Raw genomic sequence first — 115,091 nt, forward strand, 5'->3', positions numbered from 1 at the left:
CGACGCGATCCGCCAGGTCTTCACCGTCTACGGCGGTGACGTGGCCGCCGACGGCACCGTCACCAGCAGCGGCGCCGGCACGGTCCTCGGGGACATCGCCGCGGTGCTGTTCATCCTCACGGTGCTGTCCTCCGGCGTCACCTGGGTCATGGGCTCCGACCGCGCCCTCGCCGTCTCCGGCTACGACGGCGCCGCGCCCCGCTTCCTCGGCGTCATCTCCAGCCGCTTCGGCACACCGGTCCGGGTCAACATCCTCAGCGGCCTGGTCTCCACCCTCGTCCTGGTCCTGGCCCACCAGCTCACCAACGGCAGCGCGGCGAAACTCTTCGGCGCCGTCCTCGGCCTCGCCGTATCCACCACGCTGGTCAGCTACCTGGGCATCTTCCCGGCCCTGGCGGTACTCCGCCGCAAGGCCCCGGACGTCCCCCGCCCCTACAAGGCGCCCTTCCCCCGCACCATCAGCACGGTCCTCACGGTGCTCATCCTGTTCGCCAGCATCCAGCTGATCGCCCCCGGACTCGGCGACCACTGGTTCGGCGCCGACTACCTCCCGGACGGCTGGACCCACGCCGAACGCTGGAAGTACCTGCTGACGGAGCTCGTACCGCTCCTCGCCTTCATGCTCCTCGGCGTCCTCTTCTGGGCCCTGGGCAAGCCGACCCGCACGGCCAACTCGCTCTCGCTCAGCAAGGAGTAGCGTTCCGGACGATCACCGGGAACCTACCCAAGGAACTACCGTGCCCCTGCGCTGTGTCGTCCTCGACGACTACCAGAACGCGGCGACCGAACTGGCCGACTGGTCGCCGCTCAAGGACACCGTGGAGGTCGTGAGCCTGCGCGAACACCTCGACGACGAGGGCGAGTTGGCCGCCGCCCTCGCCACCGCCGACATCGTCGTCACCCTGCGCGAACGCGTCCCCTTCCCCGCCTCGCTCCTCGCCCGGCTCCCCCGCCTGAAGCTGCTGATCGCCTCCGGTATGCGCAACTCCGTCATCGACTACACCGCCGCGAAGGCCCACGGCGTCACCGTGTGCGGTACGGCCAGCTCCTCGACCCCGCCCGTCGAACTGACCTGGGCGCTGCTGCTGGGCCTCGCCCGGGGAATCGTCGAGGAGGCCAACTCCCTGCGCGGCGGCGGCCCTTGGCAGCAGACGGTCGGCGCCGACCTGTACGGCCGTACCCTCGGACTGCTCGGGCTCGGCAAGATCGGCAGCCGTGTCGCACAGGTGGGCCTGGCCTTCGGCATGCGCGTCACGGCGTGGAGCCGGCACCTCACGCAAGAGCGCGCGGACGAGGTCGGCGTACAACTCGCCCCGTCCAAGGAGCAGTTGCTCGCGGACAGCGACTTCGTCTCGGTCCATCTCGCCCTCGGCGACCGCACCCGCGGTCTCCTCGGCCCCGCCGAACTCGCCCTCCTCAAGCCCACCGCGTATCTGATCAACACCTCGCGCGCGGCGATCGTCGACCAGGACGCCCTGCTCGCCGTCCTGCGCGAGGGCCGGATCGCCGGCGCCGGGATCGACGTCTTCGACAGCGAGCCCCTCCCCGCCGGCCACCCGATGCGCACGGCCCCGCGCCTGCTCGCGACACCCCACCTCGGGTATGTGTCGCGGGCCAACTACACGGCGTACTACGGCCAGGCCGTCGAGAACATCCAGGCCTACCTGGCGGGTTCACCCGTACGACAGCTGCCGTAGAACCCAGGGCCCGTACGACGGCTGCCGTCGAACCCGAGGCCCCTACGACGGCTGCCGTAGAACCCAGGGCCCGTACAACAGCTGCCGTCGAACCCGAGGCCCCTACGACGGCTGCCGTGGAAACAGCGGGTCACGCGGCTGTCGACAGCCGGTAGATTCCCGCGCTCCGGCGCAGGTGGTGGAGGTCCACCAGGTAGCGCCGGAGCGTCACATGGTCGACCTCGCCCTCGTCGCACCAGGCGCGCAGCTTCTCGTTGACGACGCGCTCGGGGTACTCCATACCGGGGGCGAAGGTCTGCTCGGCGATGTGCTGGAGGACGACCTGCTTGCGGGTCCACTGGGCGGGGAGGCGGATCAGCCGGCCGCCGCGGACGAAGGTCCGCAGGATCATGTCGGTGTGCTCGTCGCCGGTGGCCGGGCCGTCCTCGGCCGGCTCGTCGCCCTCGCGGGCCAGCTGCTTGAACAGGTCGTAGTCGACGCGGAGTTCACCGTCGTCCATGGTCTTCACCACGCCCTGTTCGCGCAGCCGCAGCAGGGCGACGGCCGTGCCCCTCGGGGTCAGGCCCGCCACTTCGGCGACCCGCTCGGAGGTCTCCGCGCCCAGGGCCACCGCCGCGAAGGCGCGCACCCGGTTCTCCTCGGCGAACAGACGGATCAGTTGGTCGGTTGCCATGTCCGGAGGCTAATGGACACCCGACCGCCGGGGGCAACGGTTTTCCGCCGTCGAACATCCGCGCCCGGCGCTCGAAGCCGTGTTCACAAAGGGTGATCCCCGCGTCGGCGCCGTTACCAGCCATGCGCCGCCGCGTTGAACTCCAAGTGCGGTGGCGAGTCCTGCCGTCGCACTCATCGAACCAAAGGAGAACGTGATGTCTCGCATCGCGAAGGCGGCCGTTGTCGCCCTCGGCACGGGTGCCGTGGCGCTCGGTGGCGCCGGCCTGGCCATGGCGGACGCGGGCGCGCAGGGTGCGGCCGTCGGTTCGCCCGGCGTCCTGTCGGGCAACGTCGTGCAGGTCCCGGTCCACATCCCGGTCAACGTCTGCGGCAACACCATCAGCGTGATCGGCCTGCTGAACCCGGCCTTCGGCAACACCTGCGCCAACGTGAGCGGCCACGGCCACCCCGGCCACCCCGGCCCGGGCTACGGCGGCAACGGCTACGGCCACTGATCCGACCGCACACTCCGACCGCACACGCGGACGGACGTACGTACGCGAAGAGCCCCGGCACCTCAGGCGCCGGGGCTCTCCCCGTGTCCGGACCGCCACGACCGGTCAGCCGTGGCGGTACACCGGCGTCACGCGTACCGGTAGATCGCGCTGACGTCCTCCAGTTGCTCCGGCGTCACGTCCCACGGCGGCATCCGCTCCTGCCGTGCCACGACCCGCCCCTCCTGGTCGTCGCCCGCGCCCGGCGGCTTCGCCGGAAGGTAGCGGGCGCCGCGGTGCCTGCTCTGCCAGCGCGACCACTGCAGGTCGACGAAGGCGTGGTGCAGCCAGAACACCGGGTCGTTGACGGACGCGCCGCCGAGCATCACGCCCCCGACCCACTTGTGGACCCGGTTGTGGTTGCGCCAGGACGCGCTGCCCGACCCGGTGCCCCATCCTTCGAGCCGGTTGCGGAACCCCGTGCGGCAGGTCGAGTCCCAGGGCGAGATGTCGTAGACCGGATCGGCGAGCGCTCCGTCCAGGTCGCTCTTCGTCGGCAGCGCGATCGGGGCGCCGGCCCGGCCCAAGTCCCTTGTGAGGTACGGCTCGTCGGTGATGTTCTCGGTGATCTTCCACTTGCCCGCCGCGTAGGCGAACGGCCCGGTCGTCACCTGGTGGTCGGAGCGCCGCCCGGTGCCGCCGAGCAGGTCCTTGGTCCAGGGCGTGGCGGTCGCGCTGCGCTCGCGCGTCCAGTCCCAATAGGGCACCGTCACCGAGGAGTCGACCCGGCGCAGCGCCCGCTCCAGGTCCAGCAGGAACTGCCGGTGCCAGGGCAGGAAGGAGGGCGCCATGTGCGCGGAGCGCAGTCCGTACTCCCCGTCCGGCACGAAGTACTCGATGTGCGTGCGCACGAACTCGTCGTACTCGCCCCGCCGTTTGACCTCCAGCAGCGCCGCCACGAACCGCCGCCTCTCGGCGCTCGTGAGTGTGCTGACGTCCTTACGCGTGTACGCCATGGTCTCCCCCCATGTGCATCTGCTCCATCGGCCCGTCCGCCTCGCGCAACTCCCGGCCGGGGCTCAGTTCGTCGACGGCCGCGCGGGTCGCCTCCAGGGCGGTGGGATACGACCGGTAGTGGTCGACCATGCTCAGCCAGGTGCCGTCCGCGCGCCGCATCAGATGCAGCGGCCGGCCGTCCACCGTGACCTGCCACCCGTCCTTCAGCACACCGTGGATACGGCGGCCCCGGTACGTCTCGTCGAAGGCGGTGTCCCCGGGGTCCTCGCCGGAGCGCGTGGGCCGCGAGGCCGCGACGACGGGCACGAGGGCCACGGCCAGCACGGCACCGAACACCCCGCGCAACGCCTCCCGCCGCGTCCTGCGCACCGCACCGGGTCTGACCGGCTCCCGGCCCACGGGTACTCCACCGACGCTCACGCTCATGGCCCAACTCCCTCGTCCGTACGGTTCGTTCGAGGGGCTAACCGTCCGGTGGCCCGTGCGGTCACCGTCCGGAAGGCCATGACAAACGGAAGGGCCCGGGTCGCACCACCCGGGCCCTCATCCGTTCCGGCCCTACGGCCGCCTTCGTTCTTCCCGCGCTACGGCCTAGAGGCCGGCGCCCGTGACCAGGTCCGCGCCCGGCACGGTCTGCAGCACCGGGGCCAGGACGCCCAGTTGGGGCGCCTTCAGGTCCGGGAGGCCGAAGTTGTCGGGGTTGGGCGGGGTCAGCGGCACGTCCAGCGCCAGGCCCGGGGCCATCGTGCGCAGGTCGGAGGCCGGCGTGCTGACGCCGACGTGGTCGAAGCCGTCGCCGAGGACGTGCGGCAGCGGAGCTCGCAGGCCGAGGCCGGGCAGCCCGCCGTGGACCGGGAGTTGGGGCACGGCCCGCTCCGGGATGAGCCGGCCCTCGACGTACCGCGGGCCCTCGGGCGAGCCCGGCATGGGCACGGGCACCTCCCCGCCCAGCTTGGGGAGTTCCATGCCGAGGGCACTCTCCGCACCCTCAAGCGGCACGGGCACGGGGACCGTGCCGATCGCGGCGGCGGGGGTCGCGACGGCGGCGCCGGTCGCGGCCGCCACGGCCGTGATGACGGCGGCGATGGTTCCTCGGGTGGTCGACTTCATGGAGTGCGGTCCCTTTCGGAATTCGGAGGCTCTGCGTGCTGACCGGGTAACGAGGCCGGGCAGCGCATCAGTTCAAGATTCCCCCGGGTGCCGTAGTAGTCAGCTTTCCGGAATTCCCGCCGACGGGCCGGGATCCGCTTCCCGTCAGCGGGCCGGAACCGGCAATTCCCGCCCGCTGTCCGGTCGTTCAGCCGCGCAGGCTGCGGGCGGGCAGGATGATGTGCGCGGCGGCGTTGAGGGTGTCCTCGGAGCCGGCGAACTCGGCCAGCGCCTCGGGGGTGACGGGCTTGCCCGGCTCGGCCTCGGGCCAGGGGCGGGTGGTGAACACGAGGTAGGCGAAGCCGCGTTCGCCGACCGCCGCGAGCCACTCGGGCGGCGGCACGCACTGGGCGTTGAGCTGCGGCATGTTGAGGACGGCCTGCCCGGACTCGACGAGCATCGTGATCGGCAGGCTGGGCTTGGTGGCGCCGTCGACGACGTTGCCGCCGACCGGGAGCCCGTTGTCGGTCAGCAGCCGTTCCACGGCGGCGCTGGCGGCCTCGGGGCCGTCCGCGGCGTCGCCCAGGGTGTAGGCGAGGAGATAGGGCATGTCCCCGTCGGGGGCCTCGCCGCTCCACGCCAGGACGACGAGGGTGCCGAGGTCGGCGACGCGGAAGGGGCGCGTTTCGCTTGAGGTTGAGGTCACCGCGCGACCTTATCGACGGGCCGGAAGGCCACCGGCCGCGTTCTCACCCGTCCGGCCGATGGCGCGGGCACCCCGCCACACGAACGAGGGACGCCTCGCGACGCCCCTCGAACACCACCGGCGGGACTCAGCTCTGCAGCGGCAGACCGCCGAGGAGCGGGTTGTGCTGGTTCAGCGCGGCGGTCGCACCCTTGAGGGTGTTGAGCGCGGAGCCCTTGTTCTCGGTGTCGAGCGCGTCCGACTGGTGCTGGAGCGGCATCACGTCGGCGGGCTGGAGCTGACCACTGGTGAGGGTGTTGACGGCGCCGGTGAGGCTGGTGGGCGTCACGTCGGCGGGGCTGTAGGCGAACGCGGGCGCGGCGGCACCGGCGATGGCGAGGGACCCGGCAACGACAGCGGCAGCCTTCAGGGACTTCATCGTGTTCCTTTCTTCGGCAACTCATGTCACCAGAGCGAATTCTGTCGCCGTGTGTAACGAGTTCCGGCCGGGGCGGAAACCCCGTGCGCAGAAACTTTCTGCTGCCCACCCGAATGCGGCGTGTGTCTCATCGGCGTTTCCCATCCTCATATGAAAAGGCCGTACAGCGGAAAAGGCCGCCGGGCCGACCCCCGGAAAGGGACCGACCCGACGGCCGTTCTGCGACTGCTCTACGGCTGTTCTACGACTGCTCTACGGCTGCTCGCGTCAGACGCCGGGAACCGCCGGCACCGCGGGCACCGCCGGAAGCGCGGGCACCGCCGGAAGCGCGGACGTCGACGGCAACGACGGCAGCGCGGGCAGACCGGGCAGGCTCGGTGCGGGCAGACCGCCGCCGAGCAGCGTGGCCGCGACCACGTTGACGAGGCCGGTCACGACACCGGTGACCGCCGGGACGACGCCGGCGACATCGCCGGAGGTGACCGCCGCGAGCAGCGTGGTGACCGCCTTCTGCAGGGAGGCGAGGGCGTCACCGGCGAGGTCGGCGGGCGCCTTGGAGTCGTCGGCGCTCTTGAGCGAGGGCAGCGCGGGCACGGCGGGAACCGCGGGCGCGGCGGGCACGGCAGGCGCCGCGGGGACCGCCGGAACCGCCGGTGCGGCCGGGACCGCCGCGGTGATCTTGGCGACGGCCGCGGTGACGGCGTCGCCCAGCGACTTCGCCTGGTCGGCGGAGAGCTGGCCGTTGTCGGCCTTGAGCGCCTGCTTCAGCAGGTCGGTGACGGGGGTGAGCACGCTGCCGAGGTCGCCGAGGCTCTTGACCGGGGCGAGCAGGGTGTCGGCGTTGGGGACCGGCGCGCTCGACGCGGCGTGGACGTGCTTCCGCGCCGAGTCGTTGTCGGCGGCGACGGCCGCGGGGCCGGCGATCCCGATCAGGACGGTGGCACAGAGCACGGAGGACGCGACGCGCCGTGCGGGCAGACCACGCATGGGTGTTTCCTTTCGGTGGTGCTTCGGATCTTGAGCCCACCGTGAAAGCGCTCACCACCATCTGCAACCGGTCGGACGCGTCGGGTGACCGTCCGTCAGCCGTACGGTCGACGTCGTGCCTGGTGAGGGCCATGTCAAGACCGAAGCGCCGGACCGGGACCGCTACCGCCCATTCGGGGCAACACCGCCGAACGCCGACCGGCCGTCCCCCCGTGGAGACCCCACGGGAGAACGGCCGGACGAAGTGATGCGCGCGGACGTCAGCCGTTGACGCAGGTGTTGCCGAAGGCCGGGTTCAGCAGGCCGATCACGTTGATGGTGTTGCCACAGACGTTGACCGGGATGTGGACCGGAACCTGGACGACGTTGCCGGACAGCACGCCCGGGGAGTGGGCGGCCGCGCCGTGCGCGTCGCTGTCGGCGGCGGCGATGCCGGCGGTGCCCGCCATGGCGGCGGCGGCAACGGAGGTCAGGACCAGGCCCTTCGCGATACGCGACATGGAGAGGTGCTCCTTGGGGTTGAAACAAACATCCGGGCGGGGATGCCCGGCGCTGTGTCAACGCGCGGCACCCAAAGGGGTTGTGCCGCCAATGGGGTGATCTCCCAGAGGGCCCAACTTCACCATTCCGACACACTTGTTGCGTTTCGACGGATTAATCCGGACAGCCACTACAGTTGCGCACCTCCCGAAGTACCCCTATAGCCATCACATCGCACATAGGGGCCGTACTTCCCGAAAGGGCACCTCCGGTCATGCGCAATTCCCTGGGTCCATTGCTGCGCCGGGCGTCGACGGGCGCTCTCGCCCTCGTCACGATCTGGGCCCCGGCCGCCTCCGGAGCACCCGCCCCGCCCGCCGAGGCGACGCGCGTCCCCTTCGCCCAGCGCTTTTCCGCGCTCCAGCACGGCGGCATCGTCCGCGCGGCCAACACCTCCGTCAACTGCCGTACGAACTCGGCCGCGTGCCCGGCCGTACGAGAAGGACAGGCGGCGGTCAACAGCGACTTCGACATGTTCTACGTCGACGTCGACAGCGACCCGAACACCTACAACTCCTCCCGCGCGGAGGTCCGGCTGCCCGAGGGCGCCCGGGCCACGTACGCGCGCCTGTACTGGGGCGGCAACCTCCGCGTCGGCGAGCAGAAGCCGCCCAAGGACAACGGTCGGGTGCTGATCGCGGAGCCCGGCGGCGACTACAAGGCGGTGCTCGCGGACACGGTCGTCGGACACCGGGTGGCGGGCGGCGCGGACGCGTTCCAGGCGTCTGCGGACGTCACCGAGCTGGTCCGGGAGAGTGGTTCGGGCCTCTACACCGTGGCCCAGATCAACACGGCGATGGGCAGGTCCGCGGCCGGTGCCTGGGGCGGCTGGACGCTCGTCGTGGCGTACGAGAAGCCGCAGGAGCCGCTGCGCCGGCTGGAGCTGTGGGACGGCTTCGGCGCGCTGGACTCCCGTACCGGCGCGGAGATCCGGATGCGCGGGGTGCGTGTGCCCGCGCACGCCGGGGGACGCGCGGGCGTGGTGGCGTACGACGGGGATCGCGGCCGCACCGGGGATTCGCTCACCCTCTCGACCGGTCGTACGAACGCCACCGCGCTCGGTGACGGCGCCAACCCCCGTGACGACGTGCTGAATTCCACGATCAGCGACCCGGCGGCGGCGCCTTCGGAGCGTGCGCCCGCGTATGCGAACACGCTCGGCTACGACTCCGATGTGTTCGATCTCGGCAAGGCGCTGCGTCCCGGCGGTGACCAGCTGGCCTTCCGGCTCGTTTCCCACCGGGACGCGGCGTGGTTCGGGGCGCTCTTCGTCGCCGTCGACGCCCAGCAGTGAGGCGCGTTCCCGCCCGCAGTCCCGAGCGCCACCCGTGAGCGAGGAAACCGCGCAATGCACCAGCCAGCAACCGACACTCGGCCACGGGTCCTGCACCTCGCCCAGCCCGTGGACGCCGGGGTCGCCCGTGTCGTCATCGATCTGACGCGGGCCCAGCTCGCGTCCGGCCTGCACGTCACGGTCGCCTGCCCCGCCGGCGGCAGCCTCGCGGACGGGGTCCGGGCGCTCGGCGCCGACGTACGCCGGTGGGAGGCGACCCGGTCGCCCGGACCGGCGCTCGTCTCCGAGGTACGGCGGCTCGCCCGGGTGGTCGCGGAGGTGCGGCCCGATCTCGTGCACGCGCACAGCGCGAAGGCCGGTCTGGCCGGACGTCTTGCCGTGCGGGGGCGGATCCCGACCGTGTTCCAGCCGCACGCCTGGTCGTTCGAGGCGGTCGGCGGGGTCACCGCCGCGCTCGCCGTCGGCTGGGAGCGCTGGGGCGCGCGGTGGGCCACCCGGACGGTGTGCGTGAGCGAGGCGGAGCGTACGACCGGGCTGCGGGCCGGGGTCCGGGGCCGCTGGAGCGTGATCCCCAACGGGATCGACACCGAGCGCTTCCACCCCGCGGCCGTGGACACCGTACGGGCCGGCATCGAGCAGCTCGCCGGGGTCGATCCGGCGGCGCCGCTGGTGGTGTGCGTGGGGCGGCTGTGCCGGCAGAAGGGCCAGGACGTCTTGCTGACGGCGTGGGACGAGGTGGTCCGGCGGGTGCCGAAGGCCCGGCTGGTGCTCGTCGGCGACGGCCCCGACCGGGCCGCACTACGCCAACTCGCCCCGGATTCCGTGCTGTTCGCGGGTGCCGTCCCCGATGCCGTGCCCTGGTACCAGGCCGCCGACCTGGTGGTCCTGCCCTCGCGCTGGGAGGGCATGGCGCTCGCCCCGCTGGAGGCGATGGCCTGCGGGCGACCCGTCGTCGTCACCGATGTCGCGGGCGCCCGCGAGAGCCTGCCCCCCGCTCTCGCCCCGCACGCCGGAGAGGCGCGCCGGTGTCGAGAGCCCGAGCGCGCGGAGGCGCGAAGCGCTGAGCACGGTCGGGCTCTCGACACCGGCTTGAGCGCCTCGGAGGCGGGCCAATGGAAGAGGTGCCTGGTCCCGGCCGAGAACCCGGCGGTGCTGTCCGGGGCCGTCGCCGAGCTGCTGCTCGACCCGCTGCTGCGCGAGTCCCTCGGCCACCAGGGACGCCGGTACGTCCAGTCCACGCACGACGTGCGGCACTCCGCCGAGGCGGTCGCGGAGGTCTATCGCGATCTCCTCGGCGGCAAACCCGTCGTGCCCACCGAGTGCAGGGAGTCCATCCACTCGTGACTGCGGAAAGCACCGTCCCCTCCCCCGGCGGACAGCCACGGGACCACGGATTCTCGAACGTCTCGGTCATCCCACGCCGCACCGGCGGCGGTTTCCGGTTCCCGGTCCGCCGCCCGCCCGCGCGGCCGACCTCCCCGTTGCCGCTGCTCGGCGCGGATCTCACCGCCGCGCTGGTGGGCGCCCTCGCGCTCACCGGCGGTCAGCGCAGACCGCTGCTGGTGGCCCTGCTGATCGCCGGGTCGATACTGCTGCGCCCGCAGCTGCCCCGGGCCGTACCGCGCGTCCTCGACGAACTGCCCGCCGTCTGCGGCCGGATCGCCGTCGCCTGGCTCGCCCTCGGCACCCTCACCGCGGCCTACGCCCCCGACCGCGCGCTCTCCCCGCGTACCCTGCTCCTGGGCTTCGCCCTTCAGTCGGCGGCGAGTTGCGTGGCCCGCGGCGCGGTGCACCGGCGCCGCCGCAAGGCACTCGTCAACCACCCCCGCACCGCCCTGGTGATCGGCCCGGCGGCGACCGCGCAACGCGTGGCGGCGGCGGTGCTACGGCATCCGAAGTGCGGGATCGAGCCGGTCGGCATCGTCGCCGAACACCCGGACGGCTCCGAGGGGTTGCCGGTCCTGACCACCGGCGAGGAGGTCGAGCGGGCCCTCATCCAGAACGGCGTCCGCGCCGTCCTCACCGTGCATCCCTCGGTACGGTCCGAACGCGGGCCGCTGCTACGGGCGTTGGCGGAGTCGGGCTGCGCGGTCTGGGAGGTCGACGCCGACTCCCCCTCGTACGAGATGCGCGACCAGCTCGCCGGATTCGCCTGCCGCAGGCTGGAGTTGGGGTCGCGCCACCCCGGCAGCTTCGGCAAGCGGGCCCTGGACGTACTGGCGTCCGGCGCCCTGCTCCTCCTGGTCAGCCCCTTGCTGCTGGTGTGCGCGATGGTCCTCCGTCTCACCGACGGGCGCGGTGTCGTCTTCCACCAGGAGCGCATCGGCAAGGACGGGCGCCCCTTCACCCTGCTGAAGTTCCGCACGCACCGCCCGGTCGACGAGCACGAGGCGGCGACCCGCTGGAACATCGCGCGCGAGCCGCAGATGAGCCGCTTCTGCCGCTTCCTGCGCCAGACCTCGCTGGACGAACTGCTCCAGCTCTGGAACGTGTTCCGGGGCGACATGAGCCTGGTCGGCCCGCGCCCCGAACGCCCGTACTTCGTCGCGCAGTTCAGCCAGACCTACCCCGGTTACGCGGCCCGCCACCGGATGCAGACCGGCATCACCGGCCTCGCCCAGATCCACGGGCTGCGCGGCGACACCTCGATCGAGGACCGCTGCCGGTTCGACAACGCGTACATCGACAACTGGTCGCTGTGGCAGGACATCTGCATCCTGGCCCGCACGGTGACCGCGCTCGTACGTCCGACCGGGAGCTGAGCCGTGAACCACCGAGTCCGCATGAACGCCCCTGTCCCGCCCGTACGTCCGACGGGGAGCTGAACCGTGCCGCGCCGCGTCCGCATGTTCGCCCCCGTCCTCCCGGTCATCGCCGTGATCGCCCTGCTCGGCCTGCCGCTCACCCCGGGCGAGGGCGGCGCCGGCCCAGCCGACGCGGTCTCCGGCCTCGTCGTGCTGTACTGCGGCATCCGGCTCCTCCGCGACCGCAGCCGCCCCCTGACCCCAACTGCCGTAGCGGTCATGGGACTTCCGGTCCTGGGCCTGTCGATCGCCGCGATGGGCGCGTCCACACCGGGCGCGGGCCTGAGCGGCCTGGGCCGCTACCTCCAGATCTTCGTACTGGTCCCCGCGGCAGTCGTCCTCCTGATCCGCGACCGCCGCGACTTCCGCCTCCTGGCCTGGTCGTTCGTGTCCCTCGCGCTGTGGCAGGGGGCGATCGGCGTCAAGCAGTACGTCACCGCGACCGGCGCCTCGTACCAGGGCGAGGACATCCGCGCGGTGGGCACCTTCGGCCCGACCGACGTGATGGGCATGGCGACGGTCGTCTCCTTCGGCCTGATCTGCGCGCTGGCCCTGGCCCTGGGCCGAAATGACGCACGGCAGAAGGCAGTTGCCGCCGCCTGCGCCTTCGCCCTGCTGATCCCCCTGGCCCTCTCCTTCAGCCGAGGCGCGTGGATCGCGACGGCGGCGACCTGCGCGATCCAACTGGCCCTGGCCGGCCTGCGCCGCGCCCTGAAGGTGGTCGCGGCGGTAGCAGCGGCGGGCGTGGTCCTCGTCGGCGGCTTCGGCGTCGGTACGGCGATGCTCCAGGAGCGCATCGACAGCATCACCCAAGTCACCGACGCCCCCGACCAGTCGGTGATCGACCGCTACACGATGTGGGCGGCGGCGACGGCGATGTGGCGCGAACACCCGCTGACCGGCGTCGGCTTAAAGGGCTTCCCCGAACACCGGGACGGCAACGCCTCGTTGGCATTGTCCTCAGGCAGCGACACGGAGGGCGCAGGCGCCGCCTTCCTCAAACAACCTCTCCTCTCCCCCCACAACATGTACCTCCTGGTCCTCAGCGAACAGGGCCTCCTCGGCCTCCTCACCCTGGCAGGCAGCTGGCTGGCCCTTCTGGTCTGCGCGCTGCGGGGCCTGATCCGGGTCCACCGCACCAAACTCCCGGGTCTGGACTGCGCGTTGGTCTCCACCGGTCTCCTCATCTGGCAACTGATCGACTTCATGTACGCGGACATCGGCGGCCCGTCAACGGTCCTGACGGCGGTGGTCTTCGGCTTGGTGGCGTGGTGGTCACTGGTGGGAGCGAACGAGGAGAAGCGGCCTACGGCGGCAGCTCCGGTGCAGGTGGCCCACCCAGAGGCCGTGCCCCAATGACGGTAAAGCCTCCAACACAGCCCAGCACCAACCCCCTAAAGGGGCGCGGGGAACTGCGCGCCCAGCCCCAACGGCGCGGCACCCAAACAACAACCGACACGCCCCCCCTGCTGCCCCCAGCCCGCACCTCCGAAGACACCCCGGCCCCAGAATCCCGCGGCTTTCTGGCCAAAGCCGCCCTGATCACCGCCGTCCTCTCCCTCACCGGCTCCCTCCTGGGCCTCGCCAGAGACCAGGCCCTGGCCCGCCTCTTCGGCGCCGGCAGCGAAACAGACGCCTTCCTCATCGCCTGGACGATCCCGGAATTCGCCGCCACCCTCCTGATCGAGGACGGCCTCGCCTTCGCCCTGATCCCGGCCTTCAGCATGGCCCTGGCCCGCAGAGCCCAAGGCGCCCCCGGCGACCCGGTCCGCTCCCTGGTCGCCACCACCCTCCCCCGCCTGACCCTGGCCTTCATCGCGGTATCGGCCCTGCTCATCGGCACAGCCCCCTACCTGGTCGAAGCCCTGGCCCCCGGCCTGCCGAACCCCGCCCTGGCCATCAGCTGCACCCGCCTCACCGCCACCTGCGTCCTCAGCTTCGGCCTCGCCGGCTACTGCAGCGCGGCCCTCCGCGCCCACCGCCGCTTCGTAGCCCCGGCGGCGATCTACGTGGCGTACAACATCGGCATCATCGCCGGGATGTACGCCTTCGGCGCCCACTGGGGCGTCCGCTCGGCGGCCCTCGGCGTGGCCGGCGGCGGCGTCCTGATGGTGCTGACCCAACTCCCCGCGCTGTGGCGGCAGTTGACGAGCCACAAGCCCACCACCCCGGACGCGGGCCCCGCCGAGGCCCGCCCGATGAACCTCGCCCTGATGGCCACCGTGCTGCTCTTCGCGCTGTGCCGCCAGTCCCAGGTCCTCATCGAGCGCTTCCTCGCCTCGCACCTCCCCGCCGGCGCCATCTCGCATCTGAACTACGCGCAGAAGGTCGCCCAGATGCCGATGGTGCTCTCGCTGATGCTGTGCACGGTCACCTTCCCGGTGGTCGCGCGGGCACTGGCCGAGGGCGACACGGAGAAGGCCCGCGACCGCGTGGAGCGCGACCTCGCCCTCGCCGCCTGTCTGGTGCTGCTCGGCGCCGCCGTGGTGATCGCCTGCGCCCCGCAGATCATCCAACTCCTCTTCCAGCGCGGCGCGTTCACCGTCCACGACACCGCCGCCACGGCGGGCGTGATGCGCGTGTACGCCTTCGGGCTGCTCGGCCAGACCCTGGTCGGCGTCCTGGTCCGCTCCTACTTCTCGGCGGGCCGCCCCACCTGGTACCCGGTCGGCGCGATGGCCGCCGGCATCGTCGTGACCACCTGGATCGGCGTCTGGACGGTCGGCCCCTGGGGCGTCATCGGTATCGCCGTCGCCAACGCCACCGGCATCACCTTCACCGCCCTGCTCCTGCTCTACGGGTCGGGCCCGCGCAGTGTCCCGCTCCGCACCCGGCAGGTCCTGATCGAGCTGAGCCGGCCGGTGCGCGCGGCCGTGGTCGCGACGATCGCGGGGGCGTTCGTCGCCCACGCGCTGCCCTCGCCGCTGCTCGGTCTCACCGTCGGCTGCACGACCGTCACCGTCGTCTTCGTCCTGCTCGGCTGGGCCCTGGGCGCCCAGGGCTTCGCACCCGCACTGGAATCCGTACGCTCGATCACACGAAGGCTCATCCATGGCCGCTCCCGTTGATTCCCCGACCACCGGCAGACGCGTCACGGGCCCGGTCCCGTGGGTGGCGATGTACCACTCCGTGGGCGACTGCTCCGACGACCCCTATCGCATCACGGTCACCCCCGACCGCCTTGAGCAGCAGCTGAGTTGGCTGCGCCGACGTGGTCTGCGGGGCGTGTCCATGGCCGACCTGCTGGCCGCCCGCGCCCGGGGCGAGGGCCACGGCCTGGTCGGTCTCACCTTCGACGACGGCTACGCCGACTTCGTCACCAACGCCCTTCCCCTGCTGGCCCGTCGGGACTGCGGCGCCACCCTCTTCGTCCTCCCCGGCAGGCTCGGCGGCGACAACGCCTGGGACCCACAGGGCCCGCGCAAACCCCTCCTCACCGCCGACGGCATCCGCCGAGCGGCCGCCGAGGGCGTGGAGATCGGCTCCCACGGCCTGACCCACGTCGACCTGACCAAGGCGGACGACGCCACCCTGCGCGCCGAGGTCGCCGAAAGCCGTTCCCGGCTAAAGGAGTTGGTCAACTCCCCCGTCGACGGCTTCTGTTACCCCTACGGCACGATCGACGCCCGCGCCATGGACGCCGTCCGCGAGGCCGGTTACGCCTACGCCTGCGCCATCGACCCCGGCGACCTCAACGGCCCGCACGCCCTCCCCCGCGTCCACATCGGCCAGAACGACACCGCCGTACGCCTCTTCCTCAAGTACCGGCTGCACCGCCTGCGCCGGCGTCCGGTGGAGGGGCTCGCATGAGGGCCCTGCACATCATCACCGGGCTCGGCGTCGGCGGCGCCGAGCAGCAACTGCGGCTGCTGATCCGGCACTTGCCGGTCGACTGCGACGTCGTGACGCTCACCAACCCGGGCGCGGTCGCCGACGGCCTGACCGCCGACGGGGTACGCGTCCTCCACCTCGGCATGACCGGCAACCGCGACCTCGCCGCCCTCCCCCGTCTGGTCGGAATCATCCGCACCGGCCGCTACGACCTCGTCCACACCCACCTCTACCGCGCCTGCGTCTACGGCCGGCTCGCCGCCCGGATCGCGGGCGTGAAGGCGGTCGTCGCCACCGAACACTCCCTGGGCGACTCGCAGATGGAGGGCCGGGACCTCAGCACCGGGGTCCGCGCCCTGTACCTCGCCAGCGAGCGCCTGGGCCGCTCCACGGTCGCCGTCTCCCCCACGGTCGCCGAACGCCTGAAGCGCTGGGGCGTGCCGGGCCCGCGCATCGAAGTGGTCCCGAACGGCATCGACCTGGCCCGCTTCCGCTTCGACCCGGCGCAGCGCCTGCGCACCCGACAGCGGCTCGGCCTGCCCGAGGGCGCGTACGTCGTCGGCGGCATCGGCCGCCTCGCCGCCGGGAAACGCTTCGACGTCCTGGTCCGCGCCCTGGCCCAACTCCCGGACGACTACTGGCTGTTGCTGGTAGGCGGCGGCACCGAGGAGAACCTCCTGCGCCGTACGGCCCACGACTACGGGGTCGCCGACCGGGTGCTGTTCACCGGCGAACGCCCCTACACACCCGACGGCTCACCGGGCCCCGACCTGCCCTCCCTCACCGCCGCGATGGACCTGCTCGCGTCACCGTCCCCCGAGGAGGCCTTCGGTCTGGCGGTCGTAGAGGGTCTGGCGTCCGGGCTGCCCGTGCTCTACGCCTCCTGTCCCGCCATCGAGGACCTCCCCCCGCAGGCCGCGTCCGGCGCCCGGCGGGTGCAGGGCGGCCCCGAGGTCTTCGCCCGCGCGCTGGCGGCGGCCCGCGCGCGGGGCCCGCGTCCGCGCACCGCACCGGACGCCGCCCACCACTACTGCATCACCCGCAGCGCCGCCCAACTCATGGACGTGTACGCGGCCGCGGTCTCCACCTCGTCGCCGTCCTCCGCACCCCAGGGAGCCAGTTCCTCATGACCGAGATCCGACAGCACCTCCCCCTCAGCCGCGCGAAAGCCCTCCCGGCCTGGTCCCTCCTCGCGGCCGGCGCCGTGACCGGCGGCCTGCTCGGCGGCGCTTACGGCGTCGTCAAGACCCCGACGTACACGGCCACCAGCTACGTCATCGCCGTCCCCACCGACAAGGCCGACTCCTCGACCGCGCTCGGTTTCGCGCAGGCCTACGGCCGGGTCGCCACGCAGCTCGCGGTGCTCGGGGACGCGCAGGTGTGGGCGGGGGTGCCGGTGAAGACGCTCCAGTCGAGCGTGCAGACGGCGACCTCGCCGGACGCTCCGATGGTCGCCGTCACGGCCACCTCCTCGCGCGCCGACCTCGCCGCCGACATGGCCAACGCCGTGTCCCGCTCGCTGACCGTGCACGCGAACGACGCGAAGGCCGCGACCCACGTCGAACTCCAGACCTTCGCCCGCGCCATCAAGCCCGCCGCGCCCACCTCGGCCTCGGCCGCGGTGACCGGCCTGGTCGGCGCGAGCGCGGGCGGTCTCCTCGGCGGCCTGCTGCTGCTCGTCCGGCCGCGCCGGACCACCGAGGAGACCGGCCGTCCCGCCTCCGTGCCCAGCCCGGCCACCGCGGCCGACGTGCTGTGACACCGGTGTACTCGACCGAACTCGTCACCGACGCCCAGGAGTTCGCCGAACTGGCCCCGGCCTGGGGCCGGTTGTACCAGAAGTGCGGCGCGGCGACCCCGTTCCAGTCGCACGCCTGGCTGCACTCCTGGTGGCTGTCGTACGGCCGAACGGGCCGTCTGCGCCTGCTCGTTGTCCGCGACGGCCGCGAACTCGTCGCCGCCGCACCCCTGATGCTCGTACGCAGCCCGGTGCCCTCGCTGGTCCCGCTCGGCGGCGCGATCTCCGACTACGGCGACGTCCTGCTGGACGACGACCACGGCGACCCGGCCGTCGCCGCGCTCACCGAGGGCCTCGCGTCCGCCGCCCGCACCGCGCTGATCGACTTCCGCGAGGTGCGCCCCGGCGGCGCGGTCGAGCGCGTCTACGACCGCTGGCGCGGCCCCCGCCGCCGCGTCCACGACTCGCTGTGCCTGGAGCTGCCCGCCGTACCGATGGACGAACTGGTCGCCCGTCTCCCCTCCTCCAAGGCCCAGCGCGTCCGCGCCAAGCTCCGCAAGCTGACCGCGCTCGGCGTCGAGCGTCACGTCGTACAGCCGGACGGGGTGGACTCGGCGCTACGGCGGCTGCTGGAACTGCACGAACTCCAGTGGCAGGGACGGAAGGTGACGTCCGAACATCTGCAGACCCGGTTCTGCGAGCACCTGGTGCGCTCGGTCGGGCCGATGGTGCGCTCCGGGGACGCCGTCGTCACCGAGTTCCGGCTCGACGAGGACGTGGTCGCCGTAGACCTGACGCTGTTGTCGCGGCGGCTCGCGGGCGGTTATCTCTACGGCGCGCATCCGCGGCTGCGGGAGCGGAAGGCGGATGTGGCGGTGATGCTGCTCGACGCGTGCGCCGAGCACACCGGCGCCGAGGAGCCGCGCACGCTGAGCCTGCTGCGCGGGGACGAGCCGTACAAGCATCACTGGCGGCCCGAACCGGTCCTCAACCAGCGGCTGTTGCTGGCCCGGCGGCGTACGGCGCCGCTGATGGGGGCGGTCGTCTGCGATGTCGCCGCGCGCCGGCGGGGCAAGGTGCTGGTGCGGAAGTGGAAGGAACGCGGTGGCGACGGACCGTGAACGGCCCGCCGCCACCTCCGGTTCAGCGGTCGCGCTGCCACCAGTCGAACTTCACGCACAGCTTCCCGCCGAGCCAGTACTCCACCCAGTCGCCCAGCTCGACCGGCGAGCAGTTGGCCGGGTGCGCCGGGGTGGGCGGTGCGGTGGGTGCGGTCGGCTTGGCCGGCTCCGGGGTGACCGGGGTCGTGGGCGCCGTGGGCGTCACGGGTGTCGTAGGCGCGGTCGGGGTCGTGGTCGGGTCCTCGGTGCGGCCGAACAGGACCGAGCGGTAGACCTGGGACGACTTCGGGTTCTCGGAGCACTGCCACACACCGTGCGGGCAGTAGTCGGTCACCGTGTTGTACAGCGGCTTGTGCTCGTCCATCCAGGCGAGCATGCGCTTCATGTACTCCGCGTTGTCGCCGTTACGGAAGAGTCCCCATTCAGGATAGGAAATGGGCTTGCCGTGGGATTTGGCGAAGTCCACATGTGCCTGGAGTCCGTAGGGCTCTTTCACCTGTTCGTCGAACGTCAGCCCGGAAGGCTGGTCGTACGAATCCATTCCGACGATGTCGACCGTGTCGTCCCCCGGATAGCACTGCGTCCAGGGAACGGCGTCCCGGCCACGGGTCGGATCGAAGTCGAACCGGAATTTCTGGCCCGGCACCGAACGCATCGTGGTGACGATCCTGTTCCAGTACTTCTTCCAGGCCTCCGGATCCGGCCCGCAACGAGAGGTGTACGTGGTGCCGTTCATCTCCCAGCCGAGCACGATCACCGTGTCCGGCACCTTCAGGTCGACCAGCCGCTCGGCGAGGGCCTTGAAGTGCTGATCGAACTGACCGGCCGCGCCCTGCTGGAGCAGCTGCCGCACCTGCCAGTCGGACACGCCGTCCTCGTTGTGCTCCTGCATCGGCACGTTGAGGACGAGCATCCGGTCGGACTTCTCGGTACGCCAGTCCGCCCACACGTCGAGGAGACCGGGGGCGCCCTCGATGTCGCTCCAGTGATTGCCGGGCAGGTAGGTGTGGCCGACGCGCAGTTCGGCACCGCCCAGCCAGCTGCTGAGCGCCGCCATCCGGGCCACACCCCGGGCCCCGGAGTCGAGGAAGGCCCCGAACGCGGGGGCCTGCTTGGGCTCGGGGGTCTGCTTCGGCTCCGGGGTCTTGGTGGGTTCCACGACGGCCGGGGTGGTCGCGGGAGCAGGCGGATCGGTGACCCGCGTCACCCCCGCCGCGAACCCGGGACCCGACGCGAAAGCCGCCGACGCGGCGACCGTGGCCGCGACGAAGGCCAGCCGGGCGGTTCGGGACCGTCGCTGCTGTGGGGCCATGCCTGCTCCTCTCTCCACTCTCGTACTCCGTTCCGACTTTGCTTTTCCTTCTACTGACACTCAGTCATATGAATATGAATTACGCCACCGCCGTTACGGCTTCCGAGTTCCTCTATCGCCCGCACGGGTGAACCGACCGAAGGAAACAGTCCGTGTCGCTGCTCGACATCCGTGTCCCCGCAGTTCTGTTGCGGATCGACCGGAATCCCTTTCACCACGGAACGCTGGGTGCCGTGCGTTCGCTGGGCCGGGCGGGAGTGGAGGTGCATGTGGTCGCCGATTCCGCCGGAAGTCCCGTACGCAGCTCCCGCTTTGTCTGCCAGATGCATCCCCCGCCGGCGCCCGGCGCGTCTCCCGGCGAGATCGCCGGCACGCTCCGCCGGGTCGCGGCGCGGATCGCGCGTCCCGCCGTACTGATCCCGATGGACGACGCGAGCGCCGTCGCGGTCGGCCGCCTCGGCGATGAACTCGCGCCCTCCTATCTGCTGCCGCAGCAGCCCGGCGCGCTGTCCGAACGGGTCGCGGACAAGGCCGAACTGGCCGCCGTGTGCGCGGGCGCGGACATCCCGCACCCGGTGACGCTGATCCCGGAGAGCCCGGCGCAGGCCGCGAGCGCCGCCTGGCAGCTGGGGCTGCCGGTGGTCGCGAAGTGGAGCCGGCCCTGGCTGGTGCCGGCCGGGACCGGGCTGCGCAGCACGGTGGTGGTGCACAGCGCGCAGGAGGCGCGCGAGCTGTTCCTGCGCGCCGACGAGGCGGGCAGTCAACTGCTGTTGCAGGCGTTCCTCCCGTCCGGGCCCGACCGCGACTGGTTCTTCCACGGGTACGCCGACCGGTCCGGCGCCGTACGCGGCGGCGGGTCCGGTCGCAAGCAGCGGGCCTGGCCGCGCGGCGCGGGGCTGACGGCGGTGGGCCGCTGGACGCCCAACCCGCAGGTGCGGGCGCTGGCCGAGCGGCTCACCGCCTCGCTCGGCTACCGGGGCATCTTCGACCTGGACTTCCGCCGCTGCGGCTCGACCGGCCGCTATCACCTCCTCGACTTCAACCCGCGGCCCGGCGCCCAGTTCCGGCTCTTCGCCGACTCCGCGGGCCTGGACGTCGTCCGCGCCCTGCACCTGGATCTGACCCACCGTCCGCTGCCGGACGGGTCGCCGCGGCCGGGGCGGACGTTCGTGGTGGAGAACTACGCGCCGCTCAGCGCGCTGCGCCCGGTGCTCGGCGGACGCGAGCTGGCCTGGCACGCGCCGGACGACCCGGGGCCGGGCCGCGCGATGTGGGGGCTGTGGGGCCTGCATGTGCTGCGCAAGGTGCGGGAGCGGCTGGGCGGGACGCCCCCGGCGGCGCGTACGGCGGAGGTGCGGGTGGTCCGGCAGGCGGGCGAGAGTCACCCCAACGGGCCCGTCGAGCCGGCCGAGTTGAGCAAGTTGACCGAGTTGAGCGATGACGAGAAAGCGAGCAGCTGCTGATGTACGACCTGCTGGTGGTGGGCGCCGGCCCGTACGGCCTGTCCATCGCGTCCCACGCCGCGGCCGCGGGGCTGAACCTGCGCGTCTTCGGCCGGCCGATGGCGTCCTGGCGCGACCACATGCCCCGGGGCATGTTCCTCAAGTCGGAGCCCTGGGCCTCCAACCTGTCGGACCCTGAGGGCCGTTGGCCGCTCGACGTGTACTGCGCGGGCCAGGGCGTGGAGGCCCGGCACGGGGAGCCGATCCCGGTCGAGATGTTCGCCTCGTACGGCCTGTGGTTCGCGCGCAACGCCGTCCCGGAGGTCGACGAGCGGACGGTGGAGCGGATCGCGCCGGTGCCGGGCGGCTTCGAGGCGGTGACCGACGACGGCACGGTGCTGCACGCCCGGACCGTCGCGCTCGCGGTGGGCGTCATGCCGTTCGTCGAAATCCCGTCCGCGCTACGGGGGTTGGGCCGGACCCTCGTCTCGCACAGCAGCCATCACAGCACGCTGGACGACTTCCGCGGCAAGGACGTCACGGTGATCGGCGGCGGCCAGGCGGCACTGGAGACGGCGGCCCTGCTCGCCGAACAGGGCACTCGGGTAAGGGTGTTGGCACGCGCCGACGAACTCTCCTGGAACGACGTGCCGCCGGCCTGGGAGCGCCCGTGGTGGCAGTCGGCCCGCTCCCCGCACAGCGGCCTGGGCCCGGGCTGGCGCAACTGGTTCTACTCGGAGCGCCCCGACCTCTTCCGCCGCCTCCCGGAGTCGACCCGGGCCGGGATCGCGGCCAACGCCCTTGGCCCGGCGGGTGCTTGGTGGGTGCGGGACCGGGTCGAACCGGCGGTGGAGGTGCTGCTCGGCCACGAAGTCGCGGCGGCCGACATGGTGCCGGGCGGGGTCCGCCTGGAGACGGTGAGCCGGGCGGGCGGTACACGGATCCTGGACACCGAACACGTCATCGCGGCAACGGGGTTCAAGGCGACGGCCAACCGACTCGGGCTGCTCTCCAGCGAGTTGAGGGGTTCCCTGACCGCGGTCGCCGACGGCTCCCCGGAAATCGGCCGGGACTTCGAGTCCTCGCACCCCGGCCTCTTCATGGCGGGCCTGGTGACGGCCTCGGGCTTCGGCCCGGCGATGCGCTTCGTGCACGGCGCCACGTACACGGCGGGCGCGCTGGTGCGGGGAGTCGAACGCCGGCTGCGCTCGGAGCCGCGCGGCGGCATGATCCCGGCACCGGGACGACGGAGCACGCCGGCCTTCGTACGGCGCTGACGGCGAGGGCGACGCAGGTGTGCCGGGCGGTGACGTCCGGCACCCCGTGCGTATTACCTACGGGACGCGGCTCGGCCTCGTCGGTAGAGGATCATGCCACCCGCGATCAACGCGGCACTGGCACCGGACGTGGCCAGCATGGCCTCACTGCCGGTGTGCGCCAGAACGGGCGGCGGGGTGTGCTCCCCACCGCTGGGCGGCGGCGTGTGGTGCCCGCCGGTGGGAGGCGGCGTGTGGTGCCCGCCGGTGGGAGGCGGCGGCGTGTGGTGCCCACCCGTGGGCGGCGGGGTGTGATGCCCACCGGTCGGAGGCGGGGTGTGGTGTCCGCCCGTGGGAGGGGGCGGCGTGTGGTGCCCGCCCGTGGGGGGAGGCGGCGTGTGGTGCCCACCCGTAGGAGGGGGCGGGGTGTGGTGTCCGCCGGTCGGAGGCGGCGGGGTGTGGTGGTGCCCACCCGAAGGCGGCGGGGTGTGGTGGTGCCCACCCGAAGGCGGCGGCGTGTGGTGGTGCCCACCCGTCGGGGGCGGCGTGTGGTGGTGCCCACCCGTCGGGGGCGGCGTGTGGTGGTGCCCACCCGTCGGGGGCGGCGTGTGGTGGTGGCCGCCGGTCGGAGGCGGAGGCGTCTCCTCGCAGTCGTCCGGAGTGCCGTGGCCCGAGTCACCGGAGCCGTAGCCCGAATCGCCGGAGCCGTAGCCGGAGTGATCGCCGGAGCCGTACCCGGAGTCGTCTCCGTAGCCGTGACCGTGACCGTGACCGTAGCCCTGGCCGTAGTAGTGACCGCGGCCATAACCCGAGCCGTAGCCGTAGTCATCGCCCGAGTCGTCGTCGGAGTCCCCGTACGACGGCTCGGTCCACCGGTCGTGGCCGACGTGCTCACCACCGTGCCGGTGCTCGCCCTTGGCGCCGGCGCATCCGTTGCCGAACGTCGGGTTGAGCCCGGACACCCCGTCGGCGGTGTTGCCACAGGCGTTGACCGGTACGTCGACCGGGACCTGGAGGCTGTTGCCGGACAGGACGCCCGGCGAATCCTTGGCAGCGCCGCCGGTGTACGAATCGGCCAGGGCGGGGCTGCCGCACAGGGACAGAATGCTCGTCGCGGCGGCCGCCGCGACCATTCCCTTACCCAGGGTCTGTCGCAATCTCGTTGTCTTCCTGCTTGAAGTGGGAAAAGCCGGCCTTGGAAACCTGTCCAAGGCCGGCCATGACACAGCCGGAACGGCTGGTGCGTTACGTCGTCAGTCGTTGACGCACGTGTTGCCGAACGCCGGGTTCAGCAGGCCGATCACGTCGATCGAGTTGCCGCACACGTTGACGGGGATGTGCACGGGAACCTGGACCACGTTGCCCGAGAGGACACCCGGCGAACCGACGGCCGCACCCTCGGCACCCGCGTCGGCGAAGGCCGGGGCGGCCATACCGAGAGCCATGATCGCACCAGCGACAACAGCAGCGCTCTTCTTCATGAACGTTCCCTTCTCTGCGGTCATGCCCACCATGACCTGCAGCCTGTAAAACGAGGGATAGACGCAGGAAGAAACTCAAGAACGCGTGTCACCTGACAATTCACTCGATCGTCCGCACCGAATTGACGCGATGGCCGCACGGATGCAGAAACGCTTCTCTTCAAGGGAAGTCAGGAAGCGGACGGCTATGCGAAACGACCGGGGCGGCCCCCACGGAGATTTCCGTACGGGCCGCCCCGGCCGCTTTATTGACGGACGGTCAGCTGCCGATCGCGCCGTTGCCCGACAGCACCGGGATGTTGTCCGCGAGGTGCGACAGCGGCTCGTCACCCTTGGCCTGGGTGGAGTTCTCGGCGCACTGCTGGTTCTGCGGGGCCGAGAGGACCGGCACGTCCTGGAGGACGGTGACCGGCACCAGTACGCCCACGATCGAGGCCGCGTTGGCCTTGACCGGCACGCCGAGGCACAGCTTGTTCAGGGCGCCCTGGGCGACCGAGAGCTGGGGGCTCATGTCGCCGGTCGTCTTGGCGTTGCCATAGGCCTGCTCGGCACCGTTCCCGTTGACCGTGGTGACGCCGTTGTCGTTGCCGATGGCCAGCGCCTGCGGGGCGGCCGTCGCCGAGACGCCGACGACGGAAGCCGCGACAGCCGTCGCAGCCATTGCCTTCTTGAGCATTTCTGCGGTCCTTTCCTGGCAGAGACACAATTCCTGCTCCCCCATCAACAGAGGTCGGCCGGATTGGTTGCGTGGCTTCACCCGGTTGGATTCATCTGGGCCATTGGAGTGAATCGGAGCAACCATGCGGCCCGGCGCCAGTTGTTCAGGTCGCTCCGGTGGACGGGGTTACTCCAGAAGGGACCACGCAAGTGATCAAGAAGGTTATGGCTGCTGCGGCTGTCGCCGCTTCCGTCGTCGGAGCCTCGGCTGCCGTCGCCGCCCCAGCGATGGCGATCGGTAACGACAACGGCGTCACCACGGCGAACGGCAACGGCGCCGAGCAGGTCTACGGCAACCAGGCCACGTACGGCAACATGAGCCCCCAGATGGCGCTCATCCAGGGCTCGCTGAACAAGCCCTGCATCGGCCTGCCGGCCAAGGCGAACCTGGCCTCGCTGGTCGGCCTCGTGCCGGTCACCGTCGCGCAGGACGTGCCGATCCTCTCCGCGCCGCAGAACCAGCAGTGCACCGAGAACTCGACCCAGGCGAAGGGCGACGAGCCGCTGTCGCACATCCTGGACAACATCCCGGTCCTGTCGGGCAACGGCGCTGCGGGCAGCTGACCTCGCGGACGTGCACAGCGGGCCGCCGATCGCTCGGCGGCCCGTTGGCTTGCCTCGCCGGGACGCGCGGAAGGCGGCCGAGGAGTTCGGGAAGCTGCGCGCGGCCCGTCCGCTGGTCCCCCCGCGGACAGCAACCTCTGCCGAGCGACCCGCCGCGGATCATCCAGCGCGTCCCCGGGCGGGGAAGCCAACTTGCTTACACGCGAGCCGACTTATTGCTCCATACGGGGCAAAGGCCGCAACCAAACCAGTCTTCGCTCAGTTGATCATTGCGCGGCTCCGCAACGGGAGTCCGTCCTCCGAAAGGGTTTGAACATGAAGAAGCTGTGGGCGACCGCGGCTGTTGCCGCCTCCCTCGCCGGTGCCACCGCCGCTGTCGCCACCCCGGCGATGGCGATCGGCAACGACGACGGTGTCACCACCACCCAGGGCAACGGCGCCGTGCAGAAGTACGGCAACCAGGAGACCAAGGGCGACATGAGCCCCCAGCTCTCCCTCGTTCAGGGCAGCCTGAACAAGCCCTGTGTCGGCCTGCCCGCCAAGGTCAACGCCGCCTCGCTGGTCGGCCTCGTGCCGGTCACCGTTCTGCAGGACGTGCCGATCCTCTCGGCCCCGCAGAACCAGCAGTGCACCGAGAACTCCACCCAGGCCAAGGGCGACGAGCCGCTGTCGCACATCCTGGACAACATCCCGGTCCTGTCGGGCAACGGCGCCGTGGGCAGCTGACCTCAGCACCACGCACCACAAGAAGCGGGCCGCCGAGCACATCGGCGGCCCGCTTCTTGCTATGTCCGTTTCGGTTTCGCGTACAGGGCCTCGATGTCCTCCGCGTACGCCGCCGTCACCACGTGCCGCTTGAGTTTCAGGGACGGGGTGAGGAGGCCGTTGTCCTCGGTGAACTCGCCCTCGATCAGGGCGAAGGCGCGGATGGACTCGGCGCGGGAGACGGCCTCGTTGGCATGGTCGACGGCCTTCTGGACGTCGGCGCGCAGGCGTGGGTCCTCGACCAGGTCGGCCAGTGGGGTGTCGGCCGGGAGTCCGCGGACCGCGAGCCAGTGGGCGAGGGCCTCGGGGTCGAGGGTGATCAGGGCCGCGACGTAGGGGCGGTTGTCGCCGACGACCAGGCACTGGCCGACCGGGGCGCGGCTGCGCAGGCGGTCCTCCAGGACGGCCGGGGAGACGTTCTTGCCGCCGTTGGTGACGAGGATGTCCTTCTTGCGGCCGGTGATGGTGAGGTACCCGTCCTCGTCGAGGGCGCCCAGGTCCCCGGTCGCGAACCAGTCGTCCCGCAGTACGGCGTCGGTGGCCGCCGGGTTGTTCCAGTACGCGCCGAAGACCACCCCGCCCTTGATGAGCACCTCGCCGTCGTCGGCGATGCGGATCGTGGTGCCGGGCACCGGGAGGCCGACCGTGCCGGGGCGGGGCCGCAGGGGCGGGACGACGGTGGCGGCGGCGGTCGTCTCGGTGAGGCCGTAGCCCTCGTAGACGATGATTCCGGCGGCGGAGAAGAAGAGGTTGAGGTCGCGGTCGAGCGGGGAGCCGCCGCTGATCGCATAGCGCAGGCGACCGCCGAGTTCCTTGCGGATACGGCGGTACACCAGCAGGTCGTAGAGGGCCCACGCGGCGTAGAGGGCGGGGCCGGGGCCCTTGCCGGTGCCGAGGAACTTGTTGAGGTAGGCCTCGCCGAAGCGGACGGCGATGCGGTCGGCGCGGTCGAAGGAGGCGGCGCGGCCCATCTTCTCGGCGGTCGCACGGCCGGCGTCGTGGATCTTCTCGAAGAGGTACGGGACGCCGACCAGGAACGTGGGCCTGAACTCCTTCAGCGCCGGGCGGAGTTCGTCGGGCTTGATGCTCGGGCAGTGGCCGGTCTCGATGCGGGCCATCAGGCAGGCGATCTGGAGGGTGCGGCCCATGATGTGCGCCAGCGGGAGGAACAGGAGCGTCGAGGCGACCTGGCCGGTGACCTCCGTGAAGAGGGGGTGCAGCAGCTCGACCATGTTGGCCGCCTCGGCGTGCAGGTTCGCGTGGGTGAGCACGCAGCCCTTGGGGCGTCCGGTGGTACCGGAGGTGTAGCAGATCGTCGCGATCGTGTCCGGGGTGAGGGACGCGCGGCGCTTGGTGATCTCGTCGTCGGGCAACTCCTCCCCCAGAGCGGTGAGTTCGGCCATGGCTCCGGCGTCCAGCTGCCAGACGCGCGGGGGTTGGGGGTGGCGGGCCGTGCCGGTGGTGACGGTGCCGGTGTTCTCGGCGGTCTCCGTGACGACGAAGCGGGTGCCCGAGTCCCTGACGATCCACTCCACTTGGTCCGCCGACGAGGTGGCGTAGATCGGTACGGTCTGGCCGCCGGCCGCCCAGATCGCGAAGTCGAGGACCGTCCACTCGTAGCGGGTGCGGGACATCACCGCGACCCGGCCGCCCGGTTCGAGGCCTGCGGCTATCAACCCCTTTGCCACGGCGGTGACTTCGTGGGCGAAGGCGGTCGCGGTGACGGGGTGCCAGGTGCCGGCCTGTTCGCGGCGGAGGACCACGGTGTCGGGGGCCTCCGCCGCGTTGGTGAACGGGAGGTCGGCGGTGCTGCCGGTCGTCGGGCGCGCGGCGAGCGGCAGCGTGCCCGCCTCCCGTACGACGCCCCGCTCGTCCCGGGTGAGTTCGACCCGGGTGCGGGCCGCCAGGTCGGTGCGTTGCCGCGCCCGCTTCAGGTCCTTGCGTACGCCCATGACGACTCCCGGTCGACGGTGACTGGGAGGTCAACCTACTCGCAAGTAGGGGAAGGTCAATGGGGTCTGTGCGGTTCCGGTGGGTTCAGTCGATTCGGCGGGCCTCGTCGATCGCCTCGGCGAGCTGTCGTACGTCCGTGTCTTCCGTTTTCTTCGCCAACGTGTGGGCGCGGGCGGCGAGTTGACCGAGGCCGGGGTTGCCGGGCAGGGTGCCCGCGCTGTCCTCGGGTGAGCGGAGGGTGTCGGCGAAGTAGGCGGCCACGGCGGTGACTTGGAAGGTGTTCGGGGCGCTGCTCAGGGAGTCGTGCAGGGCGTCGGTCTCCAGTTGGCCCGATTCCTCGTGCGGGGCGCGGGTGTTGGGGTCGAGCCAGCGGACGCTCGCGGTGGCGAGGTGACCGTCGGCGCCGGGCCTGGTGCGGACGGCGTAGAGGGCGGTCACGGTGTGGCCGGGGCCGATCTCGCCGCCGTCGACGTTGTCATCGCGGAAGTCGTCGTCGGCGACCTTGCGGTCCTCGTAGCCGATGAGCCGGAACTGCGCAACCGTCTCGGGGTCGAAGGCGACCTGGGCCTTGGCGTCGCGGGCCGTGAGGTCGATGTTCTGCGGGAGTTGGTCGACGAAGACCTTGCGCGCGTCGGCGTCGTTCGAGACGTACGCGGTGTGGCCGTCGCCCTTGTCGGCGAGTTTCTCCATCAGGGCGTCGCCGTAGTCGCTGCCGACGCCGACGCCGAAGAGGGTGATGCCGTGGTCGCGGCGTTCGTCCGCGATGCGGTCGAGGATCGAATCGGCGTTGGTGTCACCGGTGTTGGCGAGGCCGTCGGAGATGAGGACCACGCGGTTGGTGGCGCCCTTGCGCAGGCCCTCGGTGGCGGTGGCGTAGCCGGTCTCGACGCCCGCGCCGAGGTTGGTCGAGGACTGGGTCTCCAACTCGTCGATGGCGTCGTGGACTTGGCCGCGGTGGCCGTCGAGACGGGTCATCGGGAGGACGGTCTCGGCCTCGTCGCTGAAGGTGACGAGCGCGACCGAGTCGTCGTCGCGGAGTCGGTCGGTCATGTCGTCGAGGGACTTCTTCGCGAGGTCCAGGCGGCCCGTCTCGCTCATCGAGCCGGAGACGTCGATGACGAACGTCAGGGCGGCGGGCGGGCGTTCGTCGCTGGAGTCGGCGGTGCGGGTGGCGAGGCCCACGCGGACGAGGGACCAGTTGCTCATGTCGGTGCGGGCGCCGTCGACGGTGACCGTGAAGCCGTTGCCGTCGGGGCGGCCGTAGTCCTGGCGGAAGCTGTTGACGAACTCCTCGGGGCGGATCGTGGACGGGTCGGGGCGTTGGCCGTCGGCGAGGACGCGGCGGGCGTAGCCGTAGGACGCGGTGTCCACGTCGAGGGCGAAGGTGGAGAGGTAGTCGGGGGACGGGGCGACCTTGTCGGCGGGGGTGCCGGTCTGCTCGCCGTCCTGTTCGCTGCTGTTGTCACCACCGGAGGCGACGGGCGGGGCCGGTGCCGGGAAGCCGGACCGGTTCGCCGCGCCCGAGTTGCCGGAGTTGCTGCCGCCGCCGCCCGCGCCGCAGCCCGTGAGCAGCAGGCCGCCCGCGGCGGTGAGGGCGAGCAGGGTGGTGCGCACACGCCGGGTGCGGTGGTGTGACCGCTCCCCCGGCAGCTCGCCCGGTCGTGTTCGGTTGGTCTCCATCTCCCGTGCCCCCTCGGTCCGTTGACGTCGACTTCTTGCGACTGTGACGGCGGAGGGGGCGGGAATGTGCGCTACGGGGCGTTGCGGAAGCGTCTCGAAGGGGTCGCGATCAAGGCCCGTCGAGACCGGTCGGAGATCCTCCGGTGACCTACGACACGATGTCCTTGCGGGCGAAACCCCGGAAGGCCAGGGCGAACAGGACGATGGCGTAGGTAACGGAGACCGCCGTGCCCTGGATCATGCCGGACCACTCCGGATGGGGCTGTACGGCGTCCGCCCACGCGAACTGCCAGTGTGCGGGCAGGAAGTCGCGCCAGTGGCCGAGGGCCGTGACGGCGTCCAGGACGTTGCCGACGATGGTCAGGCCGACCGCGCCGCCGACCGCGCCCAGGGGTGCGTCGGTCTTGGTCGAGAGCCAGAACGCGAGCCCGGCGGTGACCAGTTGGGACACGAAGATGAACGCCACGACGACCAGCAGGCGTTGGGCCGCCGTGCCCGCGCCGATCGCGCCGCCGGTGGGCAGCTCCAGCGGGCCCCAGCCGTAGGCGGCGGTGCCGACGGCGAGGGCGACGAGCGGGAGCAGGATCATCGCGGCGAGGCTGAGGCTCAGCCCGACGACCAGCTTGGACCACAGGAGGCGGGCTCTCGGCACGGGTGCCGCGAGCAGATAGCGCAGGGAGGACCAGCTGGCCTCCGAGGCGACCGTGTCCCCGCAGAACAGGGCGACCGGGACGACCAGGAGGAAGCCGGCCGACACGAACAGGTTCACCGCGGCGAAGTTGGCGCCGGACGAGGTGGCCGTGTCCATCAGCGTCAGCTGGGAGCCGCGGTCGCCCGGGGTGCCACCGATCGCGAAGGCGGCGACCAGGATGAAGGGCAGCGCGGCGAGGATGCCGCCCATGACCAGTGTGCGGCGCCGCTTCAACTGCCGGACCAGCTCCACCCGTAGGGGCAGGGTGCGGCCGGCCCGGTAGCCGGAGGCCACCTCGACGGGCTCGGCGAGCGTGCTCATGCGGAACCTCCGATCAGGGTGAGGAAGGCGTCTTCGAGCCGGCGGTGCGGGCCGACCGAGGAGACGGGGACTTCGAGTCGTACGAGTTCTACGAGGAGGCGGGCCGCGGTGGGCGAGCCGTGGGTGGAGGGTGAGGGGGGCAGGGATGTCGGTGCGTCGCGTGCGGTGTCGGAAGCCTCGGCGACGGCGACGCCAGGCGTGGCTGCGGAAGCCGCGCCGACGGGTGAACTCGCCCCGCTTGTCGGGGAGTTGACGGACACCAACTCGTCACCCGGCGCCAGCCGCACCAGCAGGCCGCCCTCCGCGCGGGCCACCGACTCCACGTCCGGGAGGGCGGCGATCTTCTCCACCAGGGGGTCGGAGATGTCGGCCGCGAGGCCCACGAGGAGGCTGTCTCCGGAGCCGACGATCTCGGCGACCGGGCCCGCCTGGACGAGGCGGCCGCGGTCCATGACCACGAGGTGGGTACAGGTCTGTTCGACCTCGGCGAGGAGGTGGCTGGAGACGATGACCGTGCGGCCTGCTTCCGCGTAGCGGATCATCACCTCGCGCATCTCGCGGATCTGGGGCGGGTCGAGGCCGTTGGTCGGTTCGTCGAGGATGAGGAGGTCGGGGAGGCCCAGCATGGCCTGGGCGATGGCGAGGCGCTGGCGCATGCCCTGGGAGTAGGTGCGGACCGCGCGGGCGAGCGCGTCGCCGAGGCCCGCGATCTCCAGGGCCTCCTCCAAGTGGGCGTCCTCGGGCGGGCGTCCGGTCGCCTGCCAGTACAGCTCCAGGTTCTCGCGGCCCGAGAGGTGCGGGAGGAAGCCCGCGCCCTCGACGAACGCGCCGACCCTGGACAACACCGGTGCGCCCGGGCGGATCGCGTGGCCGAAGACCCTGATCTCACCGGCGTCCGGCTTGATCAGGCCCATCAGCATGCGCAGGGTGGTCGTCTTGCCCGCGCCGTTCGGACCCAGGAGGCCGAGCACCTGACCCTTCTCGACGCGGAAGGACAGGTCCCGTACCGCGTACCGGTCCGCCGACTTCGCGTACCGCTTGCTCAAGTCGGTGATCTGGAGCGGGACTTCGGCCAGTTCGGGGGCGGGGGGTGTCGATGCCGTGCGCCTGCGGCCGGTCAGGAGCAGGGCCGCGGCGATCGCCGCGCCCGCGAGCGGGAGCCACCACACCCAGGACGGGAGGGTCGCCGCCGCGGTCGTGACGCCGGGGGCCGTCGGTACCTTGAGGTCGCTCTTCAGGGTGACGGTGTACGTCGCCGGGGCCGCCGGGGAGGCGTAGCCGAGGTCCGTCGAGGCGAGGACCAGGCGCAGGTGGTGGCCGCTCTGGACGTCGTGGTCGATGGCAGGGAGGGTGATCGTGACGTCCTTGCCGGCCTTGGTGCCGTCGACCCTGAGGGGGGTCACCAGCTGGGAGGGGAGCACCTGTTGGGTGCCGCCCGGGCCTACGTCGTAGACCTTGCCGAAGAGGACGGTGTCGTCGCTGGTCGACTTGACGTGGACGGTGACCGTGGGCGAGCCGGTGATGCGGAGGCTCTTGGTGACGGGGGCCGAGTCGAACGCCGCGTACTGGCCGGGGAAGTCGAGGGACACCCCGATGCCCAGGGAGGAGAGTTGCGAGAGGCCGCCGGTGCTGCCGAGGCCGGGCAGGGCCGAGATGGCGGGTGGGCTGGCGCCGGCCGGGTTGGTGAAGGACTGCTCGCGACGGCCGGTCAGGGCGATCGTGCGCGGGTCGCTCTCCAGGCCGGGGTACGCGCTGCCGCTCGCGCCGCGCAGCAGGGCGGCGCCGTCCGTGGAGTCCACGCCTCCGGTGCGGGTGACGCGGAACGCGGGGCCGGTGTCGGTGTTCTTGTCGTCCTTCAGGTACCGGTCGAACCAGGACGTCACGCGTGCCTGGACGCGGCTCGTCTCCATGTCGCCGCCGTCGTGGCCGCCCGCGATCCAGTCGACGTCCACGGGGGCGCCGTTCGCGCGGATCGCCTTCTCGGCCGCGTCGGCCTGGCCGAGCGGGAAGAGGGAGTCGGTCTGGCCCTGGAGCAGGAGGGTCGGGACGTTGATGTGCGTCGCCACGGCCGACGGTGAACGGGCTTCGAGGAGTGCGCGGGCCTGGGCGTCCGGCTTTCCGGACTCGGCGACCCGGTCGTACATCCGGCACAGCGCGGGCTCGAACTTGGCGCAGCCGCCGCCGGAGTTGATGAAGATGCCGGCCCAGAGCTTCTTGAAGACGCCGTTCGGGAACAGGGCGTCCGCGAGGTTCCAGTACGTGATCGCCGGGGCGATCGCGTCCACCCGGTCGTCGTAACCGGCGGCGAGGAGGGAGATGGCTCCTCCGTAGGAACCGCCTGCCATGCCCACGCGCGGGTCGCCTGGTTTGTCGAGCTGGACGTCCGGTTGCTTCGCCAGCCAGTCGATCAGCTTCGATACGTCCTTGACCTCGCCGGACGGGTCGTTCAGGCCGATCTTGCCGGTGGACTTGCCGAAGCCGCGGGCGGACCAGGTCAGTACCGCGTAGCCGTCTTTGGCGAGGTCCTGGGCTTCTTTGCGTACGTCGGTCTTGCTGCCGCCGAAGCCGTGGGCAAGGAGGACGGCGGGGCGGCGGGCTGATCCGCCCGTCGTGAAGTACGAGGTGTCCAGGGTGACGCCGTCGATCGCCATCATGCGGTCTGTCTGGTGGACCGGGGGTGTGGTGTCCGAGGCTGCGGCCGTCCAGGTGCCGGCGGCGGCGAGCACGACGACGGCTGCGGTGGCTGCCAGCCAGCGCCGGGGGTGTCGTAGTCGTCGTAGGCCTTGCAGCCCGGGCAGTCGAAGATCCATGCGTTCAACGGTACGGGGCGTCTCTGACAGTTGGGGCAGACCCTGGGGTGAACCGGGGGTTAGGTGTGTACCGCGCTTGGTGTACGGCCTCCGGGGTGGGAGCTTCTGTTGAGTGCCGGGTGCGCGTTCGTTGTGGCTGGTCGCGCAGTTCCCCGCGCCCCTAGAGGACTTGCCCCTTCGGGGCTTCGTCCTCCTCAGGGAGTGAGATCAGCCAGCGGGTCTCCCTGCGCGGGCGTAGGTACAGGGCCCAGTACAGAGTGGCCACCGTCACTATCCCGCCCGTCCACAGCAAGTAGGTCGTCTCCTGCTGGGTGAGGATGTAGGCCAGTACTGCTATCAGCAGGATCGGCATCGCGGGCCACAGGGGCATGCGCCACGCCTGCGTGTGCCTGTGTTGGCCGCGGCGGGAGAGCAGGGCGGCTACCGCGACCAGGAGGTACATGCCGGTTACCGAGACGCCTGTCACGCCGTACAAGGTGTCGAGGTTGACGAAGCAGAGGATCGCGCCGGGGATGCCTACGGCGAGCGTGGCGACCCATGGGGAGCCGAAGCGGCCGAGTTTCGAGAAGACCGTGTTGACCGGGTGGGGCCAGGCCTTGTCCCTTGCCGAGGCGAAGAGGACTCGGGAGTTCTGGATGACCATGACGATGCCGGCGTTGATGATCGCGAGGGCTACGCAGAGGCTGACGAAGGTGCCCACCGCGGAGTTGGACCAGGCCGTCACCATCGTGCTTATGTCTCCGCCGGTCAGCGTTGAGAGGTCGTTCGCGCCCATCGTGATCGCGACCACCGGGACCAGGATGATCACCGTCGAGATCGCGAGGGTGGCCAGGACCGTGCGGGCCACGTTGCGGCGCGGGTTCTCCAACTCCTCGGAGAGGTAGACCGCCGTCGAGAAGCCCTGCGTGACGAAGAGGGCTATCGCCAGGCCCGAGACCACCAGCATCGCCGTCACCGTGTCCGTGTGGCCGGCCGTGCCCGCGACCTGCATCGAGGTCAGGCTGCCGATGCCTCGGTGGCTGTGGGTGAAACCCAGGAGGGCTACGACTCCTGCCGCTATGACCTCCAGGACCAGGAAGATGCCCGTGATCCACGCGTTGGCCCGCAGGTCCAACAAGCCTGCCAGGGTGGCCAGGAGCATCACTCCGGCGCCGGTCATGGACGGGTTCAGGTGGGCGATCGGGGCCAGGTAGTCCGCCGTGCCCATCGCTATCACCGGCGGGACGATCATCACGACCAGGAGGGACAGGACGAAGACCAGCCAGCCTGCCAGGCGGCCCGCCAGCGTCGACACCATCGCGTACTCGCCGCCCGCGCTGGGGATGAGGGTGCCCAGCTCCGAGTAGCAGAACGCCACGGCGACGCAGAGGACGGAGCCGATCGCGATCGTGAGAGCGGTCGCGGTGCCGAGCGAGCCGAACAGGTCGGGGACGACCACGAAGAGCGTCGACGCCGGTGTCACGCAGGAGAGCGTGAGGAGCGTGCCGCCGACGATGCCGATGGAGCGCTTCAGCTGTTGCGGACGCCCGGAGGTGTCCGGCGCCTCGGCCATGGCTGTTCCGGCTGCTTCGGCAGTGGGGAGGGTGTCGGTCACGCGCTGATGGAACATTGACGGAAACCATCACGTCAATGGGTGTTCACCTACGGAATCCGTTGATCCAGTCCGGCCGGAGTGCCGTATTCGGCACCCGGAGGCAGTATCGGTCCCGCCTGCGAGCGCTACGGGAACCGCAGCCGTCGTAGGCGAAAAAATGGGGCCGTCCGCGATCCGGACGGCCCCATGTGTCGAGCTTGGCGATTCTCAGTGGTTGCGCGGGAAGCCCAGGTCCACGCCCGACGGGCCGTCCGCCGGGTCCGGCCAGCGGGTCGTGACGACCTTGCCGCGGGTGTAGAAGTGCGTGCCGTCGTTGCCGTAGATGTGGTGGTCCCCGAAGAGGGAGTCCTTCCAGCCACCGAACGAGTGGTAGCCCACCGGGACCGGGATCGGGACGTTGACGCCGACCATGCCGGCCTCGATCTCCAGCTGGAAGCGGCGGGCGGCGCCGCCGTCGCGGGTGAAGATCGCGGTGCCGTTGCCGAAGGGGGAGGCGTTGATCAGCGCCACGCCCTCGTCGTACGTGTCGACGCGCAGGACGCAGAGGACCGGGCCGAAGATCTCGTCCTGGTACGCCTTCGCCGTCGTCGGCACCTTGTCGAGCAGGGAGATGCCGATCCAGTGGCCGTCCTCGAAGCCCTCGACCGTGTAGCCGGTGCCGTCGAGGACGACCTCCGCGCCCTCGGCCGCCGCGCCGGTGACGTAGGACGCCACCTTGTCGCGGTGGACCGCGGTGATCAGCGGGCCCATCTCCGACGTCGGGTCGTTGCCGGGGCCGATCTTGATCTTCTCGGCGCGCTCGCGGATCTTCTCCACCAGCTCGTCGCCGATCGAACCGACCGCGACGACGGCCGAGATGGCCATGCAGCGCTCGCCCGCCGAGCCGTAGGCCGCGCTCACGGCCGCGTCCGCCGCCGCGTCGAGGTCGGCGTCCGGGAGGACCAGCATGTGGTTCTTGGCGCCGCCCAGGGCCTGGACTCGCTTGTGGTTCGCGGCGGCCGTGGTGTGGATGTAGCGGGCGATGGGCGTCGAGCCGACGAAGGAGACCGCCTTGACGTCCGGGTGCTCAAGGAGGCGGTCCACGGCCACCTTGTCGCCGTTGACGACGTTGAAGACGCCGTCGGGAAGGCCTGCCTCGGCCAGCAGTTCGGCGATCTTCAGGGACGCCGACGGGTCCTTCTCGGACGGCTTGAGGACGAAGGTGTTGCCGGTCGCGATGGCGATCGGGAACATCCACATCGGCACCATCGCCGGGAAGTTGAACGGCGTGATGCCCGCGACCACGCCCAGCGGCTGACGGATCGACGACACGTCGACGCGGCTCGCGACCTCCGTCGACAGCTCGCCCTTCAGCTGCACGGTGATCCCGCACGCCAGGTCGACGATCTCCAGGCCGCGCGCGACCTCGCCCAGCGCGTCGCTGTGCACCTTGCCGTGCTCGGCGGTGATCAGCTCGGCGATCGCGTCCCGGTTGGCGTCCAGCAGCGCGCGGAACTTGAACAGGATCGTGGTGCGCTTGGCGAGGGACGACGTGCCCCAGGTCGCGTACGCGTCCTTGGCGGCGGCGACGGCCGCGTCGACCTCGTCGACGGTCGCGAAGGCGACCTTGGTGGTGACCGCGCCGGTCGCCGGGTCGGTGACCGGCCCGTACGTGCCCGACGCGCCTTCGACGGTCTTGCCGCCGATCCAGTGGTTGACGATCTTCGTCATGCCCAGATGCTCCTTCACAGATGGCGGCGTCGGGTGGAGACGTGCCGTTCGTACAGCTCACGTGCCTTGACCGCGGACGACCGGGTCGCGGTCGCGGCCACAGGTACATCCCACCAGGCCTGCGCGGGAGGCGCGCCCGACACTGTGTCTGCGGTTTCGGTCTCCACGTAGACACATGTGGGAGTGTCGGCCGCCCGCGCCACGGCGAGTGCCTCGCGCAAGTCGCTGACGGTCTTCGCGCGCAGCACGCGCATGCCGAGGCTGGCCGCGTTGGCGGCGAGGTCGACGGGGAGCGGGGCGCCGGTGTAGGTGCCGTCGTCCGCCTGGTGGCGGTACGCCGTGCCGAAGCGCTCGCCGCCCACCGACTCCGACAGGCCGCCTATCGAGGCGTACCCGTGGTTCTGTATCAGCACCACCTTGATCGCGATGCCTTCCTGTACGGCGGTCACGATCTCCGTCGGCATCATCAGATACGTGCCGTCGCCGACCAGCGCCCACACCGGCCGGTCCGGCGCGGCCAGCTTCACGCCGATCGCGGCCGGGATCTCGTAGCCCATGCAGGAGTAGCCGTACTCCAGGTGGTACTGGTCGAACGACCGCGTCCGCCACAGCTTGTGCAGATCGCCGGGGAGCGAACCGGCCGCGTTGATGAGGATGTCGGACTCGTCGACGATCTCGTCCAGTGCGCCCAGGACTTGGGGCTGTGTGGGGCGTACGTCGGGTTCCTCGGCCTCGTAGCAGGCGTCGACGCGTTGCTCCCAACGCTCCTTGTCCTCGCGGTACTCGGCGATGTAGGACGGGGCAACCCGGTACGCGTCGCCGCCCAACTCCCTTGCCAGCGCGGTGAGTCCGTCGCGCGCGTCCGCGATCAGTGGCTGTCCGGCGAGCTTGTGGCCGTCGTAGGCACCGATGTTGAGGTTGAGGAAGCGGACTCCGGGGCGTTCGAAGAGGGTGTGGGAGCCGGTGGTGAAGTCGGTGTAACGGGTGCCGATACCGATCACCAGGTCGGCCAGGCGGGCGAGTTCGTCGGCGGTCGCGGTGCCGGTGTGGCCGATGCCGCCGACGTCCTGGGGGTGGTCGTGGTTCAGGGAGCCCTTGCCAGCCTGCGTGGAGGCGACCGGGATGCCGGTGGCCGACGCGAACTCCGCGAGGGCCGCCTCCGCGCGGCTGTGGTGGACTCCGCCGCCCGCGATGATCAGGGGACGCTTGGCCGCCCGAACTGCCCTTACCGCTTCGGCGAGTTCGGCCGGGTCGGCCGCCGGTCGCCTTACGTACCAGGTGCGTTCGGCGAAGAACTCGTCCGGCCAGTCGTACGCCTCGGCCTGAACGTCCTGCGGGAGAGCGAGAGTTACGGCCCCGGTCTCGACGGGGTCGGCCAGCACGCGCATGGCGTTCAGGGCGGCGGGGATGAGCGCTTCCGGCCGGGTGACGCGGTCGAAGTACTTCGACACCGGGCGCAGGCAGTCGTTGACCGACACATCGCCCGCGTACGGGACTTCGAGCTGCTGGAGCACCGGGTCGGCGGGGCGGCCGGCGAAGGTGTCGCCGGGGAGGAGCAGGACCGGGAGGTGGTTGATGGTGGCGAGGGCGGCGCCGGTGACGAGGTTGGTGGCGCCGGGGCCGATCGACGTCGTAACGGCGTGTGCGGCCAGGCGATTTGACTGACGCGCGTAGCCGACCGCCGCGTGGACCATGGACTGTTCGTTGCGGCCCTGGTGGTAGGGCATCTCATCGGCGTATTCGATGAGGGCCTGGCCGAGGCCGGCCACGTTGCCGTGGCCGAAGATGCCCCAGGTCGCGTCGATCAACCGCCGCCGTACGCCGTCGCGTTCGGTGTACTGGACGGACAGGAACCGTACGAGTGCCTGTGCGACCGTCAGCCTGGTCGTCGAGGTCATCGGTAACCACCTGTGCTTTCAACGTGGTCCGGGTGGAAGCAGATCCGCCACTCCCTCGTTCCACCCGGCCCCGCCATGACGTTCAGGTAGTACATGTCGTGACCCGGCTGGGCGATCGACGGGCCGTGCCAGCCATCGGGCACGAGCACGGCGTCGCCGGAGCGGACCTCCGCGAGGACGTCGGATCCGCCCTCACGGGAGGGGAATACGCGCTGATAGCCGAAACCGTTCGGGCCGTCGATCTCGAAGTAGTAGATCTCCTCCAACTCGGCTTCCTCGCCCGGCCGTTGTTCGTCGTGCTTGTGGGGCGGGTACGAGGACCAGTTGCCGCCGGGAGTGATCACCTCCACGGCGATCAGCTTGTCGCAGTCGAAGGCGTCGGCCGAGGCGAAGTTGCGGACGCGGCGAAGGCAGGTGCCGTCGCCGCGTCGTTCCACCGGAACCTCCGGCGCGGGGCCGTAGCGAGCGGGGAGTCGTCGCTCGCACTTCGCTCCTGCCAGGGCGAAGCGGCCTCCCGCGCCGGAGGCGATCTTGGCCTGGGCGTCGCGGGGCACGTACGCGAAGTCGGTGACTCCGGCGAACACGCTTTCCCTGCCCAGGAGTTGGAACTCTTCGTCCGCAATTCGCACGGTACATCCACCGCTGAGCGGAAGCACGATCCACTCGCTGTCACCGGTGGTGAAGTGGTGTGTCCCGCCCGGCCCCAGCTCGACGACCCGCAGACTGCTGTGGGTCCAGCCGGCCCGCTCCGGGTCGATGTCCACAACGTACTGCGCGTTGGCGGCGGAGCCCTTGGGGACGTACAGCTCGGGGACGTACGACTCGGAGACGTACGGCTCGGCGGTCGTCATAAGGCGGCCCTCACAGCAGTCCTACGGCGGTGTCCACGGCGGCGGAGACGTCTCCGTCCGGCGGGTAGAGCAGCGAGCGGCCGACCACCAGGCCGCGCACGGTGGGGAGTTGGAGGGCGCCGCGCCACTTCTCGTAGGCGCCGTCCTGGTCGTCGCCGACCTCGCCGCCCAGGAGCACGGCGGGGAGGGTGGAGGTCTCCATGACCCGGGCCATGTCGTCCGGGTTCTCGGTGACGGGGAGCTTGAGCCAGGTGTAGGCCGAAGTGCCGCCCAGGCCCGAGGAGATGGCGATGGACTTGATGACGGCGTCGGCGGAGAGGTCGTTCGTCAGCTTGCCCTCGTCGGTGCGGCGGCTGATGAACGGCTCGACGAACAGCGGGAGTTGACGCGCCGCCATGTCGTCGATGGCACGGGCGGTGGACTCCAGGGTGGTGAGGGAGCCCGGGTCGTCGTAGTCGATGCGCAGGAGGAGCTTGCCGGCGTCGAAGTTGAGGCGCTCGATGTCCTGGGCGCGGTGGCCGGTGAAGCGGTCGTCGAGTTCGAAGCTCGCGCCCTGGAGGCCGCCTCGGTTCATCGAGCCCATGACGACCTTGCCGTCGAGGGCGCCGAGGAGCAGCAGGTCGTCGAGGATGTCGGCGGTCGCGAGGACGCCGTCGACGCCGGGCCGGGAGAGGGCGAGGCAGAGGCGTTCGAGCAGTTCGGCGCGGTTGGCCATGGCGAACTTGTGCTCGCCGACGCCGAGCGCGCCGCGGGCCGGGTGGTCGGCGGCGACGATCATCAGGCGGCCGGCGTCGTTGAGCAGCGGGCGCCGGACGCGGCGGGCGGCGGCCTCGGCGATCGCCTCGGGGTGGCGGGAGCGGACGCGGACGAGTTCCGAGATGTCGACGCGGGGGCCGGTGCGGGTGCCAGTGCCTGTGCCACCAGTGCCGATGCCGGTGCCAATGCCGGTGGTGCCTTCGTGGCCGGAGACGTCGTCCCTGGTGTCCTGGTCCCCGTGCGCGTGCGCCACGCCGTCCCCGCCCTCGTACTGGCCCTCGTACTCGCCCCCGTGCTCGGCGCCCGCCACGCGGCCGGCCCTCACAGAACCGCTCCGGCGGCGATCGCGCCCTCGACCTCGGCGACGGTGGGCATCGCGGAGGAGCACTCCAGGCGGGAGGCGACGATCGCGCCGGCCGCGTTGGCGTGCCGCATGATCTTCTCCAGGTCCCAGCCGGACAGCAGGCCGTGGCACAGCGAGCCGCCGAAGGCGTCACCGGCGCCGAGTCCGTTGAGGACGGTCACGGGCAGCGGGGGCACCTCGGCGGTCGTACCGTCGCGGTGCACGGCCAGGACACCCTTGGGGCCCTGCTTGACGACGGCGAGTTCGACACCGGCGTCCAGGAGGGCGCGGGCGGCGGCGTGCGGTTCGCGCACGCCGGTGGCGACCTCGACCTCGTCGAGGTTGCCGACGGCGACGGTGGTGTGGCGGAGGGCCTCTTCGTAGAAGGGGCGGGCCGCGCTCGGGTCGGACCAGAACATGGGCCGCCAGTCGAGGTCGAAGACCGTCGTACCGGACTTGGCGCGGTGGGCGAGGGCCGCGAGCGTGGCCGTACGGCTGGGCTCCTCGCTCAGGCCGGTGCCGGTGATCCAGAAGATGCGGGCTTCGTGGATCGCGTCCAGGTCGAGCGCGTGGGCGTCGATCTCCAGGTCCGGGGCCTTGGGCCGGCGGTAGAAGTACAGCGGGAAGTCGTCCGGCGGGAAGATCTCGCAGAAGGTGACCGGGGTCGGCAGGCCCGGGACCGGGGTGACCCAGCGGTCGTCGACGCCGAAGTCGCGCAGCGCCTCGTGCAGGTAGGTGCCGAAGGGGTCGTCGCCGGTGCGCGAGACCAGGGCGACCTCGCGGCCCAGCCGGGCGGCGGCGACCGCGACGTTCGCCGCCGAGCCGCCGAGGAACTTCCCGAAGGTCGTCACCTGGGGCAGCGGCACGCCCGTCTGCAGCGGATAGAGGTCCACCCCTAGCCGCCCCATGGTGATCAGGTCGTACGCCATCGACTTCCCTTCGCGCCCGCGCGTCCGGACCCCCTGAGGACCGGATGCGGAGCGGCTTCGTTTCGGCTCTCCACGGTTTGTAGTCCCGTGCCCCGAGCCCTGTCAATGTTTTGTCCAGACATTCGGACGAGATGGGAGTGGGTTGGGGGTAAGGGCTTGCATGGGGGGGCGGCCGGGACAGGTTGTTTGTCGAGTGCGGGTCCACTGCGGCGTAGTCAACGCGCCGCGCCCTTGCGCCCGCGTGCGCCTTTGCTTCACCTGTGTCACAAAAGCACCCCTCGTGTCACACATATCGCGTGTACGCGGGTTTTGCGTCACACCCGGTCGACAGGCGCTTCCCGTCCCTCACTCCGCGTCGTTCACCCGGCACAGGCTTGTGATCGCCAGCGCAGCGCACGGCTCCCCCGACGGCCGCCCCCGGCCGCCGCCGCGGCGCGCGCAGGGAGGTGCACTCATGACCGACCGACGGCTCTGGTCGTACAAGGAAATCGCGGCCCACATCCGCGTCCAGCCCGACACCGTCCGCTCCTACCGCAAGCACGGCCTGCTGCCCCCGCCCGACCACGTGGAGAGCGGCAAGCCCTACTGGTACGCCGACACGGTCCGCGCCTGGGTGGCATCCCGGCCGGGGAACCGGGGGCGTAGGGACGACTGAGCCGAGCGGGTGCGCGGAGGCGGTACCGGGCGCCCGGTACCGCCTCCGCGGGCGGGCAATCCGGTTGCCGGTACGACCGGCCGCGGCCGAGGATCCCCGGATGAACCTCTCCGCCAAACCCGTCCTCACCGGCGAGAAGACCGTCCTCCGCCCCTTCACCGCGTCGGACGCCGATCCGATATGGCAGCTGATCCAGGACCCGGAGATCGTCCGCTTCACCTTCGAGCCGTCGACCGAACTCACCCTGGAGCGACTGCGTTCCGTCTACGGCGCCCGGGCCACCCAGCCCGACCGCCTCGACCTCGCCGTCACCGACCCCGCCACCGGCGAACTCCTCGGCGAGGTCGTCCTGTTCGAGTGGGATCCCGCCGCCCGCAGCTGCACTTTCCGCACCCTCATCGGCCCCCGTGGCCGCGGCCGGGGCATCGGCACGGAGGCGACCCGCCTGATCCTCGGCTACGGATTCGAGCAACTGGGCCTGCATCGCGTCCAGTTGGAGGTCTACGGCAACAATCACCGGGCCCGGCGGGTGTACGAGAAGGTCGGGTTCGTGGTCGAAGGTGTGCTGCGCGAGGCCCAGTCGCGGGACGGGGAGTGGGTCGACGAGGTGGTCATGGGCGTGCTGGATCGCGAGTGGAGCGTGCACCGCGGGTACCCCGAGGCCGCGCTCAACTCCACGGTTCGATGATCGTCACCCCCGCTCCCGGTGCCGTGCCCATCGCGGACAGTGCCGCCGGGGTCTCGTCCAGGGTGATCGTGGCGGTGGCCAGGAGGTCGGGGCGGAGTACTCCCGAGCGGACCAGTTCCAGCATGGGTGGGTAGGTGTGGGCCGCCATGCCGTGGCTGCCGAGGAGTTCGAGTTCCAGGGCGATCGCGCGGGCCATGGGGACGGGGGTCGTGCCGGACGGGGAGGGGAGGAGGCCGACCTGGATGTGGCGGCCCCGTCGGCGCAGGCCGTTCACCGAGGCGGCGCAGGTCGCCGGGGAACCCAGGGCGTCCAGCGACAAGTGGGCGCCGCCGCCGGTGAGTTCGCGTACCGCCTGTGCCGTGTCCGGGGTGCTCGCGCCGTCCACGCACTCCGTCGCCCCGAACTTCCTTGCCAGCGCGAGTGCTTGGGGTGAGATGTCGACCGCGATGACCCTGGCGCCCGCAGCCGCCGCGATCATCACCGCCGACAGCCCGACTCCCCCGCAGCCGTGCACCGCGACCCACTCCCCCGGCGCGACCCGGCCCCGCTGCACCACCGCGCGGAACGCCGTCGCGAACCGGCAGCCCAGCGAGGCTGCCGTCGCGAAGGTCATCTCGTCCGGCATCGCGACCAGGTTCACGTCGGCGTGGTCCAGGGCGACGTACTGGGCGAAGGAACCCCAGTGGGTGAAACCGGGCTGGGTCTGGCGCTCGCAGACCTGTTGGTCGCCGGACGCGCAGGTTGCGCAGGTTCCGCAGGCGCACACGAACGGGACGGTCACTCGGTCGCCGGGGTGCCAGTTGGTGACCCGGGTGCCTACCGTCTCGACCACGCCGGCCAGTTCGTGGCCCGGGACGTGGGGCAATGTGATGTCGGGGTCGTGGCCCTGCCAGCCGTGCCAGTCGCTTCGGCAGAGGCCGGTGGCTTCGACACGGACGATTACTCCGTGGTTTGCGGGCTGAGGGTCGGGTACGTCTCGTACCTCGGCGGGGTCACCGTATTGCTCGAACACCACCGCTTTCACTTGGGCTCCCATCGCCGTTTTTGTCTGCGGGATCGTCGTGGCCGGTCGCGCTCCGCGGCGGAGCCGCATATTGATGCAGCCCCGCGCCCCTTTCGGGGCGCTCAGTCTCAGCCTCTCTCAAGCCGAACCGGTCGTGGAACCTTCGCAACGGACCCGGCGCCCACCAAGTCGCCCGTCCCGTCAGCTTCATCACCGCCGGGACCAGCAGGCTCCGGACGATCATCGCGTCCATGAGTACCGCGAGGGCGATGCCCAGCCCCAGCATCTTGGTGTTGGTGACGCGGGACGTGCCGATCGCGACCATCACCACCGCGAGGATGACGGCGGCGGCGGTTATCAGGCCGCCTGTGCGCTGGAGGCCGTGGCGGACCGCCTCGTTGTGGTCGCCCGTGCGGTCGTACTCCTCCTTGATGCGGGAGAGCAGGAACACGCCGTAGTCCATGGAGAGTCCGAAGGCCACGCAGAACATCAGGACCGGGAGGGTGGTCTCTATGGAGCCGGTGCTGGTGAAGCCGAGGAGGCCGGAGAGGTGGCCGTCCTGGAAGACCCAGACGACCGCGCCGAACATCGCCGTGAGGCTGAGCGCGTTGAGCAGGACCGCCTGGATCGGGATCAGGACGCTGCCGGTCAGGAGGAAGACCAGGAGCAGGGTGACGACGGTGATGAGTGCGGCCGCCCAGGGCAGGCGGGTGGCTATCGCGTGCTTGGAGTCGACCAGGACGGCCGCCGTGCCGGTCACCTGGGTGGTGAAGGGGGCGTCCGTGGCACGCAGGTCGCCGACCAGGTGTTGGGCCGCCGAGTCGACCGCCTCGCCCTTGGGCAGCACCGTGAAGTACGCCGAGTCGCCCTTCACCAGGGGGCCGTCCACCCGTGCCACCTCGGGGAGTTGGGCGATCCGGGACTTGTACGCGCTGTACTGCGCCGGTGTCGCCCGTCCCTCGGCGAGCACTTCGAGGCCGCCGCCGGGGTTGCCCGGGAAGCCGTCGCGGATGTGCTGCTGCACGACGTGCGACTCGGCGCCCGAGGGCAGTTGGCGGTCGTCCGCGGTGCCGAACCTGACGCCCAGGAAGGGCAGTCCGAGGAGGACCAGGACGGCTGTGGTGGCGAGGGCGAAGAAGGGGGCCCTGCGCATCACCAGGCTCGCTGTGCGGGCCCAGCCCGTGCCCTCCTCGCCGGAGACCTTCGCCGGGCGGCCTCGGCGGAACAGGCGCCGTAGATCGAGGGAGTTGACCCGGTGGCCGAGCAGCAGCAGGGCCGCCGGGAGGAGGATCAGGGCGGCTGCCGCGGCCAGGAGGACCACGGCGATGCCCGCGTAGGCGAAGGAGCGCAGGAAGTACATCGGGAAGACGAGCATCGCGGCCAGGGACACCGCGACCGTGAGGGCGGAGAAGAGCACCGTGCGGCCGGCCGTGCGCAGGGTGGTGGCGATGGCCGTCAACGGGTCGGCGCCGGTGGCCAGTTCCTCGCGGAATCGGCGGACGATGAACAGGGCGTAGTCGATGGCCAGTCCGAGGCCCAGGGCCGTGGTGAGGTTCATCGCGAAGACCGAGACGTCGGTGAACTCCGTGAGGCCGCGCAGCACCGCGTTGGTCCCGAGGATCGCGACGATGCCGATGCCCAGGGGCAGCAGGGCCGCGATCGCTGAGCCGAAGACCATCACCAGCAGGAGCAGGGTCAGCGGCAGGGCGATCATCTCGGCACGGGCCAGGTCCTCCTTGATGATCGTCTGCATCTCGTGGCGGACGGCGACGGTGCCGCCGACCTTCACGTGCACCGGGCCGTGCGTGCCCCGGAGGGTGGGCGCGATGCGGTCCAGGGTGTCGTTCGTCGCCTTCTCGTCGCCCGTGAGGTGGGCGGCGATCAGCGCCTCGTGCCCGTCCTTCGCGCGCAGGGATGGGGATTTGGTCTGCCAGTAGGAACCGACACCGGTGATGCCCGGCTCGCTCGCCAGGCGTGCGGTGAGGCGGTCGGCCTCGGCTGTGACCGCCGGGTCGTCCACGGAGGCGGTACCGGAGTCGACGAGCAGCAGGAGGTTGGGCTGCGAGGCCGGGAACTCGCGCTCCAGCGCCTTGGTGGCGTACGTCGACTGGGCGTTCGGGTCCTCCCAGCCGCCGCTGCCCAGCCGGTCGGCGACTCCGCTGCCGGCGACCACGGCGAGCGCGGTGAGCACCAGGGCGACGAGCAGCGACAACCGGGGGCGGGCGGTCACGAAACGTGTCCATCCCCCGAGCCGCGGTGGGCTGTTGACTTCGGTCATCGTGCGGTGCTCCCCTTCACCTCGACCCGGCCTCCGCGCAGAGCGGTGGCATGGGTCGGCCCTGCAATAGAATGGGAAACACGAGATACCGCTCGCGTTTCGCCGGAGCACCAGAATGCGAGCGACCGCTCGTGTTTGTCAACGCCGTTCGGAGAGCTGGGGATAACTCGTGTCCGTGGACCAGGAGAAGACAGGCCCCCGCCGCCAGGCCCGCGGCGAGCGCCGCATCGCCCAGCTGCTGGAGGCCGCCGCCTCCGTCTTCTGTACGACGGGCTACACCGCGTCCAGCACCAACGCCATCGCCCGCGAGGCCGGCGTCTCACCGGGCACGCTCTACCAGTTCTTCCCGAACAAGGAAGCGATCGCGATCGAGCTGGGCGACCGGCTGCTGCACGAGATGCGGGACATGTACGGCGAGGCGCTCGCCCCGGTCGACCCGTCGACCCCGCTGGAGGAGGCGGTCGGGGCGGTGGTCGACCGTTTCACCGCGTTCAACTGCCGGCACCCGGTGTTCTTCGCGCTGATGCACGGCCCGGACATCCCCGGCCGGCTCGCCGAGGACCACGACGCGCTGCACGCGAACCTGCTCACCGGGATAGAGACGGTGATCGCGGTGTTCCTGCCCGACGCCCCCGCCGCCGACGTCACCCGCACCGCCCGCATGTGCCTGGGCCTCTACAAGGCCGGCCTCGAACTGGTCCTCTCCCACGAGGGCGCCGAGCGCGAGGCCTACACCCTGGAGCTGAAGAAGGTCCTGATCCGCTATCTGGCGCCGGTGGTCGCCGAGAACAGGGCCGCGTACCGGACCGAGAACGGGATCGAAAACGGGACCCCGGGGAACCTCACCACGTCCCGGACCCCCTGACGGCTTCCTCCGCATCCAGGACGACTGCCTCCGCCCCGGAGAGGGTGTCGATCACCTGTCCGTCGCCCGCCCAGCCGAGTACGCCGACACCGGCGAGGATGCCCGGCAGGATCTCGGCGATGACCGACGGGACCGGGAGTCGGCGGCCGATCACGTAGGCCGGCCGGGGTGCCGGTACGGCGATGGCCGTGATCAGGACGAGCGTCCCGGACTGCGGCATGCGGTGTATCTACCATAAAGTGCCGGTAAATCTGCCCTGTAGGAGTACGAGGGGATTTGCCGTGACCTACTCTCCGCCGCCCGGTGCGCCCCGGGCCCGTATCCCCGGGCCGCAGCAGCCGCCGCCGACGTACCCCCAGATCCGTACCGGCCGGTGGAAGCACTGTCTGGGCGGCGGGCTGGCGCTGTGGGTGCTGACCGCGCTGGTCACGTACGCGACGAAGAACACCACCCTGCTGCCGACGCTGATCCTGCTCGGCAGCTTCCTGGTGCCGGTGACCTTCGTCCTGTGGGCGTACGAACGACACGGACGCGACCTGGGCGTCAGCGTGATCCTGGGCTGCTTCCTGACCGGCGGCACGCTCGGGGTGCTGGGCGCCTCGGTGATGGAGTACTACCTGCTGCACCCCTCCTTGTGGATGTTCGTCGGCGTCGGCCTCATCGAGGAGGCCGTGAAACTGGGGGCGCTGATGTTCGTGCTGCGCCGGCAGCCCCGGCTGCACGGGATGCGCGCCGGACTGGTGCTCGGCGCGACGGTCGGCTTCGGCTTCGCCGCCCTGGAGAGCGCCGGGTACGCCTTCAACGCGGCCGTCTCCACCAAGGGCATCGATCTGCGGGCACTCCTGGAGACCGAGATCCTGCGCGGGGTCCTCGCACCCTTCGGACACGGCCTGTGGACGGCGATCGCGGGTGGCGTCCTGCTCACGTACCGGCAGCTGAACGGGCGGTTCCGGTTCACCGCCCCGGTCGTCGGCACGTATCTCGGCGTCTCCCTGCTGCACGCCCTGTGGGACTCGACGCACGGCATCGCCATCTGGCTGGTCGCCCGGCTGTCGGGCACGGGCCTGGACAAGCAGCTGTTCGCCCAGGGGTACATCCCGACTCCGACCGACCAGCAGGAGCACCTGTTCACGGTGTTCTCGGTGGGCGGGACGGTGCTCGTGGCCCTGCTCGGCATCGCCTGGGTACGGTCCCTGGCCCGGCGCGATCCCTCTTGGAGAAATACCCCCTAGGGGTATAGTGTGGAACACAGAGTGAGCCACCGTGGGCCACTCGACGCCCATTGCCCCCATCTGCCTCCACACGCCTCCACGAGGAGAACGACATGACCGCCCAGACCGACACCCAGGGTTCCGTCACCACCGTCTACAAGGTGAGCGGGATGAGCTGCGGACACTGCGAGGGCTCCGTCTCCGGCGAGATCTCCGGGCTGCCGGGCGTCACCTCGGTGAAGGCCGTCGCGTCGACCGGCGAGGTCACGGTCGTATCCGCCGCCCCGCTCACCGACGAGGCGGTCCGCGCGGCCGTGGACGAGGCCGGCTTCGAGCTCGTCGGCCAGGTCTGAAACAGCGGATCGGGCGAAGTCCGCCGCGGTTCGACGGCGCCCTCGAAAGGGGCGCGGGGCTGTATCGACATGCGGCTCCGCCGCGGGGCGCGACCGGCCACGACGGTGCCGCGGACGACCGACGGCACATCGCGGCACTCCCAGGGGAACGCCCCCGCACGACACTTCCGTTTTTCGACCGGGCCGTGCCGACCAGCTGATACTGGCTCCGCGCGGTCCGGTCCGATGTCTGGAGTCCGGACATGACCAGCACCACCACAGCGACACCCACCACCACAGCAACGCCCACCACCGCCGCGGAGACACCCATAGCCGCGGCCCCCGAATCCGCCGCCGCCGAGGTCGAGTTGCTCATCGGAGGGATGACCTGCGCCTCCTGCGCGGCCCGCGTCGAGAAGAAGCTCAACCGCATGGACGGCGTCAGTGCCACCGTGAACTACGCGACCGAGAAGGCGAAGGTCAGCTACCCGGCCGGCATCCAGGTCGCCGACCTCATCGCGACCGTGGTGAAGACCGGGTACACCGCCGAGGAACCCGCGCCCCCGGAGCCCGAGGCGGAAACCCCTGAGGACGCCCCGGATCCCGAACTCGCCTCCCTGCGCGAGCGATTGACCGTCTCCGCCCTCCTCGCCACACCCGTCGTGCTGCTCTCGATGATTCCGGCCCTCCAGTTCGACAACTGGCAGTGGCTCGCGCTCACCCTCGCCGCGCCCGTCGTCGTCTGGGGCGGACTCCCGTTCCACAGGGCCGCGTTCACCAACGCGCGGCACGGCGCCGCCACCATGGACACCCTGGTCTCGGTCGGCACGCTGGCCGCGTTCGGCTGGTCGCTGTGGGCGCTGTTCTGGGGCGACGCGGGCATGGCCGGCATGCACGACGAGTTCCGCCTCACCGTCTCGCGTACGGACGGCGCCTCGACGATCTACCTCGAAGTGGCCGCGGGAGTCGTCGCGTTGATCCTGCTGGGCCGCTATCTGGAGGCCCGCTCGAAGCGCCGTGCGGGCGCGGCCCTGCGCGCGCTCATGCAACTGGGCGCCAAGGACGTGGCAGTTCTGCGGGACGGCCGTGAAGTACGGCTGCCGGTGGCCGAGTTGGCGGTCGGCGACCGTTTCGTCGTACGGCCCGGGGAGAAGATCGCGACCGACGGCACCGTCGTCGAGGGCGCCTCGGCGGTCGACGCGTCGATGCTGACCGGCGAGTCGGTGCCGGTGGACGTGGCACCGGGTGACACGGTAACCGGCGCGACCGTGAACGCCGGCGGGCGACTCGTCGTAGCAGCCAGTCGTGTCGGGTCGGACACCCAACTCGCGCGGATGGCGCGGCTGGTGGAGGACGCGCAGAACGGCAAGGCGGAGGTGCAGCGGCTCGCGGACCGGATCTCCGGGATCTTCGTGCCGGTGGTGCTGCTGATCGCGGTCGGCACGTTCGGGGTGTGGCTCGGAGTCACCGGCGACGTGACCGCCGCGTTCACCGCGGCCGTCGCCGTGCTGATCATCGCCTGCCCGTGCGCGCTGGGCCTGGCCACCCCGACCGCCCTCATGGTCGGCACCGGCCGCGGCGCCCAGCTCGGCATCCTGATCAAGGGCCCCGAGGTCCTGGAGTCCACCCGCCGCGTCGACACGGTCGTACTCGACAAGACCGGCACGATCACCACCGGCCGCATGACCCTCCGGGAGGTCTACGTCGCCGACGGCACCGACGAGCGGGAGCTGCTGCGGCTCGCGGGCGCCCTGGAGCACGCCTCCGAGCACCCCGTCGCGCGGGCCGTCGCGGCGGGCGCGGAGGAGCGGGTCGGACCGCTGCCGTCGGCCGAGCACTTCGAGAACGTGCCCGGCCGTGGCGTCCGCGGCCGCGTGGAGGGCCGTGAGGTGGCCGTGGGGCGCCTCTACGACGATCTCCCGGAGGAGTTGGCCCGCGCCCGCTCCGAGGCCGAGAGCGGCGGACGTACGGCCGTGGTGGTCGGCTGGGACGGAGTGGCGCGCGGAGTCGTCGCGGTCGCCGACGCGGTCAAGGAGACCAGCGCCGAGGCCGTACGGCAGCTGCGGGCCCTCGGGCTCACCCCGGTGCTGCTGACCGGTGACAACCGCGCGGTGGCCGATTCCGTGGCCGCCGCCGTCGGGATCGCCCCCGGGGACGTCATCGCCGAGGTGCTGCCCGAGGACAAGGTCGCTGTCGTACGACGGCTGCAGGGCGAGGGGCGGAGCGTCGCCATGGTCGGCGACGGCGTGAACGACGCCGCCGCGCTCGCCACCGCCGATCTCGGGCTCGCGATGGGCACCGGGACGGACGCGGCGATCGAGGCGAGCGATCTGACGCTGGTGCGCGGGGACCTGCGGGTGGCCGCGGACGCGATCCGGCTGTCCCGGCGGACGCTCGGCACCATCAAGGGCAATCTCGTGTGGGCTTTTGGATACAACCTGGCGGCGCTCCCGCTGGCCGCCGCGGGGATGCTGAATCCCATGATCGCGGGAGCCGCGATGGCCTTCTCGTCGGTGTTCGTCGTCTCCAACAGCCTGCGACTTCGGACATTTCGCTGAAGTTCCGCAAAGTTACCGGGAGTTACGGGAACTCGAAGTAAGAGTCCCCCTAGAGACCGAGGACGGCCTCACATAAGCTCTTCACAAGGCTCGCGCATCATCCTTACGCTGGGGTCCCGACCACGACATCGGGGCTCTTGCGCACCTAACGGACATATGCAAGAGACGCAGATCACAGTGGTGTGAACGTAACCATCGAAGGGGTTCGAAGGTCTAAGTTGACGATGTCAGCAAGCGTCTTGGGGGGCGCGAACTGGCATCTGAGGATGTCTTGGGGGACTTCCTCAGAGATGCGTTGCCGGGACACGTACACCGGGGAGCTTTGAGCGGCCCTCCCGTCGTGCGATGTCCCGGCAGATCGCACACATCACTGGCTCCACCCAGTAGTACGAGGAGTTTTGCTCGTTCTACTCAACGAGGCTCAGCTTCATCGGGCTTCGGCAGTACGCAGTACAGCGATTCAGGCGCTGGTTCTCTAAGACGCCCGGCCGGATCCCGTGGGGGGAATCCGCACCGGGACATGGGAAGGCGCCCTGTACGCCGGCCCGTGGGGGGACCGTCGGCAGGGCGCCTTCTTCCCATCCCTTTTTAGGCTCGGTTCGCCTCCGGGGCGCCAAAGCCTGTGTCGAGAGCCCCAGCGCGCGGAGGCGCGCAGCGCCGAGCGCGGTGGGGCTCTCGACACAGGCGCGCCCCTTCGGCTCACTCGCCGACGTGGGGCGAGGGGGTCGAAAGGGCGCCGTCTTGCCATGGTCCGGAATTTTGCAGTGGTGCAGTGCTCCGGAGTTGCTGCTGTGCTGCAGCGCCCCTTCCCTCAGGGACGCCGGGCACTGCCGCTTTTAGGGGCGCGGGGAACTGCGCGACCAGCCCCCACCGGGCCCGCAGCGAACAACCTGCGGACCCAGCGGAGCTCTTGGCAGAGTGCTTCAGCGACCCTCGACCGGAACGAAGTCCCGCTCGACGACGCCCGTGTAAATCTGGCGCGGGCGCCCGATACGAGAACCCGGCTCCTTGATCATCTCGTGCCACTGGGCGATCCAGCCCGGCAGGCGGCCCAGGGCGAACAGGACCGTGAACATCTCGGTCGGGAAGCCCATGGCCCGGTAGATCAGGCCCGTGTAGAAGTCGACGTTCGGGTAGAGGTTGCGCGAGACGAAGTAGTCGTCCGACAGCGCGTGCTCTTCGAGCTTCAGCGCGATGTCCAGCAGCTCGTCGGACTTGCCGAGGGCCGAGAGGACGTCGTGCGCCGCCGCCTTGATGATCTTCGCGCGCGGGTCGAAGGACTTGTACACCCGGTGGCCGAAGCCCATCAGGCGGACGCCGTCCTCCTTGTTCTTCACCTTGCGGATGAACGAGTCGACATCGCCGCCGTTCGCCTGGATGCCTTCCAGCATCTCCAGGACGGACTGGTTGGCGCCGCCGTGCAGCGGGCCCCACAGCGCGTTGATGCCGGCCGAGATCGACGCGAACATGTTCGCCTGGGACGAGCCGACGAGGCGGACCGTGGACGTGGAGCAGTTCTGCTCGTGGTCCGCGTGCAGGATCAGCAGCTTGTCGAGCGCGGAGACGACGACCGGGTCGAGGTCGTACTCCTGCGCCGGGACCGAGAAGGTCATGCGCAGGAAGTTCTCGACGTAGCCGAGGTCGTTGCGCGGGTAGACGAACGGGTGGCCGATCGACTTCTTGTACGCGTACGCCGCGATCGTCGGGAGCTTGGCGAGCAGCCGGATCGTGGAGAGGTTGCGCTGCTTCTCGTCGAACGGGTTGTGGCTGTCCTGGTAGAAGGTGGACAGCGCCGAGACGACCGACGACAGCATCGCCATCGGGTGGGCGTCGCGCGGGAAGCCCTTGTAGAAGTTCTTGACGTCCTCGTGCAGCAGGGTGTGCTGCGTGATGTCGTTCTTGAACACGGTGAGCTCGTCGACGGTCGGCAGCTCGCCGTTGATCAGCAGGTAGGCGACCTCCACGAAGGTGGAGCGCTCGGCCAGCTGCTCGATCGGGTAGCCGCGGTACCGGAGGATGCCCTGCTCACCGTCGAGGTAGGTGATGGCGGATTTATAGGCGGCGGTGTTCCCGTAACCGCTGTCCAGCGTCACCAGACCGGTCTGGGCGCGGAGCTTCCCGATGTCGAAGCCCTTGTCGCCGACGGTGCTGTCGATCACCGGGTAGGTGTACTCGCCGTCGCCGTACCGCAGTACTACAGAGTTGTCGCTCACGTCATCCCTCACCGACGTTGTGCCTCTTCTTCGAGGTTGCCCTGACTGTCTCTACCATCCCCCATTTGGCGCAGGAGAGTGCACTCGGGGTCGACCATTGGGCCTATTGGCGGCACTCAGTGCCGCCAACCTGCTCATCCTGCCCCCTCCACCCCGCTATCAGGAAGTGCTGTGTGACCTTCCCGACTCATTTGATCGATCATTTTTCATGCTCAGTCTGAAGTCCAGTGCCGTGCAGCGTCGTCCCGCCGACACCGTACGCACGGCCTGTCCGATCGCCTTGCGGGATCCGACCAGCACAACCAGCTGTTTGGCCCGGGTGACGGCCGTATACAAGAGGTTCCGCTGGAGCATCATCCACGCGCCCGTGGTGACCGGGATCACGACGGCCGGGTACTCGCTGCCCTGGGAGCGGTGGATGGTCACCGCGTACGCGTGCGCCAGCTCGTCGAGTTCGTCGAATTCGTACGGCACTTCCTCGTCCTCGTCCGTCAGCACCGTGAGGCGCTGGTCCACCGGGTCGAGTGAGGTGACGACGCCCACCGTGCCGTTGAAGACGCCGTTCTCACCCTTGTCGTAGTTGTTGCGGATCTGGGTGACCTTGTCGCCGACGCGGAAGACCCGGCCGCCGAACCGCTTCTCGGGGACGTCGGGGCGGCCGGGCGTGATCGCCTGTTGCAGCAGTCCGTTGAGGTTGCCCGCGCCCGCCGGTCCCCGGTGCATGGGCGCGAGGACCTGTACGTCCCGGCGCGGGTCGAGCCCGAACTTGGCCGGAATCCGCCGCGCCGCCACGTCCACGGTGAGCCGGCCGGTCTCCTCCGTGTCGTCCTCGACGAAGAGGAAGAAGTCCTTCATGCCGTCGGTGACGGGGTGTTGGCCGGAGTTGATCCGGTGCGCGTTGGTGATCACGCCGGACTGCTGGGCCTGGCGGAACACGCGCGTGAGGCGTACGGCGGGGATCGGACCGCCGTCGGCCAGCAGGTCGCGCAGCACCTCGCCGGCGCCGACGCTGGGGAGTTGGTCCACGTCTCCGACGAAGAGGATGTGGGCCCCCGGGGGCACGGCCTTGACCAGCTTGTTGGCCAGGAGGAGGTCGAGCATGGATGCCTCGTCGACGACCACCAGGTCGGCGTCCAGGGGGCGGTCCTTGTCGTAGGCCGCGTCGCCGCCGGGCTTGAGTTCGAGGAGGCGGTGGACAGTTGAGGCCTCGGCGCCGGTGAGTTCGGCGAGGCGTTTGGCGGCGCGGCCGGTGGGGGCGGCGAGGACGACCTTGGCCTTCTTGGCGCGGGCCAGCTCGACGATCGAGCGGACCGTGAAGGACTTTCCGCAGCCGGGACCACCGGTGAGGACGGCGACTTTCTCGGTCAACGCGAGCTTGACGGCGGCCTCTTGCTCGGGGGCGAGTTCTACGCCGGTACGCCCCTTGAGCCATCCCAGCGCCTTGTCCCAGGCCACGTCGTGGAAGCCGGGCATGCGGTCCGCGGTCGTGTGCAGCAGGCGGCGGAGCTGGGCGGCGAGGGAGAGTTCGGCGCGGTGGAAGGGGACGAGGTAGACGGCGGTGACGGGGTCGGGGCTGCCGTCGGGACCGGGAACCTTCTCCCGTACGACACCGGGGTCGCCCGACTCCTCGTCCGGGAGCGCGAGTTCGGCGAGGCACTCGATGACGAGGCCGGTGTCGACCTGGAGGAGCTTCACCGCGTCGGCGATGAGCCGTTCTTCGGGGAGGTAGCAGTTGCCCTGGTCGGTGGCCTGCGAAAGGGCGTACTGGAGGCCCGCCTTGACGCGCTCCGGGCTGTCGTGCGGGATGCCGACGGACTGGGCGATCTTGTCGGCGGTGAGGAAGCCGATGCCCCAGACGTCGGAGGCGAGGCGGTACGGCTGGTTCTTGACGACGGAGATCGAGGCGTCGCCGTACTTCTTGTAGATGCGGACCGCGATCGACGTGGACACCTCGACGGTCTGGAGGAAGAGCATGACCTCCTTGATCGCCTTCTGCTCCTCCCAGGCGTCGGCGATCTTCTTGGTCCGCTTGGGCCCGAGCCCCGGGACCTCGATGAGGCGCTTGGGCTCGTCCTCGATGATCTGCAGGGTGTCCAGGCCGAAGTGCTGGGTGATGCGGTCGGCGAAGACGGGGCCGATGCCCTTGACGAGGCCTGAGCCGAGGTAGCGCCGGATGCCCTGGATCGTGGCGGGGAGGAGGGTCGTGTAGTTCTCGACGGTGAACTGCTTGCCGTATTGGGGGTGCGAGCCCCAACGGCCCTCCATGCGCAGGGATTCACCGGCCTGGGCGCCGAGCAGCGCGCCTACGACGGTGAGGAGATCGCCGCCGCCTCGGCCGGTGTCGACGCGGGCGACCGTGTAGCCGTTCTCCTCGTTGGCGTAGGTGATGCGCTCCAGGACGCCTTCGAGGACGGCGAGGTGTCGCTCGCCTGTGGGGGTCCCCGGTTTTGCCGCCTGGTTGGACATGGGTCGACGGTACCGGGCGGGTATGACAGGGGGGTGGGGTCAGGGGTGGGGGTGCTGCTTCAGGGCTTCTATGAAGGCACTTCCGGCCCCGCCGAAACCGTTCAGATCGAAGGGGATGACGCGCACGGTGACGTGTTCGGCTTCGGAGAGTTCCAGGACACGGGTGAGTTGGGCCCGCGCCGTGATCTGATCACCGACCCGGATGCGCAGGGCCGCCTCGTGGATCACCGTCTCGTACGCGATCGGGTCGGGGCGCTCGATGATGACTCTGCGCTTCATCCGATGTTCCACCCAGCTCTCCACCTCGCTCGTCGGAAACAGGAGTCCCGGGATGTGCAGGAAGTCCACGTCCCAGCGGTAGCCGGCGTGATGTTCCAACTCGGCGAGGTCGAGGAACGGTGTGGGCAGCGAACCTCGGTACTCCTCCCACCAGCCGCGTGTCCGGTCGGTGGCCACCGCGACCAGAGCGTCGACGAACTCCGCGTCCGTACAGGCGTAGTGGAATGCCAGGCGACGCAGCCGCTGCTCGCTCACTCCCGTCCTGTCATGACGGCCGCGGCAGAGCCACCGCCGGCCATCTCCAACCCCTCGCCACCGAACCGGAGTTGACGCATGCCAGAAAGCTCAACCGTGCCCTGGGAGTGCTGCCTCTACGTCCCGAAAGACCTGCGTGCGGTCACCGTCAGTCGTCGCACCCTCCGGCTGATCCTCGCCGTGCACGGTCTGATCCGGCCGGCCGACACCGCCGAACTCCTTGCGACGGAGCTGGTCGGCGGGGGTGCTGCGGCTCGGGGCGTCGGACGCCGACCCCGAACCGCCTGAGCCGCCACGGTCGTTGGAGGAACTCGGCGACTCGGAGGACGGGCGCGGTCTCGCGCCGGTCCGGGCCTGTGCCGACCAGTGGGGCCGGCAGCCACTGTCCCGGAACGGCAGGCGGGGGAAGCTCGTGTGGTGTGAGCCTGCCGCGGCTTGAGGTGGCCGCCGGGGTCTTCGAGCTCGGGCGGCGCGACCCCAGCCGTCCCAGCGGGAGTCTCCCCGCAAGAATGTGACACTTCAGGGCGAAGTGTCACATTCACCAGGCCACATCCCCTCCCGGCGCCGAGGATCCTCGCGCATCACCCCCAGAACACCCACCCCGCGAGCAAGCGCGCCGCCGTACATCACAATTCGGTCACACCCCCTTGTTTACTCGCATGTAATCGATTCCAATCCTCCATGTAATCGATTCCACGAGGAGGTGGAACGGCGATGGCGAGCATCAAGGACGTCGCCGCCGAGGCCGGGGTCTCCGTGGCCACGGTGTCGCGGGTGCTGAACGACCATCCGTCGGTCAGTGACGACGCGCGTACCCGCGTGCTGGCCGCCGTAGCGGCGCTGGGTTATCGCCCGAACGCCGTCGCCCGGTCGCTGCGTACCGATCAGACCCGCACCCTCGGGCTGGTCATCAGCGACGTGCTCAACCCGTACTTCACCGAGCTGGCCCGCTCCGTCGAGGAGGAGGCCCGCGCGCTCGGGTACAGCGTCATCATCGGTAACGCCGACGAGCGGCCGGAGCTGCAGGACCACCACGTGCGGACGCTGCTGGACCGTCGTATCGACGGACTGCTCGTGTCGCCCACCGACGGCGGCTCCCCCGGCATGCTGGACGCCGCCCGCGCGGGGACCCCGATGGTGTTCGTGGACCGGTGGATCCCGGGCCTGGACGTGCCCGTCGTGCGGGCCGACGGGCGGGCCGCGATCAGGGATCTCGTCGCGCATCTGCACGGGCTCGGGCATCGCAGGCTCGCCATCATCGCCGGCCCCGCAGCCACCACCACCGGCAGTGAGCGCGTCGCCGCCTTCCGGGACGCGCTCGGCGAGTACGGGATTCCGCTCCCCGACGCCTACATCGGGCAGGGCGACTTCCAGGTCGAGAGCGGGCGGCGGGTGACCGAAGGGTTTCTCGATCTGGTCGAGCCGCCGGAAGTTGTCTTCGCCGCCGACAATCTGATGGCCCTGGGCGCACTCGACGCCGTACGCGCGCGTGGGCTTCGCGTTCCGGAGGATCTCGCGCTGGCCGCGTTCGACGACATCCGGTGGTTCGTACACACCGATCCGCCGATCACCGCGATCGCTCAGCCGACGGGTGACCTGGGGCGGGCCGCCGTGCGCGCTCTGGTCGACCGGATCGAGGGGCGGGCTCCGCAGTCCGTCACCCTTCCCGCGCGGCTCGTCGTGCGCCGCTCGTGCGGGGAGCCGGACTCCGCGCAACCCCCTGTTGGAACTGCCCCAGTTCAACCCGTTCGAAGGAGCCAGTCGTGAGCAACCAGGACGAGTTGCTGCGCATCGAGGGCATCCGCAAGACCTTCCCCGGTGTCGTCGCGCTGGACGGCGTCGACTTCGATCTGCGTCGGGGTGAGGTCCATGTGCTGCTCGGTGAGAACGGTGCGGGCAAGAGCACCCTCATCAAGATGCTCTCCGGCGCCTATCGCCCCGACGGCGGTCGCATTCTGGCCGCCGGTGAGGAGGTGCGCATCCACAGTGCGCAGGACTCCGCGCGGCTCGGGATCGCCACCATCTACCAGGAGTTCAACCTCGTTCCCGATCTGACGGTCGCCGAGAACATCTTTCTGGGGCGGCAGCCGCGTCGCCTCGGGATGATCGACCGGAAGCGGATGGAGGCCGATGCCGCCGTTCTGCTGGAGCGGGTGGGTGTGAATGTCTCGCCGCGCGCTCGGGTGCGTGAACTCGGTATCGCGCGGCTCCAGATGGTCGAGATCGCGAAGGCGCTCAGTCTCGACGCGCGCGTGCTGATCATGGACGAGCCGACCGCCGTCCTCACCTCTGAAGAGGTCGAGAAGCTGTTCTCCATCGTGCGTCAACTGCGCGCTGACGGGGTCGGGATCGTCTTCATCACCCATCACCTGGAGGAGATCGCCGCCCTCGGGGACCGCGTCACCGTCATCCGGGACGGGAAGAGTGTGGGGCAGGTGCCTGCCTCCACCCCCGAGGACGAGCTCGTACGGCTCATGGTGGGGCGGTCGATCGAGCAGCAGTATCCGCGTGAACGGCCGGACACCGGCGCCGCGTTGCTCTCCGTCGAGGGGCTCACCCGGGACGGGGTCTTCCACGACATCAGCTTCGAGGTGCGGGCCGGTGAGGTCGTCGGTATCGCCGGGCTCGTCGGGGCCGGTCGTACCGAAGTCGTACGGGCTGTCTTCGGGGCCGACCCGTACGACCAGGGGGTGGTCACCGTCTCCGGTGGACTCGTCCCCAAGCATGACGTCAACGCGGCCATGGCTGCCGGGATCGGGCTCGTGCCCGAGGACCGTAAGGGGCAGGGGCTCGTCCTCGACCAGTCCGTGGAGGAGAACCTCGGGCTCGTCACCATGCGGGCCGCCACCAAGGGTGGGCTTGTCGACCTCAAGGGGCAGCGCGAGGCCGCCGCGCGGATCGCGAAGCAGCTCGGCGTGCGGATGGCCGGACTCGGCCAGCAGGTGCGCACGTTGTCCGGTGGCAACCAACAGAAGGTCGTCATCGGCAAGTGGCTCCTCGCCGACACCAAGGTGCTGATCCTCGACGAGCCGACGCGCGGCATCGACGTCGGCGCCAAGGTCGAGATCTATCAGCTGATCAACCAGCTCACCGCCGGTGGTGCCGCCGTGCTCATGATCTCCAGTGATCTGCCCGAAGTTCTCGGTATGAGTGACCGGGTGCTCGTGATGGCCCAGGGGCGTATCGCGGGCGAACTCTCCGCCGAACAGGCCACGCAGGACTCCGTGATGGCACTCGCCGTCAGCACACCCAGCACACCGACCCAAGCAACTACCGCTCAAGCAACTACCGCTGTGGAGGGCCACCGTGGCCACTGACACGCTCAAGAGCACGCCGGGCGCGAGTGGCGCCTCGGGGATCCGCCGACTGCTCCTGGACAACGGGGCGTTGACCGCGCTCATCGTCCTGGTCATCGCCATGTCGGCGCTGTCCGGCGACTTCCTGACCACCGACAATCTCCTCAACGTCGGTGTCCAGGCGGCCGTGACCGCCATCCTCGCCTTCGGCGTCACCTTCGTGATCGTCTCGGCGGGCATCGACCTGTCGGTCGGTTCGGTGGCGGCCCTGTCGGCCACCGTGCTGGCCTGGAGCGCCACGCAGCACGGCGTCCCGGTCTTCCTCGCCGTCGTCCTCGCGATCGCCACGGGTATCGCGGCCGGTCTCGTCAACGGTTTCCTCATCGCCTACGGCAAACTGCCGCCGTTCATCGCGACGTTGGCGATGCTGTCGGTGGCGCGCGGGCTGTCGCTGGTGATCTCGCAGGGTTCCCCGATCGCCTTCCCGGACTCGGTCTCGCACCTCGGTGACACGCTCGGCGGCTGGCTGCCGGTGCCGGTCCTGGTGATGATCGTGATGGGGCTGATCGCCGCCTTCATCCTCGGGCGGACCTACATCGGCCGCTCGATGTACGCGATCGGCGGCAACGAAGAGGCCGCGCGCCTCTCGGGGTTGCGCGTCTCCAAGCAGAAGCTCGCGATCTACGCCCTGTCCGGTGTCTTCGCCGCCGCCGCGGGCATCGTCCTCGCCTCCCGGCTCTCCTCCGCGCAGCCGCAGGCCGCCGACGGTTACGAGCTGGACGCGATCGCCGCGGTCGTCATCGGCGGCGCCTCCCTCGCGGGCGGCACCGGCAAGGCGTCCGGCACGCTCATCGGCGCGCTGATCCTCGCGGTGCTGCGCAACGGCCTCAACCTCCTTTCCGTGTCGGCGTTTTGGCAGCAGGTCGTCATCGGTGTCGTGATCGCGCTGGCGGTCCTGCTCGACACCGTGCGCCGCAAGGCGGGGGCAACTCCCGCCTCCGGTGCGGGCGGTGGCGGTGGCAGCAAGGGCAGGCAGGCGACCACGTACGCGCTCGCGGCGGTCGTCACCATCGCGATCGTCGGTGCCACCTCCTTCCTGCACAACGACTCCTCCACGACGTCGAAGCCCAAGCTCGGTCTGTCGCTCTCCACGCTCAACAACCCGTTCTTCGTGCAGATCCGGTCGGGCGCGCAGGCCGAGGCGAAGAAGCTGGGCCTGGACCTGACCGTCACGGACGCGCAGAACGACGCCTCCCAGCAGGCCAACCAGCTGCAGAACTTCACCAGTTCGAACTACGGCGCGATCATCGTCAACCCGGTGGACTCGGACGCGGCGAGCAACTCCGTGAAGGCCGCCGACAAGGCGAAGATCCCGGTCATCGCCGTCGACCGGGGCGTCAACAAGGCGGCCGTGGACACGCTGGTCGCGTCCGACAACGTCGTAGGCGGTGAACTCGCCGCCAAGACCGTCGCCGAGAAGCTGGGCGGCAGCGGCAAGATCGTCATCCTCCAGGGGCAGGCGGGCACTTCGGCGGCGCGCGAGCGGGCGGAGGGCTTCGCCAAGGGGCTGAAGGCCTACCCCGGCATCCAGGTCGTCGCCCAGCAGCCGGCCGACTTCGACCGCACCAAGGGCCTCGACGTGATGTCGAACCTCCTCCAGGCGCACCCCGACGTCCAGGGCGTCATCGCCGCCAACGACGAGATGGCGCTCGGCGCGATCAAGGCACTCGGCTCCAAGGCCGGCAAGTCGGTCTCGGTCGTCGGATTCGACGGCACGCCGGACGGCCTGACCGCCGTCAAGCAGGGCACGCTGTACGCGTCCGTCGCCCAACAGCCGTCCCAGCTCGGCAAGATCGCCGTGGACAACGCGCTGCGCGCCGCTCAGGGCAAGAAGGTCGAGTCGACGGTCAAGGTGCCGGTCAAGGTCGTCACCAAGGAGAATGTGGCCGGGTTCACCGGCTGACGAGGACCGGGGCCACCACTCCAAGTCACCACTGTGGGGAGTCAATTGATGTACGACTACGACCTCCTGGTCGTGGGATCGGCCAACGCCGACCTCGTGATCGGCGTCGAGCGGCGGCCGGGCGCCGGCGAGACGGTCCTCGGTTCCGACCTGACCGTCCACCCCGGCGGCAAGGGCGCCAACCAGGCGGTCGCCGCCGCCCGGCTGGGAGCCCGTACGGTCCTGCTGGCCCGGGTCGGCGACGACGCGCACGGCCGGCTGCTGCTCGACTCGCAGCGGGCCGCCGGGGTCGACACGGTGGGCGTGCTGGTCGGCGGTGCACCGACCGGGGTCGCGCTGATCACGGTCGACCCGTCCGGCGACAACAGCATCGTGGTGTCGCCCGGCGCCAACGGAAAGCTGTTCCCCGTGGACGTCCAGGCCGCCGGGTGCCTCTTCCAGGCCGCCCGGGTGGTCTCCGTACAGCTGGAGATCCCGCTGGAGACGGTCGTGGAGGTCGTACGGAGTCTCGCGGACGGCAGCCGCTTCGTGCTGAACCCGTCGCCGCCCCGGCCGCTCCCGGCCGAAGTCCTGGCCGCCTGCGACCCGTTGATCGTCAACGAGCACGAGGCGAAGGTGATCCTCGGGGACGCGTGTGTGAGCGAGCGGCCGGAGGACTGGGCGCGGATCCTGCTGGCGAAGGGGCCGCGTTCGGTGGTCGTGACGCTGGGCGCGGAGGGTGCGCTGGTGGCCTCGCGGGAGGGGGTCACCCGGGTGCCGTCCGTGAAGGTGGACGCCGTGGACACGACGGGCGCGGGCGACGCGTTCACCGCGGCGCTGGCGTGGAAGCTGGGTGCGGGGTTGTCGCTGGCCGAGGCGGCGGAGTACGCGGCCAGGGTCGGGGCGGTCGCCGTGACCCGTAAGGGTGCGCAGGACTCCTTCCCCATGGCGGACGAGGTCGCCGCGCTGTGAAGAAGGCAGGGATTCTCAACCGTCATCTCTCCGGCGCGCTGGCTGAGTTGGGGCACGGGGACGGGGTGCTGGTGTGCGACGCCGGGATGCCGATCCCCAAGGGGCCCCGGGTCGTGGACCTGGCGTTCCGGGCCGGGGTGCCGTCGTTCGCGGAGGTGCTGGACGGGCTGCTGGCCGAGCTGGTCGTGGAGGGCGCGACGGCGGCGAGCGAGGTGCGCGGCGCCAACCGCGCGGCCACGGCCCTGCTCGACGCCCGCTTCCCCGACGGCCTGGACCTCGTCTCCCACGAGCGGCTCAAGGAGCTGTCGGCGGACGCGCGGCTGATCGTACGGACGGGCGAGGCGCGGCCGTACGCGAACGTGCTGCTGCGGTGCGGGGTGTTCTTCTAGAAATGTGACACTTGGGGGGTCATGTGTCACATTCTCAAATTCGAGGGGGCCCGGTCCGTCGACCGTGCCCCCTCGGGTTTTCCCCTCCAGCATCAGGACCCCCGCGATCCCCCCGGATCCCCCTCCAAGAGTCCTGATGCCAAGTACGACCCACGGACTACGGGGAGGGTTGTACGACATCTTGAGAAATCTTCAAGACGGGTTCGAGGCGCCGACAAATTGGGGCGGACGTAGCGTTTCAGGCATGACCGAAGACTCTGCTACGACCTTCCACGACGACATCCTCGACGAGCTGGGCGGCGACAAGGTCCAGGAGATCGCCGGCCTGCTGGGCACGGATGAGGCGGGCGCCCGGGACGTGGTCGGTACGACCGCGTCGGCCCTGTCCGGTGAGGCGGCGGCCGCGGAGACGCCCCGCGAGGCTCCGCTCCAGGGCGTGGCGACGCTCGGCGGTTTCGCGACGGGCGGGCTGATGGCCGGGGTGCTCGCGAAGGCGGCCAGGCCCGTGGCGAACGCGGTGGCCAAGAGGACGGGGCTGCCGCCGGCGACCGTGGCACGGGTCGTCGAGATGCTGATCCCGGCCGTGCTCGCGGTGCTCACGAAGCGGGCGGCGAAGAAGAGGTAGGCCGAGGAAGTAAGCCGAAGAAGTAACCCGTGCGGTGCGGGTGTCGGCAGGTCGGTACGGCATACTCCTGACCTCCTGCCCCACCCCGGATCGAACGGGGTGGGGCAGGGCTCAGGGGTGTGTCAGGGGTGCGGTCGGCGTCAGCGGACGGTGACCGAGACCGCCTTGGACACGGCGACGCCGTCCTTGACGCGCAGGACCTCGACGCCCTTCTTCTGGAACTTGTCGGTCAGCTTGTAGGCGCCGTGGCCGACCTTCGCGGTCACGGGCAGGGACTTCCACGTCGCACCGCTCTTCACCTGGAGCGTCACCTTGCTGCCCTCCTTCAGACCGGCGGTCTTGCCGGTGAAGGTCACCACGTCGCCGAGCTTCACCGCGGTGTGGTTGGCCTTGAGGGTGATGGCCGCGGGCGCCGGGGCGGGCGCGGCGACGGCGGAGGTGGCGCCGACGGCGACGAGCGCGGCGGAGACCACGGATACGGCGGCGATACGCACGTTCACAGATAACTCCTTGTTTTGTTTCTCGAATTACTTCTCTTATGCACCTCTCAGGCTTCTCTCATACAGGAGAAAGCCCGGAAGGCCGCGCTTCCGGTCTTTCTCCCGGCCCCGCGGCGAGCACGATCCTACAGACATGACCTGGGGAGATACGGTTCCGAAAAGCTCCGAAAAACCTAAATCGACAGGCTAGTCACAGGAATAGCGCGCACCGCACGGACCCTGATCTGCATTTATAAAAACGAGCTGTGTGAAGGTGACTCTCACATTCCGGCTACCGGATCACGTGCTCCACGAAGCGTGCCGCCGTCTCCGCCAGCACCTCGCGGCCGTCCCGCGCCCACAACCCGTCGTTGAACAGTTCGACCTCGATGGGACCGGTGTATCCGGCGGCCTCGACGTACGACAGCCACTCCCGCATGTCGATCGCGCCGTCGCCGATCTGCCCGCGGCCGTTGAGCACGCCCTCGGGCAACGGGGTGGTCCAGTCGGCGAGTTGGAAGGTGTGGATACGGCCGCCCGCGCCCGCCCGGGCGATCTGCTCGGGCGCCCGGTCGTCCCACCAGATGTGGTACGTGTCCACCGTGACGCCGACCTGCTGGGCGGGGAAGCGCTCGGCGAGGTCGAGGGCCTGGGTGAGGGTCGAGACCACGCAGCGGTCGGAGGCGAACATGGGGTGCAGCGGCTCGATGGCCAGCCGCACACCCCGTTCCTCCGCGTAGGGCCCCAACTCCCCCAGCGCGTCGGCGATCCGCTCCCGCGCGCCGTGCAGGTCCTTGGAACCGGCGGGGAGACCGCCGGACACCAGCACGAGGGTGTCCGTGCCGAGGGTGGCGGCCTCGTCCACGGCTTGGCGGTTGTCGTCGAGGGCTCGGGCGCGCTCGGCCGGGTCGAGCGCCGTGAAGAAGCCACCCCTGCACAACGTTGTCACCGTGAGCCCCGCGTCGCGGACCAGCTTCGCGGTCTCCGCCAGGCCGTACGACTGAACGGGCTCGCGCCAGAGGCCGACGCCGGGGACACCCAACTCCAGGCAGGCGTCGACCAGTTCGGGCATCGACAGCTGCTTGACCGTCATCTGGTTGATGGAGAAGCGCGCCAACTCGGGATTGCTCACTGGGTCACTCCGTACAAGGCGAGCAGGTTCTTCATCCGTTCCTCCGCGAGCTTCGGGTCGGGGAACAGGCCCAGGCCGTCGGCGAGTTCGTAGGCGCGGGCGAAGTGCGGGAGGGAGCGGGCCGATTGGAGGCCGCCGACCATCGTGAAGTTCGCCTGGTGGCCCGCGAGCCAGGCCAGGAACACCACGCCCGTCTTGTAGAAGCGGGTGGGGGTCTGGAAGAGGTGACGGGACAACTCGACTGTCGGGTCGAGGAGTTCACGGAATCCGGCCGCGTTCCCGGTGTCCAGGACGCGGACCGCCTCCGCCGCCAGCGGACCGAGCGGGTCGAAGATGCCGAGCAGGGCGTGGCTGAAGCCCTGGTCGTCGCCCGCGATCAGCTCGGGGTAGTTGAAGTCGTCGCCGGTGTAGCAGCGCACGCCCTGCGGCAGTCGGCGCCGGATGTCGATCTCCCGCTGAGCCTCCAGGAGCGACACCTTGATGCCGTCGACCTTGTCGGGGTGCGCGGCGATGACTTCGAGGAACGTGTCCGTGGCCGCGTCGAGGTCGGACGAGCCCCAGTAACCCTCAAGTGCCGGGTCGAACATGGGGCCCAGCCAGTGCAGGACGACCGGTTCGGACGCCTGGCGGAGCAGGTGGCCGTAGACCTCCAGGTAGTCCTCGGGGCCCTTCGCCACGGCCGCGAGCGCGCGGGACGCCATCAGGATGGCCTGCGCGCCCGACGCCTCGACGAGCGCCAACTGCTCCTCGTACGCGGCCTGTACGTCGGCCAGGGACGCCGGGCCGGTGAGCTGGTCGGTGCCGACGCCGCAGGCGATACGGCCGCCGACCGCCCTGGCCTCGGCGGCACTTCGGCGGATCAGTTCGGCCGCGCCCGCCCAGTCCAGGCCCATGCCGCGCTGGGCGGTGTCCATCGCCTCGGCGACACCGAGCCCGTGCGACCAGAGGTGGCGGCGGAAGGCGAGGGTGGCGTCCCAGTCGACGGCGGCGGCCGAGTCGGGGCTCGTGTCGGCGAACGGGTCGGCGACGACGTGCGCCGCCGAGAACACCGTACGAGAGGTGAAGGGGGTGCCGGAGGCGACGGCGAAGGGTTCCTGTCGGGGCTCGTACGCCCTCAAGACCCCACTGGTGTCCGGGAGTTGGATGGTCACAGGGTGATCTCCGGTACGTCGAAGCGGCGGCCCTCGGCGGACGACTTCAGGCCCAGCTCGGCGAGTTGGACACCGCGGGCGCCGGCCAGGAGGTCCCAGTGGTAGGGGGCGTCGGCGTAGACGTGGCGGAGGAACAGCTCCCACTGGGCCTTGAAGCCGTTGTCGAAGTCGGTGTTGTCGGGGACTTCCTGCCACTGGTCGCGGAAGACCTCGGTGGCGGGGAGGTCCGGGTTCCAGACCGGCTTGGGGGTGGAACTGCGGTGCTGGGCACGGCAGTTGCGCAGCCCGGCGACGGCCGACCCCTCCGTGCCGTCGACCTGGAACTCGACGAGTTCGTCGCGGTTGACGCGGACGGCCCAGGAGGAGTTGATCTGGGCGATGGCGCCGCTGTCGAGTTCGAAGATGCCGTAGGCGGCGTCGTCGGCGGTGGCGTCGTAGGGCTTGCCGTTCTCGTCCCAGCGCTGCGGGATGTGGGTGGTCGCGATGGCCTGGACGGACTTGACGCGGCCGAACAGCTCGTGGAGGACGTACTCCCAGTGCGGGAACATGTCGACGACGATGCCGCCGCCGTCCTCCGAGCGGTAGTTCCACGACGGGCGCTGGGCGCTCTGCCAGTCGCCCTCGAAGACCCAGTAGCCGAACTCGCCCCGGATGGACAGGATCCGGCCGAAGAAGCCGCCGTCGATGAGCCGCTTGAGCTTCAGCAGGCCCGGCAGGAACAGCTTGTCCTGGACGACGCCGTGCTTGATGCCGGCGGCGTCGGCGAGACGGGCCAGTTCGAGGGCGCCGTCGAAGTCGGTGGCCGTCGGCTTCTCGGTGTAGATGTGCTTGCCCGCCGCGATGGCCTTCTTGAGCGCCTCCTCACGGGCCGAGGTGACCTGGGCGTCGAAGTAGATCTCGACGGTCGGGTCGGCGAGGACCGCGTCGACGTCCGTGGAGACGTTCGCGGGGTCCAGCCCGTGCTGCTCGGCAAGCGCCTTCAGCGCGTGCTCGCGGCGGCCCACGAGGATCGGTTCCGGCCACAGAACCGTACCGTCGCCGAGGTCTAGACCACCCTGCTCGCGCAGTGCGAGGATCGAGCGGACGAGGTGCTGTCGGTAGCCCATGCGCCCGGTCACGCCGTTCATGGCGATACGCACCGTCTTGCGTGTCACGTGTTCCCCTTCGTCCACATGCGTCTCGACGCATGTCTCAGCGCATGTCCCAGGATTGCAGCAAGCGCTTTCTATATATGCAGAAGCTAGCCTTTGCCCACTGGTCTGTACAAGACCGTGATGGGGTCGAGTTGTTCGAGGGGGCGAACAACCGGGGCGGGTGGCCTTATGGTCTGCTCGGACGGGGGCTTCCTTTGAGCGGCCTGTGTACAACCGAGCACCCTATGTACAACGGCGTACGACAAGATGCGCGACCGAAGATGCGCGACCGGAGGACGAACAACATGACGGTGACCCTGGCGGACGTGGCGGCCCGCGCCCAGGTCTCCCCCGCGACGGTGTCGCGCGTACTGAACGGCAACTATCCGGTCGCGGCCACCACGCGCGAGCGGGTTCTGCGGGCGGTCGACGAGCTGGACTACGTCCTGAACGGTCCCGCGAGCGCGCTGGCGGCGGCCACCTCCGACCTGGTCGGCATCCTGGTCAACGACATCGCCGACCCCTTCTTCGGGATCATGGCGAGCGCGATCCAGGGCGAGATCGGGGGGCCGGGGGGCCGTGCGGGCGGGGAACGGCTGGCGGTGGTGTGCAACACGGGCGGCTCCCCGGAGCGCGAGCTGACGTACCTGACCCTGTTGCAGCGGCAGCGGGCGGCGGCGGTCGTGCTGACCGGCGGCGCGATGGAGAACGCGCCGCACGCGGCGGCGGTCGCGGCGAAGCTGCGGAAGCTGGGGGAGGCGGGGACGCGGGTGGTGCTGTGCGGGAGGCCGCCGGCGCCGGACACCGGGGCGTTCGCGCTGACCTTCGACAACCGCGGGGGCGGCCGGGAACTGACCGAGCACCTGATCGGCCTCGGCCATCGTCGGCTCGGCTACATCGCGGGCCCGGAGGAACGGACGACGACGCGGCACCGGCTGGAGGGCCACCGGGAGGCGCTGGCCGCGCACGGGATCGTAGAGGATCCGCGGTGGACTGTGCACGGCCGCTACGACCGGCGCTCCGGTTACGAGGCCACGCTGGAGCTGCTGCGGCGGGATCCGTCGCTGACGGCCGTGGTCGCGGCGAACGACTCCGTCGCGGTGGGGGCGTCCGCGGCGCTGCGGGAGTCCGGGCGGCGGATTCCGGACGATGTCTCGGTCGCCGGGTTCGACGATCTGCCGTTCAGTGTGGACGCGGTGCCTTCGCTTACGACTGTGCGGTTGCCGTTGTCCGAGGCGGGGGCCCGGGCGGGGCGGATCGCGATGGGGCGGGAGGAGCCGCCGCCGGGTGGGATCGCCACGGTTCGGGGGGAGTTGATGGTGCGGGGGTCTTCTGGGGTGCCGCGGAAGTAGGTGTACCGGAGCTGAGCCGATACATGACCGTTGGGCCACCCGCTTCTTGGCCAGTGTCGGGATTCCGTGACCCGAGTAAAGGGCGCTCCGCTGCGCTACGCGTCGGCTACGCCGATTCCGCTCCGCTCCACCCTTGACTCGGCTCACGGAATCCCGTTTCAGAAGCGAGCGGGCGGCCCTGAATGACGGTTGCCCAGGTATGGAGACCCTCGGGCTTGTCATGCCCTCACCCGGCACCGAGGAACGCGCTCGCGCCTCGCCGGCACGCCGGGTCGGCTTAGCGGCCAACGCCGGGTGGGGTGGCGCGACGACAGGGTGGCGGCACGCCGGGCTGGCTTAGCGACTGACGCCAAGTGGGATGGCGCGCCCACGAGTTGGTGGCACGCCGGGCCGGCTTAGCGGCTGATGCCAAGTGGGGTGTGGGGGCGGCGTGTGGGGGGGTGGTAGGTCGGGGCTGTCCCATCGCGAGCGGCCGGTGGTGACAGGGGCGGGTCCGGGCACGGGGGGGGCGGGAAGCTGTGTCTTTTTCTAACCAGTCAAAGGCTGGTTAGGGGGTTACTTTCGGGACAGCTTCCCGACACCCCCGTGCCCGGACCCGCCCGGCCCGGCCCTGCTCGGCCCGACTCGGCCCGGTCCCGCGTCCGATCGCTCGCAGCCGCGAAGCCAACCCACCTCAGGGATGAAACACGAGCGCACAACCACCCGCCACCCCCCAGCCGCAAGCCGCTGAGCCGACGTGGCGTGCCGCCGACCTGTGGACGCGCCACCCCACTCGGCGTTGGCCGCTGAGCCGGCCCGGCGTGCTGGCGAGGCGCGAGCGCGTTCCTCAACACCGGCCGGACACGTAACCGCCGTAAGGGGCCCTCTCCCTAGGCCACCCGTTCCTCCGGGGCCGCCCGCTCGCTTCTCCAACGGGCTGGAGCGGCCCGAGTCAAGGGTGGAGCGAAGCGGAATCGCCGCAGGCGACGCGCAGCGCAGCGGAGCGCCCTTTACTCGGGACGCGGAAGCCCGACACTGACCAAGAAGCGGGCGGCCCAACGGTCACTTACGAAAGAGCCAGGCGTATCCCCACCCGGCCAATCGCCGTGAAGGGGGAAGCCTGGAGTGCAACGTGCCTATCCGCCAGGTCCAACGCGGTACGTGCCCGGTGTCTGGCCCATCGTGCGGCTGAACGTGTCGATGAAGGCGCTGGTCGTGGACCAACCGCACTGGCGGCCCGTCTCGCTGACCGTCGCGCCTTCCGCCAGGAGGACCATGGCGTGGAAGACGCGGACGTTGGTCCGCCATTGCGGGTACGTCATGCCGAACTCGGTTCTGAACAGCCGGGCCAGGGTGCGTTCGCTGACGCCGATGCGGCGGGCGAGCCAGGTGGCGGTGCGGGGTTGCCGTAGGTCGTCCGTCACCAGTGAACATGCCTGCCGGAGCAGGGAGTTGGTGGGGGTGGGGAGCGTCAGCGGCTCCACTTGGGCTCTTCTCAGGCGGTCCCGCAGAACTGCGCGCAGGCGGCGGGACTCCTGCTGCGGGAGATCCGGTTCGCTGCACGCGATGATCAGTTCGCGGACCAGCGCGTCCACGGCCACGACGACCGGCGTCCCGGAGTCCAGCAGCACGTCGTGGGCGGCGAAGCCGATGGTGTGTACGGAGCTGTGCCCGTGCACCCGGTGCTGGTGCCACATGCCCGCCGGAAGCCAGACGGCACGCGCGCTGGACGCCACCCAGGACGCCTCGCCCGTCTGCACCGCCAGCACACCGGCACTGACGTAGAGAAGCTGGTGGTAGCCGTGCTGGTGACGGCCGATGACGTCACCCGCGAGGTGGGCGTGGGTGGTGTCCCTGGGCTCCGTAGCCGCGCTGTCCGCCGTCTCCGCCTTATCTGTCCTCTCCGCCGTCTCCGCCGTCTCCGCCGTCCCCGCCTGGCCGTTTTCCGACATGGCTCGGCAGAATAACGGAAGCGCCGCACCTGGCCGTCCTGCCAGCGTGAGGAACATGCCCACGACACCTCCCGCCCCCTCTCCCTCCCCTCCGGCCTCTCCGCCCACGCTGAAGACCCGCCTCGCCGCCGGGCTGCGCGGTGCCGCGCTCGACACCCGGCCGTTCCAACTCCCCGTCTTCCGGCGTCTGTTGATCGGGCAGAGTGCGGCCTACGTCGGGACCATGGTCACCGACGTCACCATCCCGGTGCAGGTGTACGACCTGACCCGGTCGTCGCTGTCCGTGGGACTGACGGGGATGGCCGGCCTCGTACCGCTCGTGGTCTTCGGGCTGTACGGCGGTGCCGTCGCGGACCGGTTCGACCGCCGTACGTTGTACCTCGCGTCGGCCTGTCTGACCTGGGTGGTCACGCTCGCCCTGCTGTTCCAGGCGGTCGCCGACGTGCGTTCGGTGCCGCTCATCCTCGGCCTCGTCGCCGTGCAGGCCGGCGCCTTCGCCGTGTCGTCCGCGGCCCGGGGCGCGATCATCCCCCGTGTCGTGCCGACCCCGCTGGTACCCGCGGCGAACACGCTGTACTTCACCGCCGGCAACGTCGGCCAGGTCGCCGGGCCGCTGGTCGCGGGCGTCCTGATCTCCCTCCCGAACGGCTAGAGCTGGGCGTACGGCGCCGACGCCGTGCTGTTCTCGCTCCTGCTGTACTCGGCTCTTCGCCTGCCCTCGGTCAAGCCGACCGGCTCGGAGGCCCCTAAGGGTGGACTGCGCTCGGTGCTCGACGGGCTGCGGTTCATCGCCGTCGCGCCCGTGCTCTGGATGTCCTTCGCGGTCGACATCGCGGCGATGACCCTGGCCATGCCGACCGCGCTGTTCCCGGAGGCGGCGCAGACGCGGTTCGGTGGTAGCGGGGTGGGGCTGCTGTACTCGGCCATCGCGATCGGGTCGGTCGCGGCGGGCCTGTTCAGCGGCTGGATCGGGCGCGTACGCCGCCAGGGCCGGGCACTCGCCGTCGCCGTCGTCGCCTGGGCGGCGGCGGTCGCCCTCGCGGGTACGGTCCACCAACTCCTCGCGGCGGCAGCCTTGTTGGCAGCCGCCGGAGCGGCCGACCTCGTCAGCGCGGTCTACCGCCAGACCATCCTCCAGACCTACGCCCCCGACGCCCTCCGCGGTCGCCTCCAAGGCGTCTTCACCGTCGTCGTAGCGGGCGGCCCCCGCCTCGGCGACCTGCGCGCCGGCGCCATGGCCTCCACGACAGGCCTCGGCCTCGCGTGGACGGGCAGTTCGCTGGTGTGCGTGTTCGTGGTCATCGCGGGGGCACTGGTGGTCAGACCGTTCTGGCAGTACGACGTTGCTGCGGCGCGGCCAGCGTCCTCGCAGCCGTAGAGATCCGGGAGACGACAACTCCCGCGCACGGCAAAGGCATTGCCCCCCGCGCAATAGCGCTCCGAAAAGCGCCCACTCCCGTGCCCGATGTCGGCCTACGATCCCTTCATGCCCCGTGCCCTCATCCTCGGCGGAACCGGACTGGTCGGGCGAGCCGTCGCGCATCGCCTGCTGGTCGCCGGATGGCGGGTGGACGTGACCGGCCGGGACCCCGCTCGTATGCCGCCCGAACTGAGCGCGCTAGGTGGCGAGTTCAGGGCGGTGGACCGCGCGGACGCCACCGCCCTGCGGGCCGCGGTCGGCGAGGGAACCGACCTCCTCGTCGACTGTCTCTGCTTCACCGGCGCCGACGCCCATTCGCTGCTGCCGTTGGCCGCGCACGCGACCTCCACCGTGCTGATATCCGGCCGGGCCGTCTACATCGACGCGGCGGGCAACCACGTCAACTCGTCGACACCACCCCACTTCTCCGGCCCGATCCCCGAGACCAACCCGACCATGACCCCGCGCGACGACATCGACTACCGCTCACGCGAGGGCTACGGCGCGAACAAGGTCGCCGCCGAACTCGTCGCCCTGGAGAGCGGGTTGCCCATCAGCGTGTTGCGGCCCTCGCAGATTCACGGGGTCGGGGCGTCCCCCGCGCGTGAATGGGCCGTCGTCAAGCGGGTGTTGGACGGGCGTGCGGCCTTGCTGCTGGCCCGGCGAGGTGCAGGGGTCGTCCACACCACCGCCGCCGCGAATCTCGCCGCGCTCATCGAGACCGTCGCCGAGCGGCCAGGAACCCGCGTCCTCAACTGCGCCGATCCGGACGCGCCGAGCGTGCGGGAGATCTGCCGGGCGCTTGCCGGGTACCTGGGCCATGAGTGGGAGGAGGAAGTGCTGCTGGACGACATGGCGCCTACCGGCCTGGGCATCACCCCCTGGGATTCCCCGCACCCGATCGTCCTCGACACCTCCGCCGCTACGGCACTCGGCTACCGGCCGGCCGGTACCTACGCGACCACGATCGCGCCCGTACTGGACTGGCTGATGGAAGCGGCTGCGAACGGCCAACCTCCCGTCGACGACGGCTACTTCGCGGAGTACTTCGACTACGCGGCCGAGGACGCCTTCCTCTCAGGACGCTGACGCGGGTGCTCACCCCGGCGGCTTCGCAGCGCCCCGCCCCTGTCCGGGGCTCCCCGCCACGCACCACGTCACTGATGGAATCGCCACCGGCCCTCAGAAATGACATCCACCTTGCCGTCCCTGACGCGGACGGCCGTGTCGTCGTCGATGAAGTAGATCGGGAAGTCCGCCCGCGCGGTGATGCGATCGGCCCAGGAGTCGTCCCGTTCGGGGAAGTTGGGCGAGTACAGGTGGGGCTTGAGGTACCAGTCGAAGAGGCCGAACGGGGGGTCCACGGTCGTCGCGCCGAGTACGTGGAGGTCCGCGGTGTCGCCGATGACGTCGGCGGAGTGTCCGGTGAGGTTGCGGCTGAAGATCATCGAGCCGGCGCTGACCCCGACATAGACCCGGTTCTCCAGTGCCTCCAGGAAGCCGTCGGCCAGGCCGTTGCCGGTGATGCTGCGTGCGAGGTGGTAGTGGTTGCCGCCCTCGACGTAGATGACGTCGGCGTGGAGCAGCCGGTCGAGCACCAACTGCCGGGGCAAGCCGTTCAGTTCGAGGACGTCGAACTCCCGCCAGCCGAGGCCGTGCAGCCGGTTCAGGTCCGCGACGAACCACCCGTGGTCCCCGGGCTCGGCGACCGACGCCGTGGGGATGTACACGACGTTCGCCGATCCGAACGGCTTGCCCAGCATGTCCCGCAGCGCATCCCGCAGCGTCTCGTTGCGCAGGCCACTCGCCGTCAGCAGAAGGTTCATCGGGCGAGCCAAGCACGGCGGACGCACGCGCGCAACGAACCCGGGATCCGCCCCAGCTCCACTCCCCCGACGGCTGCCGTACTGGTCGAATCCGGCGGCGGCCGACGTGTTGCCGGACAGCGTGCCGGACGACGTCCGGGAGTACAACGAGCCTGGCCGCACGACCCGGGGCCGCCCTTCGAGAGCTGGCCCGGTCTCGCGGCCGGCGGGTCCGACACGGGTGCCGGGGTGAGCGCGGCGCAGGCCGCCGGGTGAGCCGTAGAGGATCTGCTCGGGACCGAACCCTTCCTGCAACCTGCCAGTTGGCCCTCGTGCCCGCGCGTCGTAGCACCGATGTACCGGCGATCGTGGGGTGGGCGGCCGAGGCTCCGCTTCCCTTGTTGTGTGCGCTGTTGCGGAGTTGGGAGGAGCGGTTCGGGGCGCGGGTCGTGTCCGGGTTCGGGAGTGCGCTGACCGTGTCGGTCGCCCGGCCGCCGCTCGATGTCCCGCACGCTGAGCAACTCGCCCTGGAACATGTGCTGTCGACCGCCGACAACATCGTGGACGATCCGCCGACACCGTTCCCCGAGTACGTGAACGGGCTTGTGGGGCGGCACCAGTGGCGGTTCTGGTGGGACTGGGTCGCTGCTGATGGCTCATGGACGCCGGCGGCCGGAGCCGAACCCGGGTACGTCTGCCCCTGTCAAAATCTCCCGCATGCTCGAAGAGACGGAACAGGAAGAGACAGCACTGCAACTCGACACGCTGTCGCGGATGATGGCCCAGCACCTGGCCACGCCCTTCCCTCCAGGCGTCCGCGGTATGGAAATCGCGGGCGAGGACCTGGTGCTGCTCGACGCGAACGCCTATGGATACATCTCCGGCGTCCGCGACGGCCCGCTCGACGAGCGGCGCCGTGCGGGGCTGTTGAGGGTCGCGGCGGCGATCGCGGAGGTTCTCCCGGCGATCGACGATGAGCGCGCGGCCGAGTACTGCACGCACCTGCGCGACATGGCCGTGCTGGCTGCCGAGATCGGGACATCCCCGGCCTCGGCCGACAGGGAACCGGGCCCCGGGTTCCAGGTCCCGGGCTACAGGTCCCGGTGACAGTCCGGAGCACCACAACCATGGACGCGCGGCCCTCCGCCGTACTACCGTCGGACCCGTAGTACCTCTGACTGAGTCAACTACCCTGAGCGACCACCGGGGATCGATCATGACCGTCCAGGACATTCGCGCCTTCAACCGCTTCTATACGAACGTCATCGGCGCCCTCGACTACAGCCGCCATCTCTACGCCCCGTTCACTCTCACCGAGTCCCGCGTCCTGTACGAACTCGCGCACACCCCTCGTACGGACGCCGCCGATCTCCGGGCCGAACTCTCGCTCGACGCCGGGTACTTGAGCCGGATCCTGAACCGGTTCGAGCAGGACGGGCTGGTCGAGCGGGCGCCCTCGGAGCGGGATCCGCGGCGGCGGCAGGTCACGCTCACCGTGCGGGGGCGGGAGACCGCCGCGCTGCTGGCGGAGCGGGCGGACGAATCCGTGGGGGCGCTGCTCGCGACCGTGCCGGAGGCCGACCGGTCGCGGCTCGCCGAGGCGCTGCACACCGTACGGACGGTTCTGTCCGCGTCGGACAAGCACCGGCCGCGGCCCAAGGACATCGTGCTGCGGGAGCCGGGACCCGGTGACCTCGGCTGGATCGTGCAGCGGAACGCGGCCCTGTACGCCGCCGAGTACGACTTCAACGCCGACTACGAAGGGCTCGTCGCGCGGATCGTCGCCGATTTCGCCGAGGATCACGATCCGCATCTGGAGCGGGTGTGGATCGCCGAGCTCGACGGGCGCGCGGTGGGGTGTGTGATGTGTGTACGGGACGATGCTCCGGGTACCGCCCGGCTGCGGCTGCTGCTCGTCGAGCCCGACGCGCGCGGGCTGCGGATCGGGGATCAACTCGTCGCGGCTGTCGTCGAGTTCGCGCGCGGGGTCGGGTATCGCGACCTCGTGCTGTGGACCAACGACATCCTCGGCGCCGCCCGCCGGATCTACCAGCGGCACGGGTTCGTCCTCGCCGCCGAGAAACCACACCGCTCCTTCGGCCAGGACCTCGTCGGCCAGGACTGGCGGCTCGACCTGCACGAGCCACACTGAGCGGCGACGAGTAGGGTCCTGACCATGAAGCTCGCCTTCTCCACCCTCGGTGTCCCGGGCCTCCCCGTGGCCGACGTGCTCCAGCTCGCCGTCACGCACGGCTACCACGGCGTCGAGTTGCGCGCGCATCCCGAGGAGCCCGTGCACCCCGGTATCGACGCCGCCCAACGGGCCGACGTGGTCGCCGAGTTCAAGGCGGCCGGGGTCGAAGTCCTGGGCCTCGCGGGGTATGCGCGGGTGGCGGCACCGGGCGACGACGCCGCCGTACTCGCCGAGGTCCGTGAACTGCTGGAGCTGGCAAGGGACTTGGGCGCGCCCTTCATCCGTGTCTTTCCCGGCGGCGGTACCGAACAGTCCGTGGAGGAGGCCGATGCCACGGCCGCTCGGCGGCTCGGTACCGCGGCGGAGTGGGGTGCCGATCTCGGCGTACGGGTGCTGCTGGAGACCCACGACTCGCACCGGACCGGCGCGGACGCGCTCCGCGTGCTCGGGCCGGTCGGGCACCGGCAGGCCGGTGCGCTGTGGGACGTCATGCACACCTGGCTCGGCGGCGAGCAGCCGTCGGAGACGCTCGCCGCGCTGGGCCCGTATCTCGGATACGTGCAGGTCAAGGACATCGCGTCGGCCGCCGACACCACCCCGCTGGCGCTCGGGGCCGGCGTCCTCCCGCTCGCCGAGTGCGTCGAGGTCCTCTCCCGGCACGAGTGGGACGGCTGGCTCTGCTGGGAGTACGAGAAGCGGTGGTACGAGGCCGCCGCGCCGCTGCCCGAACTGCTGGGCGCCGGTCACGATCATCTGGCGCGGCTGCTCAACGACTCGGCGTAAAACGACTGGCGGTGCCTGCGGGCCGCGGCTTAGGGTCCCTCGGTGCCTCCTCACCCCGCCCCGCGCTCCGTCATGCCCTCATGAGCCCCGCACTCGCCCGTACGTTGATCGACGTCCGGCCCTTGCGGACGTCCCCGGTGTTCCGGCGGCTGCTGATCGGGCGGACGGTGTCCGTGCTGGGGATGTTCATGACCATGGTGACCGTCATGTACCAGGTCTGGGACATGACCCACAGCACGGTCTGGACCGGTGCGGTCGGGCTGGCGAACGCGGTGCCGACGGTGGTCGTCGGGCTGTTCGCCGGTTCGTGGGTCGATCGCGGCGACCGGCGGCGCATCTACCTCTTCAACACGGTTGGCCAGTCCGTCTGTTCGCTGCTCCTCGCCGTGCAGGGCTTCACCGGGCACGTCCCGGTGCTCGGTGTGCTCGCGCTGGTCGCCGCGCAGTCGTGCTTCGGCGCGGTGGGCGGCCCGGCGTCGGGCGTGTTCATACCCCGGCTGCTGCCGAAGGACCAGGTGGCGGCGGGTCTCGCCCTCAACACCATGTCCTTCACGACCATGATGCTCGTCGGCCCCGCGCTCGGCGGCCTGCTGATCGGCTGGGCCGGCATCGGCGCCTGCTACCTGGTCGACGCGCTCACCTTCCTCCTCGCTTTCTACGGCGCCTTCGGCCTGCCCGCGCTGCCGCCCGAGGGCGAACCGTCGCGGGCCGGACTGCACGGTGTCCTGGACGGCCTGCGTTTTCTGGCCGGCCACCGGGTGGTACGCGGCGCGCTGCTCACCGACCTGGCCGCGACGGTCCTCGCGATGCCCGTCAGCCTCTTCCCGTTGATCAACTCCGAGCGTTTCGGGGGTGATCCGCGCACCCTGGGCCTGTTCCTCTCGGCGATCTCCGTCGGCGGCATCACCGCGTCCGTCTTCTCCGGCACGGTCACCCGGCTCGGCCGCCCGGGGCTGGTGATGCTGCTCGGCGCGAGTACATGGGGCGCCGCGCTGGCCGCCTTCGGCCTGATGACGAACCCGTGGGCGGGCCTCGCGTTCCTCGCCCTGGCCGGCGCCGCCGACTCCACGTCCGTGATCTCCCGCAGCACGATCGTCCAGACCCACACCCCGGACGCCCTCCTGGGCCGCGTCTCCGCCACCGAACAGATCGTCGGCCAGGCGGGCCCCAACCTCGGCAACCTCCGCGGCGGCCTGGTCGCCGGCTGGACCTCGGGCGCGACGGCCCTGTTCACCGGCGGGTTGTTGTGCGTGCTGGCGGTGGCGGGCGTGGGGGCGAGTACGCCTGAACTGCGGGCCGGGGCGGGGGTCGGGGTCACCCCGGACGAGGCGTGAGCCGCCGCACCTTCGCGCCCACCCGCACCACCCGCGCAGACCGGCCCTGCCCGGAGTCAGTCCTACGCCGGACGGGCCACCAGCCGTGTCGTCCCGTCCAGGCACCAGTCCAGCACCGCGGGCCACGAGCCGTAACCGGCGACCAGGTCCAAGTGGCCCGCGCCCGGGATGAGTTCGGTGGGGATGCCGAACGGGTCGCCGTAGGCGGTGCGGGCGTTCTCCGGGCAGTGCGGGTCGTCGTCGCCGGCGACGAGGCGGACGTTCCCAGGGAGGGTGAAGTCGGGGGCGGGCGGGGCGAATCCGGCGACCTCCGGATACTGGGCGACCACGGCACGCGAGGGCGGTCCGACCAGCAGCACACGGTCCGCCGCACCGCCCTGGACCTGGCCGCGGGCGACGGCGTGCAGCCAGAGCAGCGCCGAGGCGCTGTGTCCGAGGACGACTCGTTCGGCGCCGCCGCCGTTCTTCAACTCGTCGAGACAGCGGGCGAGTTCACCCAGCCACACGTCCAGGTCGGGGGCGTCGGGGTCGGGCAACTGGGGGTAGACGACGTGGTGCCCGAGTTCACCGAGCCGGTCGGCCAGCCAGTGCTGCCAGTGCTCCTTCGGGCGATGGTTCTGCCAGCCGTGGAGGATGAGGTAGGAGTTCATGAGGCCGATGGTTTCCGATCACCGGCCGATCGGTCCAGTCGACGGCGACCGGATGTCCCGGCGCGAACTCGCCACCGGCGCCTGGGGGCGGAGGGTGATCGGTGCAGGGCGTGGAAGGTGATCTGGCGCAAGGTGCGGAGGTGATCCGGTGCCGGGTGCCGGATTCGGAAGGTGATCCGGTGCCGGGTGCGGTCCGCCGTCAACTCAACCTGCCCGCCCGCGACTTGTAACGCCCCACGCGCGCCTCCCACCCGCTGACTCCCTACCCCGGCAACTGCCCCCGCAGCACCCCGAACGCCTCGTGGAAACCCGGGAAGGTCTTCCGTACGCACCCCGGGTCGTCGAACGAAATACCCGGCACCCGCAGCCCGGTCACCGCGAAGGACATGACGATGCGGTGGTCGCCGTAGGACTTGATCTCCGTGCCTGTGACGGGAGTTGACCCCGGCGCGTCACCCGGCCGGATCTCGATCCAGTCCGGACCCGTCGCCACCTCCACGCCCAACCGCCGGAGGCCCTCCGCACAGGCCTCCAGCCGGTCGCACTCCTTCACCCGGGTGTTGCCGACGTCCTCGATGCGGACCGGGCCCGAGGCGAAGGGGGCGATCGCCGCCAGTGTCGGCATGGTGTCGGAGATGTCCCGCATGGTGACCGTGAGGCCTCGCAACTCGCCCGTGCCGCGCACCCGGGTGCCCTTCGCGCTCGTCTCCACCTCCGCGCCCATCCGGCGCAGTACGTCGACGAAGCCCAGGTCGCCCTGGAGCGCGCCCGTGCCGAGGCCGGGGACCGTGACCTCGCCGCCGGTCACGGCAGCCGCGGCGAAGAAGTAGCTCGCGGTGGACGCGTCCGGTTCGATCCCGTAGGTGGTAGCCCCGTAGCCCCCCGGCGGGACGACGTAAGTAGCACCCTCCCTGCCGACGTCCACCCCGAACTCCCGCATCATCGCGATCGTGATCTCGACGTACGGCGCGGAGACCAGGTCCGTGACCCTGATGCGGAGACCCTTCCTGGTCAGGGGGCCCAGCAGAAGCAGCGCGGTCAGGTACTGGGAGGACTGGCCCGCGTCCAGCACCACCTCTCCGCCCTCCACCCCCGACGCCTCGATGCGCAGGGGGTGATGGCCCTCCGCCTCCTCGTGGCGCAGGTCGACGCCCAGGTCGCGCAGGGCGCGGGTGAGCGGGAGGAGGGGGCGGCGGCGCATCTGCGGGGACGCGTCGAAGCGGAAGCTACCGTGCCCGGCCGCCGCCAACGTCGGCAGGAAGCGGGCCGTCGTCGCGCCGTCCCGGCAGTACACGTCCGCCTCCGCGACCGCCGGACCCTGCGGGCGGCCGTCGATCTGCCAGGCGTCCGGGGTCCGGCCCACGCGGTAGCCGAGCCGGATCAGGCCCTCGGCGAAGCCCTCGGTGTCGTCCGAGCGGAGGGGGCGCCGGAGGGTGGTGACGCCGTCGGCGGCGGCCGCCAGGAACAGCGCGCGGGCGGTGATGGACTTGGAACCGGGGATGTCGACTACGGGCATGCCCTCATGATCGGGCGGCGGTCGGCCGCCCCGCCGGGACGTCCACGGGATGGACGACCCCCGTTCTCCCGTACGCCCCTGCCGTTCTCCCCTAGGCCCCGGCCGTTCTCCCGTACGTCCCCGCCGTCCGCCCGCGCGTTCCTGTGGGTGACCGCGCGTTCCTGTGGGTGACCGCATCCGTCCCGTTGTGCACGGGTTCACCAACTTCCGGGATTCGACCGGAAGGAGGGAACCCGCATCCCCTCCCCGCCGTCCAAACCGCATGCTGCCGGATGAGTCTCCGTGGTACGGCGTCGGCCTCGCTGCTGGCTGCGAACGCTGACCAACCCTCTCCTCCGTACCGCGGCCGGCAGCAAGCCGTCATCGGCGCGCCCCCCTCCAACTGCGCCGATGGCGGCCCCTCCTCCGGTTTACTGTGCGCTCCCTTGACTGGCAGAAACTTCCCGGATATTCGTGAAGTCGTGGAAGTTTCCTTCAGCGGATCCGACGATCCGAAGTGGAACACCTCCGGAAGGAGCGCACGTGCCCTCCAGACGTACCGTCCTCGCCGCGACCATGGGCGTCACCGCATCCCTCGCGGTCGGCGGCACCGCCCACGCCGACGACAAGAGACTCCGCTCGCTGATCTCCCGTATGACACTGCCGGAGAAGGTCGGCCAGCTGTTCGTGATGCGGGTCTACGGCCACTCCGCCACCGCCCCCGACCAGGCCGACATCGATGCCAACCTGAGCGAGATCGGCGTGCGCACGGCCGCCGAGCTGATCGCCAAGTACCACGTCGGCGGCGTCATCTACTTCACCTGGGCGCACAACACCCGCGACCCCCACCAGATCGCCGACCTCTCGAACGGCATCCAGAAGGCGTCCCTGAGCCGACCCCGAGGGCTACCCGTACTGGTCGCCACCGACCAGGAACACGGCATCGTCTGCCGTATCGGCGCGCCCGCGACCCTCTTCCCGGGCGCGATGGCGATCGGCGCCGGCGGCTCCCGTACCGACGCCCGTACCCTCGGCCGGATCTCCGGCGCCGAGCTGCGCGCGATGGGCGTCAACCAGGACTACTCCCCCGATGCCGACGTGAACGTCAACCCGGCCAACCCGGTCATCGGCGTACGGTCCTTCGGCGCCGACCCGGACGCGGTGGCCGCGCTCGTCGCCGCCGAGGTGACGGGGTATCAGAGCAGCCGAGTCGCCGCCACCGCCAAGCACTTCCCGGGGCACGGGGACACCGCCGTGGACAGCCACTTCGGGTTCCCCGTCATCACGCACAGCCGGGAGGTGTGGGAGGCGCTCGACGCCGTGCCCTTCCGGGCGGCCGTCAAGGCGGGCATCGACTCGATCATGACCGCCCACATCATGGTTCCGGCCCTCGACGACTCCGGCGACCCGGCCACCCTCTCCCACCCCATCGTCACCGGCATCCTGCGCGGCGAACTCGGCTACGACGGAGTCGTGATCACCGACTCGCTGGCCATGGAGGGCGTACGCCAGAAGTACGGGGACGACAGGGTGCCGGTGCTCGCGCTGAAGGCCGGGGTGGATCAACTCCTCAACCCGCCCTCCCTGGACGTCGCCTGGAACGCCGTTCTCAAGGCCGTGCAGGGTGGGGAGTTGACGGAGGCGCGGCTCGACGAGTCGATCCTGCGGGTGCTGCGGCTGAAGGAGCGGCTGGGGCTGTTCGAGGACGCGTACGTCAGCCGGGCGGGAGTAGACCGCACGGTCGGGAGCGCGGCACATCTCTCCGCCGCCGACCGGATCGCCGAGCGGACGACGACCCTGCTGGTCAACTCGGCGGGGCTGCTGCCGCTGTCCCGTCGTACGCACGGGAAGGTTCTGGTGGTCGGCGCCGATCCGGCCTCCCCTACGGGTACTACGGGTCCACCCACCGGTGTGCTCGCGGCGGCGCTCGGGGAGTCAGGGTTCACGGCGACCGCCCTCTCCACCGGTACGGCTCCTTCCGCCGCGACCGTCGCGCAGGCCGTGGCGGCGGCGCGTGAGGCGGATGCGGTGGTTGTGGCGACCTACAACGTCACGGCGGCCGACGCGCAGAAGTCGCTCGTCGAGCAACTGGTCGCCACCGGGACACCGGTCGTGGCCGTCGCGGTCCGCAACCCCTACGATGTTGCCCAACTGCCCTCAGTAACCGCCTACTTGGCGGCCTACTCCTGGACCGACGTCGAACTCCGGGCGGCGGCACGGGTGATCGCGGGCCGGGTCCGGCCCCGCGGGAAACTGCCGGTGGCGGTGCGGCGCGCGGATGATCCGGCGCAGGTGCTGTATCCCCTGGGGCACGGGCTGTCGTACTAGGGGTACGTTCCACCCCCGCCCCACCCCCGCCAACTGGCCCAAAGCCCCCCGCACGTCTGGCGTGCCCCCGCTGCCGCGGGTCACGCTGGGCGGGGCAGTCGGGGGGATCGATGCGTGAGCGATGGTGCGTGGGGGCGGTGTGCGCGGTGCTGCTCGCCGCCCTGGCCACGGGCTGCCAGGGCACGCACGGTTCCGGATCGGGCGAGGGTGAGGGCGACGGACGGCTCGGTGGGAAGGCCGCCGCGACCTCGTCCACGACCTCGTCCGCGACCACCCAACCCACCGGCTACGGCGCGGTGTTCCTCGGCGTCGACGAGTGCAGCTCCTTCGGTACGACGAGTTTCACCGAGGTGCCTTGTACCAGTGAGCGCGCCGCCGCTCGGGTCGTCGCCCGCTACGACGGTGATGTGCGCGACGGTCCCGTCTGTCCGGCCACCACCGACTTCGTGCTGCACATCAGCGCCCAGGGGTCGTCCGGCGCGGGCGGCGACGGGGTCATACCCAAGGGCTACGCCTGTATGCGGAACCTGGAGCCGCCGCACCCCGGTGATCCGGGTGGCGGGGGCGGGCCCCGCACAATCGTCGGCGACTGTGTCTATGGCTCGGGCAGCGGGCAGGTCCGGGAGACGGCGTGCGACGGCTCGGGGCAGCGGAAGCCGCAGTACAAGGTGGTCAAGGCCGTGCTCCGGCGCGCGAGTTGCCCCGCGTCGACGGCCCTGTACGTCCAGCTCGGCGGCGAGCAACCCGTGGGCTGCGCCCGGCCGGTGTAGTCGGGCGACTGTCAACGGCCGGGCGCGGTGAGGAGGTTGCCTACGGCCGGAGCGTCGGCTCGCGCTGCACGTCCTGGCGGTCCAGCCTCGCGTCGTACGGTGCGAGGGGCCTCGCCTGTGCCGTGGTCGTGGCCGGGACGCCGGCCCAGGCCAGGATGCGGGCGGTGGCGAGTGTCTTCTGGTCGGCGGTCAGGCCGGCGACGTTCGCGCCGTGGTTCAGGCCGGGCGCGGTGAAGACGTACGAGTCCTTCGAGCCCTTGCCGACGGCGAAGCGCTCGGCGCCCCACGGGTCGTTCTGGCCGTAGACGAAGAGCATGTGGTCGGCGTGGTGGCGGACCCAGCTGTCCACGTCCCGCATGGCGTTCGGCTGGAACTTCATCGGGATGGCGCGGGGGACGAAGTTGCGGGGCGGCTGGTAGCCGTAGCGGAGGTACTTCTTCTCGATGTACGGGAACTTGATGGTGGGGGCGCCGAGTTGGGTGCCCGCCTGGTAGTAGTACGGGGTGTACGGGTCCAGGCCCTGGTCGGTGTAGAAGGAGAAGCCGGAGATCGTGTCGACCGAGGTCCAGATCTCGTCGTCGGTGGCGGTCGCCGCGTTCGCGGGGATGGTGTCGCAGTCGGAGAGCAGGCTGTACTGCCAGAAGCCCCAGACGTAGTCGAGGACGACGGCTTCATAGGCCTTGTCCAGGCTGCCGACGGTGGTGAAGGTGAAGCCGTTCTCGGCCGCGTACGCCGCGTACTTCTTCTCCAGCGAGTCCCTGCGCACCAGCGCCTCGCGCTGTACGGCGTGCAGGCGGTCGCGGCACTCCTTGGTGCCGACCTTCGTGAAGAAGCGGTCGTAGGCCGAATCCTCGTTGTTCACCACGTCGTTGGGGGCGACGTAGGCGACCACGCCGTCCATGTCACGCGGGTAGAACCGCTCGAAGTAGGTGGCCGTCATACCGCCCTTGGAGCCGCCGGTGGCGATCCAGTTCTTGGTGTAGATCGGCTTGAGGGCCTTGAAGACGCGGTGCTGGTCGCTGGCCGCCTGCCAGATGTCGAGCTTGGACCAGTCGGCAGGGGCGGGCCGGGACGGCGTGAAGTAGCGGTATTCCAGGGAGACTTGGTTGGCGTCCGCGATCCGGGTCGGTTCGCTGCGGCTGGGGGTCGTCGAGACGTTGTAGCCGCCGGTGTAGAAGACCGTCGGGCGCGAGACGTCCTTGTGCAGCACGGTGATCCGCTGCTGGAACGTGCCCTTGGACGGGTGCCGGTGGTCGACCGGCTGGGTGTAGTTCAGGACGAAGTAGCGGTAGCCGGTGTACGGCTTCTCCTGGACCAGGCTCATGCCGGGTATCGCCAGCAACTGGTCCTTGATATCAGTGACTTGGCCGGTCTGGGCGGCGGTGGCCACCCCGGCCGTACTCAGCGTGCCTATGAGCACGGTGAGCGCCAGCAGCCATCTGAGCGCCTTGCGCATGCCATCTCCCCTGTGAGGCAGTTGTGAACGGGAAGCTATCGGAGCAACTCCCGTCACACCAGGGGTGGTTGCGCGTTTACGGCGCTGACCAGCGACTCAGCGACTCAGCGACTCAGCGACTCAGCAGAGGATCCAGCCCGAGCTGACCGATCCGCCGCCGACCGCGCCCTTCACCAGCACGCACCGGTGACCGGCGTGCACGGTGACCGGTCCGGCCCGGCGCTTGTAGCGGCCCTTGTCGACGACGGGGCGGTTGCCGCGCGCCTGCACGCTGACCGACATCGTGCGCTTGGCGCCGGAGGCCTTGGGGACGGTGTACGCGCAGATGTAGTCACCCCGGCGGAAGACGTGGACGATGCCGGTGGAGAAGCGCAGCGTCTCCACCTCCCGCCCCGGGCAGACCGCGGCCGCCTGGGCGGTGCCGGGGGCGGCGAACGCGAGCAGTCCGGACATGCTGAGCACGGCCATGCCGAGCGCCACCCGCCGTCGTAGCGCACCCATGTCCACAGTCGTCCCTCCCGCACAGCACAGCAGCCGAACAGCGTACGGATGTACGGACGCAAGACGTATGTCGCATGGTTGCGCGACAGCGAGTGAGCCGTAGGGGCGCGCCGGTGTCGAGAGGTCGAGCGCGCGGAGGCCCGAAGGGGCGAGCACGGTCGGGCTCTCGACACCGGCTGAGGCGCTCCGGAGGCGAACGAGCAAATAGAAGGGGTCAGCGGGGGGCGGTGACCTGCTCCTCCGCCCCCGGCACACCGACGAACGTGCGCCACAGCTCGGCGTAGTACCCGCCGAGCGCGAGCAGCTCGTCGTGCGTGCCGTCCTCGACGACGCGACCGTGATCCATCACCACGACCCGGTCCGCGCGTGCCGCCGTTGTCAGGCGGTGGGCTACGACGAGGGTGGTGCGGCGGCCGGCGAGACGGTCGGTGGCCTGGTTGACCTGGGCTTCTGTGGCCAGGTCGAGGGCTGCTGTGGCCTCGTCCAGGAGGAGGATGTCGGGGTCCACCAGTTCGGCGCGGGCCAGGGCGATCAGCTGGCGTTGGCCCGCCGAGAGGTTGCGGCCTCGTTCGGCGACCTCGTGGAGGTAGCCGCCGTCGAGCGTGGCGATCATCTCGTGGGCGCCGACCGCGCGGGCCGCCGCCTCGACCTCGGCGTCGGTGGCGTCGGGGCGACCGTAGGCGATGGCGTCGCGGACGGTGCCCTGGAAGAGGTACGGCTCCTGGGGGACGACGCCCAGGTGGTGGCGGTACGACGTGATGTCGAGGGCGCGGAGGTCGGTGCCGTCGACCGTGACCCGGCCGCCCGTCGGGTCGTAGAAGCGGGCGACCAGCTTCACGAGGGTCGACTTGCCCGCGCCCGTCTCGCCGACGAAGGCGACCGTCTGGCCGGCGGGGATGCTCAACTCCACTCCCCCGATGGCCTCTTCGTCGTCGCCGTACGCGAAGTGCACGTTCTCGAAGGCTATGTCGCCGCGCAGGGAGAGGACTTCGAGGGGTTCGTCGGCGGCTCGGGTGGACGTCGGTTCCTGGAGCAGCTCCTGGATGCGGCCCAGGGAGACGGTGGCCTGCTGGTAGCCGTCGAAGACCTGGGAGAGCTGCTGGACCGGGGCGAAGAACAGGTCGATGTAGAGGAGGTAGGCGACCAACGCGCCTGTCGTCAGGGTCGCGTTGTCCACCCTGCCCGCGCCCGCGATCAGTACCGACGCCGCCGCCACCGACGACAGCAGCTGTACGAAGGGGAAGTAGATCGAGATCAGCCACTGGCCCCGGGTACGCGCCGCGCGGTAGCTGCTGCTGCGTTCGGCGAAGCGTCGGCCGCCGTCCTTCTCGCGCCGGAACGCCTGCACGATCCGCAGCCCCGACACCGACTCCTGGAGGTCCGCGTTCACCAACGACACGCGCTCACGGGCGAGTTCGTACGCCTTCACGCTCGCCCGGCGGAAGAAGAAGGTGGCGACGACCAGCGGGGGGAGGGTGACGAACACGACCAGCGCGAGCTGTACGTCGATCACCAGCAGGGCGACCATGATGCCGAAGAAGGTGACGACCGAGACGAAGGCCGTGACCAGCCCCGTCTGCAGGAAGGTCGAGAGGGCGTCGACGTCCGTCGTCATCCTCGTCATGATCCGGCCCGTCAACTCCCGCTCGTAGTAGTCGAGTCCGAGGCGTTGGAGCTGGGCGAAGATCTTGAGGCGGAGGGTGTAGAGGACCCGTTCGCCGGTACGGCCCGTCATGCGGGTCTCGCCGCGCTGCGCCACCCACTGGACGGCCACGGCGACGAGGGCCAGCAGCGACGCCGACCAGATCGCGCCGATCGCCATCTTGGTGACGCCCTGGTCGATGCCGTGCCGGATCATGATCGGCAGCAGCAGGCTCATGCTCGCGTCCACGGCGACCAGGCCGAGGCTGATCAGCAGCGGGGGGCCGAACCCGCGCAGCAGTCGGCGCAGGCCGTACGAGTCCTCGGCACGGACCGCGCCCGCCTCGTCGATGTCGGGGACGTCGGTCGCCGGGGGCAACGCGTCGACCTGGGCGAGGAGTTCGGGCGTCGCGGGCATCCCGGACAGCGCGGTGTCCTTGGGCTCGCGGTCGCCGGTCCACAGCCGGGGTGTGAGTCCGCGCTCGGCGTCGAACTCCGCGTCCAACTCGTCGCGTACGGAGGTGTCTTCGGCCGGTGCGGCGGGCTGGGCGTGGCCGGGCGAGACGCCGCCGAGTTCGTCGGGGTCGGTGAGGAGGCGGCGGTAGAGCGGTGAACGCTCCTGGAGTTCGTCGTGCGTGCCGATGTCGGCGAGGCGGCCCCCGTCGAGGACGGCGATGCGGTCGGCGAGGTTGAGGGTGGAGCGGCGGTGCGCGATGAGCAGGGTGGTGCGGCCCCGCATGACCTGTTTGAGGGCCTCGTGGATCTCGTGCTCGACGCGGGCGTCCACCGCCGAGGTCGCGTCGTCCAGGACCAGCAGGCGCGGGTCGGTGAGGATCGCGCGGGCGAGGGCGACGCGCTGGCGCTGGCCGCCGGAGAGGGTGAGGCCGTGTTCGCCGACCGTGGTGTCGTAGCCGTCGGGGAGTTCCGCGATGAACCGGTCGGCCTGGGCGGCGCGGGAGGCGGTGAGGATCTCCTCCTCGGTCGCGTCGGGGCGGCCGTAGGCGATGTTGTTGCGGACCGTGTCCGAGAAGAGGAAGGAGTCCTCGGGGACCAGGCCGATCGCTGCGCGGAGGGAGTCGAGGGTGAGTTCGCGGACGTCGTGGCCGCCGATGAGGACGGCGCCGTGGGTGACGTCGTAGAAGCGGGGCAGCAACAGCGAGACCGTGGATTTTCCGGAGCCGGAGGAACCGACGACCGCGAGGGTCTCGCCGGGGCGGATCTCGAAGGTGAGGCCGTTGAGGACGGGGCGCTCGTGGTCGTAGCCGAAGGAGACGTCGTCGAACTCGACCGTGGCCGGGGCGTCGGCGGGGAGTTCCTTGGTGCCGTCCGTCATGGAGGGCTGGGTGTCGATGAGTTCCAGGACGCGTTCGGTGCCGGCGCGGGCCTGCTGGCCGACCGTGAGGACCATGGCCAACATGCGGACCGGGCCGACGAGTTGGGCTAGGTAGGTGGAGAACGCGACGAACGTGCCGAGCGTGATGTGGCCGCGCACCGCGAGCCAGCCGCCCAGCGCGAGCATCGCGACCTGGCCGAGGGCGGGGACGGCCTGGAGGGCGGGGGTGTAGCGGGCGTTCTGGCGGATCGTGCGGAGGCGGCCCGCGTACAGCCTGCGGCCGACCTCGCGGAGCTTTCCGGTCTCCTGGTCCTCCTGGCCGAAGCCCTTCACGACGCGTACGCCGCTGACGGCGCCGTCGACGACTCCCGCCACGGCGGCGGCCTGGGCCTGCGCGTACCAGGTGGAGGGGTGCAGCTTGCTGCGGCTGCGCCGGGCGATGAAGCCGAGGGCGGGGGCGACCGCCAGGGCTATCAGGGTCAGGGGCAGGGACAGCCAGGCCATGATCGCGAGGGAGATCACGAAGAGCAGGACGTTCCCGATGGTCATCGGGAGCATGAAGAGCAGGCCCTGGATGAGCTGGAGGTCGCTGGTCGCGCGGCCGACGACCTGGCCGGTGGACAGTTCGTCCTGGCGGCGGCCGTCGAGGCGGGTGATCGTCCCGTACATCTCGGTGCGGAGGTCGTGCTGGACGTCCAGGGCGAGGCGGCCGCCGTAGTAGCGGCGGATGTACGTCGAGACGTAGACGAGGAGGGCGGCGACGATCAGGGCGGCGGCCCAGGGGGCCATGGAGCGGGTGTGGCCGGTGATCACGTCGTCGATGATCACCTTGGTGACCAGGGGGACGAGGGCGGTGACCGCCATGCCTGCCAGGGAGGCGCCCAGGGCGAGGATGACGTCCTTGGGGTGGCGCCAGGCGTATCCGGCCAGCCTTCTTGCCCAGCCCTGTGTCTCCCCCTGTTGTGCTGCCACGCGGGTGCCTTCCGTTCGCCGATCTACGGAAGGCACCAACGCGGATTGAAGCGGATTTCATCCCTCCGCAACAAACCGTCGGCAGGCGAAGCCGTCAGGCCCGGACCCGGAGGTAGTAGAACCGGGTCGTCTGGGCCGTGTTCTGGTTGTCGTCGCTGACCAGCAACACCTTGTAACGGCCCTTCTCCTTCCCCGTGATCACCATGCCCTCGATGTTGTCGAGGAGGGGGTTCGGCTGGGGCTGCTTCGCGGTCGCGCCCAGGGTCGGGCAGTCGGCGATGTCGGCCAGCAGGGTCTTCTTGACGAGGTGGACTCCGGGTTGGCCGGTGAGGGTGTCGGTCTTGCTGGTGTCCGTCGCGTGGCGGGGGTCGGCCAGGTAGAGGCGGACGGTGTTGCCGACGCCGCTGGTGAAGCCGCGTTCCAGGACGAGGAGGCGGCCGTCGGGGAGGGCCTGTACCTCGGGGACGCCGAGGAAGGAGGCGTCGGGCTTGTACGCGTACTGCGCGGCGAGCTTGAAGTGGTCGCCCTTGGTCCGGGTCCAGGTCTGGAAGCGGACGTCGCCCGAGGTGTCCCCGGCGATCGGGTACTCCATCGACGCGAGGAGGGTGTGGCCGCCGGGCAGCAGGGTCAGGCCCTCGAAGGTCTGGTTGGAGACGGCCCGCCCGGCCGGGGCGACCAGGAGCGAGGACGGGACCGGGAGGCGGTCGAGGATCTTGCCGTCGGCGGAGTAGCGGCGGATCGACGGCTCGGTCTCGGAGGTGATCAGGCGCGTGCCGTCGCGGTCGATGGCCAGGCCCTCGGAGTCGAGGTCGGCGCCGTTCTCGTCGGCGAGGTGGACGGCGCGCTTCGGCTGGAGCGTCTTCGCGTTCAGATTGAACAGCGAGGAGCGGTCCTCCAGGGCGGCAAGTGAGCCGTCCTTGTCCACGGCGAGCGCGGAGAAGTTGCCGACGAAGGTGCCGTCGTACGTCGTCTTGTCGAGCGCGTCGGAGAAGCGGTCGATCGAGACGGAGGACGAACATGCGTTACTGGTACGGGAGTTGTCGGCGTTCGCGGGACCGGCGGCGGCGGTGAGGCAGGTGGCCGCCGCCAGGCCGGCGGTCGCGGTCGTGAGTACGGTTCTCAGGCGCATGGGCGTCACCGTAGGACGGGTGGGTGACGTGCGGGAGACCGCGCAGTAAAGCGCTTCCCCAGGACAGGACCTACGCGAGGTCCTTGTGGATCGCCTTCGCGACGCCCTGGATCGTGGTGATGCCGTAGCTCATCGTGCTGTTGTCCTGGGTGAGCACGGACATCATGTAGTCGTGGCCGCCGCCGTTGAAGGTGCCCAGGCTGTGGACGCGCCAGCCGTGCGTGGAGCGCTGGAGCCAGCCGTTCTTGACGTGGACGGTGACCGTGGAGGGGGCGCCGTACGGGGTGCCCCAGCGCTGGCCGGAAATGACCTGGTTCATCAATTTCAGGATGTATGCACGGGAGTTGTCGCTCAGCACCGTGTTCTTGGCGGTGACCAGCTTGAGCAGCTTCTGTTCGTCGGTCACGGTCTCCTGGGTCAGGCCCCAGTAGTTGTTCGCGCCCGGCTTGGTCTGGGTCATGCCGGCGGCGGCCAGGAAGCCCTTGATCTTCGTCAGGCCCAGCTGCTTCCACAGGGTGGAGGTCGCGTCGTTGTCCGACTTGGTGATCATGGCCTTGGTGAGCGTCGCCTCGCGCGACGTCAGCAGGCGGTTGTGCTTCTTCGCGTCCCACAGCAGCGTGGCGAGGACGGTGACCTTGACGGTGCTGGCGGAGTCGTAGGCGCTCGTCGCCCGCAGGGCGCAGGTGGTCTTGGTGGTGCGGTCGTAGAGGCCGACGGCGACGGTTCCCTTACGGGTCGCGAGGGCCGCGGTGATGTCCTTCGTCAGCTTGGCGGCGAGGCCCGCCTTGGCCGACGTACAGCTGACCGTCGGGGTGGCCGCGGCAGCGGGTGTCGCGGCGGCCAGCACGGGTATCAGGACGCCGGCGCCCACGCCGACGGCCACCGCTCTGGCTCGGCGGGAGGTCCAAAGAGACTGAGTCATGCATGAGTTGACTCACAGGAAGGCGTGAAAGGTTGTACGGGTTGGGGAACGGTTGTACGACGCGTTACCCGCCCCTTTGCGAATTCACAGCCGGTGGCAAGGTTCGGCACAGCAGTCACCCACCCTGTTTTCGCACGATGCCCGGGTGACATCTGCCACCGATCCACACCCCCACACCGAACCCGCGTCCGCCGACTGGCCGCCGCCGGCCCCACCCGCCGACGCGCCGCCCGAGAAGGCGCCCCGCTGGTCGCTGCCCGCGCTGATCGCCATCCTGGTCCTGGCCGCGGTGCTGTACTCCTGGAACCTCTCCGGCTCCAGCCTCAACAGCTTCTACAGCAGCGCGATCTACAGCGGCACCCAGAACTGGAAGGCCTGGTTCTTCGGCTCGCTGGACGCGGGCAACTTCCTCACGGTCGACAAGCCGCCCTTCTCCCTGATGGTGATGGGCCTGTCGTGCCGGATCTTCGGCTTCGGCACCTGGCAGATGATGCTGCCGGAGGTCGCCGCCGCGCTCGGCACCATCTGGATCCTGCACTCCTCCGTGAAGCGGTACTTCGGGCACGTGGCCGCGGCGATCGCCGCGCTGGTCCTCGCCCTGACGCCGATCACGGTCGCCATCAACCGTGACAACAACCCCGACACCCTGCTCGTCCTGCTGATGGTGGCGGGGGCGGCCCTCGGCCTGCGCTCCGTACGCACCGAGAAGCTGCTGCCGCTGATCGGCTCCGCGGTCTGCTTCGGCTTCGCCTTCAACACCAAGCTCCTCCAGGGCTACATCGCCCTGCCCGCCGTCTTCGCCGTGTACCTGTTCGCGTCGAAGCTCGGCTGGAAGAAGAAGATCGTCCAACTGGCCCTGGCCACGGTCGCGTTGGCCGTCTCCAGCTTCTGGTGGGCCACGGTCGTCTCCCTCGTCCCGGCCTCGGACCGCCCGTACATCGGCGGCTCGACCGACGGCACCGCCTGGGACCTGATCATGGGCTACGACGGCTTCGGCCGCGTGTTCGGCGGCGAGGGCAACGGCGGCGGGGGCGGGGGTGGCGGCGGCGGTACGTTCGCCGGCACCGCGGGCATCGGCCGTATGTTCAACGACATCCTCGGCGGCCAGATCTCCTGGCTGCTCCCCTTCTCGGCCATCGCCCTGATCGCCGGCCTGGTCCTGGTCGGCCGCGCCCCGCGCACCGACCCGACGCGCGCCGCGCTGGTCCTGTGGGGCGGCTGGACCCTGCTGCACTACGTCACGTTCAGCATGGCCCAGGGCACGATGCACCCGTACTACACGACCGCGCTCGCCCCGGGCATCGCGGCCCTGTGCGGTGGCGGCGGCGTCATGCTGTGGCGCGCCTTCCGCGGCGGTGACGCGCGCTGGTCCTGGGTCCTGCCGGCCGGTCTCGCGGTCACGGCGATCTGGGCGATCGTGGTGCTGCGCCGGGCCTCCGGCTGGAACACCTGGCTGTGGCCGACGGTCGGCGTCCTCATGGTCCTCGCGATCGCGGGCCTGTTCGTCTTCCGCTCCGGCTCCGGCAACCGGGCCCGGCTGCTGACCGCGTCCGTCGTGGCGGCGATCATCGCGGCGCTGGCCGGTCCGACGGCGTACGCCGTGTCCCCGGCGGCGTCCAGCACCACCGGCGGCATGGGCGGCACCAACCCGACGGCCGGTCCGTCGACCGGCGGCGGCATGGGCGGCCCCGGGGGCGGGGGCGGCGGCCGTGGCGGCTTCGGCGGCAACCGGAGTGGCGAGATGCCCGGCGGCACCCGACAGGGCGGCGGCACGGCGAGCGGGGAAGTCCCCGGTGGGATGACCCCGGGTGGCGGCGGCACGGGTGAGGTACCGCAGGGCGGTGGCGCGCCGAGCGGGGCGCCGACCGGCGGCACCGGTGGCACGTCCGGTGGTCAACAGGGCGGTACCACCGGGGAGTTCCCCGGCGGCGGTACGGCTCCTGGCGGCACCGGAACCGGCAGCGGTACGGCTCCGGGTGGCGGCACCGGCGGTACGCGCGGCGGCTTCGGCGGTGGCGGTATGGGCGGCGGGGGCGGCATGGGCGGCACCACGTCCAGCGCGCTCGTCTCGTACCTGGAGAAGCACCAGGACGGCGCCAAGTGGCTGCTCGCGGTGTCCAATTCGCAGAGCGCGGGCCAGCTGATCCTCAGCACCCACAAGCCCGTCATCTCCATGTGGGGCTTCACCGGCTCCGACAAGGCGATGACCCTCGCCAAGCTCAAGGAGCTGGTGAAGAAGGGCGAGTTGCACTACATCCAGCTCGGTGGCGGCGGTATGGGCGGCAACAGCAGCCTGAACACCGAGATCACCGCGTGGGTGCAGAAGAACGCGACGGCGGTGAAGGAGAGCGCGTACGACAAGAGCGCGTCGACGGAGAAGAGTTCGAGTTCCTCGTCCTCCACGACCGGCACCTCGACGACCACCACGTCGACGATCTACCGGCTGGACCCGTCGGACGTGAAGTGACGCCGACGTAACCGGCGACGAACGGCCAACGGCCCCCGACCACAAGGTCGGGGGCCGTTTCGGTGCGTCGTCCCATCGTCAACTCGCGTAGACACAGGGCAGATTGTCGCTTCAGGTCACCGGATCGACACGTCCCGTTTATTTACTCGACCGCATGAACATGTCACGCTCCCGTTTGCCGCCCCATTCAACCCGCGTAGATGGGACACTCTTTATGCTTGGGACACGGATCCACCGCTGGAAATCGGTGGCGTTGACGACCGCCGCCGTCCTGGTCGGCCTCACCGCGCCGACCCTGGCCGCGGCCCCGGCGTCGGCCACGACGACCTCGTACGACTCGACGTACTACAAGAACGCGGTCGGCAAGACGGGCACCGCCCTCAAGTCCTCGCTGCACACGATCATCAGCAGCCAGACGAAGATCTCGTACTCGGCGGTCTGGAACGCGCTGAAGGTCACCGACCAGGACCCGAACAACAGCAACAACGTGATCCTGCTGTACAGCGGTGTCTCGCGCGCCAAGTCCCTGAACGGCGGCGACGTCGGCGACTGGAACCGCGAGCACACCTGGGCCAAGTCCCACGGCGACTTCGGCGAGGTGACCGGTCCCGGCACCGACCTGCACCACCTGCGTCCCGCGGACGTCCAGGTCAACAGCATCCGCGGCAACCTGGACTTCGACAACGGCGGCAGCGCGGTCACCAACGGCGGCGGCAGCACCGTCGACTCCGACTCCTTCGCGCCGCGCGCGGCGGACCGGGGCGACGTGGCCCGCATGATCCTCTACATGGCCGTGCGCTACGAGGGCGACGACGGCTTCGCCGACCTGGAGCCCAACGAGAAGGTCAACAACGGCAGCAACCCCTACATGGGCAAGCTCGCCGTCCTCAAGGCCTGGAGCGCGGCGGACCCGCCGAGCGCCTTCGAGGAGAACCGCAACCAGGTCATCTACGACACATACCAGCACAACCGCAACCCGTTCATCGACCACCCGGAGTGGGTCGAGGCGATCTGGTAGGACGAAGCTGCCGGTCTGAACTCCCTCTACTCCAGGGGGAGTTCAGATCAGGGCTGCAGTCCGCCGCCCGGCCGCCTTCGCCCACCTCGTGTCCGCCCATGGCGGGAAGTCTGTCAGCGCGTGCGGCGCCGGCATTGGCGAACGTTCGGCCGTTCGGTGGAAACCGGAGTCCTGTCAGTGCTCGTGCGCGGACGGCGACGGTCGGGACGGCATCCTGGCTCCCGTCCCGGCCCACGCCTCGCCCAGGAGGACTTCATGCTCGGCACCGACTTCACCACCGGATCGCCCAACTGGCTCGACCTCGGCAGCCCCGACACCGAGGCGGCCGTCGCGTTCTACGGCGCCGTCCTCGGCTGGCGGTTCGTCTCCGCCGGGCCTGACACGGGCGGATACGGCTTCTTCCAGGTGGACGGGAAGACCGTCGCCGCCCTCGGGCCGCTCACCGAGGAAGGGGCGCGCTCCGCCTGGATGATCCACTTCAAGACCGACGACATCGCGGCCACCGTCCAGGCCGTCACGGACGGCGGCGGAACCGTCCGCCTGGAGCCCGTGGACGTCATGGGCGAGGGCATGCTGGCCCAGGCCACCGATCCGCAGGGCGCCCAGTTCGCGCTCTGGCAGCCCGGCAGGACAGCGGGCCTGGACCTCACCTCCGCCCCGAACACCCTGCTCTGGGCGGAGCTGCACGCCCCCGGCCCGGAGGCGGACATCGCCTTCTACCAGGGCCTGTTCGGTTGGCGCAGCCAGGAGATGCCGGCACCCGGTATGACGTACCGGGTACTGAGCACCGCCGAGGGGGACCAGCAGGACGCGTCCTTCGGCGGGGTCGCGCCGTTGAGCGACGGCGAGGGCGAACTGCCGCGCTGGGTACCGTACTTCCACGCGACGGACGTCGACGCCACGATCGAGGCGGCGCGGTCCGACGGCGGTTCCGTACTGATGCCGGCGACGGATGTACCCGAGGTCGGCCGGATGGCCTGGCTCGCCGACCCCTTCGGAGCGGTGTTCGCGCTGCTGACGCCGGATCCGCGGATGTGAGGCGGCCAGGGGTGTGCCCAGGAAATGTGACACTCGACGCCGAAGTGTCACATTTCCGCAGGGAGGGTCCCGTCACCCCAAGTGCGTAGCCGCGAACATCCGCAACACAGCCGGCAGTACGACCACCGAAGGCCCGGGGGTCGCAAGGGACTTCGCGAGGTCCTCCTCCAGCGTCTCCGGTGAAGTCCGCACCCCCCGCACCCCGAACGACTCCGCCAGCGCCACATAGTCCGGCCGGGTCAGTTCCGTCGCCGTGGCCTCGCCGAACGTGTCCGTCATGTACTCGCGGAGGATGCCGTAGCCGCCGTCGTCGACGATGAGCCAGGTGACGTTCAGGTCGTACTGCTTGGCCGTGGCCAGCTCCGCGATGGAGTACAGCGCACCCCCGTCCCCCGACACCGCCAGCACCGGACGCGTCGGGTCCGCGGCCGCCGCGCCGAGGGCCGCCGGGAAGCCGTAGCCGAGGCCGCCCGCGCCCTGGGCGGAGTGGAGGTGGTTGGGGCCCTTCGCGTCGAAGGCCGACCAGGCCCAGTAGGCGAGGATCGTCATGTCCCAGAAGGACGGGGAGTTGGCCGGCAGGGCCCTGCGGACGGAGTCCAACACGCCCTGTTCCAGGGTCAGTTCCTGCGCGGCGATACGCTCCCGCACACGACCGAGCAGCTCGGCCACCCGCCCCTCCGCCGTCGGATCCGCCCGCTCCGTCACCGTCTCCAGCAGCGCCTGCAAGCCGTGCCACGCGTCCGCGTGGATGCCCAACGCCGGGTGGTTCGACTCCAGTTTGCCGAGGTCCGCCTCGATCTGGATGACGCGGCCTCGCGGTTTGAACGTGTGGTAGTTCGAGGAGAGTTCACCCAGGCCCGAGCCCACCACCAGCACTACGTCCGCGTCCTCCAGGAAGTCCGTCGTATGACGGTCCTCCAGCCAGGACTGCAAGGACAGCGGGTGCGTCCAGGGGAACGCCCCCTTGCCACCCGGCGTCGTCACCACCGGCGCCCGGAGTTTCTCCGCCAACTGCCGCAGCTTCTTCGACGCGTCCGAACGGACCACTCCCCCTCCCGCGATGATCGCGGGGCGGGCCGCACGTGACAGCAAGTCGGCTGCTACGGCGGTCAGTTCGGGGCGGGGCAGGACGTCCTCCGGGGTCGCGTCCACCGCCGTCACCACCGGGAGGAGGGTCGGAGCCAGCAGCACGTCCTGCGGGATCTCCACCCACACCGGGCCGTGCGGAGCCGTGAGCGCCGACTTCCAGGCCTCCGCGATCGCGGACGGGATCTGCGACTGCGCGCGGACGGTGTGGACCGACTTCACCACGCCCCTGAACGAGGCCGACTGGTCGGGCAGTTCATGCAGATACCCGTGCCTGCCGCCGCCCAGACCCGCCGTCGGGATCTGGCTGCTGATCGCCAGGACGGGGGCCGAGGCCGCCCGCGCCTCCTGGAGCGCCGCCAGCGAGGTCAGCGCGCCGGGACCCGTCGACAGCAGCAGCGGTGCCGCCTCGCCCGTGATGCGGCCGTACGCGTCCGCCGCGAACCCGGCGTTGTTCTCCACCCGTAGGCCGATGTAGCGCAGGTCGGAACGGCGCAGCGCGTCGAACATGCCGAGCGCGTGCTGGCCCGGCAGGCCGAACACCGTCGTCGCGCCGAGGCCCGCCAGGGTCTCCACGACCAGGTCACCGCCGTTGCGGCCGGGGGGAGGATTCAGCGCGGCCTCCGTCTGAGCCGCGGTCGGGCGGAGTTCCAGGTCGTGGTCGTGGGTCACTTCGAACGAGCCTCGGCAATCTGACGGGACATGATCGTGATCAGGTCGTACGCGGTGTGCGACGCGGCCACCGACGTGATCTCGGCGTGGTCGTACGCCGGTGCCACCTCGACGACGTCCGCCGACACCAGGTTGCAGGATGCCAGGCCGCGCAGGATCTCCAGAAGTTCGCGGGAGGTCAGGCCGCCGGCCTCGGGCGTGCCGGTGCCGGGCGCGTGGGCCGGGTCGAGGCAGTCGATGTCGATGGAGATGTAGAGGGGGCGGTCGCCGATCCGTCGGCGCAGCTGGTCGGCGACCTCGTCGGCGCCCCGGCGGTAGACGTCCGCCGACGTGACGATGCCGAAGCCCATCTTCTCGTCGTCCTTGAGGTCCTGCTTGCCGTACAGCGGACCGCGGATACCGACGTGCGAGAGCGCCTCCGTGTCGAGGATGCCCTCCTCGACCGCCCTGCGGAACGGCGTCCCGTGGGTGTACTCGGCCCCGAAGTACGTGTCCCAGGTGTCGAGATGGGCGTCGAAGTGCAGCAGCGCCACCGGGCCGTGCTTCTTCGCGACCGAGCGCAGCAGCGGGAGCGCGATCGTGTGGTCGCCGCCCAGGGTCATCAACCGCGCGCCGGTGCCGAGGAGTTCGTCCGCCGCGGCCTCGATGGTCTCGACGGCCTCGTTGATGTTGAACGGGTTCGCCGCGATGTCACCGGCGTCCGCGACCTGCGCCAGGGCGAACGGGGACGCGTCCTGCGCCGGGTTGTACGGCCGCAGCAGCCGGGACGCCTCGCGGATCGCGTTGCCGCCGAAGCGCGCGCCCGGCCGGTACGAGACACCGGCGTCGAACGGCACCCCGACCACCGCGACATCGGCGGTGCCGACCTCGTCCAGGCGCGGCAGCCGCGCGTAGGTCGCGGGTCCGGCGTACCGCGGGGTACGGGAGGAGTCGACCGGGCCGCGGGGCGTCTCGTTGCTGGTCATGGGCACTGCCTTCTTTCCTACGCTTCGTCGCGTATGGGATTTTTCCTGCGGGTTTGTACGCCTGACTACGACTTTACTGGTGGGCGGCGACCGGTTCGGACGCGCGTTCTGGTGCACCGCGCCCCGCGAGCCGGTCCCGCCACGCGGCGAGTACGGCCGCGTCGGTCGCCGGCGTCGCCAGGGACACCGTGATGTAGGCGGCCAGAGACAGCAACAGGCCGTAGTACACAGGCTCGTTGGCGAGGATGCCGTAGGTCGCCATCAGGCCGACGACCGCGAGGCCGCCGACGATCACGGAGGCGAGCGCGCCCTGTGCGGTGCCGCGCTTCCACAGCAGGCCGCCGAGGATGGGGACGAGGAGGCCGCCGACGAGGAGGTTGTAGGCGACCGTCAGCGCCTCCACGACGTTGTTGAGCGCGATCGCCGTGACGATCACGCCGATGCCCATGATGAGGATGAAGACCCTGTTGCCCCGCACCTCGTCGTGGCCGCCCTCGTCGTCCCGGTCCTTGACCGCTCCCCGCAGCCGCGACCAGATGTCGTTGTTGGCGACCGTGGCGCAGGCGATCAGCGCGCCCGACGACGTCGACATCACCGCGGCCAGGGCGGCGGCCAGCACCAACCCCCTTACACCGACCGGGAGTTCGTCCTTGACGATGGTCGCGAAGGCCTCGTCCGGGCTGCCGAGGTTCGGGTAGAGGACCTTGGCCGCCGTGCCGATGACGGCGCCCGCGACGGCGTAGACGAGGCAGTAGGTGCCCGCGACCGTGCCGCCCCACCTGGCGGTCCTGTCGCTGCCCGCCGTGAACACGCGCTGCCAGATGTCCTGGCCGATGAGCATGCCGAACGTGTAGATCAGGACGTAGGTGAAGATCGTCTCGCCGCCGATGCCCAGCGGGTCGAAGTACCCGGTGGGCAGCTTCGCCCTCATCTCGCCGAAGCCGCCGGCCTTGACGACCGCGATGGGCAGGAGCAGGAGCAGCACGCCGATCGTCTTCACCACGAACTGCACCATGTCCGTCAGCGTGATGGACCACATGCCGCCGAGCGTCGAGTACGCGACGACGATCGAGCCGCCGAGGACGATCGCGAGGGTGCGGTTCATGTCGAAGAGGACGTCGAAGATCGTGGCGTAGGCGATGGTCGAGGTGACCGCCAGCATCAAGGTGTACGCCCACATGACGATGCCGGAGATGACCCCCGCGCGACCGCCGTACCTGAGATCGAGCATCTCCGACACCGTGTACACCTTGAGGCGGGCGATGCGGGCGGAGAAGAAGACGGAGAGGGCGAGCAGGCCGAGGCCGATGGTGAAGACCATCCAGGCGCCGGACAGGCCGTACTGATAGCCGAGACCGACTCCGCCGATGGTGGACGCGCCGCCCAGGACGATCGCGGCCATGGTGCCGGAGTACATGACGGGGCCCAGGCGGCGGCCCGCGACCAGGAAGTCGCTCTTGGACTTGGCGCGGCGCATGCCCCACCAGCCCATGGCCAGCATGCCGGCCAGGTAGACGACGATGACGGTGTAGTCGACGGCCATACGGGGGCCTCCTTCGCGCGCGCTGTCGGGGTCGTCCCGGTGTCTCGGGGGGCTTGCGGCCACGCTCGGGTGGCCTGCGTCGCGACTGACCCTAGGTGGCCGGAAAGCGGCTGCGAAGTGTACGTTTCATCCATCCGAGCCCAAGGTGATGGAGGAAACGTCCACCATGCCGGACCCCACGGTTCCGCCCACACCGCCCACACCGCCCACTCCACCCGTGCTTCTCGCCGCCCTCCTGGCCCGCGAGGACCTGGGGCTGCGGCAGATCGCCGGGCCCTCCGACCCCGACACCGCGATCCACTGGGCGCACGTGTCGGAGATGCCGGACCCGTACCCGTACCTGCTGGGCGGCGAGCTGCTCCTCACCGCGGGCGTCCACATCCCGGACGCGGCCGGCTCGGGCACGTACTTCGCCGACTACGTCGCCCGGATCGTCGAGGCGGGCGGCGTGGCCCTCGGCTTCGGCGTCGCACCGGTCCACGACACCGTGCCGCGGGCCCTGGTCGCGGCCTGCGACCACTACGACCTCCCGCTCCTGGAGGTCCCGCCGCCCACCCCGTTCTCCCGCGTGGCCCGCGCGGTCTGGCAGCTGATGGCGCAGGCCCGCCTCGCCGAACTCCGCCGCGTCACCGAGGCCCAACAGAGCCTCGCCGCAGCGGCCTCCCGCCCCGATCCGGTCCCTTCGGTGCTACGCCAACTCGCCCAACGGGTCGGCGGGCGCGCGGTGTTGTTCGGGCCGGACGGGACGGAGATCGCGGGGGCGGGGCGGGGAGTCGGGGCAGCCGAACCGACGGGGGCGGAGGCGGGACGCAGGGCGGGCTCGACGAAGCCGGAGGCTGGACGCGGAGCGGGAGCGGCCGGCGCGCAGGCGAGCGGCGCGGAGGTGCGGGAGGCATTGGCGGAGCTGGCGCGGGTGGTCCGGCCCCCGGCCGCTCTCATCGCATCCCCCACCACATCCCCTACGTCCCCCGTCTCATCCCCTACGTCCCCCACCTTCGCCTCCACCGACAGCGCACCCCCGAACCGCCCCGCCCCCACCTCCGCCACCGACACCGTCCCCGGCGCCCACCTCGCGACGTACGCCCTGGGTACCGGTCAGGGTTTCGTCCTAGGGGTCGCCGCCCCGCAGCGCGCCCCCGGCGACCACACCATCGCCTCCGTCGCCGCCGTACTCCTCTCCCTCCTCACCGGCGAACACCAGAGCCGCACAGGAGCGGACCGTTCGTCGGCGCTCGTACGGCTGCTGCTGGGCACCCCGCCGGAGGACGTCGCGCCGCTGCTCGGCGGGGACCGGTGGGTCGTCGTCCACGCGATGCCCGACGCCGGGACAGCCACCGCAGCCACCGCACCCACCCCCGACCCCGTCGCCGCGTCCGCACTGGCCGCCGCCCTCGGTTCCACGCTGCTCGACCTGGCACCGGACGTAGTACGGGTACTCCTCCCCGCCGATCGCGAACCCGCCCCGCAACCCGGCTGGACCCTAGGGGTCAGCGCCGCCGTCACTCCCGAGGACTGGCCCGCCGCCGATACCCAGGCCTCCCGCGCCCTGGCCCGCGCCCGTGCGACCCGTACCCCGCTGGTACGACACGGCTCCGCCGGCCGCGCCGGTCTCGCCGAGCTGCTCCCCCACGGCGAAGCCGAGGCCCACGCCCGTACCCTTCTCGCCCCGCTCGCCGCCCACCCCGCGCTCACCGAGACCCTGCGCACCTGGCTCTCCCTGCACGGGAGTTGGGACCGTACGGCGGTCGCCCTGGCCGTGCACCGGAACACTGTGCGGCAGCGGATCGCCCGGTGCGCGGCGCTGCTGGAGACGGACCTGGACGATCCGGACGTACGGATGGAGCTGTGGTTCGGGCTGCGTCACCTGTGAGTGGTCCGACCGCGTCAGCCGTGAGTGATCCACATCCCAGCGTGCGGGACGTCGGGCACGCGCACCACGCTCTGCTTCACAATGGGAGGCATGCCGATACCCGGGACCCCCAGCCGCGCCGAGCTCGTCGATCACCTTGTGAAGACCCGTATCGCGGGCGACGTAGCCACGCCCCGCGAGAACAACCTCTCGCACTACCGCAAGCTCGCGAACGGCGACCGTCACTACTGGTTCGGCCTGGAGCTCGGCAGCCGGTGGACCGACGAGCAGGACGTGCTCGCGGTGATGGCGGAGCGGGTGGGTGTGAACGACGATCCCGAGTACCGCTACGGCCAGGACACCATCGACCCGGAGCTGACGGCCGAGGGGCTCGACCGGCTGGCGGCGCGGTTGCGCAAGGCGGCCGACGGGCGGCAGCGGGTGCTCTTCGCGACCGGTCACCCGGGTGGCCTGCTGGACGTGCACCACGCCACGGCCGCCGCCCTGCGCACGGCCGGCTGCGAGATCGTCGTGATCCCGGAGGGGCTGCAGACGGAGGAGGGGTACGTCATGCAGTTCGCGGACGTGGCCGTCCTGGAGCACGGCGCGACGCTGTGGCACACGCACTCCGGTGAACCGATGAAGGCGATCCTCACCGCCCTGGAGCGCGAGGGCCGCCCGCTGCCGGACCTGGTCGTCGCCGACCACGGCTGGGCGGGGTACGCGGGGCGCCACGGCGTCGACTCCGTGGGCTACGCCGACTCGAACGACCCGGCGCTCTTCCTCGCCGAGTCCGAGGGAACCGTCCAGGTGACGGTCCCCCTCGACGACCACGTCGTCAGCCCCAGGTACTACGACCCGCTGACGGCGTATCTGCTCGCGGAGGCGGGACTCAGCTGAGGGTCGGGACTCGACTCCCCTGTCACGGCCAGGGGTTGAGCCCCTCCGCCCGGCGCTGCGCGTACCCCGGTGTCGGGTCCAGATAGACCCGGTTCACCGACGGGAACGCCTCCCGCAGTCGCTGCTCGGCCTGTTCGCAGGCCCACTCGATCTGGGCGGCGCTCGACCGGTCCCGGAAGTCGATCTTCGCGGCCACCAGCGCCTCGCGCGGGCCCTGCACGAGGGTCGTCAACTCCAGTACGGCCTCGATGTGTTCGACCCCGAGCAACTCCTCGCGGATGCGGTCCCGCATGGCCTTGGGGAGCGGCCGGCCGATGAGGAGTTCCGCGTTGGAGCGGCCGAGCACCCAGGCGACGTAGAGCAGCAGGGCGCCGATGCACAGCGAGGCGATGCCGTCCCACACCCCGGAGCCCGTGAGCTGGCCGCCGAGCAGGCCGCCGGCCGCGAGGACCAGGCCGACCAGAGCGGCGGAGTCCTCAAGGACTACGGCCTTGACGGCGGTGTCGGGGGTGTAGCGGAGGTAGCGCTTGAAGCTGGCGTCGAAGCGGGCCGCCTCGCCGCGCGCCTGGCGTACGCCCGTCCGCAGGGAGTAGCCCTCCAGGAGGAAGGCGACGCCGAGCACGATGTACGAGATCAGCGGGTCGCCGAGGTCCTCGCCTGCGACGAGGGTGTGGATGCCGTCGTAGATCGAGAAGACCGCGCCGCCGACGAAGGTGGCGACGGCGGCGAGCATCGCCCAGATGTAGCGCTCGGGGCCGTAGCCGAGGGGGTGTTCCTCGTCGGCGGGCTTGCCGCTGCGTTTGAGGGCGGTGAGGAGGAGGAGTTCGGTGACGGTGTCGGCGACCGAGTGCGCGGCCTCGGACAGCATCGCGCTGGAGCCGCTGATGACGCCGGCGACCGCCTTGGCCAGCGCGATCCCCAGGTTGGCCACGGCCGCGACGATCACCGTGACGGTGGACTCGCCGCCGCCGTCACTCTCCTCTGTTTCTGCCATGCCCTCAGTGTTCCCGAGGAACCCGGACCACGCCCTCCTGAATGACGGAGATGGCCAGTTGACCGTCCCGCGTGTAGATCCGCGCCTGCCCGAGCCCCCGCCCGCCGGACGCCGACGGCGACTCCTGGTCGTAGAGCAGCCACTCGTCCGCGCGGAACTGCCGGTGGAACCACATCGCGTGGTCGAGGGAGGCTCCTACGACATCCCCTACGGCCCAGCCGCCGCGGCCGTGCGCGAGGAGGACGGAGTCCAGGAGGGTCATGTCGGAGACGTAGGTCGCGAGTACTACGTGGAGCAGGGGTTCGTCGATGGGGCCGTCGAGCTTGCCGTTGGTGCGGAACCACACCTGGGAGTGCGGCTCGCGCGGTGCGCCGAACTTGCCGTACGGCGGCTCCTCGACGTAGCGCAGGTCGATGGCCTCGCGGGCCTCGATGAACTTCTCGACGACCTCGGGGGCGAGGTGGTCGTAGCCGCGCAGCCGGTCCTGGGAGGTGGGCAGGGTCGCCGGGTCGGGGGCGGACGGCATGGGGGTCTGGTGGTCGAGGCCGATCTCGTGGCGCTGGAAGGACGCGGAGAGGGCGAAGATCGGCTGGCCGTGCTGGACCGCGACGACGCGGCGCGCGGTGAAGGAGCGGCCGTCGTTCATGCGCTCGACGGTGTAGACGATGGGCGCGCCGGGGTCGCCGGGGCGCAGGAAGTACGCGTGGAGGGAGTGGGCGAGACGGTCCGCGGAGACCGTCCGGCCGGCCGCGACCAGTGCCTGGGCCGCCACCTGTCCGCCGAAGACGCGGGGGACGACGGCGGACTGGGACTGGCCGCGGAAGATGTTCTCCTCGATCTGCTCAAGGTCGAGCAGATCGAGGAGTCCCTGAAGTGCCTTGCTCATGGCACCTTTTCTACGGGCCGGTAATTTCGGGGACCTTACAGGCCCATGTCCTTTGCGATGATCGTCTTCATGATCTCGCTGGTGCCGCCGTAGATGCGGTTGACGCGGTTGTCCGCGTACAGGCGGGCGATCGGGTACTCGTTCATGAAGCCGTAGCCGCCGTGCAGCTGGAGGCAGCGGTCGATCACGCGGTGGGCGACCTCGGTGGTGAACAGCTTGGCGCTGGCCGCCTCGGCGGGGGTCAGCTCACCGGCGTCCAGGGCCTCGGTCGCGCGGTCGACGACGGCCTCGGCGGCGTCCACCTCGGCCTGGCAGGCGGCCAGTTCGAACTTGGTGTTCTGGAACGCGGCGACGGGCTGGCCGAAGACCACGCGTTCCTGCACGTACTGCTTCGCGAACCGGACGGCCGCCTTGGCCTGCGCGTACGCGCCGAAGGCGATGCCCCAGCGCTCGGAGGCGAGGTTGTGGCCGAGGTAGGAGAAGCCCTTGTTCTCCTCGCCGAGGAGGTCCTCGACCGGGACCTTCACGTCGACGAACGCCAGCTCGGCGGTGTCGGAGGTCTTCAGGCCGAGCTTGTCCAGCTTGCGGCCGACCGAGTAGCCCTCGGCCTTGGTGTCCACCACGAAGAGGGAGATGCCGTGGCGGCGGTCCTCCTTGGTGGACGGGGAGGTGCGGGCGCAGACGATCATGCGGTCGGCGTGCACACCGCCGGTGATGAAGGTCTTGGCGCCGTTGAGGACGTAGTGCGTGCCGTCCTCGGAGAGCTTGGCGGTGGTCTTCATGCCCGCGAGGTCGGAACCGGTGCCCGGCTCGGTCATCGCGATCGCCCACATCTCCTCGCCGGAGACGAACTTCGGCAGGTACTTCTTCTTCTGCTCGTCGTTGGCGAGCAGCTTGATGTAGGGCAGGCCGAGCAGCACGTGCACACCGGAGCCGCCGAAGGAGACGCCCGCGCGCGCGGTCTCCTCGTAGAGGACGGCCTCGAACTTGTACGAGTCGATGCCCGCGCCGCCGTACTCCTCGTCCACGCGGATACCGAAGACGCCGAGCTCGGCGAGCTTGTAGTAGAAGTCGCGCGGCGCCTGGCCGGCCGCGAACCACTCGTCGTAGACGGGGACGACCTCGGCCTCGATGAAGGCCCGGAGGGTCTCCCGGAACGCCTCGTGGTCCTCGTCAAACACCGTACGGCGCACCGCCGGCCCCTCTCTGCGCCTTAACCGGCGCCGCTCTCGCGGATGTGGTTGCTCGCCGTCGGGGTTCCTCAATTGATGGTTGCGGTCCACCTGGCTAAGCGCTTGCTCAGAATCGAGCGTACCGGCGGGTAGGCGGAGGCGTCCAGTGGAACGGGCACGTAACGCTCGTCACGCCGTGCCTCACTCACCCGCCCTTTGCCCGCCCGGCCACGACACGGGGCTCCGCTCCGGACCCCGACGAGCTGCGGCCTCGGCCCGCCCTCCGCACCTACGGCGCTCGGGCCCCCGCCAAGGCTCGACTCCCACCCCCCTCACCCCGTCGTAGCCGCCGCCCCCAACGCCCCCCTCGCCATCCGATGCAGCAACTCCGCCGTAGCCCCCCGCCCCGGCAACGACCCCGGCCTCCCCAGATGCGGAGTCGAGTTCAGCAGCCCGAACACCGAGTGCACCGCCGACCGCGCGCTGGGTTCGGCCAGTTCCGGGTACACCTCCCGTACGACCTCCACCCACAACTCCACGTACTGGCGCTGGAGTTGACGCACCAGCTTGCGGTCGGTGTCCCGCAGGCGGTCCAGCTCGCGGTCGTGGAGGGTGATCAGGGGGCGGTCGTCGAGGGCGAAGTCGATGTGGCCCTCGATGAGGGAGTCGAGCAGCACCCCCGGAGCCGTGACCCCCTCCGCCTCCGCCAGGCGGCGCTTCGCGCCCGTCAGCAGCTGGCCGCTGATGCCGACCAGAAGCTCGGCGAGCATCGCGTCCTTGCCGGGGAAGTGGCGGTACAGGCCGGGCCCGCTGATGCCGACGGCCGCGCCTATCTCGTCGACACCGACGCCGTGGAAACCCCGCTCGGCGAAGAGCCGCGCGGCCTCCTTGAGGATCTGCTCGCGGCGGGTGGGGGCGTCGGTTCTCGTGGTCATGGAAGCAATTCTAGACAGGGAGGTTAGCGGTCGTTAACCTGAAGGAAATGGTTAACGCTCATTAACAGCCGAGAGCGGCCGATCGCTGTGCGAGGGGACCCACGGAATGCAAGAGGCACCGGAGCTGACGAGCGCGGCCGATCCCGCGTCGGAGGCGTGGCGGGCCAACGAGGCGGCGCACCGCGCGCTGGGCGAGGAGCTGCGGCAGAAGCTCGCCGCGGCGCGGCTCGGCGGCGGTGAGCGGGCCCGGGACCGGCACACCGCGCGCGGCAAGCTGCTCCCCCGCGACCGCGTCGACACGCTCCTCGACCCCGGCTCGCCCTTCCTGGAGCTGGCCCCCCTCGCCGCCGACGGGATGTACGACGGGGCCGCCCCGGCCGCCGGTGTCATCGCCGGCATCGGCCGGGTCAGCGGCCGGGAGTGCGTGATCGTCGCGAACGACGCCACGGTCAAGGGCGGGACGTACTACCCGATGACCGTGAAGAAGCATCTGCGCGCCCAGGAGATCGCCCTCGAAAACCGCCTCCCCTGCATCTACCTCGTCGACTCCGGGGGCGCGTTCCTCCCCATGCAGGACGAGGTGTTCCCGGACCGCGACCACTTCGGGCGGATCTTCTACAACCAGGCCCGGATGTCGGGGGCGGGGATTCCGCAGATCGCCGCCGTGCTGGGGTCGTGCACCGCCGGGGGCGCCTACGTCCCCGCGATGAGCGACGAGGCCGTCATCGTCCGGAACCAGGGGACGATCTTCCTGGGCGGGCCGCCCCTCGTGAAGGCCGCCACCGGCGAGGTCGTGACCGCCGAGGAGCTGGGCGGCGGCGACGTCCACGCACGCGTGTCGGGCGTCACCGACCACCTCGCGGAGGACGACGCGCACGCCCTGCGGATCGTCCGCACCATCGCCGCCACGCTCCCCGCGCGCGGGTCGCTCCCCTGGGAGGTCACCGAGTCGGTGGAGCCCAAGGTCGACCCGTACGGGATCTACGGCGCCGTCCCCGTCGACTCCCGTACCCCCTACGACGTACGGGAGATCATCGCGCGCGTGGTCGACGGCTCCCGGTTCGCCGAGTTCAAGGCCGAGTTCGGGCAGACCCTGGTCACCGGCTTCGCGCGCATCCACGGCCACCCGGTCGGCATCGTCGCCAACAACGGCATCCTGTTCTCCGAATCCGCCCAGAAGGGCGCCCACTTCATCGAACTGTGCGACCAGCGCGGCATTCCCCTGGTGTTCCTCCAGAACATCTCGGGGTTCATGGTCGGCAAGGACTACGAAGCGGGCGGCATCGCCAAGCACGGCGCCAAGATGGTCACCGCCGTCGCCTGCGCGCGCGTGCCCAAGCTGACGGTCGTCGTCGGCGGCTCGTACGGCGCGGGCAACTACTCGATGTGCGGCCGGGCGTACTGCCCCCGCTTCCTGTGGATGTGGCCCGGCGCCAAGATCTCCGTGATGGGCGGCGAGCAGGCCGCGTCGGTCCTCGCGACCGTGAAGCGGGACCAGTTGGAGGGGCGCGGGGAGTCCTGGCCGGCCGAGGACGAGGACGCCTTCAAGGACCCGATCCGGCAGCAGTACGAGCGCCAGGGCAACGCCTACTACGCCACCGCCCGGCTCTGGGACGACGGGGTCATCGACCCGACGGAGACCCGCCAGGTGCTGGGACTCGCCCTGACCGCCTGTGCCAACGCGCCGCTGGGAGAACCCCAGTTCGGCGTCTTCCGGATGTGATGAGGATGCCTGAGATGGTCAACACATTCGAGACACCCGAGGCGCCCGAAACACCCGAGGTGCCTGACGTGCCCGACGTGCCTGACGTGCCCGAGATGTTCGACACGGTTCTCGTCGCCAACCGGGGCGAGATCGCGGTCCGCGTCATCCGCACCCTGCGCTCCCTCGGCGTGCGCTCGGTGGCCGTCTTCTCCGACGCCGACGCGGACGCCCGGCACGTCCGCGAGGCCGACACGGCGGTACGGCTCGGCCCGGCACCGGCCGCCGAGAGCTACCTGTCGGTGGAACGGCTCCTGGAGGCGGCGGCCCGCTCCGGCGCGCAGGCCGTGCACCCGGGCTACGGCTTCCTCGCCGAGAACGCGGCCTTCGCGCGCGCGTGCGCCGACGCCGGGCTGGTCTTCATCGGTCCCCCGGCGGACGCGATCGCCCTCATGGGCGACAAGATCCGGGCCAAGGAGACGGTGGAGGCGGCCGGGGTCCCGGTCGTCCCCGGCGGCCGCGACCCCGAACTGGCCAAGGCGGCACACGAGTTGGGCGCCCCCGTCCTCCTCAAGCCGTCGGCCGGAGGCGGCGGCAAGGGCATGCGCCTGGTCCGCGACCTCACCCTCCTGGAGGAGGAGATCGCCGCCGCCCGCCGCGAGGCCCGCGCCTCCTTCGGCGACGACACCCTCCTGGTCGAGCGCTGGGTCGACCGCCCCCGCCACATCGAGATCCAGATCCTGGCCGACGGCCACGGCAACGTCGTCCACCTCGGCGAACGCGAGTGCTCCTTGCAGCGCCGGCACCAGAAGGTCGTCGAGGAGGCCCCGAGCGTCCTCCTGGACGAGGCCACGCGCGCGGCGATGGGCGAGGCGGCCGTACAGGCGGCCCGCTCGTGCGGGTACGCGGGCGCGGGCACGGTGGAGTTCATCGTGCCGGGCAGCGACCCGTCGTCGTACTACTTCATGGAGATGAACACCCGCCTCCAAGTGGAGCACCCGGTAACGGAGTTGGTGACCGGCCTCGACCTGGTGGAGTGGCAGCTGCGGGTGGCGGCGGGCGAGCGACTGCCCTTCGTACAGGACGACATCACGCTCACCGGGCACGCGATCGAGGCCCGCGTCTGCGCCGAGACCGTGTCTGTCAAAGAGGGCGCGCGCGGGTTCCTCCCGTCCGGCGGCACCGTCCTGAAGCTGAACGAACCCTCGGGCGACGGCATCCGCACCGACTCCGGCCTCTCCGAAGGCACCGAGGTCGGCAGTCTCTACGACCCGATGCTCTCCAAGGTCATCGCCTACGGCCCCGACCGCGCGACCGCGCTCAGGAAACTCCGGGCCGCCCTCGCGGACACGGTGACCCTGGGCGTGCCGACGAACGCCGGATTCCTACGGCGCCTGCTGGCCCATCCGGCCGTCGTGGCAGGCGAGTTGGACACCGGTCTCGTCGAGCGGGAGGCGGACGGGCTGGTGCCCGGCGAGGTACCGGTGGAGGTCTACGCGGCGGCGGCGCTGCTGCGGCACGCGGCGCTCACGCCCGGGCGGGGCTCCGGCTGGGCCGACCCGTTCGCCGCCACGGACGGCTGGCGGCTGGGCGGCGAGCGGGCCTGGACGGCGCACCCGCTCCAGGTGCCGGGCCACGACCCGGTGACCGTGCGCGTACGCCGCACGCCCGAGGGCGGGACCGAACTGCTGCCGGACGGCGCCGAGAAGCCGCTCGGCGGGTCCGGTTGGGCCGGGCCCGACGGCCGGTTCGTCCTGCGGCTCGACGGACTCGTCCACACCTTCACCGCCCTGCCGGACGGCACCTGGCTGGGCCGGGACGGGGACGCGTGGCAGGTGCGGGACCACGATCCGGTGGCCGCCTCGCTCAGCGGGGCCGACCGGTCCGGAGCCGGTTCGCTGACCGCGCCGATGCCGGGGACGGTGACCGTGGTGAAGGTCGCCGTAGGAGACCAAGTGGCCGCGGGGCAGAGCTTGTTGGTGGTGGAGGCGATGAAGATGGAGCACGTCGTCTCCGCGCCGCACGCCGGCACCGTCGCCGAACTCGACGTGACACCCGGCACGACGGTCGCCATGGACCAGGTACTGGCGGTCGTCACACCCGTGGAGGAGGACCAGTGACACACGGACCAGAGCCACTCGGACCAGAGACACTCCCGATGGTCGTACCCGCCCCCGATCTGCCCGCCCGGGTGCGCATCCACGAAGTGGGCGCGCGGGACGGACTGCAGAACGAGAAGTCGACCGTGCCCACGGAGGTGAAGGCCGAGTTCGTGCGGCGGCTGGCGGACGCGGGCCTGACCACGATCGAGGCGACCAGCTTCGTCCACCCCAAGTGGGTGCCCCAACTGGCCGACGCCGAGCAGCTGTTCCCGCTCGTGCGGAACCTCCCGGGCGTGCACCTCCCCGTCCTCGTGCCGAACGCCCGCGGACTCGACCGGGCCCTGTCCCTGAAGGCGACCCGCGTCGCCGTCTTCGCCAGCGCCACCGAGTCCTTCGCCAAGGCCAACCTCAACCGCACGGTGGACGAGTCGCTGGCCGTGTTCGCCCCCGTGGTGGCCCGCGCCAAGGACGAGGGCGCCCATGTGCGCGGCTACGTCTCCATGTGCTTCGGCGACCCCTGGGAGGGCGCGGTCCCGATCGCCCAAGTGGTGCGTGTCTGCCGGGCGTTGGTCGACATGGGCTGCGACGAGCTGAGCCTCGGCGACACCATCGGGGTGGCAACTCCCGGGCACGTCCTGGAACTTCTCGCCGCGCTCAACGAACAGCACGTCCCCACAGACGTGTTGGGCGTGCACTTCCACGACACCTACGGCCAGGCGCTCGCCAACACCCTGGCCGCCCTCCAGCACGGCGTCACCACCGTGGACGCCTCCGCGGGCGGCCTCGGCGGCTGCCCGTTCGCCAAGTCCGCCACCGGCAACCTCGCCACCGAAGACCTCGTGTGGATGCTCCAGGGTCTCGGCATCGACTCCGGAGTCGACCTCGCCCGTCTCACCGCCACCAGCGTGTGGATGGCCGACCACCTGGGCCGACCCAGCCCGTCCCGCACCGTCCGCGCACTCGGTAAAACAGCGCAGCCCCACAAGGAGCAGTGACCGCCATGGACCACCGTCTCTCCCCCGAGCTGGAAGAACTCCGCCGTACGGTCGAGGAGTTCGCGCACGACGTCGTCGCGCCGAAGATCGGCGACTTCTACGAGCGGCACGAGTTCCCGTACGAGATCGTCCGCGAGATGGGCCGCATGGGCCTGTTCGGACTGCCGTTCCCCGAGGAGTACGGCGGGATGGGCGGCGACTATCTGGCGCTCGGCCTCGTCCTTGAGGAGCTGGCCCGGGTCGACTCGTCGGTCGCGATCACCCTGGAGGCCGGGGTGTCGCTGGGCGCGATGCCGATCCACCTCTTCGGCACCGACGCCCAGAAGGCCGAGTGGCTGCCCCGGCTGTGCTCCGGCGAGATCCTCGGCGCCTTCGGGCTGACCGAGCCGGACGGCGGCTCCGACGCGGGCGCGACCCGGACGACGGCACGCCTGGACCCGGACACCGACGAGTGGGTGATCAACGGTTCCAAGTGCTTCATCACCAACTCCGGTACGGACATCACGGGTCTGGTGACGGTCACCGCGGTCACCGGCCGCAAGCCCGACGGCAAGCCGCTGATCTCGTCGATCATCGTGCCGTCCGGGACCCCCGGCTTCACGGTCGCGGCACCGTACTCGAAGGTCGGCTGGAACGCCTCCGACACCCGCGAACTGTCCTTCGCGGACGTCCGGGTCCCGGCGGCGAACCTGCTCGGCGAACTCGGCCGCGGCTACGCCCAGTTCCTGCGCATCCTCGACGAGGGCCGCATCGCCATCGCGGCGCTCGCGACCGGTCTCGCGCAGGGCTGTGTCGACGAGTCGGTGAAGTACGCCAAGGAACGGCACGCGTTCGGGCGGCCGATCGGCGCCAACCAGGCCATCCAGTTCAAGATCGCCGACATGGAGATGAAGGCCCACACCTCCCGGCTGTCCTGGCGCGACGCGGCCTCCCGCCTGGTCGCCGGCGAGCCCTTCAAGAAGGAGGCGGCCCTCGCCAAGCTGTACTCCTCGACCATCGCCGTGGACAACGCCCGCGACGCCACCCAGGTACACGGCGGCTACGGCTTCATGAACGAGTACCCGGTGGCCCGCATGTGGCGCGACTCCAAGATCCTGGAGATCGGCGAGGGCACCAGCGAGGTCCAACGGATGCTGATCGCCCGCGAGTTGGGCCTCACGGGCTGACAGCCGGCTGGACAGGCTCAGGTGCCGGAGCGTCCAGGCCCGCCGACAACTCCCCTGAGATCAGGGCGATGTGGCGGTAGGCCCGTTCGGCGGCGGCCAACACTCGTTCCTGTACGGCGGGTTCGCCGAGCGCGCGGTCGAGGCGCTCGGCGAAGGCCGCCCAGCGGGTGCGGTCGCCGCTGCCGTAGTACGAGGCACCGTTCCCGTCCGTGAGCCGGTACGCCTCGGTCACGTACCGGCACAGGAACATCGCGCCGAGGGTGGAGCCCTCCAACACGTAGAGGAAGCCGAGGAGTTCACGGGGTTCGGCCGCGGCGGTGCGCCGGATCTCCTCGGCGAACTCCTCGGCGGCCGGGCCGGGTTCGGGGAGGGCGCCCTGGGCGGCGGCGAAGTGGTGCAGGTCGCGTTCGACGAAGGAGAGCTTGACGAGGTCCGGCGACCACACCGAGGTGACGGACGGGCAGGTGGCGCGGGCGAGTTCGGCTTCCAGCGCCGACAACACCACGCGGTAGGCGGCGAGTTGGCCGACGTAGCGGTCGAGCGGCAGAGTCCCGGCGAGCATCGCGGTGGCGAACCCGGTGCTCTCCAGAGCCTGGTGCCAGGCGCGGGTGCCGTTCCTCAGGCGTCCGCTCAGCAGGTCCGTCATTCGCCGCTCCGCTGCCGGACCGTCGCGAGCAGACGGTCGATGAGGTGGCCCTTGCGTTCGATCGTCACGTCGAAGTAGGCGGCGCTGCGCTCGCAGCGGCACACCCCGTGGACGGCGTCCTTCGCGGCACGCTTGAGGGCCACGGCCTCCTCGGCGAGCGCGAGGAGCGTGCGCTCCAGTTGGGGGTGACCGAGAACGTACGGTTTGAAGTCCTCACCGGGCGGTACGCCGCCGTCCTCGTCGAGGAGTTCCAGGAAGACCCGGTTGCCCAGACCGTCGAAGTCCTCGTGGGTGTTGGCGCCGCCGAACTCGGGCACGAAGTCGGTCAGGTCGTTGAACAGCTGGCTGGCGAGGCCCAGTTGGCGCATCGCACCGTCCAAGGCGAGCCGGTCGTCCTCGACCACCCGCAGCCCCGCGACCGCCGCGTCGAGCGGCATCCAGAACAGGGTTCCGGTCTTGAGCGCGGCCGTCGACTCCCAGAAGTCGACCCGTGTGGCGCGCGGCGCGGCCAGCAGCTCCGCGCGCGTGAGCGCCGTACGCGAGGACATGTCGACGGCCTGCCCGGTGAAGCCGCTGCCGACCGAGCGCACCAGGCTGTCCACGACGGCGGGGTCGGCCGCGTGCCGGAGCGCGGACATGATCAGCCAGGCGCCGGTGTTGAGGGCGAGCGGGGTGCCGTGGGTGGCGTGGAGGGCGGGTTCGCCGTAGCGGACGTCGCTGTCGTCCTGGATGTCGTCGAGGGCGACCGCGGCCTTCAGCAGAATCCTTACGGCAACCGCCGTGCGGCGGATGACCGCGAGGTCGGAAGCGGTGTCCGCCTTCTCGGGGGACCCCTCTGCCTTCCCGGAGAACCCTTCCGCTCCCTCGGGGAACCCCCGGTAGTTGCGGTACGCCCAGTACACCATCGAGGGGCGCAGCGGAGCCCGGCCGCCGGGTGCTCCGGCCGTCGGGGGCAGCGCCTGCTGGCCCACCTTCGAGCCGAGGGCGTCGGCGACCGGTTCGTACAGGGCGCGGCGCAGGGCCGTGTCGTAGACGGAGACCGCCGCCGCCCGCGCCGGGGCGGTCAGGGTGTCGAGGAACTCGGCGAGGTCGTCCTCCAGCAGGGCCGCGTCGCTCCGGACCACCGCTTCCACGTCCGTCACATCCATCGTGGTAGCCACTCCACCTCCACAGACGACCGAACAGCAGTACGCAGATCCCCGTAGAAGGAGCGTGATCACAACGGCCGGACGAGACAAGGCGGTTGAAAGCCAAATCGCATAGGACATGGGCTCATAAGCCCGGCACAGGACAGGCACAGCGCGCGCATGGACCCGGGCGGCGATCACCCCGCCCGCTGGACAGTTAGTGAGGTTAGGCTAACCTACCTTCGAATTGTCCGGCGGGCGCTCCCGCCCTGTTCGAAAGCAGCCACACATGTCCAACGCCCGTGCCACTCACCTCTCCCGCCGCGGCATCCTCGCCGCGGGCGGCGCCCTCGGCCTCGGTGCCGTGCTCGCGGCCTGCGGCGACGACGACGCGAAAAGCGGTGGCTCGGACAAGGAGACGACGGCC

The 115,091-nt window shown here is 70.7% G+C and carries 95 protein-coding genes and 4 pseudogenes (2 of these 99 cut by a window edge); 49 read left to right on the forward strand and 50 right to left on the reverse strand.

The annotated features are described in order from the left end of the window. Together OG407_RS19475 and OG407_RS19480 are read left to right on the forward strand one after the other, a co-directional pair. On the forward strand, positions 1–697 hold the end of the coding sequence (locus OG407_RS19475; protein WP_405859683.1) for an APC family permease. 842 nt of this gene lie to the left of the window's left edge; only the last 697 of its 1,539 coding nucleotides appear in the window; the start codon falls outside the window, past its left edge; the stop codon is at positions 695–697. A 40-nt stretch (positions 698–737) separates the two neighbouring features. Continuing rightward, positions 738–1,697: a D-2-hydroxyacid dehydrogenase family protein gene (locus tag OG407_RS19480; RefSeq protein ID WP_405859685.1), complete on the forward strand. Its 960-nt coding sequence runs from the start codon at positions 738–740 to the stop codon at positions 1,695–1,697. Between the two features lie 130 nt (positions 1,698–1,827). Here the strand turns inward: OG407_RS19480 and OG407_RS19485 are convergent, their stop codons facing one another. After that, complete coding sequence (locus OG407_RS19485) at positions 1,828–2,370, reverse strand: DUF2087 domain-containing protein (protein ID WP_328683270.1); 543 nt, start codon at positions 2,368–2,370, stop codon at positions 1,828–1,830. A gap of 196 nt (positions 2,371–2,566) precedes the next feature. Here OG407_RS19485 and OG407_RS19490 point away from each other — a divergent pair, with 196 nt between their 5' ends. Next, the gene (locus OG407_RS19490) at positions 2,567–2,866 is read left to right on the forward strand and encodes a chaplin (RefSeq protein ID WP_327403990.1); all 300 of its coding nucleotides are present in this window, start codon (positions 2,567–2,569) and stop codon (positions 2,864–2,866) included. 128 nt (positions 2,867–2,994) lie between these two features. On the opposite strand, the gene OG407_RS19495 is transcribed toward OG407_RS19490, so the two are convergent. The 7 genes from OG407_RS19495 to chpG all read right to left on the reverse strand — a co-directional run bounded on the left by OG407_RS19495 (position 2,995) and on the right by chpG (position 7,562). After that, complete coding sequence (locus OG407_RS19495; protein WP_405859687.1) at positions 2,995–3,861, reverse strand: tyrosinase family protein; 867 nt, start codon at positions 3,859–3,861, stop codon at positions 2,995–2,997. Continuing rightward, entirely contained in the window at positions 3,845–4,288 is a 444-nt protein-coding gene (locus OG407_RS19500; RefSeq protein WP_405859689.1) for a tyrosinase family oxidase copper chaperone, read from the reverse strand. Before OG407_RS19500 ends, OG407_RS19495 begins: the two co-directional genes overlap by 17 nt. 165 nt (positions 4,289–4,453) lie before the next feature. Next, complete coding sequence (locus tag OG407_RS19505; protein ID WP_033284546.1) at positions 4,454–4,972, reverse strand: hypothetical protein; 519 nt, start codon at positions 4,970–4,972, stop codon at positions 4,454–4,456. Positions 4,973–5,159: 187 nt separating this feature from the next. After that, positions 5,160–5,657, reverse strand: a complete 498-nt coding sequence (locus tag OG407_RS19510) for a DUF5949 family protein (RefSeq protein ID WP_405859691.1) — start codon at positions 5,655–5,657, stop codon at positions 5,160–5,162. Between the two features lie 127 nt (positions 5,658–5,784). Further along, positions 5,785–6,075 (reverse strand): hypothetical protein, encoded by a 291-nt coding sequence (locus tag OG407_RS19515; RefSeq protein ID WP_033284544.1) that lies wholly within the window; start codon positions 6,073–6,075, stop codon positions 5,785–5,787. Between the two features lie 267 nt (positions 6,076–6,342). Then, a complete protein-coding gene (locus tag OG407_RS19520) occupies positions 6,343–7,062 on the reverse strand; it encodes a hypothetical protein (protein WP_405859693.1) in 720 nt (239 codons plus the stop codon). 260 nt (positions 7,063–7,322) lie between these two features. Further along, entirely contained in the window at positions 7,323–7,562 is a 240-nt protein-coding gene (chpG, locus tag OG407_RS19525) for a chaplin ChpG (protein ID WP_405859695.1), read from the reverse strand. 254 nt (positions 7,563–7,816) lie between these two features. Here chpG and OG407_RS19530 point away from each other — a divergent pair, with 254 nt between their 5' ends. The 9 genes from OG407_RS19530 (at position 7,817) to OG407_RS19570 (ending at position 18,390) form a co-directional block, all read left to right on the forward strand. Then, positions 7,817–8,896 carry a DUF3344 domain-containing protein gene (locus OG407_RS19530; protein ID WP_405859697.1) on the forward strand — a complete coding sequence of 360 codons (1,080 nt, stop codon included), beginning with the start codon at positions 7,817–7,819 and terminating at the stop codon, positions 8,894–8,896. 54 nt (positions 8,897–8,950) lie between these two features. Beyond that, positions 8,951–10,240: a glycosyltransferase gene (locus tag OG407_RS19535; RefSeq protein WP_405859699.1), complete on the forward strand. Its 1,290-nt coding sequence runs from the start codon at positions 8,951–8,953 to the stop codon at positions 10,238–10,240. Next, positions 10,237–11,658, forward strand: coding sequence for an exopolysaccharide biosynthesis polyprenyl glycosylphosphotransferase (locus OG407_RS19540; protein WP_405859701.1), 1,422 nt, complete (start codon positions 10,237–10,239; stop codon positions 11,656–11,658). Before OG407_RS19535 ends, OG407_RS19540 begins: the two co-directional genes overlap by 4 nt. A gap of 84 nt (positions 11,659–11,742) precedes the next feature. Then, entirely contained in the window at positions 11,743–13,059 is a 1,317-nt protein-coding gene (locus OG407_RS19545; RefSeq protein ID WP_405868497.1) for an O-antigen ligase family protein, read from the forward strand. Continuing rightward, positions 13,056–14,768 (forward strand): murein biosynthesis integral membrane protein MurJ, encoded by a 1,713-nt coding sequence (gene murJ, locus OG407_RS19550; RefSeq protein WP_405859703.1) that lies wholly within the window; start codon positions 13,056–13,058, stop codon positions 14,766–14,768. The genes OG407_RS19545 and murJ overlap by 4 nt, the downstream gene beginning before the upstream one ends. Next, positions 14,752–15,510, forward strand: a complete 759-nt coding sequence (locus OG407_RS19555; RefSeq protein WP_405859705.1) for a polysaccharide deacetylase family protein — start codon at positions 14,752–14,754, stop codon at positions 15,508–15,510. The genes murJ and OG407_RS19555 overlap by 17 nt, the downstream gene beginning before the upstream one ends. Beyond that, complete coding sequence (locus OG407_RS19560) at positions 15,507–16,661, forward strand: glycosyltransferase (RefSeq protein WP_405859707.1); 1,155 nt, start codon at positions 15,507–15,509, stop codon at positions 16,659–16,661. Before OG407_RS19555 ends, OG407_RS19560 begins: the two co-directional genes overlap by 4 nt. Further along, a complete protein-coding gene (locus OG407_RS19565) occupies positions 16,658–17,290 on the forward strand; it encodes a lipopolysaccharide biosynthesis protein (protein ID WP_403588203.1) in 633 nt (210 codons plus the stop codon). The genes OG407_RS19560 and OG407_RS19565 overlap by 4 nt, the downstream gene beginning before the upstream one ends. Continuing rightward, positions 17,287–18,390 carry a GNAT family N-acetyltransferase gene (locus tag OG407_RS19570; RefSeq protein WP_405859709.1) on the forward strand — a complete coding sequence of 368 codons (1,104 nt, stop codon included), beginning with the start codon at positions 17,287–17,289 and terminating at the stop codon, positions 18,388–18,390. The genes OG407_RS19565 and OG407_RS19570 overlap by 4 nt, the downstream gene beginning before the upstream one ends. A gap of 22 nt (positions 18,391–18,412) precedes the next feature. Here the strand turns inward: OG407_RS19570 and OG407_RS19575 are convergent, their stop codons facing one another. Then, positions 18,413–19,702 carry a glycoside hydrolase family 26 protein gene (locus OG407_RS19575; RefSeq protein ID WP_405859711.1) on the reverse strand — a complete coding sequence of 430 codons (1,290 nt, stop codon included), beginning with the start codon at positions 19,700–19,702 and terminating at the stop codon, positions 18,413–18,415. Positions 19,703–19,854: 152 nt separating this feature from the next. Between OG407_RS19575 and OG407_RS19580 the strand changes: the two genes are divergently transcribed. Together OG407_RS19580 and OG407_RS19585 are read left to right on the forward strand one after the other, a co-directional pair. Then, positions 19,855–21,165, forward strand: a complete 1,311-nt coding sequence (locus OG407_RS19580) for an ATP-grasp domain-containing protein (protein WP_405859713.1) — start codon at positions 19,855–19,857, stop codon at positions 21,163–21,165. Next, positions 21,165–22,421 carry an NAD(P)-binding domain-containing protein gene (locus OG407_RS19585; RefSeq protein WP_405859715.1) on the forward strand — a complete coding sequence of 419 codons (1,257 nt, stop codon included), beginning with the start codon at positions 21,165–21,167 and terminating at the stop codon, positions 22,419–22,421. Before OG407_RS19580 ends, OG407_RS19585 begins: the two co-directional genes overlap by 1 nt. A gap of 53 nt (positions 22,422–22,474) precedes the next feature. Here the strand turns inward: OG407_RS19585 and OG407_RS19590 are convergent, their stop codons facing one another. The 3 genes from OG407_RS19590 to OG407_RS19600 form a co-directional block, all read right to left on the reverse strand. Further along, positions 22,475–23,557 carry a chaplin family protein gene (locus tag OG407_RS19590; protein ID WP_405859717.1) on the reverse strand — a complete coding sequence of 361 codons (1,083 nt, stop codon included), beginning with the start codon at positions 23,555–23,557 and terminating at the stop codon, positions 22,475–22,477. Between the two features lie 96 nt (positions 23,558–23,653). Continuing rightward, positions 23,654–23,881, reverse strand: a complete 228-nt coding sequence (gene chpD, locus OG407_RS19595) for a chaplin ChpD (protein ID WP_033284615.1) — start codon at positions 23,879–23,881, stop codon at positions 23,654–23,656. A 259-nt stretch (positions 23,882–24,140) separates the two neighbouring features. After that, positions 24,141–24,557 carry a rodlin gene (locus tag OG407_RS19600; protein ID WP_328683252.1) on the reverse strand — a complete coding sequence of 139 codons (417 nt, stop codon included), beginning with the start codon at positions 24,555–24,557 and terminating at the stop codon, positions 24,141–24,143. Positions 24,558–24,748: 191 nt separating this feature from the next. Here OG407_RS19600 and OG407_RS19605 point away from each other — a divergent pair, with 191 nt between their 5' ends. Together OG407_RS19605 and OG407_RS19610 are read left to right on the forward strand one after the other, a co-directional pair. Beyond that, complete coding sequence (locus OG407_RS19605; RefSeq protein ID WP_019056498.1) at positions 24,749–25,162, forward strand: rodlin; 414 nt, start codon at positions 24,749–24,751, stop codon at positions 25,160–25,162. A 315-nt stretch (positions 25,163–25,477) separates the two neighbouring features. Further along, positions 25,478–25,888 carry a rodlin gene (locus OG407_RS19610; RefSeq protein WP_365300600.1) on the forward strand — a complete coding sequence of 137 codons (411 nt, stop codon included), beginning with the start codon at positions 25,478–25,480 and terminating at the stop codon, positions 25,886–25,888. A gap of 59 nt (positions 25,889–25,947) precedes the next feature. On the opposite strand, the gene OG407_RS19615 is transcribed toward OG407_RS19610, so the two are convergent. The 10 genes from OG407_RS19615 to iolC all read right to left on the reverse strand — a co-directional run bounded on the left by OG407_RS19615 (position 25,948) and on the right by iolC (position 41,463). Beyond that, entirely contained in the window at positions 25,948–27,879 is a 1,932-nt protein-coding gene (locus tag OG407_RS19615) for an AMP-dependent synthetase/ligase (protein WP_405859720.1), read from the reverse strand. Between the two features lie 85 nt (positions 27,880–27,964). After that, positions 27,965–29,560 (reverse strand): von Willebrand factor type A domain-containing protein, encoded by a 1,596-nt coding sequence (locus tag OG407_RS19620; protein ID WP_405859722.1) that lies wholly within the window; start codon positions 29,558–29,560, stop codon positions 27,965–27,967. 148 nt (positions 29,561–29,708) lie between these two features. Next, entirely contained in the window at positions 29,709–30,572 is an 864-nt protein-coding gene (locus OG407_RS19625; protein WP_328683247.1) for an ABC transporter permease, read from the reverse strand. Beyond that, positions 30,569–33,382, reverse strand: coding sequence for a CocE/NonD family hydrolase (locus tag OG407_RS19630; RefSeq protein WP_405859724.1), 2,814 nt, complete (start codon positions 33,380–33,382; stop codon positions 30,569–30,571). The genes OG407_RS19625 and OG407_RS19630 overlap by 4 nt, the downstream gene beginning before the upstream one ends. A gap of 160 nt (positions 33,383–33,542) precedes the next feature. Further along, a complete protein-coding gene (locus OG407_RS19635) occupies positions 33,543–34,976 on the reverse strand; it encodes an APC family permease (protein ID WP_405859726.1) in 1,434 nt (477 codons plus the stop codon). A gap of 207 nt (positions 34,977–35,183) precedes the next feature. After that, positions 35,184–36,686 (reverse strand): CoA-acylating methylmalonate-semialdehyde dehydrogenase, encoded by a 1,503-nt coding sequence (mmsA, locus tag OG407_RS19640; protein ID WP_405859728.1) that lies wholly within the window; start codon positions 36,684–36,686, stop codon positions 35,184–35,186. A gap of 14 nt (positions 36,687–36,700) precedes the next feature. Beyond that, positions 36,701–38,584 (reverse strand): 3D-(3,5/4)-trihydroxycyclohexane-1,2-dione acylhydrolase (decyclizing), encoded by a 1,884-nt coding sequence (gene iolD, locus OG407_RS19645; protein ID WP_405859730.1) that lies wholly within the window; start codon positions 38,582–38,584, stop codon positions 36,701–36,703. Continuing rightward, on the reverse strand, positions 38,581–39,435 hold the full coding sequence (iolB, locus tag OG407_RS19650; protein WP_405859732.1) for a 5-deoxy-glucuronate isomerase: 855 nt from the start codon (positions 39,433–39,435) through the stop codon (positions 38,581–38,583). Before iolB ends, iolD begins: the two co-directional genes overlap by 4 nt. A gap of 10 nt (positions 39,436–39,445) precedes the next feature. Then, the gene (locus OG407_RS19655) at positions 39,446–40,378 is read right to left on the reverse strand and encodes a deoxyribose-phosphate aldolase (protein ID WP_405868499.1); all 933 of its coding nucleotides are present in this window, start codon (positions 40,376–40,378) and stop codon (positions 39,446–39,448) included. Positions 40,379–40,512: 134 nt separating this feature from the next. Beyond that, positions 40,513–41,463: a 5-dehydro-2-deoxygluconokinase gene (iolC, locus tag OG407_RS19660; protein WP_405859734.1), complete on the reverse strand. Its 951-nt coding sequence runs from the start codon at positions 41,461–41,463 to the stop codon at positions 40,513–40,515. Between the two features lie 454 nt (positions 41,464–41,917). Between iolC and OG407_RS19665 the strand changes: the two genes are divergently transcribed. After that, a complete protein-coding gene (locus tag OG407_RS19665; protein WP_019065707.1) occupies positions 41,918–42,118 on the forward strand; it encodes an AlpA family transcriptional regulator in 201 nt (66 codons plus the stop codon). Between the two features lie 100 nt (positions 42,119–42,218). Then, positions 42,219–42,806, forward strand: a complete 588-nt coding sequence (locus tag OG407_RS19670) for a GNAT family N-acetyltransferase (protein ID WP_405859736.1) — start codon at positions 42,219–42,221, stop codon at positions 42,804–42,806. On the opposite strand, the gene OG407_RS19675 is transcribed toward OG407_RS19670, so the two are convergent. Both OG407_RS19675 and OG407_RS19680 read right to left on the reverse strand, forming a co-directional pair. Further along, positions 42,787–43,830: a zinc-dependent alcohol dehydrogenase family protein gene (locus tag OG407_RS19675; RefSeq protein WP_405868501.1), complete on the reverse strand. Its 1,044-nt coding sequence runs from the start codon at positions 43,828–43,830 to the stop codon at positions 42,787–42,789. The two genes, OG407_RS19670 and OG407_RS19675, sit on opposite strands and share 20 nt — an antisense overlap. Then, a complete protein-coding gene (locus OG407_RS19680) occupies positions 43,799–46,087 on the reverse strand; it encodes an MMPL family transporter (RefSeq protein WP_405859738.1) in 2,289 nt (762 codons plus the stop codon). The genes OG407_RS19675 and OG407_RS19680 overlap by 32 nt, the downstream gene beginning before the upstream one ends. A 169-nt stretch (positions 46,088–46,256) precedes the next feature. Between OG407_RS19680 and OG407_RS19685 the strand changes: the two genes are divergently transcribed. Continuing rightward, on the forward strand, positions 46,257–46,952 hold the full coding sequence (locus OG407_RS19685) for a TetR family transcriptional regulator (protein ID WP_405859740.1): 696 nt from the start codon (positions 46,257–46,259) through the stop codon (positions 46,950–46,952). Here OG407_RS19685 and OG407_RS19690 read toward each other — a convergent pair. Then, positions 46,930–47,172, reverse strand: coding sequence for a hypothetical protein (locus OG407_RS19690; protein ID WP_405859742.1), 243 nt, complete (start codon positions 47,170–47,172; stop codon positions 46,930–46,932). The two genes, OG407_RS19685 and OG407_RS19690, sit on opposite strands and share 23 nt — an antisense overlap. A 61-nt stretch (positions 47,173–47,233) precedes the next feature. Here OG407_RS19690 and OG407_RS19695 point away from each other — a divergent pair, with 61 nt between their 5' ends. The 3 genes from OG407_RS19695 (at position 47,234) to OG407_RS19705 (ending at position 51,053) form a co-directional block, all read left to right on the forward strand. After that, a complete protein-coding gene (locus OG407_RS19695; RefSeq protein WP_405859744.1) occupies positions 47,234–48,184 on the forward strand; it encodes a PrsW family intramembrane metalloprotease in 951 nt (316 codons plus the stop codon). Between the two features lie 92 nt (positions 48,185–48,276). Beyond that, complete coding sequence (locus OG407_RS19700; RefSeq protein ID WP_328683234.1) at positions 48,277–48,516, forward strand: heavy-metal-associated domain-containing protein; 240 nt, start codon at positions 48,277–48,279, stop codon at positions 48,514–48,516. Positions 48,517–48,758: 242 nt separating this feature from the next. Further along, positions 48,759–51,053 carry a heavy metal translocating P-type ATPase gene (locus tag OG407_RS19705; RefSeq protein ID WP_405859746.1) on the forward strand — a complete coding sequence of 765 codons (2,295 nt, stop codon included), beginning with the start codon at positions 48,759–48,761 and terminating at the stop codon, positions 51,051–51,053. 923 nt (positions 51,054–51,976) lie between these two features. Here the strand turns inward: OG407_RS19705 and OG407_RS19710 are convergent. The 3 genes and pseudogenes from OG407_RS19710 to OG407_RS19720 all read right to left on the reverse strand — a co-directional run. Continuing rightward, complete coding sequence (locus OG407_RS19710) at positions 51,977–53,266, reverse strand: citrate synthase (protein ID WP_033287238.1); 1,290 nt, start codon at positions 53,264–53,266, stop codon at positions 51,977–51,979. A gap of 159 nt (positions 53,267–53,425) precedes the next feature. Continuing rightward, positions 53,426–55,732 (reverse strand): ATP-dependent RecD-like DNA helicase, encoded by a 2,307-nt coding sequence (locus tag OG407_RS19715; protein ID WP_405859748.1) that lies wholly within the window; start codon positions 55,730–55,732, stop codon positions 53,426–53,428. A 63-nt stretch (positions 55,733–55,795) separates the two neighbouring features. Beyond that, a pseudogene (locus OG407_RS19720) lies at positions 55,796–56,266 on the reverse strand (Scr1 family TA system antitoxin-like transcriptional regulator); the annotation flags it as partial. A 78-nt stretch (positions 56,267–56,344) separates the two neighbouring features. On the opposite strand from OG407_RS19720, the pseudogene OG407_RS19725 reads away from it, so the two are divergent. The 7 genes and pseudogenes from OG407_RS19725 (at position 56,345) to OG407_RS19755 (ending at position 63,490) form a co-directional block, all read left to right on the forward strand. After that, a pseudogene (locus OG407_RS19725) lies at positions 56,345–56,705 on the forward strand (ATP-binding protein). Positions 56,706–56,980: 275 nt separating this feature from the next. After that, positions 56,981–58,033: a LacI family DNA-binding transcriptional regulator gene (locus OG407_RS19730; protein WP_405859750.1), complete on the forward strand. Its 1,053-nt coding sequence runs from the start codon at positions 56,981–56,983 to the stop codon at positions 58,031–58,033. Continuing rightward, complete coding sequence (locus OG407_RS19735; RefSeq protein ID WP_405859752.1) at positions 58,030–59,583, forward strand: sugar ABC transporter ATP-binding protein; 1,554 nt, start codon at positions 58,030–58,032, stop codon at positions 59,581–59,583. The genes OG407_RS19730 and OG407_RS19735 overlap by 4 nt, the downstream gene beginning before the upstream one ends. Next, on the forward strand, positions 59,573–61,525 hold the full coding sequence (locus OG407_RS19740; protein ID WP_403588264.1) for a substrate-binding domain-containing protein: 1,953 nt from the start codon (positions 59,573–59,575) through the stop codon (positions 61,523–61,525). Before OG407_RS19735 ends, OG407_RS19740 begins: the two co-directional genes overlap by 11 nt. Before the next feature lie 48 nt (positions 61,526–61,573). Beyond that, positions 61,574–62,476 carry a ribokinase gene (locus tag OG407_RS19745; protein ID WP_405859755.1) on the forward strand — a complete coding sequence of 301 codons (903 nt, stop codon included), beginning with the start codon at positions 61,574–61,576 and terminating at the stop codon, positions 62,474–62,476. Beyond that, positions 62,473–62,865, forward strand: a complete 393-nt coding sequence (gene rbsD / locus OG407_RS19750; protein ID WP_405859757.1) for a D-ribose pyranase — start codon at positions 62,473–62,475, stop codon at positions 62,863–62,865. Before OG407_RS19745 ends, rbsD begins: the two co-directional genes overlap by 4 nt. Positions 62,866–63,109: 244 nt before the next feature. Next, complete coding sequence (locus tag OG407_RS19755) at positions 63,110–63,490, forward strand: DUF937 domain-containing protein (protein ID WP_405859759.1); 381 nt, start codon at positions 63,110–63,112, stop codon at positions 63,488–63,490. Between the two features lie 140 nt (positions 63,491–63,630). Here OG407_RS19755 and OG407_RS19760 read toward each other — a convergent pair whose 3' ends face one another. The 4 genes from OG407_RS19760 to OG407_RS19775 form a co-directional block, all read right to left on the reverse strand. Continuing rightward, complete coding sequence (locus tag OG407_RS19760) at positions 63,631–63,990, reverse strand: hypothetical protein (protein WP_405859761.1); 360 nt, start codon at positions 63,988–63,990, stop codon at positions 63,631–63,633. A 271-nt stretch (positions 63,991–64,261) separates the two neighbouring features. Further along, positions 64,262–65,062, reverse strand: coding sequence for a sugar phosphate isomerase/epimerase family protein (locus tag OG407_RS19765; RefSeq protein WP_405868503.1), 801 nt, complete (start codon positions 65,060–65,062; stop codon positions 64,262–64,264). 35 nt (positions 65,063–65,097) lie between these two features. Beyond that, positions 65,098–66,252 (reverse strand): dihydrodipicolinate synthase family protein, encoded by a 1,155-nt coding sequence (locus tag OG407_RS19770; RefSeq protein ID WP_405859763.1) that lies wholly within the window; start codon positions 66,250–66,252, stop codon positions 65,098–65,100. Further along, entirely contained in the window at positions 66,249–67,406 is a 1,158-nt protein-coding gene (locus tag OG407_RS19775; protein ID WP_328683223.1) for a Gfo/Idh/MocA family oxidoreductase, read from the reverse strand. Before OG407_RS19775 ends, OG407_RS19770 begins: the two co-directional genes overlap by 4 nt. A gap of 284 nt (positions 67,407–67,690) precedes the next feature. Here OG407_RS19775 and OG407_RS19780 point away from each other — a divergent pair, with 284 nt between their 5' ends. Further along, positions 67,691–68,737, forward strand: coding sequence for a LacI family DNA-binding transcriptional regulator (locus OG407_RS19780; RefSeq protein ID WP_365300664.1), 1,047 nt, complete (start codon positions 67,691–67,693; stop codon positions 68,735–68,737). Between the two features lie 1,115 nt (positions 68,738–69,852). On the opposite strand, the gene OG407_RS19785 is transcribed toward OG407_RS19780, so the two are convergent. Further along, positions 69,853–70,668 (reverse strand): AraC family transcriptional regulator, encoded by an 816-nt coding sequence (locus tag OG407_RS19785; protein ID WP_405859766.1) that lies wholly within the window; start codon positions 70,666–70,668, stop codon positions 69,853–69,855. Between the two features lie 55 nt (positions 70,669–70,723). Here OG407_RS19785 and OG407_RS19790 point away from each other — a divergent pair. Together OG407_RS19790 and OG407_RS19795 are read left to right on the forward strand one after the other, a co-directional pair. Next, positions 70,724–72,046, forward strand: a pseudogene (locus OG407_RS19790) (MFS transporter). Positions 72,047–72,154: 108 nt separating this feature from the next. Then, positions 72,155–73,177 (forward strand): NAD-dependent epimerase/dehydratase family protein, encoded by a 1,023-nt coding sequence (locus OG407_RS19795; protein ID WP_405859768.1) that lies wholly within the window; start codon positions 72,155–72,157, stop codon positions 73,175–73,177. Positions 73,178–73,245: 68 nt separating this feature from the next. On the opposite strand, the gene OG407_RS19800 is transcribed toward OG407_RS19795, so the two are convergent. Then, positions 73,246–73,914, reverse strand: a complete 669-nt coding sequence (locus tag OG407_RS19800; RefSeq protein ID WP_405859770.1) for a peptidase E — start codon at positions 73,912–73,914, stop codon at positions 73,246–73,248. A 347-nt stretch (positions 73,915–74,261) separates the two neighbouring features. Here OG407_RS19800 and OG407_RS19805 point away from each other — a divergent pair. From OG407_RS19805 to OG407_RS19825, 5 genes and pseudogenes are all read left to right on the forward strand, one after another. Beyond that, positions 74,262–74,471, forward strand: a pseudogene (locus tag OG407_RS19805) (DUF4253 domain-containing protein); the annotation flags it as partial. Positions 74,472–74,610: 139 nt separating this feature from the next. Next, entirely contained in the window at positions 74,611–75,000 is a 390-nt protein-coding gene (locus OG407_RS19810; protein WP_405859772.1) for a hypothetical protein, read from the forward strand. A 109-nt stretch (positions 75,001–75,109) separates the two neighbouring features. Beyond that, positions 75,110–76,045 (forward strand): GNAT family N-acetyltransferase, encoded by a 936-nt coding sequence (locus tag OG407_RS19815; protein WP_405859774.1) that lies wholly within the window; start codon positions 75,110–75,112, stop codon positions 76,043–76,045. A gap of 24 nt (positions 76,046–76,069) precedes the next feature. Then, positions 76,070–76,870, forward strand: a complete 801-nt coding sequence (locus OG407_RS19820; RefSeq protein WP_405859776.1) for a sugar phosphate isomerase/epimerase family protein — start codon at positions 76,070–76,072, stop codon at positions 76,868–76,870. 80 nt (positions 76,871–76,950) lie between these two features. Further along, positions 76,951–78,204 carry an MFS transporter gene (locus tag OG407_RS19825; protein WP_405859778.1) on the forward strand — a complete coding sequence of 418 codons (1,254 nt, stop codon included), beginning with the start codon at positions 76,951–76,953 and terminating at the stop codon, positions 78,202–78,204. A 62-nt stretch (positions 78,205–78,266) separates the two neighbouring features. On the opposite strand, the gene OG407_RS19830 is transcribed toward OG407_RS19825, so the two are convergent. Together OG407_RS19830 and aroA are read right to left on the reverse strand one after the other, a co-directional pair. Then, on the reverse strand, positions 78,267–78,854 hold the full coding sequence (locus OG407_RS19830; RefSeq protein WP_405859780.1) for an RBBP9/YdeN family alpha/beta hydrolase: 588 nt from the start codon (positions 78,852–78,854) through the stop codon (positions 78,267–78,269). A 262-nt stretch (positions 78,855–79,116) separates the two neighbouring features. Beyond that, the gene (gene aroA, locus OG407_RS19835) at positions 79,117–80,370 is read right to left on the reverse strand and encodes a 3-phosphoshikimate 1-carboxyvinyltransferase (RefSeq protein ID WP_405859782.1); all 1,254 of its coding nucleotides are present in this window, start codon (positions 80,368–80,370) and stop codon (positions 79,117–79,119) included. A 522-nt stretch (positions 80,371–80,892) separates the two neighbouring features. Here aroA and OG407_RS19840 point away from each other — a divergent pair. Further along, entirely contained in the window at positions 80,893–82,677 is a 1,785-nt protein-coding gene (locus OG407_RS19840; protein WP_405859784.1) for a glycoside hydrolase family 3 protein, read from the forward strand. 110 nt (positions 82,678–82,787) lie between these two features. Then, a complete protein-coding gene (locus tag OG407_RS19845) occupies positions 82,788–83,447 on the forward strand; it encodes a hypothetical protein (RefSeq protein WP_405859786.1) in 660 nt (219 codons plus the stop codon). Positions 83,448–83,487: 40 nt separating this feature from the next. Here the strand turns inward: OG407_RS19845 and OG407_RS19850 are convergent, their stop codons facing one another. The 5 genes from OG407_RS19850 to OG407_RS19870 all read right to left on the reverse strand — a co-directional run bounded on the left by OG407_RS19850 (position 83,488) and on the right by OG407_RS19870 (position 91,401). Further along, entirely contained in the window at positions 83,488–84,903 is a 1,416-nt protein-coding gene (locus OG407_RS19850) for a S28 family serine protease (RefSeq protein WP_405859788.1), read from the reverse strand. 120 nt (positions 84,904–85,023) lie between these two features. Further along, complete coding sequence (locus OG407_RS19855) at positions 85,024–85,404, reverse strand: hypothetical protein (protein ID WP_403588312.1); 381 nt, start codon at positions 85,402–85,404, stop codon at positions 85,024–85,026. A gap of 214 nt (positions 85,405–85,618) precedes the next feature. Continuing rightward, the gene (locus OG407_RS19860; protein ID WP_405859791.1) at positions 85,619–89,350 is read right to left on the reverse strand and encodes an ABC transporter ATP-binding protein; all 3,732 of its coding nucleotides are present in this window, start codon (positions 89,348–89,350) and stop codon (positions 85,619–85,621) included. Positions 89,351–89,444: 94 nt separating this feature from the next. Continuing rightward, complete coding sequence (locus tag OG407_RS19865) at positions 89,445–90,479, reverse strand: esterase-like activity of phytase family protein (protein WP_405859793.1); 1,035 nt, start codon at positions 90,477–90,479, stop codon at positions 89,445–89,447. A gap of 70 nt (positions 90,480–90,549) precedes the next feature. Continuing rightward, on the reverse strand, positions 90,550–91,401 hold the full coding sequence (locus OG407_RS19870; protein WP_405859795.1) for a serine hydrolase: 852 nt from the start codon (positions 91,399–91,401) through the stop codon (positions 90,550–90,552). A 145-nt stretch (positions 91,402–91,546) separates the two neighbouring features. On the opposite strand from OG407_RS19870, the gene OG407_RS19875 reads away from it, so the two are divergent. The 3 genes from OG407_RS19875 (at position 91,547) to OG407_RS19885 (ending at position 95,924) form a co-directional block, all read left to right on the forward strand. Next, positions 91,547–93,868, forward strand: a complete 2,322-nt coding sequence (locus OG407_RS19875) for a glycosyltransferase family 39 protein (protein ID WP_405859797.1) — start codon at positions 91,547–91,549, stop codon at positions 93,866–93,868. A gap of 214 nt (positions 93,869–94,082) precedes the next feature. Continuing rightward, positions 94,083–94,886: an endonuclease I family protein gene (locus OG407_RS19880; protein ID WP_405859799.1), complete on the forward strand. Its 804-nt coding sequence runs from the start codon at positions 94,083–94,085 to the stop codon at positions 94,884–94,886. A gap of 255 nt (positions 94,887–95,141) precedes the next feature. Beyond that, the gene (locus OG407_RS19885) at positions 95,142–95,924 is read left to right on the forward strand and encodes a VOC family protein (RefSeq protein WP_405859801.1); all 783 of its coding nucleotides are present in this window, start codon (positions 95,142–95,144) and stop codon (positions 95,922–95,924) included. 72 nt (positions 95,925–95,996) lie between these two features. Here the strand turns inward: OG407_RS19885 and OG407_RS19890 are convergent, their stop codons facing one another. From OG407_RS19890 to OG407_RS19900, 3 genes are all read right to left on the reverse strand, one after another. Further along, positions 95,997–97,682: a thiamine pyrophosphate-binding protein gene (locus OG407_RS19890; protein WP_405859803.1), complete on the reverse strand. Its 1,686-nt coding sequence runs from the start codon at positions 97,680–97,682 to the stop codon at positions 95,997–95,999. Next, positions 97,679–98,647: an agmatinase gene (speB, locus tag OG407_RS19895; RefSeq protein ID WP_403588330.1), complete on the reverse strand. Its 969-nt coding sequence runs from the start codon at positions 98,645–98,647 to the stop codon at positions 97,679–97,681. The genes OG407_RS19890 and speB overlap by 4 nt, the downstream gene beginning before the upstream one ends. Positions 98,648–98,720: 73 nt before the next feature. Then, complete coding sequence (locus OG407_RS19900) at positions 98,721–100,190, reverse strand: sodium:solute symporter (RefSeq protein ID WP_405859805.1); 1,470 nt, start codon at positions 100,188–100,190, stop codon at positions 98,721–98,723. Between the two features lie 166 nt (positions 100,191–100,356). Here OG407_RS19900 and OG407_RS19905 point away from each other — a divergent pair, with 166 nt between their 5' ends. Next, positions 100,357–102,060 carry a PucR family transcriptional regulator ligand-binding domain-containing protein gene (locus OG407_RS19905; RefSeq protein WP_405859807.1) on the forward strand — a complete coding sequence of 568 codons (1,704 nt, stop codon included), beginning with the start codon at positions 100,357–100,359 and terminating at the stop codon, positions 102,058–102,060. 90 nt (positions 102,061–102,150) lie between these two features. Further along, entirely contained in the window at positions 102,151–102,939 is a 789-nt protein-coding gene (locus tag OG407_RS19910) for a phosphatase (protein ID WP_405859809.1), read from the forward strand. Between the two features lie 22 nt (positions 102,940–102,961). On the opposite strand, the gene OG407_RS19915 is transcribed toward OG407_RS19910, so the two are convergent. The 4 genes from OG407_RS19915 to OG407_RS19930 form a co-directional block, all read right to left on the reverse strand. Continuing rightward, the gene (locus OG407_RS19915; protein WP_266857029.1) at positions 102,962–103,933 is read right to left on the reverse strand and encodes a cation diffusion facilitator family transporter; all 972 of its coding nucleotides are present in this window, start codon (positions 103,931–103,933) and stop codon (positions 102,962–102,964) included. A 4-nt stretch (positions 103,934–103,937) separates the two neighbouring features. Further along, complete coding sequence (locus OG407_RS19920; RefSeq protein WP_405859812.1) at positions 103,938–104,819, reverse strand: acyl-CoA thioesterase; 882 nt, start codon at positions 104,817–104,819, stop codon at positions 103,938–103,940. A gap of 35 nt (positions 104,820–104,854) precedes the next feature. Further along, positions 104,855–106,012, reverse strand: coding sequence for an acyl-CoA dehydrogenase family protein (locus OG407_RS19925; RefSeq protein WP_403588342.1), 1,158 nt, complete (start codon positions 106,010–106,012; stop codon positions 104,855–104,857). Positions 106,013–106,323: 311 nt separating this feature from the next. After that, positions 106,324–106,926: a TetR/AcrR family transcriptional regulator gene (locus OG407_RS19930; RefSeq protein ID WP_405859814.1), complete on the reverse strand. Its 603-nt coding sequence runs from the start codon at positions 106,924–106,926 to the stop codon at positions 106,324–106,326. A gap of 106 nt (positions 106,927–107,032) precedes the next feature. Here OG407_RS19930 and OG407_RS19935 point away from each other — a divergent pair, with 106 nt between their 5' ends. The 4 genes from OG407_RS19935 to OG407_RS19950 all read left to right on the forward strand — a co-directional run bounded on the left by OG407_RS19935 (position 107,033) and on the right by OG407_RS19950 (position 112,891). Next, positions 107,033–108,649 carry a carboxyl transferase domain-containing protein gene (locus OG407_RS19935; RefSeq protein ID WP_405859816.1) on the forward strand — a complete coding sequence of 539 codons (1,617 nt, stop codon included), beginning with the start codon at positions 107,033–107,035 and terminating at the stop codon, positions 108,647–108,649. A gap of 95 nt (positions 108,650–108,744) precedes the next feature. Further along, positions 108,745–110,748: an acetyl/propionyl/methylcrotonyl-CoA carboxylase subunit alpha gene (locus OG407_RS19940; RefSeq protein ID WP_405868505.1), complete on the forward strand. Its 2,004-nt coding sequence runs from the start codon at positions 108,745–108,747 to the stop codon at positions 110,746–110,748. 38 nt (positions 110,749–110,786) lie between these two features. Beyond that, complete coding sequence (locus OG407_RS19945; RefSeq protein ID WP_405859818.1) at positions 110,787–111,725, forward strand: hydroxymethylglutaryl-CoA lyase; 939 nt, start codon at positions 110,787–110,789, stop codon at positions 111,723–111,725. 5 nt (positions 111,726–111,730) lie between these two features. After that, positions 111,731–112,891, forward strand: coding sequence for an acyl-CoA dehydrogenase family protein (locus OG407_RS19950; RefSeq protein WP_329350783.1), 1,161 nt, complete (start codon positions 111,731–111,733; stop codon positions 112,889–112,891). Here OG407_RS19950 and OG407_RS19955 read toward each other — a convergent pair. Together OG407_RS19955 and OG407_RS19960 are read right to left on the reverse strand one after the other, a co-directional pair. Further along, on the reverse strand, positions 112,881–113,537 hold the full coding sequence (locus tag OG407_RS19955; RefSeq protein ID WP_405859820.1) for a biliverdin-producing heme oxygenase: 657 nt from the start codon (positions 113,535–113,537) through the stop codon (positions 112,881–112,883). The two genes, OG407_RS19950 and OG407_RS19955, sit on opposite strands and share 11 nt — an antisense overlap. Then, a complete protein-coding gene (locus OG407_RS19960; RefSeq protein WP_405859822.1) occupies positions 113,534–114,697 on the reverse strand; it encodes a polyprenyl synthetase family protein in 1,164 nt (387 codons plus the stop codon). The genes OG407_RS19955 and OG407_RS19960 overlap by 4 nt, the downstream gene beginning before the upstream one ends. Positions 114,698–114,953: 256 nt before the next feature. On the opposite strand from OG407_RS19960, the gene OG407_RS19965 reads away from it, so the two are divergent. Beyond that, positions 114,954–115,091: the 5' end (the start) of an ABC transporter substrate-binding protein gene (locus OG407_RS19965; RefSeq protein ID WP_405859824.1), read on the forward strand. Its footprint extends 912 nt past the window's final position; 138 of the gene's 1,050 nt are visible here — the first part of the coding sequence; it begins with the start codon at positions 114,954–114,956; its stop codon lies off the right edge, out of view.

Origin of the sequence: Streptomyces sp. NBC_01515 (assembly GCF_045040345.1) — a bacterium.
Lineage (GTDB): Bacteria > Actinomycetota > Actinomycetes > Streptomycetales > Streptomycetaceae > Streptomyces.

What these genes read in the sequence shown, in the direction of transcription:
- OG407_RS19485 (WP_328683270.1), bottom strand. Translation starts at nt 2,370, where the DNA reads ATGGCAACCGACCAACTGATCCGTCTGTTCGCCGAGGAGAACCGGGTG.
- OG407_RS19490 (WP_327403990.1), top strand. Translation starts at nt 2,567, where the DNA reads ATGTCTCGCATCGCGAAGGCGGCCGTTGTCGCCCTCGGCACGGGTGCC.
- OG407_RS19495 (WP_405859687.1), bottom strand. Translation starts at nt 3,861, where the DNA reads ATGGCGTACACGCGTAAGGACGTCAGCACACTCACGAGCGCCGAGAGG.
- OG407_RS19500 (WP_405859689.1), bottom strand. Translation starts at nt 4,288, where the DNA reads ATGAGCGTGAGCGTCGGTGGAGTACCCGTGGGCCGGGAGCCGGTCAGA.
- OG407_RS19505 (WP_033284546.1), bottom strand. Translation starts at nt 4,972, where the DNA reads ATGAAGTCGACCACCCGAGGAACCATCGCCGCCGTCATCACGGCCGTG.
- OG407_RS19515 (WP_033284544.1), bottom strand. Translation starts at nt 6,075, where the DNA reads ATGAAGTCCCTGAAGGCTGCCGCTGTCGTTGCCGGGTCCCTCGCCATC.
- OG407_RS19520 (WP_405859693.1), bottom strand. Translation starts at nt 7,062, where the DNA reads ATGCGTGGTCTGCCCGCACGGCGCGTCGCGTCCTCCGTGCTCTGTGCC.
- chpG (WP_405859695.1), bottom strand. Translation starts at nt 7,562, where the DNA reads ATGTCGCGTATCGCGAAGGGCCTGGTCCTGACCTCCGTTGCCGCCGCC.
- OG407_RS19530 (WP_405859697.1), top strand. Translation starts at nt 7,817, where the DNA reads ATGCGCAATTCCCTGGGTCCATTGCTGCGCCGGGCGTCGACGGGCGCT.
- OG407_RS19535 (WP_405859699.1), top strand. Translation starts at nt 8,951, where the DNA reads ATGCACCAGCCAGCAACCGACACTCGGCCACGGGTCCTGCACCTCGCC.
- OG407_RS19545 (WP_405868497.1), top strand. Translation starts at nt 11,743, where the DNA reads ATGTTCGCCCCCGTCCTCCCGGTCATCGCCGTGATCGCCCTGCTCGGC.
- murJ (WP_405859703.1), top strand. Translation starts at nt 13,056, where the DNA reads ATGACGGTAAAGCCTCCAACACAGCCCAGCACCAACCCCCTAAAGGGG.
- OG407_RS19555 (WP_405859705.1), top strand. Translation starts at nt 14,752, where the DNA reads ATGGCCGCTCCCGTTGATTCCCCGACCACCGGCAGACGCGTCACGGGC.
- OG407_RS19560 (WP_405859707.1), top strand. Translation starts at nt 15,507, where the DNA reads ATGAGGGCCCTGCACATCATCACCGGGCTCGGCGTCGGCGGCGCCGAG.
- OG407_RS19565 (WP_403588203.1), top strand. Translation starts at nt 16,658, where the DNA reads ATGACCGAGATCCGACAGCACCTCCCCCTCAGCCGCGCGAAAGCCCTC.
- OG407_RS19575 (WP_405859711.1), bottom strand. Translation starts at nt 19,702, where the DNA reads ATGGCCCCACAGCAGCGACGGTCCCGAACCGCCCGGCTGGCCTTCGTC.
- OG407_RS19585 (WP_405859715.1), top strand. Translation starts at nt 21,165, where the DNA reads ATGTACGACCTGCTGGTGGTGGGCGCCGGCCCGTACGGCCTGTCCATC.
- chpD (WP_033284615.1), bottom strand. Translation starts at nt 23,881, where the DNA reads ATGAAGAAGAGCGCTGCTGTTGTCGCTGGTGCGATCATGGCTCTCGGT.
- OG407_RS19600 (WP_328683252.1), bottom strand. Translation starts at nt 24,557, where the DNA reads ATGCTCAAGAAGGCAATGGCTGCGACGGCTGTCGCGGCTTCCGTCGTC.
- OG407_RS19610 (WP_365300600.1), top strand. Translation starts at nt 25,478, where the DNA reads ATGAAGAAGCTGTGGGCGACCGCGGCTGTTGCCGCCTCCCTCGCCGGT.
- OG407_RS19615 (WP_405859720.1), bottom strand. Translation starts at nt 27,879, where the DNA reads ATGGGCGTACGCAAGGACCTGAAGCGGGCGCGGCAACGCACCGACCTG.
- OG407_RS19620 (WP_405859722.1), bottom strand. Translation starts at nt 29,560, where the DNA reads ATGGAGACCAACCGAACACGACCGGGCGAGCTGCCGGGGGAGCGGTCA.
- OG407_RS19625 (WP_328683247.1), bottom strand. Translation starts at nt 30,572, where the DNA reads ATGAGCACGCTCGCCGAGCCCGTCGAGGTGGCCTCCGGCTACCGGGCC.
- OG407_RS19630 (WP_405859724.1), bottom strand. Translation starts at nt 33,382, where the DNA reads ATGGATCTTCGACTGCCCGGGCTGCAAGGCCTACGACGACTACGACAC.
- mmsA (WP_405859728.1), bottom strand. Translation starts at nt 36,686, where the DNA reads ATGACGAAGATCGTCAACCACTGGATCGGCGGCAAGACCGTCGAAGGC.
- iolD (WP_405859730.1), bottom strand. Translation starts at nt 38,584, where the DNA reads ATGACCTCGACGACCAGGCTGACGGTCGCACAGGCACTCGTACGGTTC.
- iolB (WP_405859732.1), bottom strand. Translation starts at nt 39,435, where the DNA reads ATGACGACCGCCGAGCCGTACGTCTCCGAGTCGTACGTCCCCGAGCTG.
- iolC (WP_405859734.1), bottom strand. Translation starts at nt 41,463, where the DNA reads ATGGCGTACGACCTGATCACCATGGGGCGGCTAGGGGTGGACCTCTAT.
- OG407_RS19665 (WP_019065707.1), top strand. Translation starts at nt 41,918, where the DNA reads ATGACCGACCGACGGCTCTGGTCGTACAAGGAAATCGCGGCCCACATC.
- OG407_RS19670 (WP_405859736.1), top strand. Translation starts at nt 42,219, where the DNA reads ATGAACCTCTCCGCCAAACCCGTCCTCACCGGCGAGAAGACCGTCCTC.
- OG407_RS19680 (WP_405859738.1), bottom strand. Translation starts at nt 46,087, where the DNA reads ATGACCGAAGTCAACAGCCCACCGCGGCTCGGGGGATGGACACGTTTC.
- OG407_RS19690 (WP_405859742.1), bottom strand. Translation starts at nt 47,172, where the DNA reads ATGCCGCAGTCCGGGACGCTCGTCCTGATCACGGCCATCGCCGTACCG.
- OG407_RS19700 (WP_328683234.1), top strand. Translation starts at nt 48,277, where the DNA reads ATGACCGCCCAGACCGACACCCAGGGTTCCGTCACCACCGTCTACAAG.
- OG407_RS19705 (WP_405859746.1), top strand. Translation starts at nt 48,759, where the DNA reads ATGACCAGCACCACCACAGCGACACCCACCACCACAGCAACGCCCACC.
- OG407_RS19715 (WP_405859748.1), bottom strand. Translation starts at nt 55,732, where the DNA reads ATGTCCAACCAGGCGGCAAAACCGGGGACCCCCACAGGCGAGCGACAC.
- OG407_RS19730 (WP_405859750.1), top strand. Translation starts at nt 56,981, where the DNA reads ATGGCGAGCATCAAGGACGTCGCCGCCGAGGCCGGGGTCTCCGTGGCC.
- OG407_RS19745 (WP_405859755.1), top strand. Translation starts at nt 61,574, where the DNA reads ATGTACGACTACGACCTCCTGGTCGTGGGATCGGCCAACGCCGACCTC.
- OG407_RS19755 (WP_405859759.1), top strand. Translation starts at nt 63,110, where the DNA reads ATGACCGAAGACTCTGCTACGACCTTCCACGACGACATCCTCGACGAG.
- OG407_RS19765 (WP_405868503.1), bottom strand. Translation starts at nt 65,062, where the DNA reads ATGACGGTCAAGCAGCTGTCGATGCCCGAACTGGTCGACGCCTGCCTG.
- OG407_RS19780 (WP_365300664.1), top strand. Translation starts at nt 67,691, where the DNA reads ATGACGGTGACCCTGGCGGACGTGGCGGCCCGCGCCCAGGTCTCCCCC.
- OG407_RS19785 (WP_405859766.1), bottom strand. Translation starts at nt 70,668, where the DNA reads ATGTCGGAAAACGGCCAGGCGGGGACGGCGGAGACGGCGGAGACGGCG.
- OG407_RS19795 (WP_405859768.1), top strand. Translation starts at nt 72,155, where the DNA reads ATGCCCCGTGCCCTCATCCTCGGCGGAACCGGACTGGTCGGGCGAGCC.
- OG407_RS19800 (WP_405859770.1), bottom strand. Translation starts at nt 73,914, where the DNA reads ATGAACCTTCTGCTGACGGCGAGTGGCCTGCGCAACGAGACGCTGCGG.
- OG407_RS19810 (WP_405859772.1), top strand. Translation starts at nt 74,611, where the DNA reads ATGCTCGAAGAGACGGAACAGGAAGAGACAGCACTGCAACTCGACACG.
- OG407_RS19815 (WP_405859774.1), top strand. Translation starts at nt 75,110, where the DNA reads ATGACCGTCCAGGACATTCGCGCCTTCAACCGCTTCTATACGAACGTC.
- OG407_RS19820 (WP_405859776.1), top strand. Translation starts at nt 76,070, where the DNA reads ATGAAGCTCGCCTTCTCCACCCTCGGTGTCCCGGGCCTCCCCGTGGCC.
- OG407_RS19825 (WP_405859778.1), top strand. Translation starts at nt 76,951, where the DNA reads ATGAGCCCCGCACTCGCCCGTACGTTGATCGACGTCCGGCCCTTGCGG.
- OG407_RS19830 (WP_405859780.1), bottom strand. Translation starts at nt 78,854, where the DNA reads ATGAACTCCTACCTCATCCTCCACGGCTGGCAGAACCATCGCCCGAAG.
- aroA (WP_405859782.1), bottom strand. Translation starts at nt 80,370, where the DNA reads ATGCCCGTAGTCGACATCCCCGGTTCCAAGTCCATCACCGCCCGCGCG.
- OG407_RS19845 (WP_405859786.1), top strand. Translation starts at nt 82,788, where the DNA reads ATGCGTGAGCGATGGTGCGTGGGGGCGGTGTGCGCGGTGCTGCTCGCC.
- OG407_RS19850 (WP_405859788.1), bottom strand. Translation starts at nt 84,903, where the DNA reads ATGCGCAAGGCGCTCAGATGGCTGCTGGCGCTCACCGTGCTCATAGGC.
- OG407_RS19855 (WP_403588312.1), bottom strand. Translation starts at nt 85,404, where the DNA reads ATGGGTGCGCTACGACGGCGGGTGGCGCTCGGCATGGCCGTGCTCAGC.
- OG407_RS19865 (WP_405859793.1), bottom strand. Translation starts at nt 90,479, where the DNA reads ATGCGCCTGAGAACCGTACTCACGACCGCGACCGCCGGCCTGGCGGCG.
- OG407_RS19870 (WP_405859795.1), bottom strand. Translation starts at nt 91,401, where the DNA reads ATGACTCAGTCTCTTTGGACCTCCCGCCGAGCCAGAGCGGTGGCCGTC.
- OG407_RS19880 (WP_405859799.1), top strand. Translation starts at nt 94,083, where the DNA reads ATGCTTGGGACACGGATCCACCGCTGGAAATCGGTGGCGTTGACGACC.
- OG407_RS19885 (WP_405859801.1), top strand. Translation starts at nt 95,142, where the DNA reads ATGCTCGGCACCGACTTCACCACCGGATCGCCCAACTGGCTCGACCTC.
- speB (WP_403588330.1), bottom strand. Translation starts at nt 98,647, where the DNA reads ATGACCAGCAACGAGACGCCCCGCGGCCCGGTCGACTCCTCCCGTACC.
- OG407_RS19900 (WP_405859805.1), bottom strand. Translation starts at nt 100,190, where the DNA reads ATGGCCGTCGACTACACCGTCATCGTCGTCTACCTGGCCGGCATGCTG.
- OG407_RS19905 (WP_405859807.1), top strand. Translation starts at nt 100,357, where the DNA reads ATGCCGGACCCCACGGTTCCGCCCACACCGCCCACACCGCCCACTCCA.
- OG407_RS19910 (WP_405859809.1), top strand. Translation starts at nt 102,151, where the DNA reads ATGCCGATACCCGGGACCCCCAGCCGCGCCGAGCTCGTCGATCACCTT.
- OG407_RS19915 (WP_266857029.1), bottom strand. Translation starts at nt 103,933, where the DNA reads ATGGCAGAAACAGAGGAGAGTGACGGCGGCGGCGAGTCCACCGTCACG.
- OG407_RS19920 (WP_405859812.1), bottom strand. Translation starts at nt 104,819, where the DNA reads ATGAGCAAGGCACTTCAGGGACTCCTCGATCTGCTCGACCTTGAGCAG.
- OG407_RS19930 (WP_405859814.1), bottom strand. Translation starts at nt 106,926, where the DNA reads ATGACCACGAGAACCGACGCCCCCACCCGCCGCGAGCAGATCCTCAAG.
- OG407_RS19935 (WP_405859816.1), top strand. Translation starts at nt 107,033, where the DNA reads ATGCAAGAGGCACCGGAGCTGACGAGCGCGGCCGATCCCGCGTCGGAG.
- OG407_RS19940 (WP_405868505.1), top strand. Translation starts at nt 108,745, where the DNA reads ATGTTCGACACGGTTCTCGTCGCCAACCGGGGCGAGATCGCGGTCCGC.
- OG407_RS19945 (WP_405859818.1), top strand. Translation starts at nt 110,787, where the DNA reads ATGGTCGTACCCGCCCCCGATCTGCCCGCCCGGGTGCGCATCCACGAA.
- OG407_RS19950 (WP_329350783.1), top strand. Translation starts at nt 111,731, where the DNA reads ATGGACCACCGTCTCTCCCCCGAGCTGGAAGAACTCCGCCGTACGGTC.
- OG407_RS19955 (WP_405859820.1), bottom strand. Translation starts at nt 113,537, where the DNA reads ATGACGGACCTGCTGAGCGGACGCCTGAGGAACGGCACCCGCGCCTGG.